Raw genomic sequence first — 115343 nt, 5'->3', positions numbered from 1 at the left:
GAGCAAATCAAAAAGGAGCTCGTCATCCTGCCAGAAGGCCACAAGCACATCGACTTTAAGTTCCCTGACCCGCCGCGCTCCGGCGACATGGTCGTGGGGCTCGAGGGCGTCTCTAAGTCCTACGGCAACAAGCACATCTACAGCGACATCGACCTCAAGCTCTACCGCGGCGAGCACGTGGCACTCGTCGGCCCCAACGGCGCCGGCAAGTCAACGCTCATGAAGATCCTCGCCGGCCTGGAGCCACCCACCACCGGCACCCGCGATCTGGGCACCAACGTGGGTGTGGCCTACTACGCCCAGCACGCACTCGAGGGCATGACCGAGTCCAACACCGTCCTGCAAGAGATCGACACCGTTACGCCCAAGTGGACTGTGCCGCAGCAGCGCAGCCTGCTGGGCGCCTTCCTGTTTAGCGACAACGATTCCATCGAGAAGCAGGTCCGCGTCCTCTCCGGCGGCGAAAAGGCGCGTCTGGCGCTCGCCAAGATGCTTGTGGCCCCCGAGGCGCTCCTGTGCCTGGACGAGCCCACCAACCACCTGGACATCGACTCGGTGGATATGCTCGAGAACGCCCTGCAAAACTTCCCCGGCACCATCGTGCTGATCAGCCACGACGAGCACCTGGTACGCGCCGTTGCCAACCGCATCATTGACATCCGCGACGGCAAGGTCACGGTCTACGACGGCGACTACGACTACTACCTCTACAAGCGCGAGGACCTCGCAGCCCGCGCCGCCGCCGAGGCGTCCACGGAGAGCGTGCCTGCCGCGGCCAAGTCCACCAAAGCCAGCGCCGGCCAGGCCGACACCCCCGCCGCCGCACCCAAGCCTGCCGAGGGCAAAAAGACCAAGGAGCAAAAGCGCGCCGAGGCCCAGGCCCGCGCCGCGCTCAACAAAAAACTCAAGGGCGTGCGTAACCAGCTCAAGAAGATCGAGACGGAGCTCGACAAAAAGCGTGCCCGCTATGACGAGCTTATGGAATTGATGGCAAGCGAAGAGCTTTATGCCGATCAGGACAAGTTCAACGCCGCGCTGGGGGAATATAACGGGCTTAAGCAAGAGCTGCCCAAGCTCGAGGACGAATGGCTGGAGCTTTCCACCCAGATCGAAGAGGAGACCGCGCGTGAACTCTCGTAAGGCCGCTGCCGTGGCGATGAGCATCATCGCCATTGCTTGTCGCATCTGCGGCATCTTTATGAGCGCGATGACCGTGCTGCTGTGCTTTAGCGGCCTCACCGCCAAGTTGCAGATCGTGGGCTTTGTCGTTGAGCTTTCGCGCGCGCTTCCGAGCGCTATCGCCGGCTACGGCGTCATCACGTCGCCTTTTGGCGGTGTGTTCCGCCTGGATTATGCTATCGTCGCTGTGATCCTGTTTGTAATTGACTACCTGCTCACGCGCGCCTCGCGCCGCGTCCGCTAGGGGAGCGTTATGTCCAGCAGCTACATCATGAACCTGCTCGCCAGTGCCGTTGCCGTCATCGTTGGCATCGTGATCCACGAGAGCGCGCACGCCGCCGCAGCCTGGGCGCTCGGCGACAAAACGGCTCGCTCGCGCGGCCGCGTCTCGCTCAACCCGCTCAACCATATCGACCCGTTTGGCACCATCATCCTGCCGCTGCTCATGCTCGCAGCCGGTGGCCCGGTGTTCGCCTTCGCCAAACCCGTACCCGTCTACCTCAACAACCTCAAGCACCCCAAGCGCGACGAGGTCCTGGTGAGCGTAGCCGGCCCCGCATCGAACATCGCACTCGCGTGTCTTGCTGCCGCCCTCATGCGCCTGACCTATGGCAACCTCTACACCAGCATATCCTTTGCCGTGGCATCGCAGATCATGAACTTCGGCGCCACGTTCATCGTGGTCAACCTGTCGCTTGCGTTCTTCAACCTCATCCCGATCCCGCCGCTCGACGGCTCGTCGATCATCGTGCCCTTCCTCAAGGGCAAGGCGCTCAACAACTACTACCATCTGCAGCAATATGCTATGCCCATCCTCATCCTGGTGCTGTACCTGCTGCCCATGTGGACCGGCATCGACGTGATCGGCCGGTATTTCGACGTTACCGTGTATCCGCTTGCTGAGCAGCTGCTCAACTTCGCAATCGCCGGCATCTAAGGTAAACTTACAGGTCGACCGTGCAAAACGGTCGCAACATGCACCCAAACCGCGCCGCGAAGGCGCCGTCAAAGGAGGTCGAAGATGTCGTATCGCGTGTCGACGCAGGTCTACAGCGGACCGTTCGACCTACTGCTGCAGCTGGTAACCCGCCAAAAAGTAGATATCGGCGCCATCTCTATCAGCGAGGTGGCCGAGCAATACCTTGCCGAGGCCGAGCGCATCGAGGCGCTAGACCTGGACGTGGCGAGCGACTTTTTGCTGGTGGCGGCAACCCTTTTGGACATCAAGGCTGCCTCTCTGGTGCCGCAGGAGGCCCCGAGCAAAGTCGATGACGACGATGACGAGTTCGACGAAGACCTCGAGGAGCTCAGCGCGCTCGACGGCGACGCCCTGCGCGAGGTCCTGATCCAGCGCCTAATTGCCTACAAGCAGTTTAAGGGCGCGGCGGCAGCCCTCGGTGCCCGCATGCAGGCCGAAAGCCGCATGCATCCGCGCGTGGCCGGCCCCGACCCCGAGTTTTTGGGCCTAATGCCCGACTATCTGGCCGGCATTACCCTGCGCGGCCTCGCCGTCATCTGCGCCGACTTGGACGGCAAGCGCCAGACCTTTCTGCTGGAGGCCGAGCACGTGGCACCCCATCGCGTGCCGCTCGACCTGACCGTGGCCTCGGTCGACCGCTTTACCACGACGCACCAAACCTGCACCTTCCGCGAGCTGTTGGACGGCGACGCCACCACCGAGCAGCTCGTCGTCACCTTCCTGGCCATGCTCGAGCTCGCCAAGCGCGGCTCGCTCACGCTGAGCCAGGACGAGATCTTTGGAACCATTCAAATCAACCGCGTCGAGGGCGCCGAGGCATACGTGCCCGGCGAGGGCCCCGAGCTCACCGAATAGGAGCGACCAACCATGTCAACCCTTTCCACGCTGGAGGCAAACAGCCTCAAAGGCGCCCTCGAGGCACTGCTGCTGGTGTCGAGCGACCCGGTGAGTGCGCCCGCGCTGGCCGGCGCACTGGATATCGCCCCCGGCGAGTGCGCGTCGCTGCTCGCCGAGCTCAAGGTTGAGTACGAGGAGGCCAACCGTGGCTTTCAGCTGCGCGAGGTCGCCGGCGGCTGGCGCCTGTTTACGCACCCCGCCTACCACGATGTGGTCGAGGCTTACGTGCTGAGCTGGGATACGCAAAAGTTGTCGCAAGCGGCGCTCGAAACCTTAGCCGTGATCGCCTACCACCAGCCTGTGACGCGCGAGGTGGTCAAGGGCATCCGCGGCGTCAACTCCGACGGCGTCATCGCGTCGCTCGTCGACAAGGGTCTGGTGCGCGAGCTCGGCCGCGACCCCCAGCGCGGTCAGGCCATCATCTACGGCACGACCAACACCTTCTTGGAAAAGTTCGGCCTGCGCTCCACCCGCGACCTGCCCGATCTGGAGCAGTTTGCCCCCGACGAGCAGTCGCGCCAGTTTATCCGCGAGCGCTTGAGCGGCCGCAGCATTCAGTCCACGCTGGAGGAGCAAGCCGAGGATCTGGATGAAGAGCGCGAACTGCTCGATACCGATGTTGAAGATGTTGAGGCAGTCGAGGAAGAGGACACCCTGATCGTCGACGAGACCTCGGAGGATTTGCATGACGAGGACTAACGAAGTAGGGGAGACGTGCACCGCAAGCGCCACGGACGCCACAACGCCCGCGGGCGACGCCCAGCACGTCTATCCGCACACCATGCGCCTGCAGCGCTTTTTGGCGCGCGCGGGCGTGGCGAGCCGCCGTGGCTCGGAGGACCTGATGACCGCCGGCCGCGTGACCGTTAACGACCAGGTCGCGACCGAACTGGGCACCAAGGTCGATGTCGACCATGATCACATTGAGGTCGACGGCATGCCCGTCAAGCTCAACCAGGGCGCCGTGTACCTGATGCTCTACAAACCGACCGGCTACCTCACCACTATGAGCGACCCGCAGGAGCGCCCTTGTGTGGCCGATCTGGTCCCCCGCGACCGCTTTCCGGGACTGTTCCCGGTGGGCCGCCTGGACCGTGACACCACGGGCCTTTTGCTCTTTACCACCGACGGCGACCTGTCACAGGACCTGCTGCACCCCAGCAAGCATGTCTATAAGACCTACCAGGCACTCGTGGACGGGCAGCTGACCGAACGCGATCTAGACCCGCTCCGCCATGGCATCGAGCTCGACGACGGCCTATGCCAGCCGGCAATCTGCCGCGTCATCACCGCACGCGAGGCCGAGGCCGTGGCGCCACAGGGCGTCAAGCCCGGCACCACCGCCGTCGAGGTCATCATCCGCGAGGGTCGCAAGAATCAGGTTAAGCGCATGCTGAGCAAGATTCACCACCCGGTAATCCGTCTGCATCGCTGCAACTTTGCCGGCCTTGAGCTCGAGGGCGTGGCCAAAGGCTCGTGGCGCGAGCTCACCGACCGCGAGGTGCAGATCCTCAAAAGCGGTGGCATCCCTCCCAAGCAGGCCAGCGCCATGCGCGGTGACAAGCCCCAGGAAACCCCCGCCAGCCGCACGCGTCATCACGGCAGCCACGGCTCCGCGCCAAAGCGCAACACCTACCGCGAGCGCTACACGGGCTAGGCAACCCGCCGCGCCCCAACGCCCGCGAACCATACCAGCACGCCAACCATCGAAAGGAAGCATTGCATGATCGTCGCCATCGACGGCCCCGCCGGTTCCGGCAAGTCCACCATCGCCAAGGAGATCGCCCGCCAGCTGGGCTTTAACAAGCTCGACACGGGCGCCATGTATCGCGCCGTCACCTTCGCCGCGCTCGACCGCGGCATCGATCTGGATAACGAGGCGGCCATCGACGCCCTCGCCGAGCAGATCGAGATCCGCTTTACCAACGGCACCGGCGAGGACACGCGCCTGACCATCGACGGCCAGGACGCTTCGGCTGCCATTCGCACCCCGCAGGTCGACGCCAACGTGTCCAAGGTCTCGGCCTACCCGGGCGTGCGCGCCGCCATGCTCATCCATCAGCGCCGTGCCGCAGAGGACCGCGATATCGTGGCCGAGGGTCGCGACATCGGAACCGTCGTGTTCCCCAACGCGCAGGTCAAGGTCTTCCTGACCGCCGACCCGCGCGAGCGCGCCCGCCGCCGCGTGCTGCAGCGTCACCAAAACGACGCCCAGCCGCTCACATCCGAGCTGCTCGAGGCCGAGGTCGACGAGACCCTCGACGCCCTTAAGCAGCGCGACAAGCTCGACAGCAGCCGCGAGGTCGCCCCGCTCGTGCCCGCCGAGGACGCCGTGCACGTCGACTCCACCGCTCACACCATCGACGAGGTCGTTCGTATCATCGAGGACCTCATCAACCAAAGGAGGTAGCTCATGCGCCTGTTTAAGCAGACGCCAGAGGACTATTACAACGCCCCCTACGCCGAGTTCCCGGCGCTCATCCGCGGCACCGTCGTCGTGGTTATGGTCATCCTTTGGGCCTTCTCCAAGCTCATGTGGCGTTGGAAGGTCGAGGATGCCGATCTGCTGTTTGAGCGCCAGGACGGCCGCGGCAGCGTGGTCATCTGCAACCACACCTCGATGGCCGAGCTCTTGGCCGTGGAGACGGCGCTGTTCTTTGGGGGGCGCCGCATTCGTCCCATCTTTAAGTCCGAGTTCGCCAAGAGCAAGATTGTGCGCTGGGCCTTTAGCCGCGTTGGCGGCATCCCCGTGGAGCGTGGTACTGCCGATATGAAGTGCCTGCGCGCCGCCCAGCATGCGCTGCAGCGCGGCGAGGACGTCCTGATCTTCCCCGAGGGCACGCGCATCCGCTCGCGCGAGATCAAACCCGAGGTCCACGGCGGTTTTGCGCTCATCGCCCAGATGGGCAAGGCGCCCGTCAACCCGCTCGCCATCTGCGGCTGGTCCGACATCACGCCCGCGGGCAAAAAGATCATGCGTCCCAAGAAGTGCTGGATCCGCGCCGGCAAGGCCGTCTCGCTTTCCGACGCACCGGCTGGGCTTAAGCGCACGGAGCGCCTGGAATGGTTTGAGTCCGAGGCCATGAGCCGCGTCTACGCCATGCGAGACGACCTGTGCGCCGAGCATCCGGGCAGGTTCTAGCCATGAGTGAAAACGTGACGAACACTGCCGCGACTGCGTCCGACCAGGACGGCGCGCCCATCATCGAGATTGCAGCCCACGCCGGCACTTGCTACGGCGTACAGCGCGCGCTCGACATGGCGCTGGCAGCCGCGCCGCAGGCAGGGGAGAGCACTCAGGTCCATACCTTGGGTCCGCTCATCCATAACCCCATCGTGGTACGCGAGCTCGCTGAGGCAGGCGTTGGCTTGGCCGAGAACCTGGACGACGCATCGTCGGGTACCGTGATCATCCGCGCCCACGGCGTGGTGCCACAGGTGATCGATACTGCCCGCAAGCGCGATCTCAACGTGGTCGACGCCACCTGCCCTTACGTCAAGAAGGTCCACGTGGCCGCCGAGCGGCTGGTGCGCGAGGGCTATCGCGTACTCGTCGTGGGTGAGCCGGGCCATCCCGAGGTCGAGGGCATTCTGGGTCACGCCGGCGATGATGCGCAGGTCGTGAGCTGTGCCGCCGACGCCAACGCCTTGTCGCTCAAGGGCAAGGTAGGCCTGGTTGTGCAGACCACCCAGACCGCGCAGAACCTCGCCGAGGTCGTGGCAGCTATCACCCCGCACGTGCAGGAGCTGCGTGTGATCAACACCATCTGCGCCGCCACGAGTGAGCGTCAACAGGCGGCAGCCACACTTGCCAACCGCTGCGACTGCATGGTCGTGGTGGGCGGCAAGAACTCGGGCAACACCCGCCGCCTGGCGCAGATTTGCGCAGACGCCTGCGAGTGCACGTATCACATCGAGGAAGCTTCCGAGCTCCAGGCCGCGTGGTTTACCGACGCTCACCACATCGGCATCACCGCCGGCGCTTCCACCCCGCAAGAACACATCGAACGCGCCGTTGCGCGCATCAAGGAGCTTTGCCGCTAATCATGGACCAGACCGTACCCGCATACGCCGCCGAGGTGGCCGATTACGGGCGCAGCCGCGACCCCGAGCCGGGTGAGGGCGCGCTCGTTAAGAACGTGCGTCCCGAGTCGCCCGCATGGGATGTGGGCATCGAGCCGGGCATGCGCGTGCTCACGGTCAATGGCGAGCAGCTCACCGACATGATTGTGTGGCTCTGGGAGGCCGACGATGATACCGTCGACCTGGAGGTTTTCGATCCGCGCGACAACACCGTCACCTCCGTCGAGCTCGACCGCTTCCCAGGAGAGGACTGGGGCCTTGAGTTCGATGGCCCTATCTTCGATGGCATGCGCACCTGTGTGAACGCCTGCGTGTTCTGCTTTATGACGATGCTCCCCAAGGGCGGCCGCTCCACGCTCTATATTCGCGATGACGACTATCGCCTAAGCTTTTTGCAGGGCAACTTTGTCACGCTCACGAACCTCACCGACGAGGACGTGCAAAACGTCATCCAACGCAACATGAGCCCCATGAACGTGTCGGTCCACGCCGTAAGCCCCGACGTCCGCCGCCGCATGATGGGCCGCAACGCCCAGCGCGGCATGGATGTGCTCGAGGCCATCATGGCCGCCGGCATAGAGATTCATGCGCAGATCGTGTTGTGCCCCGGCATGAACGACGGCGAGGAGCTGGAAAAGACCCTGCGCTTTTGCGAGGAGCACGAGCAAATCACCAGCCTGGGCATTGTGCCGCTCGGTTTTACCAAGCATCAGAACCGTTTTAGCTGGTCCTACAGCGACAAACCCGAGCTAGCGCGCGAGACCATCGCCATGATTCGACCGTTCCAGGACCGCGCCTATGAGCGCTTTGGCCGCCACACCTTCCAGATGAGCGACGAGTTCTATCTGGACGCCGGCATCGATCCTCCCGAGGCAGACTTTTACGACGGTTACCCGCAGTACTACGACGGCATTGGCATGATCCGCTCGTATCTGGACGAGACCGACGACGTGCTTGCCGCCGACGCCGAGCGTCTGGCCCGCGTCCGCGAGGCCATCGACGCCCGCAGCCAACACCTGCTGTGCCTCTCGGGCGCCAGCGCACGCGACACCGTGGCGCGCTTTGTGGAGTCGCCGTATGGTCTCGCCGGCACCGTCACAGCCATCAAGAACCGCTACTTTGGCGGCAACGTGGACGTGACCGGCCTCATCGTCGCGTGTGACATTCTGGAGCAGCTGCCCCAAGATCTGTCGGGGGTTATGCTCTTTGTGCCTAAGCTCATGTTCAACGCTGACGGCATGACGCTTGACGAGTATCATCGTGACGATTTACTCGCAAGCCTTACCAGTCGCGGCGCCGAGGTTCATGTGGTGTCGACCATGCCGCATGAGCTGCTCGATACCCTGGAGCGCATCCTTGGCATTGTGCCCGCAGACTCTAACACTTCCACTGACCCTACCCATTAAAGGAGAGCAGATGAAACCTATCGTCGCCGTCGTCGGACGCCCCAACGTGGGCAAGTCCACGCTCGTTAACCGCCTGGCCCAGACCTCGGACGCCATCGTCCACGAGTCCCGCGGCGTCACGCGCGACCGCTCGTACCACACGGCCGATTGGAACGGCCGCGAGTTCACCATCGTCGACACGGGCGGCATCGAACCGCTCAAGAGCGATGACGTGTTTGCCACGTCCATCCGCGACCAGGCGCTCGCCGCCGCCGAGGAAGCCGCCGTCATCCTGTTTGTGGTCGACGGCCGCACCGGCGTCACCGAGGAGGACGAGTCGGTCGCCCGCATGCTCAAGCGCTGCGACAAGCCGGTCTTTCTGCTGGTTAACAAGCTCGACAACCCCGATCGCGAGAACGACAGCATCTGGGAGTTCTATTCGCTCGGCATCGGTGAGCCCACGCCGCTCTCGGCTCTGCATGGCCACGGCACGGGCGACCTGCTCGACGACATCGTGGCCTTGCTCCCCGAGGAAGAGGACGAGGTCGCCGACGAGTTCCCCGATGCACTGAATGTGGCCATCATCGGCCGCCCCAACGCCGGTAAGTCGTCGCTGTTCAACCGCATCCTGGGTGCCGACCGCTCCATCGTGTCCAATATCGCCGGCACCACGCGCGACGCCATCGATACCGTCGTCGAGCGCAACGGCAAGCATTACCGCATGGTCGACACCGCGGGCATTCGCAAGAAGAGCACCGTATACGAGAACATCGAGTACTACTCCATGGTCCGCGGCCTGCGCGCCATCGATCGCGCCGACGTGGCGCTGCTTGTCGTCGACGCCTCCGTGGGCGTTACCGAGCAGGACCAGAAGGTCATGGGCTTGGCCATCGAGCGCGGCTGCGCCATCGTCGTGCTGCTCAACAAGTGGGACCTGCTCGACGACGACCGCAAGCGCGAGGCCTGCATGGAGACCGTCGACCGCCGTCTGGGCGTCATGGCTCCCTGGGCCCAGTACCTGCGCATCTCTGCTCTGACCGGCCGCAGCATCGAAAAGATCTGGGGCATGGTCGATGCCGCCGAGAAGACGCGTTCGCAAAAGATCAGCACCTCGCGCCTTAACACATTCCTCACCGACCTGCGCGAGTTTGGCCACACCGTGGTGGACGGCAAGCGCCGCCTGCGCATGCACTACGTGACCCAGACGGGCGTCAACCCGCCGACGTTCACGTTCTTCGTCAACCACAGCGACCTGGTCAACGACACCTACCAGCGCTACGTGGAAAACCGCATGCGCTCGACCTTCGATTTTGCCGGTACGCCCATTCGACTCTTCTTTAGGAAGAAGGAGCAAAAGGATGCTTAATCCGATTCTGCAGACCGCCATCTGCGCCGTGGTTTCGTTCTTTATCGGAGCGATTCCGTTTGGCCTGATCCTGGGCCGCGTGTTCAACCACACGGACATTCGCAAGGCGGGCTCCGGCAACATCGGCACCACCAACGCCCTGCGTGTAGCCGGCCCCAAGGTCGCGGCGCTCACGCTACTGCTCGACTGCCTTAAGGGCGCTATCTGCGTCCTTATCGCCCGTCCGCTCATCGCGAGCGTGGGCTATGGCTTCCCTGTGAGCATCATGGCTCCCGGTGCCGCCGGCGACTGGATGCTCGGCGTCATTTGCCTGGCTGCCGTGTGGGGACATATCTTCTCGCCCTACCTCAACTTCCACGGCGGTAAGGGTATCGCCGTGGGCCTGGGCGTAATTCTTGCCTGGTACTGGCCCATTGGCCTATCGCTGCTGGGCATGTTTATCGTGGCCGTCGCCATCACCAAGTTCGTGTCGGTGGGCTCGCTCGCCGCTGCCATCGGACTTCCCATCGCTGCCTGCGCGGTCTTTCCGTACAGCAGCCTGGGCCTCAAGTTTTGCATGGCGCTAATCGGCATCACCGTGGTGTGGGCCCATCGCGCGAACATCAAAAAGCTCATGACCGGTAAGGAGTCCAAGCTCTCGTTTACCAAGCGCGTCACCGAGCCCGACGATAAGTAGGAGAGAGTCATGAATGTTGCGCTGATTGGCTCCGGCTCCTGGGGAACCGCCGTCGCTGGCCTTGCCGCCGCGCGAGCCGAGCGCGTGATCATGTGCGCCCATAGCGAGCAGACGGCCGCCGGCATTAACGGCGAGCATCGCAACCCCCGCTATCTGGTGGACTACGTGCTGCCGGAAAACGTTGTCGCCACGACGAATCTGGCCCAGGCGCTCGACGGCGCGGAGGCCATCATCTTTGCCGTGCCTTCGACGCACCTGCGTGGCGTTTGCCACCAGGCGGCGCCGTTCATCGCGGACGAGACGCCGGTTCTGTGCCTCACCAAGGGCATCGAGCCCGAGTCCGGCCTGCTCATGAGCGAGGTCATCGCCAGCGAGATCGGCAACGAGTCGCGCGTGGCGGCGCTCTCCGGCCCCAACCATGCCGAGGAGATCTGCCGCGGCGGGCTTTCGGCCGCCGTCATCGCCAGCGAAGATCCGCAGATAGGGGAGACCTTTAAGAACCTGCTCCTATCCACGGCCTTCCGCATCTACCTGTCGCAGGACATGACGGGCGTCGAGGTCTGCGGCGCCATGAAAAACGTCATCGCCATCGTGTGCGGCATCTCTGCCGGTACCGGCGCGGGCGATAACACGCTCGCCCTCATCATGACGCGCGGTCTGGCCGAGATCAGCCGCCTGGTACACGCCCGCGGCGGTCAAGCCATGACCTGCATGGGGCTTGCCGGCATGGGTGACCTCATTGCCACCTGCACCTCCGAGCATTCGCGCAACCGCACCTTTGGCTTCGAGTTTGCCCACGGCGTGTCGCTCGACGAGTATCAGGAGCGCACGCATATGGTGGTCGAGGGTGCCGTCGCGGCCCGCAGCGTCAGCGAGCTCGCCCGTTCACTGGGCGTAGACATTCCGCTCACCTTTGCCGTGGAGCAAACGCTCTACAACGGTGTTACTTTGGATAGAGCGCTCGAAATTCTCACCGATCGCGTCCCCTCTCAAGAGTTCTACGGACTCGCCGACTAGCGCAGAAAGGCTACTACCATGGGTTCTATCAAAATCGCTCCGTCCGTCCTTTCGGCCGACATGGCCAACCTCAAGGGCGAGCTCGACAAGATCGCCGGTGCCGACTACGTGCACTTCGACGTCATGGACGGTCACTTTACCGGCAACCTGACCTTTGGCGTTGACATCCTTAGGGCCGTCAAGCGCTCCACCGATGTTCCGGTCGATGCGCACCTGATGGTGTCGAACCCCGACGAGACGGTCGATTGGTACGCCGACGCCGGTGCCGACATGATCACCGTGCACTACGAGGCTTCCACGCATCTGCACCGCACGCTCACCCATCTGCAGCAGCGCGGCGTCAAGGCCGGCGTGGTGCTCAACCCCGCCACGCCCGTCTGCGTGCTCGAAAGCATCATCGACGTTGTCGACATGGTGCTGCTCATGAGCGTGAACCCCGGCTTTGGCGGCCAGAGCTTTATCCCGGGCACCATTGCAAAGCTGCATGAGCTTACGACCATGAGTGAGCGCCACGGCGTTTCGCCCCTCATCGAGGTCGACGGCGGTATCTCTTCCAAGAACATCGCCGAGGTCGTTAAGGCTGGCGCAAATGTCCTGGTGGCCGGTTCCGCCGTATTTAAGTCCGAAGATCCCGCTGCTGAGGTTGCGCTGCTGCAGAAGCTGGGCAACGAGGCCGCACAGGAGGCATAAAACCTTATGACCGCAGGTCAAAACCGCATACCCGTGAATCTTGACTATGCCGCCTCGACGCCCATGCGCGCCGAGGCGCTCCTTGCGCAGCGCGAATATGACGACAGCGAGCTTGCCGGCGTCAACCCCAACTCGCTGCATTCGCTCGGCCGCAAGGCCGCCGCGCGCCTGGAGGTGGCACGTCGCGAGATTGCCCGTAGCTTTGGCGCGCGCGTTCGCCCGTCCGAGATCATCCTTACCAACGGCGGCACCGAGGCCAACCAGCTGGCGCTCCTCGGTCTTGCCGAGGGCGCTCGTCAGCGCGACCGCAAGCGCGGGCGCGTGATCGTATCTGCCATCGAGCACGATTCGATCCTGGACAACCTGCCGCTGCTGCGCGCTGCCGGCTTTACCGTCGACCTAGTGCAGCCCTGCCGTGCGGGCTACATCGAGCTTGCCGCGCTGAGCGACTTGCTCGGCGACGACGTCGCGCTCGTGAGTATCATGGTCGCCAACAACGAGACCGGCGTGGTGCAGCCTATCCGCGAGCTTGCCGCGGCTGCGCACACCGCAGGCGCCCTGTTCCACACCGATGCCATCCAGGGCTATCTGCATATTCCGCTCGATGCCGCCGAGCTGGGTGTCGACGCAATGTCCGTTGCCGCGCATAAGATCGGCGGCCCTGTGGCATCCGGTGCGCTCTACCTTAAGAACCGCACGCCGCTGCGCCCCCGAATCTTTGGCGGCGGACAGGAAGCCGGACGACGTGCCGGCACGCAGGACCTGCGCACGCAGCTCGCCTTTGCCGCTGCCGCCTGCACGCTGACGCCCCATGTGGCCGAGGAGCGTGAGAAGCTGCAAGCCCTTTCCGACAAGCTCTACGCCACGCTTACGGCCCATCCGCGCATTCACGCCACGATGGGCGACTATGCGCATGCCGACCGTCTGCCCGGCATGGTATCGATCTACATTGACGGCATGGACTCCGAGGAGCTCATCATCAAGCTCGACGCCGCCGGCTTTGAGGTGTCGGCAGGCTCGGCATGCTCGAGCGGCAGCATGGACCCCAGCCACGTTTTGAGCGCGATGGGCATCGGTCGCGAGCAGGCGTTGGGCGCATTGCGCATCTCCTTCGATGACCGTGTGAATCCGGGCGATCTGGACGACTTTGCCCAGGCGCTGCTGTCGATCGTGGGTGCCGCATGATCGTCGCCGAACTCGAGCGCGCACTGCTGGCACGCTATCCCAAGACGGACGCCGAAGGTTGGGATCATGTAGGCTTATCCGTCGGCGACCCCGACGACGAGATCCGCGGCGTTGCCTGCGCGCTCGACGCGACCGAGGCCAACGTGCATCGCGCTCTCGAGGCCGGCGCCAACGTGTTGCTGACGCATCATCCCATCTATATCAAGGCGCCCGAGGCCTTTTGTCCGCCTAGCGCGATGCGTCCCCAGTGCAGTGCGGCGCTCTACGAGGCTGCCCGCTGCGGGGTGAGTATCATCTCGCTCCATACCAATCTGGACCGCTCGCACGAGGCGCGCGCCTGCCTAAGTGAGCTGTTGGACGCCGCGCCCGCAAGCTCGCTGGAGCACGTGGACGACCCCGAGTCAACCGGTCTGGGCGCGTTAGCAACGCTCAACGATCCGTGCACGCTGCGCGACCTTGCCACGCGCGCCGCCACGGCGTTTGGCAGCGACCCCCGTGTGTGGGGCGATGCCGAGCACCCGTGCCGCAACCTCGCCATTTTGGGCGGCTCCTTGGGCGACTTTGGAGAGCTCGCCATTGCCGCCGGTGCGGATGTTGTCGTGACGGGCGAGGCGGGCTACCACGTGGCGCAAGACCTTGCCTTGCGCGGGCTGCCAGTGGTTTTGCTCGGCCATGACCGCTCCGAGGAGCCGTTCGTTGATATATTGATGAACTCTGCAGTTGACGCCGGGGTCGACCCCCGTCATGCGATTAAAATACTGAAACCTTGCCAATGGTGGACTGTGACAAAAGGAGAGAACTTATGAGCGCCGGCGCTACGCTACTCAAGCTGCAACAGATCGATTTGGAGCTCGCCCGCAACAAGAGCGAACTTGCCAATATGCCGGAGCTCAAGGAGCTCGCTTCCAAGCGCAAGACCTATGTAAAGCTCAAGTCCGAGATGACCAAGCTCTACGCCCAGCGCAAGGATCTGGACATTGAGCTCGACGACCTCAACACCACCGAGATCCAGACCAACAACGCCATCGAGGCCGCCAAGAAGCGCCACGTTGACGGCTCTGATTACCGCGAGGTGCAGGACCTGGAGAATGAGCTCGCCACCCTGGCCAAGCGTCTGGACAAGATCGTGCACACCCGCAAGGACGTCGTCGTCGCCCACAAGGAAGCGCTCGACCGCGAGGCTCGCGCGCAGGCCATCATCGCCAAGTTCGAGGAGGGTGTGAAGGCCGATACCAAGGCCGCCCGCGCCAAGGCCGCCGACCTCCAGGCCCAGATCGATGCCGCCACCAAGGAGCGCACCGCACTGGCCGCTACGCTTCCGACTGACGTGCTCACCGATTACGAGCGCCTGCTCAAGCAGTTCCGCGGCCTGGCAGTCGAGACCATCAAGGGTAACATCCCCACGGTCTGCCACACCGCGCTGCAGGCGTCGTCCATGAGCGACCTCAACCACGACGGTAGCGAGATCACGCACTGCCCGTACTGCCACCGCCTGCTCGTGCTCCCCAGCAAGGAAGCCTAACGATGACGGCAGCACCCAACAATTCAATGCAACTTGAGGGAAAAACGATCCTGCTGGGCATTACCGGCGGGATCGCCGCCTATAAGTCGTGCAATATCGTGCGCCTGCTGCAAAAGCGCGGCGCGCACGTCAAGGTCGTCATGAGTGAGCATGCCACCGAGTTTGTGGGCCCGCTCACCTTCCGTGCGCTCACCCACGAACCCGTTGCCGTGGGTCTGTTTGACGACCCCTCCGACCCCATCCACCACATTTCGCTGGCGCAGGAGCCCGATCTGGTGGTCATGGCGCCCGCGACGGCCAATATCATCGCCAAGATGGCAAACGGTATCGCCGACGACCTCATCTCCACCACGCTGCTTGCCACACCGCGACCCATCGTGGTCGCACCCGCCATGAACAACGGTATGTGGAAGGCGCCGGCGACGCAGGCCAATATGGCCACGCTGCGCGAGCGCGGTGTCCATGTGGTGGGGCCCGGCAGCGGCTACCTTGCCTGCGGTGACGTGGACACGGGACGCATGAGCGAGCCCGAGGACATCGTCGAGGCCGTCTGCGAGGAGCTCAACCCGGTACCTCAGGACCTTGCGGACAAGCACATCGTGATCACCGCCGGCCCCACGCACGAGCCGATCGATCCCGTACGTTTTATAGGCAACCGTTCATCGGGCAAGATGGGCATCGCCCTGGCGGGGGAGGCCGCACGCCGCGGAGCCGCCGTCACGCTCGTGCTGGGACCGACATCGATCGACGTTCCCTGCGGTGTGGAGTGCGTGCGCGTACAGACCGCCGCAGAAATGCTCCAGGCAGCGCTGAGCGCCTTCCAGACGGCCGATGCAGCCATTTGTGCCGCTGCCGTCGCCGACTACACGCCTGCGGCCCCGGCGGACCATAAACTCAAAAAGACCAACGAGCGCCTGGATCGAATCGAGCTCGTCGAGACCGTTGACATCTTGGCCGAGCTCTCACGCCAAAAGGGCGATCGCCGCGTGATCGGCTTTGCCGCCGAGACCGATAACGTCGTCGAGTACGCCGAGCGTAAATTGACCCGCAAGGGCTGCGATGCCATTATCGCCAACGATGTCTCGCGCGCCGATTCAGGCTTTGGAACCGATACCAACAAGGCCTGGATTGTGAGCACAGCGGGCACGCAAGAACTCCCCGTGCTAACAAAACCCCAGCTCGCAGATACAATTTTGGACTTGCTTCAAAATTTGTAAAAAAGTTCTTGCACAAGGACAAAGTTTCGGGTTAATATACTTCCTGTTGCGAGCGAGAGCAGAGCAACAAACAAAAGCTTCGGGACGTGGCGCAGCTTGGTAGCGCACTTGACTGGGGGTCAAGGGGTCGCTGGTTCGAATCCAGTCGTCCCGACCAGAAGTTTGCAGGTCAGGCACTAAGTGCCTGACCTTTTTTGTTAAGAATCAACAGATTAAGCAACGAAGAATCAACGACTGTTCCGCTCAATACCGTCCTCCATATGTCTGGACTCTCTACGCTTACGCTGGATAGACATCGCTAGAACGGGTATAGTATCGAAAGTTTTGTCGTTTACCAGCGGGGGAGTCCTGTGGGCATCAAGAAGAAGATCAAAAAGGAGCTTATCGGCACTTCCGATTACCCGTCGAATAAGATCTTCACGATCTCCAATTTCATTACCTTTACGCGCCTGGTCCTCACGCTCGTCTTTCTGTACCTGTTTGTGACGGACAACAACCGTGTCGTCGCCATTGTCATCTATGCTATTGCGGCCTCCACCGACTGGATGGACGGTCAGATTGCCCGCATGACCAAAACGGTCTCGTGGCTCGGCAAGGTTATGGACCCCATCTGCGACCGTGCACTGCTGTTTACCGGCGTGTTGGGCCTGGTAGTCCGCGGCGAGCTTCCCATCTGGGTCTGCGTGCTCATTATCGGCCGCGATATCTACCTGGGTATCGGCACGCTCATCGTGCGCCATTATCACCGTCGTCCCATCGATGTCGTCTTTCCCGGCAAGATTGCCACGGCGCTGCTCATGACCGGCTTCTCACTCATGCTGCTTGGGTTCCCCATCATAGACGGCTGGCATCTGCTGCCCGCCACGTTCACGGCATTCCCAGGCCTCAATGGCAGCTCGGTGCCCCTCGGCATCTTCTTTGTGTACGGCGGCGTGATCTTCTCCATGCTCACCGCTGTCATCTATTCCATTAAGGGAGGGGCGGCCATTAAACAGGCCATCGCGCATCCCGAGGACGAGGACACCGACTTTCTCAACCCCGAAATCGAAGACTGATTCATTGGGGTATGATTACGTACGGTTCATTCTTTGCGGCGTGGCCGCGTTAGATAGGGGTTGTCATGGACAACAAGGTTAACAATACGCCTCAGAACGATAAGACTGCGGACGCTACCTGCGTTTTCCGCGTTCCTTCGAGCGATGTCACCGTTCCCGACCTTATGGCCAACGTGCGCATCACCGCTCCTGTTCTGTCCATCGTCAAGGGACCGCAGACCGGAGCTGCCTTTGAGCTCGAGGACGACGTGACCACCATCGGCCGCGATCCCGCGAACGGCATCTTCCTCAACGACATGACCGTCTCGCGCAGCCACGCACGCATTATTCGTGAGGGCTTGGGCGCCCGTATTGAGGATCTGGGCTCGCTCAACGGCACCTGGGTTGACGGCGCCATCGTCAACGGTGCTCCGCTGCACGACGGCTCTTCCGTTCAGATCGGTACGTTCACGCTCATCTACCACGAGAGCACGCCGGAGCGCATCGAAACCGGTGAGTAGGTAATGGCCGAACGAAACTATCTGAGTATCGGCCAAGTCGTCAACCTTCTTCGAGGCGCATACCCCGATCTATCGAACTCAAAAATTAGATTTCTAGAAGATGAGGGGCTCATCACCCCTCATCGTACGCCTAAGGGCTATCGTCAGTACTCAAAGGAGGACGTTGACCGTCTCGAGGTCATCCTGCACTTGCAGAAGACCCGCTACATGCCGCTCAACGTCATTAAGCAGCGCTTGGAAAACGCAACGGACCTGTCCACTTTGGCTTACGAGGTGGGTCTTCTGTCCGATGTTCCGCTTAAGACGGAGCCCAAGGAGACCAAGCAAAAGCTGCATCCCATCGAGACTATTCCCGATATGCTCGGCGTCGAGATCTCGTTTATCCGCTCCCTTGCCGAGAACGATCTTATCCGCATCATCAAGAGCCCGCAGAACCGAGAGCTCGTCGATGGCCGAGATTTCCCGATTATCCGTTACTGCTCGGAGCTGTCGCGCTTCCATATTGAGCCGCGCAACCTACGACAGTACGTATCGTCGGCAAACCGCGAGTCTTCGATGTTTGAGCAGGTTCTCGTGAGTATGCTCGGCATGGATACCTCCGATGACGAGCGCGACGCCAAGCTCGAGCGCGCTTTTAAAAAGTTGCATGACCTCACCGAAGGTGTGCACACCGCGCTCCTTAAGAACCGTGTCTTTGAGTCGCTCAACGCCGTGGTCGAGGACGCTGACATCGATGCTCTCGATGAGGAGATCGCGCGTTCCGAATCCTCCAAGGCTAAAAGCGATGGGGCAAGCGTTCCCGCGGTTACCGCGCATGACGAGTCGCTTGTGCAGCCGTCCAAGGTCGTCGTCCCCTCGCATAGCTCGTCTGCTAACGCGGGTAAATAGCCGCCGTTCACCCGGCAATCCATGAAAGGTCACGCCATGTACGACTTCGAATCTCATATCGTCGATATCCCCGACTATCCCGAGCCCGGAGTCGTCTTTAAGGACATCACACCGCTCTTTGGCAATCCCGAGGCCCTGAAGGCCATGGTGGATGCCCTGGCTGAGCATTTTGCTGGCATGGGCATTACCAAGGTCGTAGGACCCGAGGCCCGCGGCTTTATGGTCGGTGTGCCCGTGGCCGTCGCCCTGGGTGCCGGCTTTGTTCCCGCACGTAAGCCGGGCAAACTGCCGCGCAAGACGGTAAGCGAGAGCTACGAGCTCGAGTATGGAACGGATTCTATCGAGATCCACGCCGATGCCATCAGCTCTAAAGATACCGTGTTGATTCTGGACGACTTGGTCGCGACGGGCGGAACCGTCGAGGCAACAGGTAAACTGGTGCGAGATATGGGCGCAAAGCTTGTGGGCTACGGTTGTATCCTTGAGCTTGCGTTTCTCAACCCGCGCAAGAAGCTCACGCCTTCTAACGAGGACGTTGAGCTCTTTAGCCTGGTAACGGTGGACTAGCCGCTACCCTTAGATACCGGAAAGGAAGCTCCATGCGCACAGCAAACACGCACAAAAACATGGCACGCTGCGCTGCTACGGCAACCCTCGCTTGTGTTTTGGGCCTGGGCCTCGTGGCTCCGGCCTATGCCGATACCGCATCCGACCTTGCCGCTGCTCGTACCAAACTCGAGCAGATTGGCACCCAAACCCAGCAAATTCATGAAGAACTCTCCGCACAGACGCAGGAGCTTGATCAGACTGCAGGCGAGATCACGCAAAAGCAGCAAGAGATTGCCGAGGGTCAGGCAAAGCTTTCGAGCTACGTTGCCGGTGAGTACAAGACTGGCGGTCTGAGTCTCCTTCAGGTTCTGACGGGCGTCGACGATCTGGGCGACATGCTCAACCGTCTGTTCTACTACGGTAAGGTTTCCGACAAGCAGGCCCAGACCATTCAGGAGGTCAAGGACCTTAAGCAGCAGCTCACCGATAAGCAGACCGAGCAGGAGAAGAACGTCGCCGCGACGCAGAAGAAGGTCGACGAGCTCAATGCCCAGCAGGCTGAGGCCCAGAGTGTCGTGAACTCCCTGGATTCACAGCTGCAGGCCGAGCTTGCTGCCGAGGCCGAGGTCAACGCCGCGCTTCAGGCTGGCATCAATGCCAGCACCGCCGAAAAGGCCACGGTGAGCAACGACACTGCCGGTACGACCGAGAACACCAACAATGGTGGCGGTACGACCAACAACGGCGGCGGCAACACGCCCGCGCCCGCGCCCGCTCCTGCCCCCACGCCGCAGCCCGTGACGCCCGCTCCGACTCCGACGCCTTCCGCACCGAGCCAGTCCGTTGACGGCGGTACCGTTGTTTCGCGCGCCTACAGCAAGCTCGGATACGCTTATTCCTGGGGCGGCATTGGACCGAACAGCTTTGACTGCTCCGGTTTTGTAAGCTATTGCCTCACGGGCCGCTATTGCCGCCTGGGCACCACCGGCACCTTCATGGGTTGGACCCGCGTGTCCGATCCGCAACCCGGCGATGTTGTGGTTAACTCCTACCATACAGGCATCTATATCGGTAATGGTCAGATGATCCATGCTTCCGACTACAAAACGGGCGTCATCATCAGCTCCGTCGCTGCTGGCATGAACAACAATTACATTTTCGTGCGCTACTAATTTATTACTGCAGCGAACGAACGTGGGCCTCGCGATCTTGAGTCACGAGGCCCATTCTTTTTTCCCTTACCGTTTGGCATATGATCAGTACGGCTATCTAGTATTCAAAACTAGATAGCCGTACTGATCAATCAAAAAGATGGCTATAATTGTTGGGGAACAATTAGAAAGGACCCTCAATGAGCTGGGCACTTATCTCCGATTCGAGCTGCAATCTTCGCGATTGGCAACCAACCGCACCTCATACCACCTTTGCATTTGCACCCCTTAAGATCCGAGTGGGGGAGCGTGAATTCGTTGACGACCTCTCGCTCGATGTTCACGAGCTCAATTGCGCCGTGCAGGCGGAGTCGAGCGCTTCTTCGAGCGCCTGTCCAAGCGTAGGGGAGTGGGCCGAACTCTTCAGACTTGCCGACAAGACGATCTGCATGCCCATCTCTGAGGGCGTCTCGGGAAGCTACAATGCTGCTGCTACGGCACGCGATATGGTACTTGCCGAGGAGCCCAACCGCCAGATTCACCTGGTCAATTCGCGGGCAGCGGGCGGCAAGATGGACCTGATCTTCTTACTGTTTGATCGATACCTTGCGTGTAACCCGGATGTTTCCTTTGAGGACGCCTGCGCTTACTTTGATAGCTTGGAGCAGAACAGCAAGATCCTCTTTAGCCTGTGTAATTACGAAAACCTTGCGAAGGCCGGACGCATTCCTAAGGCAGCCGGCGTCATTGCCAACAAGCTCAATATCCGCATTTTGGGCACGGCGAGCGAAGCGGGCAAAATTGAACTCGTTGGGCACACGCGCGGCGAAAAGAAGATGCTCACCAAGATTGTCGACACCATGGAGGCCGAGGGTTTCACGGGCGGCGAGGTCATCATCGATCACGTTGAGAACGAATCTGGAGCCCAGGCGCTTACCAGCCGCATTGTGGAGCGCTGGCCAGGCTCCAAGACTATCATCATGCCCTGTAACGGGTTAGATTCATACTATGCCGAGATGCACGGCCTCATCATCGGCTACGGCATGGACGTGGCTTCGGGCCGATAATGTCCAACTAAACAAACGCACGGGCGGGATAAGGGGCCAATGGCTCTTTATCCCGCCCGTCTTATGCCTCGATTAGCTATTAAACCCATTAAACTTAAGGTAGCTCATCAGGTACGCCTTCGATACAAAAGACGAAACCGCACTGCGTACGAGCAGCGATTCGCGCGTAACCTGGTGTGCGGTATCGGGCACGGGAGTCTGCTCGACGGAAAACGCCGCACGAATCGATGCCTCAAGTTGATCGACTACATAATCGAAAGCCGTCGGAGCGTCGTAACTCAAGCGCTGAATATTAAAGAGCGCCTGAACCGCAGCGATGGGCAGCACCTGCTTAAAGATACAAATGGCGATGAGACGCGCAATCTGCTCACGGCCATACTGCTTTTTAACCGGAGCAGGAACGAGGCCGACCTTCACGTAGTTATTGATCATCGAAGGCGTGATAACGGGCTGCTCTACGCAAATCGAAAGCGGCTCCATCCACAGCGCAACATATTCAATAACCTGATCGCGATAGAGCGTTACGTTGGGCAGCTGATCATAGCGTGGCAGGCTCAACGCGTTGAGTTTACCCACCATATCGGACTGAATAAATGCATCCGGCAGCACCGTCGGCTGAATATCCTCCGGCTTAATGCTGACCGATGTATCGGACATCGGGATAACATGTTTGACGTGGTTCATAAGAGGCCTCCGATCGTTTTCTATATTGTATTCTAGGTTATCTAGTTTTGCATACCACATAGCCGCTAAGTAAAAGTGGTTGGACAGCACGTTGAAGCACCGTCCAACCACTTTGTTTAAAGATAACAACCTTACATAAGATATATTATCGTACTTATCCACGTAGGAAAGCGTATGCGCTGGTTGCCGCTATGGCTCCGTCCGAAACGGCGGTCACAACCTGGCGTAAACGCTTGGAACGGATATCGCCGGCTGCGAATAATCCGGGCGTACGGGTGGCCATCGAATCGTCGGTAAGGATGCCGCCGTCGGGAGCCAGATCGACTAGATGCTCAACAAGCTCGGTATGAGGTTGCGTGCCGGTAAAGACAAAAATGCCAAATGAGCCAGGTTCAAAGAACTCAGTGTGCATTTCACCAGTCGCATTGTCCTTGAACGTGATTGACGTGGGCATTACTTCACCGGAAAGCTCAACAATACTAGTTTGGTACCTAACTGAAATATTGTCCTTAGCAAGCACCTTATTCACAACGCCCTCGGGTGCACGGAACTGATCGCGACGCAACACGATGGTCACGCTGCTGGCAATGTCGGACAGGAACAGCGCCTCCTCACATGCCGAATTGCCGCCTCCGATAACAAAAACCTGCTTGCCACGGAAGAACATACCGTCACACGTCGCGCAGTACGAAACGCCACGACCGCGATACGTGTCCTCGCCAACAAAACCCGCAGGACGCGGCGTGGCGCCCATGCACGCAATAACGCTCTTGGCCGCTGTATCGCCCATATCATGATGGATGGTAAATTGTGCCGCATCGGCATCGTAATCGACGCCTGTCACCATACTCCATTCAACCTGAGCCCCCAGGCCTTCAGCATGCTGTTGAAACCGCTCACCAAGTTCGGCACCGCTCAGTAGCGGAATGCCAGGATAATTCTCAATCTCGTTGGATGTGGCGATCTGTCCGCCAGACATGCCCTGCTCAAAGACGGTCGTCGTCAGGTTGGCGCGCGCTGCATAAATAGCGGCAGCATAGCCCGCGGGTCCGCCGCCGATAATCGCAACATCGATTGTCTGATCGGTAGTCATGAAGAGTCCTCTCATCGAAACGTTGTCGTTCTTTGCGCTCATACCCAAATTTACGTGAACGTGACACTCATGCACTACAATGATAAATCCGTATTACAACGTCGAAGGGGAGTTATCGATGGATCAGACGCAGACGAGCGACGACGCTCCCCTGCTCACGCACAGCACTCCCCAATCGGAGCAATCCACGCTCTTGGCTCAGCAAAAACCTCTCGTGACCATCGTGCACGCCTCGGTCGGCTCGGGCCACAAGGCCGCCGCAAATGCGATTGCGCAGGCATTCGACCTCATCCGCGGCACCAATGGCATCCCCGAAGATGTTGATATTGAAGTGCTCGATATCCTTGATTTTGGACGAATTAAATTCGACGGCAATAAGACCGCGGCTTCTTTTACGGGAGCCACGCGCCCCATTTACGACCTGACCTGGCGATATACGCTTACGGGACATCTTCTCTGGGGTGGCGGCACGGCATGGTCGCGAATTATGTTCCCCGCCTTCAATGAATATATTCGTAGCCGCAGGCCCATAGCCGTGGTCGCAACGCACATCACAGCAGCCAATGTTGCCGTGGGCGCCCGCGTTATTACGGGTATCGATTATCCGGTCATCTGCGTACCGACCGACTACGAAGTCGAGGGCTGGTGGCCCCACAAGGACACCGACCTCTTCTGTGTTGCCAACGAATTTATGGCCGAAACGCTGCGTCCACGCAAGGTGCCCGAGACAAAGATTCGCATTACCGGCATTCCTATTCGCGCCGGATTCGACACGGATTACGATCGCGAGGAAGAGCTAGCCAAGTTCAACCTCCCCATCGACAAGACCGTCGTACTGGTAATGGCCGGTGCCAGTTTGCCTCAGCCTTACGTCCGCTTTCGCGCGGCGATGGACCACACACTCCCCTTTCTGCGCAGCTTCGAAGACATGCACTTTGTCTTTTTGCCGGGCAAAGACGTGGAGTATGCCACCCGGCTGAAGACGCTCTTCGATGCCATGAAGCTCGAGAACGTCACGGTGTTGGACTATGTCGACGACATGGCGGCCCTCATGCACGGCTGCGACCTGGCAATCCTCAAATCGGGCGGACTAACGGTCACCGAGTGCCTATGCGCACATCTGCCGATGATCCTGCTGGGCAAGTCCTATGGCCAGGAAAAGGCCAACACCACTATGCTCACCGGCATGGGCGCCAGCATGCACGTCACCACGGCACGAGAGCTCATCGTGACGTTGCGCCACCTGCACGATCATCCGGAGTCGCTTAAAGCCCTACTCATCAACGGCGAAGTACTACGCCGTCCCCACGCAGCCGAAGACATCGCCGTCGCCACCATGGAGCTCGTAGGCAAACCCCAGAAAAGAAAACGCGCATTCTGCCGCTTCTACTGGGGCGGAAAACCCGCGCATATCCGCTAGCGTCTTAATGTCCGCTGCTCGGCGGGAGCCGCCCATATATCATTCCATGCTCAAACATTCTCGCTGCGCTGCGAAACTGCGCGTGGAACGATATATGGGCGGCTCCCGCCGAGCAGCTACGTTTACGTGCTAGCAGTTACACCAGGTTCCCCACCACTAGAACCTGCAAAGGCGAAACCGAAAAAAATAAATATAGTAAGCCGACGCGACAAAGGGGGCGCCCCATCGTCGCGTCGGCTTACTAGAAAAGTAAGTATTTTTCAAGTGAGTAGCCGCCCGGCCGTCTCTCACACATATCGTTCCACGCGCAGTTTCGCAGCGAGCGAAGCGAAGCGAGAATGTTTGAGCATGGAATGATATGTGTGAGAGGCGGGCGGGAGGGATACGAGCACCCCTAAGCTACGCCGCTGGAGCCGAAGCCTCCTTTGCCTCGGTCGGTTTCGTCTAGTTCTTCTGCTTCTACGAGGTTGACCGTGGGGACTTCTTGGATGACGAGCTGGGCGATGCGGTCGCCTTTGTTGATTTGGATGTTGTTCGTGGGGTCTAGGTTGATGAGGATGACTTTGAGCTCTCCTCGGTAGTGGGCGTCGATGAGGCCAGGAGTGTTGACTATGGACAGGCCTTGCTTAATGGCCAGGCCGCTGCGGGGCTGGACGAAGCCGGCGTAGCCGTCGGGCAGAGCGACAGCTAGGCCCGTGGAGACCAGGCGACGCTCAAAAGGCTTGAGGGTGCAATCCTCGTTGGCTCGGAGGTCAAGACCGGCATCCGTGGGATGGGCGTATTTGGGTAGCTCGACGGTTGGGTCGAGACGTTTAATGTTAACGGTAATGTTGGACATGAAATCACCTTAGCTTGTCGAGCTCTTGCAGAAACTCATCGACGTCTTTGAAATCGCGATAGACCGAGGCAAAGCGGATGTAGGCCACTTTATCGATCTTGGCCAACCGCTTAAGAACCATATCGCCCAGCTCATGGGACGTAACGGCCGTAAGCGTACGGGAGCGAAGCTCGACCTCAATATCGTCAATGATGTCATTGAGCTTTTTAGTGTCGATATCTCGCTTGATCGTGGCGCGCATCAAACCGACCAGCAGCTTATTGCGATCGAACCGTTGCTTGGATCCGTCTGACTTAATGACCTCGATAGGGTCTTCACAACGCTCAAATGTCGTAAAGCGATAATTGCATGAGCAGCATTCGCGACGGCGCTTGATGGTGTTATTAGATTCCTGCATGCGGGAATCAACAACGCGGGTATGTGCCTTGCCGCATTTAGGACAGCGCATGGTACCTCCTCTAAAACGATTACAAGGGTACCATGCGACGGTACTTAAATCTTAGGAACGTGCGGGAACTTTAAGATGCGCACCGGCATCGAGCGAGCCATGCTCCAGGTGATTGACGTTGCGGATCATATCAGAGGTCTCCTGCGTGGAAAGACCTTCAATCGGATGCTCCTGGGCAAGCGACCACAAGGAATCGCCAGACTGAACACGGACGGTCTCGTAGGTAACGTTGGATGCCGACTCGGCATATGCGGCGTGACGAGCGCTGAAGATCGAGGTAGCAAGTACAAAGAAAAGCGTGAGCGCAACGGCCAAGGCGACAATCGTCGAGACCTTTAGGGCAACGGGAGCCGATGTCGTGGCGACGCACTTGCTGCGGACGGGCTTGCCAGGCAGTGTTTGGAAACCAGATCGGCCGCCTTTGACAACCGTGAAAGCCGGTGCCGCAGGCGTCTCGAGCTTAAGGGCGAGGTTTCCCTGGACCATATCCGTTGCGTTCATCATGTTCTCCTCTCGCGTGTTTTGCTGAGAACAGTTTTATCAAGCCGCGCGGACAAAAATGTCTAGCGCGAGAACGAATGTTCGGTTATTATTATCTTCGAACAGTTGTTCCTGTCAAGCAATAATCGAACATTTGTTTGACATTGGCAGAGAGGATCCCCTGATGGCTCGCAAAATTACCAAGCGTCAGCAGCAGATTTACGACTTCATCAAGGAATATCAGCAGGAGAAGGGCTATCCGCCCAGTGTGCGCGAGATGGCATCGGCCGTAGGCCTCTCCTCCCCCAGCACGGTGCATGCTCATCTCTCTGCCCTGGAGGCTCGAGGACTGCTCAAGCGCGATGCCACCAAGCCTCGCGCCCTAGAGCTCTTTGATGAGGACGGATCCTCTGTCTCGATTTCCAAATCCGATGAACCCACGGCGCCCCGCGGAACGGTCTCGCTGCCGCTCGTCGGTCGCGTCGCGGCTGGGATTCCCATTCTGGCCGAACAAAATATCGAGGACACCTTTACCATCCCGACCGAAATCGCCACAGACCAGGGCTCCTTTATCCTTGAAGTGCACGGCAGCTCAATGATCAATGTCGGCATCTACAACGGTGACTACATTATCGTTCGCGAGCAAAAGAGCGCGATGAACGGCGAAATCGTCGTGGCTATGATCGATGGCTCGGCGACTGTCAAGACGTTCTACAAGGAGCAGGGGCGCGTGCGCTTGCAGCCCGAGAACGACACTATGGAGCCCATCTATGCGACGAACCCCGTTATTTTGGGTAAGGTTGTCGGATTAATGCGCCGGTTCTCGTAATGCAAAATCGCATCACCATATTTGATACCATCCGCGGGTTTACGATGCTGTCGATGGCAGGTTTTCACGCCTGCTACGATTTGGCCTACCTATATGGATGGGATATGCCATGGTTTACCGAAACGGTTTTCCAGGATATCTGGCGCGCAAGTATCAGCTGGGTATTTTTGTTTATCGCCGGTTGGATGTGCACGCTCTCGCGTAATAACGTTAAGCGCGCCCTCAAGTACGCGGCCGCAGCTTTGGTCGTATGGATTGCAACTACACTGGTATCAGTCGACGATTCGGTAAACTTTGGCATCATTTATTGCATGGCGGCGTGCACCGCGGTGGTTGCACTCACCCGTCCGTTACTTCAAAAAATACCGGTCTCGTGGGGCATCGCAGCGTGCCTTGTTCTTTTTGCCCTAACCTGGGGCATTCCAAAGGCTGTCTACCCACTCCCCTACCTGGCATGGCTTGGATTCCCGGGCCCGGATTTTGTTTCGGGAGACTACTATCCGCTCATTCCGTTTGTCTTTATGTACCTTACCGGCTTCTTTACTGCCCAGGATGCACAAGCATCAAGCCACGAAGCGCCGGCATGGGCATACGCCAATCCCATCCCGGCGCTCGCAGTCCTCGGTCGGCATGCCTTATCGTTCTACCTGCTCCATCAGCCTGTCATTCTAGGCGTACTAGAGCTCGTTTATTCCGTACGATAGCGCTCAAGACGCGGCGCGATTCGGGCCGGCATCTTTGCCACAATGCGAACGCCGTCCTCTAGATATTCCTCATGCAGAAGGGTTCCCTGCTCATGCACCAGCGTAATGAGGGCGCCCTCGCGATACGGGATATCAGCGGAGAGCAACACATCGGTGGCAGCTGCCTCACGAGCAATACGGTCGACGAGATCGTCGAGCCCCTCGCCCGTCTGGGCCGAGAACAGCACGGCCTCGGGATAGCGACGATGGAAACTCAATCGATCGACGCTATCGAGTAGGTCGATTTTATTGAACACCGTAAGCGTCAAACGCTCACCGGCACCGATCTCGTCAAGAACGCGATCGACCGCCTCAAGCTGGCGCTCGTAGTCCTCGTCAGAGGCATCCACAACTTTAAGGACCAGGTCAGCACCAAGGACCTCAGACAGCGTGGACTTAAAGGCATCAACGAGACCATGCGGTAGCTTTTGAATAAAGCCAACGGTATCGGTAATGGTCATACCACGACCACCGGGCAAGCGATACGAGCGCGTCGTCGGATCGAGCGTGGCGAACAATTTGTCCTGAGAAAGCACCGTGGACCCGGTCAGGCGATTGAGCAACGTCGACTTACCGGCATTGGTATAACCGGCTAGGGCAACGCGAAACGCCGGCGACTCGATACGACTCTTTGACTGGACATCGCGGCGCTGTTCGACCTGCTTAAGCTCACGACGAAGCGCGGCAATCTTGTTGCGAATCAAACGTCGGTCAACCTCGAGCTGGCTTTCGCCCTGGCCAAAGCGCGAGCCAATGCCACCGCGTGTCTGCTCTTTAGCAAGATGGCTCCACATACCGCGCAAGCGGGGCAACAGATACTGCAATTGGGCTAGCTGCACCTGCAGGCGGCCCTCACGGGTCTGAGCGTGCAGGCCAAAGATATCGAGAATCAACGCCGTGCGATCGATAATCTTAACCGGTTCGCCCACGGCTTTCTCAAGATACGACTGCTGCGAGGGCGTTAAATCGTCGTCGAAGATAACAACATCGGCATCCATACGATGTACGAGCCCGCAAAGCTCCTCAACCTTTCCGGAGCCGATAAACGATTTTGGATACGGCTTAACCAGACGTTGTGACAAACGCGCCACGCACTGGGCGCCAGCCGTATGGGCCAGGCGCTCAAGCTCGTCAAGCGAACGATCAAGCGGCCAGGCGTTATCGCGCCACTCAACTCCGACAAGAACGGCACGTTCGGGCTCAGGCGCCGTGGGAACGAGGGGAAATCGAGCCATTAGGCCGCCTCGATACGGTGAAGGATATCCTCAACGACCTCATCGATCGTAAACTCGTCCATGTCGAACCACACGATGCGGTCATCGCGTTTAAACCACGAAAGCTGACGCTTGGCATAGCGACGCGAACGCATCTTGATGAGTTCGCGAGCCTCATCCATGGAAATCACGCCGTCAAAGGCATCGATAATCTCTTTATAGCCAATCGCTTGCATCGAAGTCAGGGCATCTCTCAGCCCCTGGTCCATAAGACCGCGAACCTCATCAATAAGACCCTGCTCAAACATCAGATCGACGCGTAGGTTAATACGCTCGTAAAGCGCCTCGCGATTACGCATCAATCCAAACCACAGAGCGTGATAATGCTCGCGCGGAACACTAAACTGCGACTTTTGCTGCGCGTAGGACACACCGTCATCGTGCATTTCGAGCGCGCGAATCACACGACGAACATTATGGGGATGGATGACCGCAGCGGACTCGGGGTCACGCTCAGCAAGCAGCGCGTGTAGCGCTTCCTCGCCAATGCGCTCGGCAAGCTCCTGATACCCCGCGCGGCGATCGTCCTCAAGTTCGCCCGAGGGAAAATCCATCTCATCCAGGGCCGCCTTGAGATACAAGCCCGTGCCCCCGCAAAACACCGGTAGGCGGCCCTCGCCCAGCAAGCGCTCAACATGTACACGAGCGTCTGCCTGATACAACGCTGCAGAATATGCAACGCCCGGTTCAACAATATCGACCAGGCGTAGAGGCGCCGTGCATTCCTCGGGTGCCATCTTGGCAGTGCCGATATCCATGCCTCTATATATTTGCATCGCGTCACACGACAGCACTTCGGACGAAAGGCGAGACGCCAAACGATCTGCGACATCACTTTTGCCAACCGCAGTCGGACCGACAATCGCAACGGCGGAAAGACCTGCCCCGGAAGAAATCATTAGCGCGGCTCGCCCACAACGGATCCGGACAGATACCACGTCTTGGCAACGTCGACGTCAACATCGACAATCTTGCCAATCAACTGATCGATGCTGTAGCCCTCGGGAATCGGTGCATGAACAGTCTGATTCTTAGGACTCTTGCCCAGCAGCATCGCGTCATTCTTTTTGCTCGTACCCTCAATAAGCGCCGGCACAACGGTGTGGAGCTCACCCTGGTTATACTCGTGCGCTGTGGTCTCGATAACCTCCACCAGACGGTTGAAGCGCTCAAGAATCACCTCATGCGGCGTGGGATCGTCAATCTCGGCGGCCGGAGTACCGGCGCGCTTGGAGTAGATAAACGTATAGGCCTGAGCATAACGGACCGTCTCGGCAAGCGAGAACGTCTGCTCAAAGTCTTCCTCGGTCTCGCCGGGGAAGCCCACGATGATATCGGTCGAAAGCGCGATATCGGGCATGCGATTGCGGATGCGATCGACAAGCCCCAGATAATCCTCGCGCGTATAGCGACGGTTCATCTCTTTAAGGATGCGCGTCGAGCCCGACTGAACTGCCAGGTGCAGTTGCGGCATGACGGCAGGCGTCTCGGCCATAGCGTCGATGGTCTCGGGCAGCAGGTCTTTGGGGTGCGAGGAAGTAAAGAAAATACGCTCTACACCCGTATCGCCCACGGCGCGCAGCAGGTCGGCAAAGCGCGGCTTGCCAAACAGGTCGCGACCATAGGAGTTGACGTTTTGACCCAGAAGCGTAATCTCACGCACGCCCTGGCGTACTAGACCGGTCACCTCGTCGACAATCTCCTCGAAAGGGCGACTCTTTTCGCGACCGCGCACATACGGCACGATGCAATAAGTGCAGAAGTTATTACAGCCCGTCATAATGGGGACCCAGGCGTGATACTGGGTCTCACGATGCCACGGCATGCTCATAGCATCCGTGTCCTCGTGCTCGTTGGTGCGAATATGACGCTTGCCGTCCAAGAATGCCTCGGCAATGAGCTCGGCAACATGCGCGATAGAATGCGTACCAAAGATGACATTGACGTTATCGACATTCGTGAGCAGGCCCTCGCCGTCGCGCTGCGCGATGCAGCCGCCCACGGCGACCACGCGCTTGCCCGAGGGCGAAGGCGGGAGGCTCTTACAAGAGTTGCACTGACCGTACAGACGGGTGTCAGCGGCCTCTCGAACGCAGCACGTCATGAACACGACAATGTCAGCATGCTCCGGATCGAGCGCCATAAGGCAGCCATACGAGTCGAGCAGGCCACTCACGCGCTCGGAGTCGTGCTGATTCATCTGGCAGCCAAAGGTGCGGATGAAGTAGGTTTTACCGGCAAGAATATCGCGTACGGAACCCTGGTCCATGTGTATAAGTCCTAACGAGGTGGAATAGGCGGAATCAAAGAGGGCGGGCAAAGAGTAAAAACTCTATGCCACAGGCTTAACGTCGTCCATCACAACGTTATCCATAGCAGCTCGATTAATCTGATGAACGTAAATAGAAAGACGGATGGCCGTGCGCGACTCCCCGTTGATGAGGATGTCGGAGAACACCGGCGCGCAGGAAATATCAAACCCGGTCGGAATCAAAAATCCGCGTGCAATGGCCACAGCCTTAATGGCCTGGTTGACGGCGCCCGCGCCGACACACTGAATATTGACGGGAACACCATCTTTGACCATGCCGGCAATGGCGCCGGCAACGGACGCGGGCGATGATTTGCTTGATACCTTCAGGCAATCCATGAAGAAACTCCTGCGTTTAAAAGTACGTTTTAACTGCAATAACTGTATCGTACCGAACGGACTCGGTAAAGATGCTATTCCTCTTTGGCAAGATCGAACGTCACGGTAATACGATCACGCGAAACACGAATCTTGGGGTCGCCGCAAAGGTTGAGATAGTACCGCGATGCAAGATCGTTAAAGTCGCGCTCGACGGCTCGCGAGAACTGCGCCATGTCGTCCTTGGCGATACGCAGCCCGCGACGATCTTTGGCGAGATCAACCGGAGCAGACGCATGTGAGGACGAATCGCGCTCGCGTAGCAGACGTGCGGTCACACCGCGAACGGGCTTAATCTGGCCCGCCAAGATACGATGCGCCGTACGCTCGGACATCTCAAGGCCCAAACCCGAACAGATACGGATAAAGTCTTCCGCATCCGAAGCAAGACCCAGACGATCCACCACGGGAAGCTCGGCTTCGTCATCGATAAACAAAAGACGAGAAGCATCGAGACGGCTGGAGGCCTGCGCATGCAACGTCGCGGCAATCTCGGACGGAGACCCCAAATAGACATCACAGGCGCGCAGCTCCTCGAGGGCAAACTCACAGGCGGCGCGAATGATGTTGTGAGGGCCACGGGCGCAGACATAGTGACCGTCCTCATCCTTCACGGCCTGAGGCCAGCTGGACTGATCGGCGCGCTCGCCAAGGCGGTCGGTAGCGACGCTCACCTTAAAGACCGAGCCAAGGTCAACATCAGACGCGACAACGAGCGCCTCGTCGGCGTTCTGCTTAATCGAGAACAATGCCATGCCTCGACCGTGAACACCCCAACGGTCCATCTTCATGCTCTCAAGCTTGGAAGTAACGCGGGCATCGAAGATGCGCTCCTGCATATCCTGCGGCACACCCGAGCCGTTATCCAGAAAGACGAGCGTACGGACACCATCTTCCTTGGTCGTAGCGAGATAGACCTTGTCGGCGCCGGCATCACGAGCGTTGCGCAGCATTTCGATGACAATATCCTCGACATGCTGAATGTCGTGCTTTGCCTGGCGCCGTTCAGCTTCCGAAACGCGGAGGCGGACATACCCCTCGCCAAGGTTCTCCTCGACGCGAAGGTTGCCCTCCCCCGACATCGACGCGATAAATGAGATGAGCTCGTTCGCGTCGTTCATGTTATTTAGCGATATCAACAGCGCGGCTCTCGCGAATCACGACGACGCGCACCTGACCGGGATACTCCATCTCTTCCTCGATCTGATGGGCGATGTCATGAGCCAAGACCGTGGACTGAGCATCGGAAATCTTGTCCGGCTGAACCATGACGTGGACCTCGCGACCAGCCTGCATGGCATAGGTACGCTCGACGCCGTCATGGGAATTGGCGATCTCCTCGAGCTTCTCAAGACGCTTGATGTAGTTCTCGGCCGATTCGCGACGGGCACCGGGGCGAGAGGCAGAAACGGCATCGGCAGCCTGGACCAGAACATCGAGCACCGTGTTGGGGTCGACGTCGGCGTGGTGAGCCTCGATAGCGTGAACGATAACGGGCTTCTCGCCATAGCGACGGGCGAGCTCGGCGCCGATAACGGCATGCGGACCCTCAACGTCATGGTCGATAGCCTTGCCAAGGTCGTGCAGCAGGCCGGCACGCTTTGCAGTCACAACGTCCAGGCCAAGCTCGGAAGCCATCACGCCGCACAGGTCGGAAACCTCAAGGGAATGCTGGAGCACGTTCTGACCAAACGAGGTGCGGTAGCGAAGAGCACCCAGGGTCTTAACGATCTCGGGATGCAGATCGTGGATACCGGTATCGAAGGCAGCCTGTTCGCCAGCCTCGCGCACGCGCTGCTGAACCAAGTCGGCGGCCTTGTGATACATCTCCTCGATGCGGGCGGGGTGAATGCGGCCGTCAGCAATAAGGTTCTCAAGGGCGACGCGGGCGGTCTCGCGACGGACCGGATCGAAGCTCGAAAGCACGACGGTCTCAGGCGTGTCGTCGATCACAAGGTTGACGCCGGAAACCTGCTCGAAGGTGCGGATGTTGCGACCCTCGCGGCCGATGATGCGACCCTTCAGGTCGTCAGACGGAATATGCACGGAGGTAACGGTGACCTCAGCAGTGTGATCGGCGGCGCAGCGCTGAATCGCCAGGGACAAGATCTCCTGAGCGGTCTTGTGGCACTCGGCGCGAACCTGCTGCTCGGACTCACGGATGATCGTAGCGGCCTCGTGGGTAACCTCGCCACGAACCTTGTCGAGGAGTTCCTTGTGAGCATCCTCGCGGGTCAGGTCGGCGATGCGCTCGAGCTCCGAGGTCTGCTTGGCGCAAAGCTCCTCAAGCTCACGGGAGCGCTTCTCGACCTGGCCAGCCTGGCTGGACAGCTGATGTTCACGCTTGTCGAGGGCATCGTTGCGGCGATCGAGGGACTCCTCGCGCTGCATCACACGGTTCTCGAGCGTACGAATCTCGCTCTTACGCTGCTTGTCCTCGGCCTCGGCAGCCTGCTTATTCTTGATGATCTCTTCCTTTGCCTCAAGCAGAGCCTCTTTTTTGAGGGTCTCGGCCTGACGCTTTGCATCACCGATTAGGGACTCAGCCTGTGCGTGAGCCGACTGGATCTTTTCGTCGGCCTCGTGAAGACTACCCTGCTTGGCGGTGCGCATGTAGGTAATGGCGGCGATGGCACCCAAAACGATGCCAACGAGCGCTGCGATAATAGGCATGCTCACTCCTTTTTATGGATTCGTTACACAACAAAGCGAACCGTCCTTGCGAACGGCTCACGACATTTGAGTAATATGGGCGCAGCTTATGCGGGTCGGATACAGATAAACATATAAACAAACTCATCAAAGATGAGCACATATCACAAAGCAAATGACAGTGTTTATCGTACGTTGAACCGTAACAACTGTCAAATAAATGGACCCGGTACGGCGACTAAAACGCGGTGAACGGCGGGTACGCAAACCACATGTGTCTAAACTGCACATTCCTCATGTTCGGCATCGAGACGCGCCTTAACGGCATCGGCGGCGATGTGGTACGAAAAGCCCTTACCCATCAAAAACCGGACGAGCTTTTCGAATCCACGTGTCTCGGGAACACGACGCTTCGCGAGTAAAGCCGATGCGCGAGCCAAGTCGTCCTCCACGGCAAAATAATCCTCGGGATAGCCGGGGATATCATCGAGCACGACATGGCGGCGCTTGAGCTCGGTCTCAATCTTGCGCTGTCCCCAGCCACGTCGTTTGCGCCCCTCGATAAAGTACGAACAAAAGCGGTTCTCATCTAAAAAGCGAAACTCAGTGGCACGCTGGACGGCGAAATCAATTGCGGGTTGGTGAAATCCGTAACGAGCGAGCTTGTCACGGATTTCGCCCGTGGCATGGTCGCGGCGCGACAGCATCTCAGTCACCATGGTAAGCGCGCATTTACGCTCAATGAGCTGTACCGCCTCGCGAAACTCATCCCAATCGCAGGGAAGTTCGGGGCGATTTTTAAGAAACAGGCGCGCAACACGAACAGGAATCCAGATGGATCGTTCAAAACCACCCTCGAGCTCGCAGTCGATATGTGCACAAGGCTTTTTTGATGCATACCCACTCGAGAACGAGGAGGTCGCCTTCTTATCGGGGAAGACGACCGTTGCCTCGGTCACCGTATACGACATGAGGGCAACCGCTACTCGTCGTCATCGAGCATCGCGGAGCCATCGATGGCGTAAAGCTCATCGAACTCCTCAGTTTCGGGCTGATCGGTCAGCTCGACCTCGGACGGAGCATCGTCATCGAATTCAAGGCCGCAGGCGAGGCGAACCTTATGCTCGATCTCGTCAGCACAATCGGGGTGCTCGCGCAGGAAGGCCTTAGCGGCCTCGCGACCATTACCGAGCTTGTCCTCACCGTAAGCAAACCAAGAACCCATCTTTTTGCAGATACCGCACTCGACGGCCATGTCCAGAATCGAGCCCTCCTTAGAGATGCCCGTGCCGTACATGATGTCAAACTCGGCCGAGCGGAACGGAGCGGCCACCTTGTTCTTGACGACCTTGGCACGCACGCGATTGCCGATAACCTCGTCCTTGAGCTTGATGCTGTCGATGCGGCGAATATCGATGCGCACCGAAGAGAAGAACTTGAGGGCGCGGCCGCCCGTCGTAGTCTCGGGGTTGCCGAACATGACGCCGATCTTCTCGCGCAGCTGGTTAATGAAGATGCAGGTCGTTTTAGATTTGGCGAGCGAGCCTGCGAGCTTACGGAGCGCCTGGCTCATCAGACGGGCTTGAAGGCCGACCGTAGTGTCGCCGATCTCGCCCTCGATCTCGGCACGCGGAGTCAAAGCGGCGACAGAGTCGACGACAATGGCGTCGATGGCGCCAGAGCGAACGAGCATGTCGACGATCTCGAGCGCCTGCTCGCCCGTATCGGGCTGGGAAATGAGGACCTCATCGATGTCCACGCCGATACGCGCGGCATACGTGGGATCGAGCGCGTGCTCGGCATCAATAAATGCCACGACGCCGCCCATAGCCTGGGCCTCTGCCAAAATCTCGAGCGAAAGCGTTGTCTTACCGGAGGACTCGGGGCCGTAAATCTCGACGATACGTCCGCGCGGCACGCCGCCGATGCCCAGAGCGGCATCGAGGGCCAGGGCGCCCGTGGGAATGGCCTCGACCTCGAGCTCGGGACCACCGTCACCGTACCTCATGATGGAACCCTGGCCGAATTTCTTCTCGATCTCGGCCTTGGTGGTGGCGATCATCTCATCGCGCTCTTTACCCGTCGTGCGAGCATGAACGGTACGTACGGGACCTGAATTCTTGGCCATGAATAGCCCTCCTCTTAACAACCTGCATCGATAATAAACGAACGGCTGTTCGTGGTCAACCGTTCAGATAAATCATATGCAGCCGACCTTTCCAAAACCCAACCAAACGCCGACCAAAAACTGACCAAAAACTTGACCGCAGGTGAACCAAGCAAGGCATGACGAGCAAGATTACGACTACTACCTGCACAAAGATCAAATTCGCCGGAGGTCCCTATCTCCACAATTAAGGGGCCCGGAGGCCCCTTAAAACACGTCTATTCCATAGAATCGAGCACACAGACAATGCGACCCAGTGCCTCCGCGACCGCATGGGCACGAACACACGAACGATCGCCCTCATAGTGACAACGAATGGAGTCCACGACCGGCACTCCCCCATCGGCCGAGCGATACGCCCAACCAATATAAAAAGTGCCAGCCGGATCGTCTTCGGTGCCTCCACCGGGGCCGGCATAGCCCGTCGCGCTCACGGCAATATCGCTCTGATACAGCTCCAGCGAACCGGCAGCCATCTCTCGCGCCGTCTGATACGACACCGCGGTATAGTGGTCGAGCGTCTCTTGCTTAACGCCGAGCACGCGATGCTTAATCTCGTCGCAGTACGTCACCGCACCGCCGCGCAGCACCGCCGAGGCACCGGGGATATCGGCGATCGTCGAGGCGATCATGCCCGCTGTTAGAGATTCAGCCGTCGATACCGTCACACCACGAACGCTTGCACGCTCGACGATATCGGCTGCGAGCTCTTCATTGTGCGCGGCAATCTGCTCAAATGATTTCGTCATGCCCACCAGGACCTAGACCGAAAAGACGATCTTGCGGCAGTTCCAGAAGTACTGAGCGCCCGAGATAACGGTCAGGATAACGGCCACGGCGTACAGGAAGCGTGAGACGCCATAGAGACCGAGCAACAGCTCCGCAGGCCCCAACTGGAGGCCGGTCATCGCAAAGACGCACAGGTAGCCGCAGATGGAGACCATCGTGGTCGCCGTCTTGTACTTGCCGAGCTTATCGGCGGCAACGACCACACCGGCCGCACTCGCGACCATGCGCAGGGCGCTCACCAGCAGCTCGCGGAACAGGATGATGAACACCGACCACACAGTAACGGCACCAAAGTCCAAGAACAGCAGCAGGGCCGAGAACACGAGCAACTTATCGGCGATGGGATCCAGGAACTTACCGAAGTCGGTGATCTCGTTGCGCGAACGAGCCAGGTAGCCATCAACCTTGTCTGTGCACGACAGGATGACGTACAGAATAAAGGCGGCGGCGGCGAGCGGGCCGTCGAAGGTGCTCCAATCCGTACCGGCAACGCTTGTGTGAGACAGCGCCGACACGATCATGAACACCGGAATAAAGACGATACGCACGCACGTCACGATGTTGGCGGGCGTCCAGACACTCGTCAGTTCCTTATTGCTCTCGTTAGCCACGACGCTCTCCTACTCCACAACATGACCGATAAGCTCGTAGCAGAAGCTATCGGTAAACTCGACCGTCAGAATATCGCCCACAGATGCCTCGCTGGCATCCAGATGCACCGCGCCATCGGAATCGGGCGCCTGGAACCAGGCATGTCCGATGAGCTCGGCACCGTCTTCGGTCTCCTCGATACCGTCGACGATCACCTGGGCGCGCTCGCCCACGTGCGCGGCAGTCGCGGCAAAGCCGAGCGACTCGGACAGGTCCATAGCCTCCTGGGCGCGCTCGAGCTTGACCTCCTCATCGACCTGCCCCTCCATCTTGGCGGCCAGGCTGCCCTCCTCACGCGAGTAGGCAAAGACGCTCGTGTAGTCAAAGCCGACGGTGTCCATAAAGTCGATAAGATCGCGGAACTCGTCGTCGGTCTCGGTCGGGAAGCCAACCATGGCCGTGGAGCGAATCACAATACCGGGGATGCGCTCGCGCAGGTCGCGGAACAGATCCTCGAGCTCCTGGCGCGAACCGGAGCGACGCATGGCCTTAAGGATGCGCGCATCGCAGTGCTGCACGGGGATATCGATATAGGGCAGCACCTCGGGCGTATCGCGAATGGTCTCGATAAGCTCGTCAGTCATGCCCTCGGGCTGCAGGTAGAGTACGCGGACCCACACGTTATGAGGACGCACCGCCTCAGCAACGGCCTGCAACAGCTGCGCCAGATTGCGCGGCTCGCCCTCGGCGAGGTCCTCGTCGGCAAAGTCGGTACCCCAGATGCCCGTGTCCTGACCGATCAGTACGATCTCGCGCACACCACCGGCGACCAGGTCGCGAACCTCGGAGATAATGCTCTCGGCATTGCGCGAGTGATAACGACCGCGGATATACGGGATCATGCAGAAGCTACAGAAGCGGTTGCAGCCATCGGAGATCTTGACGTAGGCGACAGCGCCCTCGACGGTACGCTTGACCTGCGGAATATAGGCGGCAATCTCGCGCTCGACACCCAGCACGTCATCGATGACCGCCACGATGCCGTCTTCCTCGTCGGCCTTCACAAAGGCCGCAACTTCGGGCAGCTCGTCGGGCAGGTCGTCGCCGTAGCGTGACGGCACACAGCCGCACATGACGATCGGGCAGGAACGAACGCCGTCCTGCACCTCATTGGCAAGCTCGAGCGTGGTCTCGATGCTCTCGGACGTTGCAGAGGCAAGGAACGAGCACGTATTGACGATGGCGATATCGGCATCCTGCGGATCGAATGCCTCCTCGTAGCCCGCGGCGGTCAGCAGCGAACGCATACGGTCGGTATCGACCTCGTTCTTGGCGCACCCGAGGGTGATATAGAGTGCGGAGCCCAACGGAGTATCCATGTTGGAGAGCGGTCCTTTCGAATGAATTAGCGGTAGTTGGTGAACTGCAGCGGCTGACCGTAGTCCTGGTCGCGCAGGAACTGGATCACGGTCTGCAGCGCATCCTTGGAAGCAGAGGAAACACGCAGTTTGTCGGCCTCGATCGTCACCTTGACCTTGAGCTTCTGATCCTTAATGTCCTTATTGATCTTCTTGGCAGTCGTCTGGTCGATACCCTCGACGATGTGACCGAGCACGCGCACGGTACCGCCCGATGCAGCCTGAGGCGCATCCCAGGACACGGCCTTAAGATCGATACCGCGCTTGATGAGCTTGGAGCTCAGGACATCGACGATCTGCTTGGAGACAAAGTCGGCCGGGGCGTTGATCGTAAAGAGCTTGTCGCCCTTCGAAAGCTCGATCGTGGCGCCGGAGTCCTTCAGGTCATAGCGCTGGGAAATCTCGCGCGTGGTCTGCTGGAAGGCATTGTCGACCTCCTGCATATTGACCTCGGACACGACGTCGAAGCTGGAATCTTTAGCCATGGTTAATCCTTTCGCTTACGAGCGGCTTAGTAGCTGTCGTACGAATAGTCGTCTGAATAAGGCGTAGTCTGCCCGTCGGTGGCGGTATCGGTGCCGTCCGTGGACTGGGTATCGGTTCCATCGGTTCCGTCGGTGCCATCGGTGCCATCGGTGCCGTCGGAGCTCTCGCCGTCCTTGGAGTCGGTCGTCTCCTTCTTGGGAACGGTGATCGTCACGCGTGCCACGCCCGACGTCTTAGTGTCGTAGCGAACCTTTTCGCCGTTCTTGGTAACGGTGACATCGGAAGGCTTGGACGTGGTGATCTCGATCGAGGACTCGGGCGTGTATTCCTGCTCAAAGGGTCCGGTCGCCTGGGCGCCATAGACCGACTTGCCATCAACCTTGACCTCAATCCAAGCAGTCTTGCCCTTGGCAACGGAGATCTTGACCTTTGTGACCTCGTTCTCCTCCTTCTTGGCCGTCGTCTTGGCGGCGTCCGAATCGGTGGACTCGTCCGTCGCCTCATCGGCATCTTCATCCTCATCGACGGATTCGGTCTTCTTGGAAGACTTCTTAGTCGTTGTCTTGGTGGCAACGGGCGTCTCGGGCGTCGAATCGGGCGCCGAGGAGCCGCAGCCACGTAGGAGCACCACGATGAGCACGATCAACAGCAGCGCCACGGCACCGATGCCGGCGTAAACGATACGAGGATCGAGACCGTTGTTCTGGGGAGCACGCCCACCGCCGCGTTCACGATTTGAACCACCGCGACCAGTGCCTTGGGGCATGCGACCGCGGTTATTGTCGGAACGACCGCGATAACTACCCTGACGCTGCATATTGCGCTGACCTGAGCGGGGGGCGAGCTCGCCGCGACCCTGGTAGTTGCGCTGGCCCGAACGAAGCTCTGAGGAGCGATGGCTATAAGGTTGTGACTGGGATCGAAGGCGAGGCGTCACCTGCGTAGTATCGGCGTCTGCATAGCCGCCGCGCGGACGACCGGAAGAAACGCCACGGTACCCGCGATCGGAATAACCACCATCGCCGTAGCCGGCACGAGGGTCTCGTGCGACACCGCGGGCAGCGGGGAGTGCGCGCTCCTCAGGCGCCGGCGTGCTGCGAAAACGATCGCGCTGGGAACGAATCTCCTCGCTCGAGCCCGTCTCGGTAATATAGCCAGCCTGCTGAGGGCGCTGGCCATAACGCGTCGAACGCCCGCCCTGAACCATCAGGAAGCGGCCGTTGTCAACCGAGGAGCGCGAATTGACGTAGCCTGCGGCGTCCTGAAAACGACCACCCTGCTGCGACGTCTCGCGCTCATATGCCATCAGATCGTCAAAATAAGCGTTGACGACCTCCCGCGGATTGAGGCCCAAAAAGCGCGCATAACTCGAAATCATGCCCTGCGCATAGCCGCGCGGAGGCATCGATGCAAAATTGCCATTCTCGAAAAACTCGATGATCTGCGGCCTGATTTTGATGGTGTTGGCGACCTGCTGAATGGAAAGGCCCATTCGGCGACGCTGCTCGAGCAGCATGTCACCAAAGCGTGCAGCCATCAGAATCCTCCAAACTCACGATCTTCACGTGCCATCTCGGCGTCGACGGATTCCAGCGCGGCAAGGCCTTCTTCATCCAGCAGGACCTCGCGCGGCTTGGAACCGTCGGGCGGACCGACGACACCCTTTTCTTCCAGCATGTCCATAATACGCCCGGCGCGCGCATAGCCAACCTTCAGGCGGCGCTGCAGGCCAGATGTGGAGCCCAGCTGCGATTCCACCACAATATGAGCGGCTTCCCAAATAAGCGGATCGTCGTCCTGAGGCTCGGCAACGCCGATACGAACGATGCCGCCGCCACCTGCCATGGACATGGAGGCAGGTGCCACAGCCGACAGGATCTCCTCATGGTAGTCGGGCTCACTTTGCGACTTGACGAACTCGACAATCTCGTTGATCTCGTCATCCGAAACAAAACAGCCCTGGATACGACGGGGCTTGCCCCAGTCGACCTTTGAGAACAGCATGTCACCCAAGCCGGTGAGCTTTTCGGCACCCATCTGGTCGATGATGACGCGGGAGTCGATGCCCGTTGCGACGTTGAAGGCGATACGGTTGGTAATGTTTGCCTTGATGAGACCCGTCACCACGTTAGAGCTCGGACGCTGAGTCGCCACGATAAGGTGGATACCGGCGGCACGGCCCAGCTGGGCGATACGCACAATCGACGCCTCGACATCCTTGCCGGCAACCATCATCAGGTCTGAGAGCTCGTCGATGATGATGACCAGGTAGGGCATCTTTTGCGGCGGGTTATCGTAATGCTCAAACTCGCCGGCGGCCTGCTTTTCGTTATAGGTCGAGATCTTGCGCACGTTCAGGCGCTCGAAGACCTTCAGGCGGCGCTCCATCTCGGACACCGCCCACTGCAAGGCACTCGCGGCCTGCTTGGGCTCGGTCACTACGGGCACGTAAAGATGCGGCAGGCCGTTATAGCCTGCGAGCTCGACGCGCTTGGGATCGACCATGATCAAGCGAACGTCCTCAGGAAGGGCGCGCATGAGCAGAGTCGTGATGATGGAGTTGATCATGACCGACTTACCGGAACCCGTGGTACCGGCGATCAGCAGGTGGGGCATCTTAGCGAGGTCGGCGACGACCGGCGTGCCCTCTGCATCGCGGCCGATAGCAAGCTCGAGCGGACCGCCCTTAACATAGGGCAACACGTCGCCCAAGTTGACGTTCTGACGCTTGCGATTGGGAATCTCGATACCCACGAGCGAGGTGCCGGGAATCGGCGCAAAGATACGCACGGACTGTGCAGCAAGCGACAGTGCGATGTCGTCCTCAAGGCTCGAAATCTTGCTCACGCGCTCGCCCTCGCCGGGCTGCAGCTTAAAGGTCGTCACCGTGGGACCGGCAATCCAGCCGACGACGCGAGCGCTACGGCCAAACTCAAGCAGCGTGGACTGCAGCGACTCAGCGGTCTGTTCCAGCTCCTTGTCCGAAGACGCGGCAGAAGCGGACTGAGAGTTTGCATGCAGGATTTCGAGCGGCGGAAGCTTAAGGCCGTCCTCTTCTTCGCCCTCGTTATCCGCGGGGGCATTGTCCGCTCCCCCATCGCTCGAAGTAGACGCCTCGGCAGCGCTCACAACAGGCGCATCGGCAACCTTGGGATGCTTGAGGAAATCAGGGATTTGAGGGGCAGCCGAGACGGGATTCACGGCAAACGGCGGTTCGGACTCGTCGACCTTGTCCGGATCGTACTCCATCGAAAGCTGGCCGGTCACCTGACCGCGCTTTGCCTGACGACGCGGCAGCAAGGTGGTTTTAGCAGTCTCGAGCGGGGACTCGTCGTCCTCGACATCACCCTCGGTAAGCTCAATCTCGCTCTCGGACCAAGACGGGTCGGGCTCACTCGTATTGAGTTTGGGAACCGTCTTGCCCTTCTTGGCATGACGGCGCGGCAGCAGCGTCGTCTTAGCGCGCTCGGCCTCCACGGCATCGGACACGTCGACAAACGGATCCTCGTCGTCATCGTCATCGTCCAAAACCGGGGCCGCATCGTTGCCCATGACCGTGGTCACGGCAGCATCGGAGCCCTTTTGACGAAGAATGCTCAGGTGCGGACGGACAACGCCGGGCACCGACAGGGCTTCGTCGTCACCCCACGGACTCGCGTTGACGTCGGCACGACGGCGCTCGGCAAAATCGGCCGCACGGTCGCGGGCAGAGCGCAAAACGCCGCCCACCGAAAAGCCGATGATGACAAAGCCAACGACGGCCAGACCCAACAGGACCACCATCGCGATAGGCTTACCCAGGGCATTCTGCAGCGCGCTCGCAATAAACGCACCGATGTAGCCACCCGCGGCGGACAGGTTTTGCTGCGTAAACATAAGATCGCACGAGTCGCTCGTACCCGGCACCATCAGCGAGAGAATGGAGACGACGGCGATAAAGACCACGGCACCGCCCGCAACAGAGCGCACGTTGAGCGGCGAATCCTCGCCTAAAAAGAGAGTGGCGGCAAACAGCAAAATGACAATCGGCAGCACGTAGGCGCCCAGACCAAAGCCCAGGTGGTAGAAACCGGCAACCGCAGCCGTAACGGGTGCGGTCGCCGGCGAAATCACGGCAATGAAGGACGCAATCGCCAAAACGGCAATGACCACGCCGGCGATATCACGGTTGGCCGAAGGCTCGACCAGGGGCTCAAAATCGTCGAAGTCGGCCTCGTGGCCCTTATTGGCACGAAGATGGGAACCGGCACCCTTAGCAGATGCCGGTTGGTTGTTGGCTTTATTGCCTTTGGCGTTTTGTGCAGATCCGCGCGCCAAACTAAACCTCCATGACGACCGGGATGATCATCGGACGAGTGCGCGTACGGCTCCAGATAAAGTTAGAGAGCGAGTCGCGCACGGCCTTGCGAATGGCATCGGAACCGCTGCTCGTAAAGCTGAACTTGCCCTTCTCGATCGTCTTCATGATAGACGCCGAGGCGTCGTCGGAGAACTGATCGTCGATGGCAAAGGAGACGCCACGGCCCGAGAACTCGATGGCCTCGATCTTCTTGTGCTTGAGCGAAACGATAGCGACAGCCGTGACCATACCGTCGTTGGCAAGCTTCTGGCGATCGCGCAGAACGATAGGGTCGGTATCGCCGATTCGCAGTCCGTCAACGTAGACGACGCCGGACTCGACGGGCGTACCGCGCTTGACGATACCGCCACGCATCTCGAGCGTATCTCCGTTGTCGAGGATAAAGATATGATCATCCTTGATGCCCATCTTACGGGCAAGCTGGGCATGGGCGCGCAGATGCACGGCCTCGCCGTGGACCGGCATAAAGTACGTAGGCTTGGCCATGGCCATCAGGAGCTTGAGCTCCTCCTGGCTACCGTGACCCGAGACGTGAACGAGGGCGCGGTTCTTATCCCACACGTCGCAGCCAAGCTTGGCGAGGCTGTTGACGACCTGCTGAACGGCCTTCTCGTTACCGGGGACCGGCGTTGCCGAGAGGATGACGGTATCGCCCTCGTGGATGGAGAGCGTCTTGTGCTCGCCGTTGGCCATGCGCGAAAGGGCCGACAGGGGCTCGCCCTGCGAACCGGTGCACATGACGACGATCTTGTCGTCGGGCAGGTTATCGATATCGAAGGCATCGATGATATCGGCATCATCGATGTTGAGATAACCGAGCTCGCGCGCCACACGGGTGTTGGTGAGCATGGAACGACCGGTCACGACGACCTTGCGGCCGCACTTGCGGGCGGCGTCGCAGATCTGCTGCAGTCGATGGATGTGGCTCGAGAACGACGCGACGAACACGCGGCCCGGAGCATTCTTGATGGCATGCAGCAGATTGGGGCCAACCTCGGCCTCGGACTTGGTAAAGCCGGGGACCGTGGCGTTGGTGGAGTCGGACAGCAGCAGGTCGATGCCCTGCTTGGCAAAGCGGCTGATGGCGGCATAGTCGGGCGTGACGCCGTCGATGGGCGTCTGGTCGAGCTTAAAGTCGCCGGTGTGCATAACGGTGCCCTGGTTGGTGCGGATGAACACGCCCAAAGCGCCCGGGATGGAGTGCGTCATCGAGAAGAAGTCGAGCGAAATGCCACCCAAATTGACGTGGCTGCCGCCCTTGACCTCACGGAACTTGGGTGCGCGAATGCGGAACTCGGAGAGCTTGCCCTCGATAAAGCCGAGCGTCAGCTTGCTCGAGAAGATGGGCACCTTGTTGTTGAGATCCTGGAGCAGATACGGAAGCGAACCGGTGTGGTCCTCGTGGCCGTGAGTGACGACGATGCCGCGGAGCTTTTCCTCGTTCTCCAGAACGTAGGTGTAATCCGGGAGTACCAGATCGATACCGGGCTGCGAGTCATCGGGGAACATGAGGCCAGCGTCGACGAGCACCATGTCGTCGCCGCACTCGAAGACCGTCATGTTCTTGCCGATGCCGTCAAGGCCGCCGAGCGGGATGATCTTCAAGGGAGATGATTTTTTAGCTGCCATAGGTGAGTGTTGTTTCCTTTCTACGAAACGGGTCTGGAACAACCGACGGGGCGCTTCTGGCAAACCGACCGTCGGGAACGTACAAACATGCATCACAGAGTCGATGCAGTAACCACAGTATGATACCCATTTGCACAACAACAGACCACCCATGCATCAAAGCCCCATCTGAAGCCGTGTATCCCGCCGGGAATAGCAAAAGGGCGACCCCTGTCCGGAGTCGCCCTTGTTGAGCTGCTTATGTGTAGCTGTTACTCGGCGTCGTGGTGACGGCGGGGCTTGCGGCCTCCGTTGTCGCCAGGACGGCGCGGGCGGTCGCTGCGCTCGGAGCGCTCGCGACGCGGACGCTCACGACGCTGGAAGTGCTCGCCGTCGCCCTCGGAGGCACCCTCGGCGCGAGCCGGGGCCTCGGGCTTGTCGAGACGATCGAGCGAGATCTTGCCGCGATCGTCGACCTCGATGACGACGACCTTGACCTCGTCGCCCACGTTGAGGACGTCCTCAACCTTCTCCACGCGACCCTTGGCAACGCGGGAGATGTGCAGCAGGCCGTCCTTGCCGGGCAGCAGGTTGACGAAGGCACCGAAGGGCTGGATGGAGACCACACGACCGGTGTACTCCTCGCCCGGCTCGGGAACCTTGATGATGAGCTTGATGCGCTCGACGGCCTGATCGACAGACTCGCCGGTACCGCCGACAAAGACGGTGCCGTCCTCCTGGATGTCGACCGAAGCGCCGGTCTCGTCCTGGATGCCGCGGATGACCTTGCCGCCGGAACCGATGACGTCGCGGATCTTATCGGTCGGAACCTGGATGGAGACGATGCGCGGAGCGGTGCTGCGCGTGGTATGACGCGGCTCGGGGATCACATCGAGCATCTTCTGCAGGATGAAGGCGCGACCTTCCTTGGCCTGCTGCAGGGCGCGGGCCAGGATGTCGAAGGTGAGGCCGGTGGCCTTGTTGTCCATCTGTAGGGCGGTGATGCCCTCGGTGGTACCAGTGACCTTAAAGTCCATGTCGCCCAGGAAGTCCTCGAGACCCTGGATGTCGGACAGGACCACGGTCTTGCCCTCCTCCTGGATCAGGCCCATGGCGATACCGGAGACCGGGCGCTTAATGGGCACGCCACCGTCCATAAGGGCGAGCGTGGAGCCGCAGGTCGAAGCCATCGAAGAGGAGCCGTTGGACTCCATGACCTCGGAGACCACGCGGATGGCGTAGGGGAACTCGTTCTCGTCGGGGAGCACCGGAAGCAGAGCGCGCTCGGCCAGGTTGCCGTGACCGATCTCGCGGCGCTTGGGGCTGCCCATGCGGCCGGTCTCGCCGGTGCAGAACGGCGGGAAGTTGTAGTGGTGCATATAGCGCTTGCCCTCGGTGGGCTCGATGGTATCCAGACGCTGGCCCTCGTTGAGCATACCGAGCGACAGGACGGAGAGCACCTGGGTCTGACCACGCTGGAACAGGCCGGAGCCGTGAACGAGCGGCAGGTAGTTGTCCTTCACCATGATGGGACGGATCTCGTCGGCGGCACGGCCGTCGACGCGCTCGCCGGTCTCGACGACCATGGTGCGCATGGCCTTCTTCTCGAGCTTCTTGAGCGCCACGGGGATCTCGCGCTCCCAGGCGGCCTGCTCCTCGTCGGTGAACTCGGCGCGGATGGACTCCTTCAGAGCCTCGACCTTACCGATGCGGGAAAGCTTGTCGGCGTCGCGCAGGGCAGCGGCCATCTCGTCGTAGTGGGCGAAGATGCGCTCCTGGACCTCCTCGACGGGCTGGTCAAGCGGGTACTCCTTCTTGACGATAGCGCCGTTGACCTGCTCCCACTCGGCGACGAACTCGTCCTGAGCCTGGCAGAAGGCAGCGAGGGCCTCCTGGCCAAACTTCATAGCGGCGAGCATGTCGTCCTCGGAGATCTCCTCGGCGCCGGCCTCGACCATCGAGATGAAGTCGGCAGAGCCGCCCAGCTCCAGGTCCAGGTCGGAGTTCTCGCGCTCCTCATAAGTGGGGTTGACGATAAACTCGCCGGTCTCCACGTTGCGGCCGATGCGTACACAGGCAAGCGGACCCTCGAAGGGCACGCCGCCGAGCGTCATAGCCAAAGAGGCGCCCATGACGTTGATGACGTCGAAGGGGTTAACCTGGTCGGCGACGAGCGAGGTGGCGACGATATGCACCTCGTTGCGGAAGCCGTCCGGGAAGCTCGGGCGGATCGGGCGGTCGATCATACGAGCCGTGAGCGTGGCCTTCTCGCTGGGACGGCCCTCGCGCTTGAGGTAGCCACCCGGAATACGGCCGGCAGCGTACATCTTCTCGTTGAAGTCGACGGTCAGCGGGAAGAAGTCGTAATTCTTGCGCTCCTTGGAGACGACCACGGTGTCGAGCATCGTGGTGTCACCCTGCTTGACCAGACAAGCGCCGGTGGCCTGCTTGGCAAGCTCGCCGGACTCGAAGGTGTAGGTCTTGCCGTACAGCTCAAAGGTCTTGGATACGAGTGTCATTGTTCTCCTTCACCCCACAGGCCCCTTGCCTGCGGGCTTCTCATGTGACGCGGGCCCCCTGCCCCCGCCACGCTTCAGAGCGTGATTGTTCACGCTCTTACACAAAAAGAGCGCCCCGCTGCGCAGGACGCTCTTAGCATGTACAAATCCTTACTGGATGTTGTCGCGGATGCCCAGAGCCTTGATGAGCTCACGGTACTCGACGATGTCGTTCTTCTTGATGTAGGAGAGAAGACGACGGCGGCGGCCAACGAGCATAAGCAGGCCACGACGGGTGTGGAAGTCCTTCTGGTGGGACTTCATGTGCTCGGTCAGCTCCTTGATGCGCTCGGACAGGATGGCGACCTGAACCTTGGGGTTACCGGTGTCGACCGGGGAGTTACCGAACTGGGCGGTCAGCTCCGCCTTGCGCTCTTTGGAAACAGTCATTGTTTCACCTTTCGTTTCGCGTCGCCCGCGGGCGACTCTATTCGCCTCGGACTGGGAAGCCGCCGGTGGAGCGAGCATCCAAGGTCGAGGTACCAACAGGTCGGTATGTTACCACAAGCGGCGCGCGCCTGCGCATCATCACCGACCCAACATGAATTCCATCGCACGGAGCCGCTGATCGGTGTGCGTGGCGGCCCAAACATGCGAAAGCCCGAGCAAAAACGCAGCCGTATGCGGATCGATCCGTTCGTCCACAAGGCCATCGAACGTCATAGACATGAGGGCACGCAGCCATGCGACCTCGCCGGTCGACACCAGCTCGGCGCCCGGAACGCTCGACGCGCACGACCCGCACATGAGGCCGCCCGCCTGGGGCGAAAAATACGACAGCATAGGGTCTCCGCACAGCACGCAAGCCGAGAAATCGGGTCGGTAACCAACGTGCGACAGCAGCTTAAAGACAAAGGCCGCCACGAGCAGGTCCATATGTGCCGAGTCGAGCCCGCTGCCTACAAGTGTGAGCGCCCGCTGCGTGATGGCAAAGGTAAATGGATCCTCGGCATCCTCGAACGAGCACACACGCGCAACCTCGGCAATCGCGCTGGCGGCACAGGTCGTCTCGTAGTCAGGAGTGGCACCGAGCGGCGCCTCCATAAGCTCCGCCTGAGAAACCACGTCGAGCGACCGTCCATGCGCGAGCAGCATATCGACGGTACAGAAAAGCTCGCAGCGGGCAGCAAGACGACCGCCAGGCTTACGTGCGCCCTTAGCCACGGCACGCACCTGCCGCCCCCGTTCGTCGAGCATCGTCAAGATCAAATCGGTTTCCTTGAGCTTGGTCTTGTCGAGGACGAGCACCTTTGTGCGATATGTGCGAGAGCCTGCCATGAACGCCGAGGCTTAATCTTCGGCGTTGTAGCCAAAGCGGCGGATCTGCGCCTCGTCATCGCGCCAGCCGGCCTTGACCTTCACGTCGAGCTCCAAAAAGACCTGAGTGCCAAAGATACGCTCAAGGTCACGACGGGCATCGATGCCGATATGCTTGATCATCTCGCCACCTTTGCCGATGATGATGCCCTTCTGTCCCTCGCGCTCGACATAAATCGTGGCGTGCACGCGCAGGACCTTCTTAGTCTGTTCGAGCGCGTCACAGATGACGCCCACGGAGTGAGGGATCTCGTCGCGGGTGCGACGTAGGACCTTCTCGCGCACAAACTCGGCCACGAGGGTCTCGTCGGACGCGTCGGTACCCATGTCCTCGGGGAACCAGCGCGGGCCCTCGGGCAAAAAGTGAGCGACGGTCTCGATGAACGCATCGACGTTGAAGTTCTTGACCGACGACGTCACGATCTCGTCGTCATATTCCATGAGCTCGTGGGCTGCCTTAAGCTGCTCCATGACCTGTGCGGGGACGGCCTCATCGGCCTTGGTGAGCACCAGGACCTTCTTGGAACGGGCGTTTTTGACGCGCTCGGCAACCCAGGCGTCTCCCCTGCCGATCGGCTTGGTAGCATCGATCAGAAACGCGACGACGTCTACGTCATTGAGCTCAAACAGGGCGCTCTTATTAAGCTCGGAGCCCAGGCCGTCCTTGGGCTTGTGGATACCCGGCGTGTCAACGAAGACCAGCTGGTAACCGGGGCGGTTGACTACGGCACGCATACGGCGGCGGGTCGTCTGGGCTACCGGAGAGGTGATGGCGACCTTCTTGCCGTAACAGGCGTTGAGCAGCGTGGACTTGCCGGCGTTGGGGCGACCGACCAGGGCCACAAAACCGCTGCGGAAACCGGGTTCCACGTCGCCAAAGCCCGCGAGGCTCTCATCCTCGTCGCACAGGGCATCGAGTTCCTCGTCGCTCATATCCTCAAACGGGTCGAACTCCTCGACCTCGTCAAACGAATCGGCACCTTCAGCCTCGTCCAGGACCTCATCATCCAAAACTTCATCAGTAGGCTGCATATTGTCGGACATGGGAATCCCTTTCTAAATAAAGTCGAGCGCGTGAGCAAAGACAAGCAGGCCCACGATCGCGGCGGTAATGGAAAGAACGTATACAGAGGCAGCGGCGATATCCTTCGCGCGCTTGGCCAGCGGATGCAGCTCCTGGGTCGCCAGGTCGACAATCGCCTCCATGGCGGTATTACACAGCTCGCCGTGAATCACCAGGCCGCAGCAGATGATGACCGTAGCCCACTCGGCAATATCGAGCCCCACGATGCAGCCGGCAATGACGGTGCACACGCCCGCCACGAGCATGACCTTAATGTTGCGCTCGGTCTTGACGGCGGTGACGAAGCCCTCCATGGCATAGGAGAACGACTTTAAAAAGGACGGATGGTCCTTGTTCGATCCGGGAATCATAGAAGGCTCCTAGTCGTGGGCATGGTTGGTAATGGGGCCGACGTGGACGAGCTTGGGGTCCTCGCCGCGCTCAAGCGCCAAGTCGCGCAGGATGGCATCCTCACGTGCCTCCATGACCTCGGCCTCATCGTCCTCGATGTGGTCGTAACCCAGCAGGTGCAACATTCCGTGCACGAGCATCAGGCGGCACTCGTCGGCAGGACTATTACCAAAGCCGGGAGCCTGACGGGAAATAACCTGAGGGGCCAGGATAATATCGCCGAGCTCGAGCGTTTCATCGGCGGGAATGTCCTCGTCAAAGGCCGAGTCACATTCAAACGAGAGCACGTCGGTCGTGCGATCGATGCCACGCCATTCGTGGTTGAGCTCGTGCATCTCGTCCTCATCGACATACGAAAGGGAAATCTCGACCTCACGCTCAACGCCCTCGGCGGCAAGCACGACCTCGCAGATGTACTCTACCTCCTGGGCATCAAGCAGCGTATCGAGCTCGGCATCGTTGCTGATCAATACACTCAACGGGACTCCTTTCGATCGTGTGCGCGCTGCTCGCGCGCATCGTCGTATGCATCATAGGCCTCAACGATACGGCCCACCAGGGCATGGCGCACCACGTCGGCGCGCTCCAGGTGAGAAAACGCCACATCGTCGACGCGACCCAAAATCCTTTCGATATCGGCAAGACCGCCGCGACGACCCACCAGGTCACGCTGGCTCAGGTCGCCGGTAATCACGAACTTGGAATTAAAACCCAGGCGCGTCAGGAACATCTTCATCTGCTCGGGCGTCGTGTTTTGTGCCTCATCGAGCACCACAAAGGCATCACTCAGCGTTCGACCGCGCATGTAGGCGAGCGGGGCGATCTCGATCACGCCACGCTCCATGAGCTCATCGGTACGCTCACGATCCATCATGTCAAACAGGGCATCATAGAGCGGACGCATATACGGGTCGATCTTTTCCTCGAGGGTGCCGGGCAAAAAGCCCAAGTTCTCCCCCGCCTCGACAACCGGGCGCGTCAGGATCAGGCGGCCCACCTCATGGCGCTTGAGCGCGGCGACAGCGAGTGCCATAGCCAGATAGGTTTTACCGGTACCGGCGGGACCGAGGCCAAACGTGATGGTATGCGAGCGAATGGCATCCACATAGCGCTTTTGGCCGAGCGTCTTGGGGCGGATGACGCGACCGCGATACGCCAGCAGCACGTCATCGCGCAGCGACGAGGCATTATGCTCGCCGTCGCGCAAGACCGCCAGGCATCGCGAGACATCGTCGGCAGACAGCGTGCGCCCGGCGGCCGCCTCGCGAAAAGCATGCTCGAAAAAGCGCGCCACGAGCTCGACCTCGTCCGGATCGCCGCTCACGGCAACGCTGTCACCGCGGGCAACCACATGGGCGCGCACCAAGTTCTCGAGTGCACGAAGGGCGCCATCGCCGGCGCCCAAAACGCGCGAGGGGTCGATACCCTCGGGAACGGTAAGTCTAATCTTCGAGGCTTCCATGAACCTCCCTGCGTGCATGGACCAAGCCGGAATCATCGACTCCGATGATAGCAACATCGAGCAGGCACGGGGCTGTGAGTCCACAGGTATCATCAAGACGGGCATGATGGAACGAGCCGAGCGTCAGGTTGTCGCCATACTCGAGCACCGCACGCTCGACCGTGCCCACGCGGCGGCGGGCATCGGCGATCGCAAGCTCCTGTGCGGCGGCGCGCATGCGACGGCTGCGCTCGGCCATGACCTCAGGGGGTACCTGGTCGGGCATGTCGGCGGCGAGGGTGCCGGGGCGCTTGCTATAGCGGAACACGTGCATGCGCGAAAAGCCCACGCGACGGCACAGCGCCAGCGACTCCTCGAACTCCTCGTCCGTCTCGCCAGGGAAACCGACGATAACGTCACACGAAAGTGCAGCCTGGGGCAGGTTAGCGCGAATCATGCGCACCGTGTCCTCGAACGCCTCGGCGCTATAGGGACGGCCCATGCGATGCAGCGTCGCCGTGCAGCCAGACTGCACAGGCAGGTGCAAAAACGGCGCGATACGCTTCGGATAGCGAGCCATCACCTTGAGCAAGCGCTCGGAAATATCCATGGGCTCCACCGAGGAGATGCGCACGTGGGCGATATCGGTGCGCTCCATGATGGCCTGGAGCAGCTCATCGATCTCGACATGTTCGTCGGTCGCGCTCTTGCCGTCATAGGCACCCAGGTTCACGCCGGTCAGCACGACCTCGGGCACGCCGGCCTCCTGAGCTTCACGCACCTGTTCGAGCACGGACTCGACGGGTACGGAACGCTCGGGGCCGCGGGCCTTCCACACGATGCAATAGGTGCAGCGGTGGTTGCAGCCATCCTGGATCTTCACGCCCAGCCGCGAACGGCCGAGCGCATCGACCACGTCGCCATCGCTGCAGGCGGGCACGCTATCGGATTCGACACCCAGCACCTCGCAGACGCGCTCGGCGACGTCAATCTTGGATGGTTCGGCGATCACGCGGTCGGAGAGTTCCAGCAGCTCCTCGGGATGCAGGTTGACGACGCAGCCAGTTACGACCACGTAAGGCTCGCCCGGATAGGCCAGGGCGTGACGGACGGCCTTGCGGGTCTTGGCCTCGGCCTCCCCCGTCACGGCACAGGTATTGATAACGATCAGTTCGGCGTCCCGGGGCTCCACCATCGCAAAGCCCAGGCGCATAAGATCGGCAGTGATACGGTCAGACTCAACCCGGTTGACACGACAACCGAGGTTGACGACGGAAATATGGGGTGCGAGCACACGGGCTCCTTAATCGAGGATGTCGTCGAGGGCACTCTTGATACGGTCAGTCACCGACTTCTTACCGGATGCGACGTCATCGCCCATCTCGTCGGCAAAGGCGCGAAGCAGCACGCGCTGCTTGTTGGAGAGATTGGTGGGGACGACCACGCGCAGCTGCACGACCAGACGACCGCGCGAACCGCCGCCGCCGATTCGCGGCATGCCGTAGTTATTGACGCTCACGGTGTCACCGTACTGTGTGCCGGCGGGGACACACACCTTGACGACCTCGTCAGGCATAATGCCCTCGACCTCAATCTCGCAACCGAGCGCGGCCTGCGCAATCGAGATATCGCTCACCAGATAGAGGTCATCGCCATTACGCTTAAAACGCTCGTGGTCGGCGACACGCACGTTGACGATCAGGTCGCCCGACGGCTCGCCACGAAGGCCGGCCTCGCCAAAACCACTCACGCGCAGCTGACGACCGGTCGAAACACCAGCGGGAATATCGATGTCAATCTTTTCGTGAGAAGGCGTGCGGCCCTGGCCATCACAGGTCTCGCAGGGATGATCGATGACCGTGCCTTCGCCGTGGCAGTCGGGACAGGGCGAAGAGGACTGAACCTGGCCCAGGAAAGAACGCTGGACCGTCGTCACATAGCCTGTGCCGTGGCAGCGGCTGCACTGCTTTTCCTGTGCACCCTCGGCCTTACCGGTGCCGTTGCAATCCTCGCAGGGAGCAAGGCGATCATAGCTGATCGTCTTTTTACAACCGAGCGCCGCCTCCTCGAGCGTCACCGAAAACGAGATGGCCATGTCACGTCCGCGACGACGCTCACGACGGCTACGGGCGCCACCACCGGCGCCACCGCCAAAGAACGACGAGAACAGGTCGTCCATGCCCATGCCGCCAAAGATATCGTTGATGTCGACATAGCCAGAGCCACCGGGGCCGTCCGCGGTGCCGTAACGGTCGTAGTTAGCACGCTTCTGCTCATCGGAAAGAACGGAATAGGCCTCGTTGAGCTCTTTGAACTTGGCCTCGGCCTCGGGGTCGTCCGAAACATCCGGGTGTACCGTACGGGCTTTCTTTAGAAACGCGCGTTTAATCGTCCGCGCGTCGGCATCCTTGTCAACGCCAAGTACCTCGTAGTAATCCCTATTTTCCGACACGACCGAATCCTTCCAACTTTCATTATTGTCACAGTGCGTCCTATACCCAAGCCGGGCCGGGCGCAAACAGAGGGTTTGATGTTATTGCATTCCGTACGGCGAAAGCACGGCCCGCTGTGAGCAGCTCGCGAACCAAACCGACACGAGCGCGAACATAAAACCGTTGGCAAATCCATTGGCAAACTGCATCGCGCCGCGCTTCCACCACAGCAGACTGCGATGAAGCACGCCGTCCGACAGCACCATGAACAAGCCCATGGCAAAGGGAATGAAGCACATCATGGCAAAGGCGGAAAACACGCCCGAGATGGCTGACAGTACCAAAAACGGAGCGATGATACCCATGAGGTAGAAGCCGGTGCGAGCCTTACCCTCCAGGCGCTCGGCCTCAACGTGCGCACGACCGACCAGGTCACCCCCCGAAGCGCCGTTCGTGCCGGCGTGTCCCATGTTGGGGATGCGCACCTCGTCGCCATCATGCGTGCCGGAGGGAAACTCAATCGTCTGCTCGGAGGTCACACGGGTACGACCGCTGCCACCGCAATAGGGGCACGGATCGGCAACGACCTTGCCGGAACCGCCGCACTCGGGACAAACCGTCTGAAACGTGCCCGCACCAAACAGGAAGGACAGGTCGACATCGATATGGCCGCGACCACCGCAGCTCGGGCAGGTATGGGCATGCTCTGACGAAACGGAGCCCGATCCGCCGCAATGTCCGCAGGTGTCAAAGCGGGTGTAGCGAACGGTCTTGTGGGCACCGCTCTTGGCCTCCTTGGCGTCGAGCTTGATATCGACGACCACGTTGGCGCCACTCTCGGGGTTGTAGGCCGCCTGGCCGCGACGGGGCTGGCCCCAGGCGCCCCCAAAGGGAAAACCGCCGTCAAAGGGATTGCCGTAACCGGCGCTGCCGGCATAGCCACCGCCATAGGGCGAAGCCGTCGGTGCACCGGCAAAGGGATTGCCCGAACGCATGGCATCGTAACGCGCACGCTTCTGCTCGTCAGAGAGCACGGCGTAAGCCTCGGAAACCTCTTTAAACTTTTCCTCGGCATCCGGCTCTTTATTGACGTCCGGATGGAGCTTGCGGGCCTTTTGTTGGAAAGCCTTTTGAATATCACGCGAGGTGGCGTCCTTGGAGACGCCCAAAATCTCGTAGTAATCTTTTTCGTTCATCGTCGCCATGCGCGGCAACCTCCTGCTCACAGCAGCGTATATATTTCGGTAATTCTACCCGAGCGGCCTAGGCTAGATCCCAAAACAGCTCGAACAGCATATTTCCATCGAGCCAGCCCAAGTGGGTCGGCGCTAAACGGGCGCGGGCGCGACCTGCGATGACATCGACAGAGGAGATAGGCTCCGCATGAGTATCACCGTGCTCGGGCACCCAAGCGGCAAGCCCAAGCTCAAGAGCGCGGTCACAAACCGCTGTCAGCTCCTCAGCAGGGATGACACGAGCCGCGCGAACCAACAGATCGGACGCGACACCGCGCGTCATGCGACAAGCGAGCATCAGGTCCTCTGCTGCCGCCTCGCGATGCGTAAGGTACTCGGCCTCAAACGCCGTCGCGTCATCGTTGCGCTGGACCAGACGCACGCGATGAAAGTCACCACGGGGGGCCACGCCAGGAAACAGTCCAGCCAAGCGATCGAAATCCTCGGCATCGAGCATACCCGCGGCAGAACGACCCAAACCAAGATAGCCCCGACCGGTCCAGTAGGCGATATTATGAGCGCATTCATGCCCATCGAGCGCGTAGCTCGCCACCTCATACGGATGGTAGCCCGCCGAACTCAGCCGCTCGCGCGCAACGTCCATACATGCAGCTTGGAAATCCTCATCGGGCTCAAGCGACTCGTCACGACACGCCATGCGGTAAAGCGGCGTGCCCTCCTCGAGCGTGAGCGGATAGACCGACACATGGTGCGGGGCCGCCGCAAGCACGCCATTAAGCGTGTACTGCCAGCTCGACATAGTCTGTCCAGGAAGCCCGCACATAAGGTCGCACGACACATCGAGCCCAACATCCTTCACCGTCGCGATAGCCTCAAGCGCCCGTTCGGCATTATGAATGCGGCCAATGACAGCCAACTCGGTATTGTCGAGGGTTTGCACGCCCAGAGAGATGCGCGTGACACCCGCCTCGGCAAGCGTGGTGGCGAGCTCAGCGGTCAGCGACTCTGGATTGGCTTCGCAGGTAAACTCAACGGGCTTACACCACGCAGAGATACGCCGGGCGAGTTCTACCAGGCGCTCCCCCGCCAGCGACGGCGTGCCGCCGCCTACGTAGACAGTGCGGACCTGCCTGAGTGCCCCAGCGTTGCCAAAGACATCGAGGCGCGCGTACAACTGCTCAAAATAGGCATCGAGCGCAGCGTCCAGGTCGCACGGCGCCACGCTGCGGGAGTCAAAGTCGCAATAGCGGCATTTTTGAGCGCAAAACGGCACGTGCACATACAGCGCGGTAACGGCCACCGTTAGGCCTCCAGCGGATGAACGGGCACCGATTCGCCGGCGGCAAGGGCGGCCTCGCAGGCAACCACGTCGCGCTCGATATCATCGACCAGCGCCATAAACTCCTCGTACGTGGAACAGCGCACCACCCGACCGCGCCAGGCGGCGGCATGGGGCATACCCTTTAAGTACCAGCTTGCATACGTACGGGCGCGCGACATAAGCGGCAGAAGCTCGTGCGTCAACGTCAGATGCTCACGCAGGGCCTCCAGGCGCTCGACCGAGGAGCGAGAAGGAACCGGCGTGCCATCGAGTGCAAGGGCGCGTGCATCGCCGAACACCCAGGGATTGCCGTAGATACCGCGCGCAATAAACACCGCGCTGGCACCCGAACCGCTCAGATGCTCAGCAGCGTCCTCGGCCGAGAACACATCGCCCGAACCAATCACGGGAATCTCGACGGCTTCGGCAACCTCATCGACGACAGACCAATCGGCCTGGCCCGTATAGAGCTGCGTGGCACAACGACCGTGCACAGCAACTGCAGAGGCGCCCGCCCCTTCGAGCATCTGGGCAAACGTTGCGGCATTGCGATCCTCGGCATAAAAACCCTTGCGGATCTTCACGGTCACGGGAACATGCGCCGCACCCACCGCTGCCTCGACAATCTTCTCGGCGAGGTCGGGCGTGCGCATAAGCGCCGAGCCCTCGCCCTTGGTAACGACCTTGCGAGCCGGACAGGCCATGTTGATATCAATCAATGACAGGCGATCGCCCACGCGTTCCTCGACGGCAGCGACGGCACTCGCAAACTGATCGGGCTTGGAACCAAAGAGCTGCACGCAAATCTGCTGTTCCTCGTCGGCCGGCAGCACCAGGCGCCACGTCTTGTTGCTGGCATAGGCAAGGCCTGCAACGCTCACCATCTCGCTGTAGGCAAAGTTGGCGCCGCGGCGGCGACACATGATGCGATAGGCGGGGTCGGTTACGCCCGCCATGGGAGCCATAAGGAACGGCTGCTCGGCATAGGCGCCCAGCAGCCGCTTGCTGTATTCAGAAAGCGTCATGGACCTACTCGTCCACCTTGAGAATCGCCATAAAGGCCTCCTGCGGAACCTCGACCGAGCCGATGGCCTTCATGCGCTTCTTGCCCTCTTTCTGCTTCTCGAGCAGCTTGCGCTTACGCGAGATATCGCCGCCGTAGCACTTGGCCAGCACGTCCTTGCGGCGCGCCTTAACGGTGGAGCGGGCGATGATCTTGTTGCCAATGGCGCCCTGGATAGGAACCTCGAACAGCTGTCGCGGGATGATCTCCTTGAGCTTATCGCACAGGCCGCGGGCCAGGCCATAAGCCTTATCCTTGTGTACGATAAACGACAGCGCGTCCACCTCGTCACCCGAAAGCAGGATATCGAGCTTGACGAGCTCGGAGGGGCGATACTCGTTGAACTCGTAGTCGAGCGAGGCGTAACCCTTGGTGCGGCTCTTGAGCTGGTCGAAGAAGTCCAAGATGAGCTCGGCGAGCGGCATATCAAAGCGCATCTCGACCGATTTGCTCGTCAGGTGGATCATATCGGTCGTGACGCCACGGTGCTCGATAGCGAGCTGCATGACGGCACCCGTATACTCGGGCGGACAGATGATCTTTGCCTTGAGGTAGGGCTCTTCAATACGCTCGATGCGCGTGGCCTCGGGCAGATCCTGCGGGCTGCGGACATCGAGCATCTCGCCGTCAGTCTTGTACACGTGGTAATCGACCGAGGGGCTCGTGGCGATCAGGTCCAGATTGAACTCGCGCTCCAGGCGCTCCTTGACGACCTCCATGTGCAGCAGGCCCAGGAAGCCCACGCGGAAGCCAAAGCCCAGCGCCACCGACGTCTCAGGCTCCCACACCAACGACGGATCGTTGACATGCAGCTTATCGAGCGCGTCGCGCAGGTTCTCGTAGTCCTTGTTGTCGATGGGGAACAGGCCCGTGTAGACCATGGGCTTGGCCTCGCGGTAGCCCGGCAGCGGCTCGGGGCAGGGGTTCGAAGCCCACGTAAGGGTATCGCCCACGCGCACGGCCTCGGGGTCCTTCAGACCCGTGACCACGTAGCCGACCTCGCCGACGGTCAGAGCATCGACCGGCGTCTCGGCAGGGCGCTTAACGCCCACGCCATCGACCAGGAAGTCCCCCTTGGCCTGCATCATGCGCAGGGTATCGCCCTTTTTGATGGAACCGTCAAAGACACGCACCGTGGCGACGACGCCGCGGTACTCATCGAAGTACGAATCCAGAATTAGTGCCTTGAGAGGGGCATTTGCATCGCCCTTGGGAGGCGAGATCAAAAAGACGATGGACTCCAGCAGATCGTGAATGCCCTCGCCGGTCTTGCCCGACACGCACACGGCATCGTCGGCGGGAATGGCCAGATCGTCTTCGATCTCGGTCTTGACCTCGTCGGGGTGCGCCGAGGGAAGGTCAATCTTGTTGATGGCCGGAACAATGTCCAAGTTGGCGTTCATGGCGAGCGTCGCATTGGAAACGGTCTGCGCCTCGACGCCCTGGGTGGCATCCACGACCAGCACCGCGCCCTCGCAAGCGGCAAGCGAACGCGAGACCTCGTAGGTGAAGTCCACGTGGCCCGGCGTATCGATCAGGTTGAACTGATACGTCTCGCCGTCGTCGGCGTCATAGGACACGCGGACGGCATTGGACTTGATCGTAATGCCGCGCTCGCGCTCGATGTCCATCGTGTCAAGCAGCTGCGACTCCATGTCGCGCTCATCGACGGTATGGGTGAGCTCGAGGATGCGGTCACTGATCGTGGACTTGCCATGGTCGATATGTGCAACGATCGAGAAGTTGCGGATGTGGGAAATGTCAATTGAAGTATTCATGCGGACTATCTTACCCGAGCGGTACAAAAAATGGAGCCTGTTCCATAAAACAGGCTCCATTTATGCGCGTAATCTGTGTGGTGTGAAATTTACAACTTAGGCGTTGATGCTGTTCACGAGCTTGGCAAGACCGGACTTGCGGTTGGAAGCCTGGTTCTTGTGGATGACATGCTTAGCGGCAGCCATGTCGAGACGCTTGGTGACGGTCTTGAGGGCAGCCTGGGCCTTCTCGGCGTCGCCCTCGGCGACGGCGGACTGAACGTGCTTGGTCAGCGTCTTGAGCTCGGACTTGACAGCCTTGTTACGCATGCGAGCTGCCTCATTGGTGCGGATACGCTTCTTCTGAGACTTGATGTTTGCCACTTCTGGAGTTCCTTTCGAGTTCCTTGCAAAAAATGTATGACACCTCTGAGACACGGTGAGGTCATGCAAGCGCCTACTATAGCACGCTCCCCCTCAAAGGGATAGAACGAATTTGTCAAATAGGCAGGTATCATCACGATTTTCTCAAGATGTTCGTAATCCAGAGCAAAAGCGCGGTCTGAGAATCGGCCGAACCCTTAAGCGCGAGCTCCACATCGACGGCACCCTCGAGCGCGGCGACGAGCTCGGTCATCGAAAAACGACGTGCCCAGGTAAGGTGGTTCTTGACCTGCCAGGCCTGAAGCTTGAGCGTCGCGGCGAGCTCGCGCCCCTGCCCACGCCCATCGAGCGCCTTGGCGACGATCAGCTCACGGATGCGACCGCATAGCAGCGTGTAGGTCCACACGTAGCTCTTGGAGGGCAGAAGCTTAAAGAGCTCGAGCGAACGCCGCATATCGCGAGCCGAGACGGCATTGAGGAAGTCCCAGGGCTGAACCTCGGCCGTACGCACGATCCAACGCTCCACGTCGGCAAGCTCAATCTGGGGCGCCTCGACCATCTGGGCGAGCTTTGCCAGGTCGTTATCGAGCATGCGCGTGTTTTCGCCCGAACGCGAGACGAGCTCCTCGGCAGCAGCCGTCGAGATGGACTTACCGTGCTGCGTCGCCATCTGCTGCACGCGGCGCGGCAGTTCCCAGCGCTTGGTACCCGAGCAGTCGACGATAGCCTTCTTGTCGATCTTGGCGATTGCCTTATACAGGCGCGTATTCTTGGCAAGTGAGTCGGCGATAATGAGACAGACCGTTGTGGGGCTGGGACTTGCGAGGTACTCGACGAGCGGTTCCGAGACCGCCTTGGCAAGCTTGGAGCAGCCGTCGAGGATCACCAGGCGAAACTCGCTACCCATGGGAAAGGTATTGAGTGAGCCGATGATCGACTCGATATCGGGATCTTTCGTCATGTCGCGTTCATCGAGGTTGAACTCAACCATACCCGACTTTTCCAAGCGAGCTTTCATACGCGAGACGGCGTGGTCGCGCTTGACCCCATCGGTACCGACGATCAGATATGCCGGCAGCAGACCGGTTTCGGACATTGCGCTCCCCTCTCGCAGACCCTCGAATTCGTACCGTGCCATTTTAGCCCACGGGCAGGTCCCGCGCCAACGGCAGCATCACGGTCGCTGGCATCGCATCGCAAAGCCCTTCGCGGTCGGCAAGACGGTAATGTCGCCGTGTTCGATGGTGCATGCGAACGCACCACCCGCTTCCTTAACGGCATCGATGCAGGCATCGGATGGATGGCCGTAGCGGTTGCCCTCGCCCGCACTCGCGATAGAGAGCTCGGGCTTAAGCGTGCCCAGCAGGTCTGTGTCGACGGAAACTTTTGAGCCGTGATGCCCTAGCTTGAGCACATCGATATCACCCACCTCCTGTACAAACTCGCGCTCTTGATCGAGTTCGGCATCACCAGTGAGGAGCACGCGCAAGCTCTTGCCTTCCTGAGCATAGGAAAGCAGCAAAACAAGAGAGTCCTCATTGCCCTCGCCATCCACCGTGTCAAACGGCCACATCACACGTGTCCGAAACGCGCCGATATCGACCGTGTCTCCGCAAGCCACCTGCCGATACGTTACGCCGGGGCGATTCAGGACCTCAGCAGGCGCGCCGTCAAGCGCATCGGCCGCGACCACAATGGTTCCAACCGAAAACTGATCGAGCACATCAGGAAGGCCACCCCAATGATCCTCATCCCAATGTGTCACGAAGACGGCGTCGATATGGTGGACGTTATTGCGAACCAACGCGCTTACCACGCGCTCATCGAGACCACAGTCGACGAGCGCCACGGCGCCACCCTGACGAACCAGGATCGCATCGGCCTGCCCCACATCGAGCACCGTCACCGAAGGCGGAGCGAAGCGATCCCAGTAGATGTACGGAATCCCCACCAGGAGCGCCAAGCAGACAAGCCCGGCAGCCATAGGCCGTGCCTGCGGGCGCGGCCACCAGACTAGAAGGATCCCCAGAAAACACGGCACAAGGTAAATCCACATGCTATCGGGCGGCACGCTCACGGATGCACCCGGAACGGCGGCAAAGAGCTGCTCGAAGAACAGCGCGCAACGAGCGACAATCATGGGCACCACGAGCGCCCAAGCTTGCAACGGCGCCACGAGCGAAAAGAGAACCAGCACGATCGACACAGCAAGCAGGAGACTCACCACCGGACCGATGACCACATTCGACAGCGGAGCAATGAGTGAGAAAATACCAAAAGCAGGAATCGTAATGGGAAGTGTCGCCAGTTGCGAGCACAGCGTGACGGAAAGCATGCTGGCAAAGCCCGATGGCACACCCAACTCACTCAAAGCGTAGGTCGCATAGGGGCAAAAGCACAGAATGGCAAAGACGCTGGCACATGAAAGCTGAAAGCCCATCTCGAACAGCACCGTCGGCCGCAGTAGCACAAAGATGGACATAGTTACGAAGAGTGCCGATGCGCCATGCCGGCGACGCCCCGCACCGTTTACGACAAGCGTCGCGAAGACCATGCAGCACGCGCGCACGGCCGAGGGAGACGCACCCGTAAAGGCAGCGTAGCCCACAAGCGTTATCGCCAATATCGCCCGCTGAAGACCACGTGAACACCGAGTCTTTTGCAAGACACCCTCAATCACAAACCCCACGATGGCAAGATGGCTGCCCGAGACAGCGATGAGATGCGCGGTGCCCGTTACCGAAAACCAGTCGCCCGCCGGCTGCGCGCGCAGCTCGGCCGAACGACCGCAGACGACACCGGCTATGAGCGCACGCGCCGGGTCGGTCGCAGGCGCGATGGACGCAAGCAGCCCATTTCGCAGCCGAAGCAGCGGCCCCGGAGAGCCCTCATCGACCGACACAATCCGAACGGCTTTAACCTTGCGCACCTCGCCTCGGAGCACGCGCGAGCGCCCATACGCATCGTTCTCGAAGCGCGAAACGCGGCCGATAACGCGCACATGAGACCCGGCACCAAGCTCGCGGTCGCACGACAGACGAACCTCACCCAAGCACCTGCCGTCCACGCATGTTTCGCAGGTGTAGGAATACGTCCCATCGTTTATGGACGGATCACCCTGCACGACAAACTCGAGACTGCTTGCCGCTCGACCGTCGAGCGCCTTCGTGGCACTTAGCGCACCCACAGCCCACCACGCCGAAACAATCGAGCCCGTCAGCAAACCGATAGCTGCGGCATATAGCCAACGTTTCCACAAGACAAGTCGCTCACAAGATCGAGCCAGCACCATGCACAGCGACGCCGCAACCGAAATAACTACAAGCGGTCCGACCGCCGATGTCTGCTCCCCCAGCATCGCATCGGCGGCCACGTTGAGCACCAAGACACAGCTAACGCACAGGCCGGCACACAAGGACATCGTCCATGGCATGAGGGGCCGCGGGGGCATCACATGCTCGCGCTTGGGCGCGCTCATACGCAGATGCAATCTTTGATTTTGGCGAGATTCTTCTCACCGATCCCCGATACGCGCATCAGGTCGTCGACTGAGGCAAAAGCACCGTTCTTTGTCCGCTCATCGATAATCGACTGAGCCATAGAAGGCCCAATGCCCGAGAGCGTCTGCAGCTCCGCCGCACTTGCCGTATTGATGTTCACGAGCCCCGACGAAGACCCCGCGCCAAGGGTCGTGGCAGCACCACTTTCGGCCCCGCCGACCGCCGCGGCCGCTTGTTGCTCCCCCACCGTCGGAACATAGATCTTTTGCCCATCTGTGATCTTGGACGCACGGTTAAGCCCTGTCACATCTGCCTCGGCCGTAAGCCCTCCGGCGGCGTCGATAGCTTGGGACACCCGTGCTCCATCTTTGAGCCAATACACGCCGGGCCTCACAACGGCGCCATCCACATCGACGTACACCTCCGCAGCAGAGGAACTCTTGGCAGACGACTCATCGGCATCATCAGGAGAGGCATCCCCGGCCCCGCGCGCATCCGAGGCGCTTGCCTCATCACTATGCTCAAACGACACGCCGCTGGAGCGGCTACTAAAACTTGCCATCGCCAAGCCGCTCGCGGCGGCAATGACAACCAGAATCGCCACCACCACCGCTTTATGCCCGAGCAGCTTTCCTGCCCAGCGGTCCATACGTTTAACCCGTTCGTGTTGCTCGCGCTGCGCCATAGCAAACACCTCCCAACACCATCGTGTCAGGAAACGAACGCCGCAGCTTCCGCACGTCCACACCAGTTTTCGCGGTCAAACCAAATACCGACCAAAACCTTGCGCGAACATGTCCATTTATTCAGTCACACGTCAGCGAATGAACATCTTGGCATCATTTGCCATGATAGCAAAAGACCGACGATACAGGCGCATCGTCGGTCTATGCAGGCAATTACTCGTGATCTTGGTAAATCTCACGCGGAGCAAGCTCCGAATGTTTGCGTTTTAAGGTCTTAGAGGCCTTATACGTGTTGCTGGAGAAGTCAATGTACTCGGTCTGCTTAAGCAGGCGCTCGATCATTTCCTCGTGGTCGAACAGCTCCCAGGCCTCGTGCACGGCATCGAGTTTGGCGTGCGTCTCGGGACGACGCGGCATAAACAGCGTGCAGCAGTCGGGCGCTGCCTCAGTGGAAATATCGAACGTACCGATCTCCTGAGCGCGCGCAATGATCTCCTGCTTATCGGACCCGATGAGCGGACGGAACACGGGAATCTTCACGGCCTCGTTGACGGCCATAATGTTCTCGAGCGTCTGGGAGGCGACCTGACCGAGCGACTCGCCGGTCACGATGGCCTTGGCGCCCTCAATATGAGCAATACGCTCGGCAACCGAATACATGATGCGGCGATACATGATCACGCGCAGGTTGCTGGGGCAGGCGACGGAAATCTCACGCTGGCAATCGCCAAACGGCACAACGTACAGGCGGCCGATCTGGACACCCGGCTCAAGCGCACGGATGATGTCCTGCACCAAATACTCGCTCGTATCGGGAGTCTGCGGACGACCGGAGAAATGTACCGGCACGCACACCGCGCCGCGACGCGCGAGCATCCAGGTCGCCACCGGAGAATCGATGCCCGACGACAAAAGCGTCACGACCTTGCCGGCAGAACCCACCGGCAGACCGCCCACGCCGCGCTCGGAGCGCGCGTACACGTAAACGCTACCCTGTACCACCAGTACGTGCACCATCGCATCGGGGTCGTGCATTTGAACCTTTTTATCGGGGAAGGCCTCGCACAGCACCTCGCCCACCTGGCGATTGATATCAATCGAGGTGAGCTCATAGTCGGTATTGGAGCGCTTGGCGTGAACCTTAAACGAATCGAAGGGGCCAAACTCGCGCAGCGCCTTGACGGCGGCGGCGCAGTACTCCTGCGGGTCGCGGTTGGTGTGGTAAGCCAGGGACACACGGGCAACGCCGGGGACGGTGCGGATGACACGCGCCGCCTCGTCGGCCTGATGCTCGTTAAAGGTCACGAGGATATAACCGGAAATTCGAGACACGGCGTTCACGGAAAAGGCGGCCAAAGCCGCCTTAATGTTATCCATGAGGATATGCTCAAAATGTGCGCGGTTCTTGCCCTTCAGTCCAACCTCGTGATAGTGGACCAGGCAAACGCGAGCTGCCATTTAGGCTTCAGCAACCTTATGGCCGAGCGCCTTCTCGTAACGGGCCTCGTCGTAGGAGATATCGCCGTCGACGATCTCATCCATAGCCATCGAGATGGTATCGGCGCCGGAGAGCGCGATGGTGATGTCGTCGACATCCTGAACGGCAAGCACGCGGTTATGCTGGCCACGCAGCATGCTATTGATGTCGCAGGCACGCTTGGAGGCAAGCGAAGCGAGCAGGAAGCGGTTGTGATCGGTCTTCTCCAGAAGATCGTCAATGCAAGGCTTTACAACGGACACGGACCTCAGATCCTTTCATGCATATCGAGAACGCGAACGAGCTCGTCGGTCGCGCGGTCGAGATCGTCATTCACCACGACGTCGTCGTAGCGGTCGGCAAGGGCAAGCTCATGGGCGGCGTTTGCCATACGCAGCTCAATCGTCTCGGGCGTCTCGGTACCGCGACCGACCAGACGCTCGCGGAGTACCTCGAGCGAGGGTGGCTTGATAAAAATCAGCACGGCCTCGGGAAAACGCTCCTTAACCTGCAGGGCACCCTGAACATCAATCTCCAAGATGAGAGACGAGCCAGAGGCGAGCTTGGACTGGACCTCGCTCACCAACGTGCCGTAGCAGTTACCGTGGACCTCGGCCCACTCAACAAACTCACCGTTCGCCACGCGGCGGTCGAACTCCTCGCGCGTCAAGAAAAAGTAATTGACGCCATCGACCTCGCCTTTGCGTGGGGCTCGCGTGGTAGCCGAAACCGTCAGGCCCAGGTTAGAGCGACGCTCGCGTACACGAGTGACGAGCGTGCCCTTGCCCGCGCCTGACGGTCCAGAAATCACAAAGAGCTTTGAATCCTGAGCGCTCACTTATTTGGTCAGCTGCTCGAGGAGCTGCTCGCGCTGACGGACGCCAAGGCCCTGGACGCGACGGGTAGCGGAGATGCCGAGCTCCTCCATGATCTTGGCGGCCTTGGCCTTGCCATAACCGGGGAGAGACTCGATGAGGGTGGAAACCTTCATGCGGGAAGCAATGGGGTCATCGGAGTTGAGCACGGATTCGAGGGACTTCTCACCCTTCTTGATCTGCTCACGGAGCTCTGCGCGAGCGTGACGCGCGGCGGCAGCCTTCTCAAGAGCCTGCTTGCGCTGCTCATCGGTAAGCTGAGGGAGTGCCATTCGTACCTCCAAATAGTTGGGTTATATCTGATTCAATATTTGGCATTTTAGCACGTAAAACGTACAAAATGGCCAATCGCGGCTCCATAGGTTAGACGATACCCGCAAAAAGTGCAATATATCGCGCTAAAAGATGAGCCCCTGACCTGCGATTCCACACAAAGGATGGGAAAGTTTTCGCAGGCACAGGGGCTAATTTGTGCTAATGAGACCCAAAAGTGGTGACTTAAGGGAATCTTTTATGCGACGTTTTCGACCAGCTCGGCAACGATGGCGTCAAACGCGGCAACCGGATCATCGGCGCCGGTAATGGGGCGGCCAACCACGATATGGCTCGCGCCGCGCTCGATAGCCTGGGAAGGCGTGGCCACGCGGGACTGATCGCCCAGCGCAGCACCAACAGGACGCACGCCCGGGGTCACAATCAGCGCATCGGGGCCCAGCAGCTCACGCATGTCATGAGCCTCCATCGGCGAGCACACGATGCCGTCGATACCGTTGGCCTGGGCGAGTTTTGCCAGACGGGCGGCCTCCTCGGCAACGGGCAACTCGACGCCGATCTCGCTCAACGCATCCTGATTCATACTCGTAAGCACGGTGATGGCGACGAGCTTGGCTCGATCCTCGCGCGCCTCCTCGGCACCCTCACGGCAGGCGGCGAGCATAGCACCCGAACCCAATCCATGAACCGAAAGCAGGTCGGCACCGGCAAGCGAGGCCGAGCGAGCGGCACCGCGCACCTGATGCGGAATGTCGTGGAACTTAAGGTCGAGGAAGACCTTAAAGCCCAGGTCTTTAAAGGTCTTGACGATCTCGGGACCCTCAGCGTAATAGAGCGTCATGCCCACTTTAAGCCAAGCGGCATGGCCCGAAAGCTCATGGGCGAGCTCGAGCGCACGCTCACGGCCGCAGTCGAGGGCGACGATAACGCGGTCGCGGGCATCGGTCTCTAGCATTCGAAAGCACCTACCAGCTCGTTGATGTCCTTCACGCCCTGGGACTCGGCCCAGGCCTCGAGCTCGCGCGCGATCTTAATCGAGGCGCACGGATCGACGAAATTGGCCATACCGACCGATACGCAGGTGGCGCCGGCCAGGATAAACTCGGCCGCGTCCTCACCGGTCATGACGCCGCCGACGCCGTTGATGGGGATATCGACGGCCTGGGCAACCTCCCAGACCATACGAACGGCGATGTGGTGGCACAGCGGACCCGAAAGGCCGCCCTTAGGCTTGGCCACACGGGACTTGCGGGTATGAACGTCAATGGCCATACCCTGGATGGAGTTGATGACCGAAAGGCCATCGGCTCCCGCGGCCTCGAGGGCGCGGGCGATCTCGGCGACGTTGACCGGGGCCATCTTTACGAACAGCGGCTTGTCGGTCACCTTGCGGCAGGCGGCCATGACGCCAGAGGCGCCCTCGGGCGTGGAGCCCATGGCGGCACCGCCGGCGGCAATGTTGGGGCAGCTCACGTTGATCTCATAGCCGGCAGCCCAGGGGCACAGCTCGACATACATCTCGAGCGCACGAACAAACTCGTCCACGGAATGACCGGCGACCTGGCAGATGACCTGGCAACCGTCCTTGGAGAGCTGCTCGAGCCACGGACCGGACTCGCGGGCGAAAGCGGCCACACCGGGGTTCTGCAGGCCCACGGAATTGATCATGCCGCCGGGGATCTCGGCCATGCGGGGTGCGGGATTGCCGGGCCAGGGCTCGGCAGCGCAACCCTTGGTGGTGATGGCACCCAGCTGGGAGACATCGAAGAAGTTCTGGAACTGCCAACCGTAGCCAAAGGTACCGGCTGCGGTGTTGATGGGGTTCTGCATCTTGACGCCGCCGAAATCGACGGCCATGTTCACGGTACCCACTAGAAGACCACCACCTTGGAAGCATCGAACACGGGGCCGCACATGCAGGCGCCCTTCATACCGTCGACCGTCTCGACATTGCAGGTGTTGCAGGCACCAAAGCCGCAGCTCATCATGCGCTCGAGCGACACCTCGCAGTACGCGCCGGCCTCGGCGGCAGCGGCGGCAACCTTCTTCATCATGACGGCGGGACCACAGCTGGCGACGTAGTCGTAACCGCCCTCGCCGAGCAGCTCGGCGGCAGGATCGGTGCAGAAGCCGTGCGTGCCCAACGAGCCGTCATCGGTGCACACGTTGACCGTGGCTCCCAGCGCGCGAAACTCATCGACGCCCACGGCCTTGGAAGCGGTGCCAAAGCCCAGGCATACGTCAACGTCCACGCCCTGCTCGGCAAGCATGCCAGCCAGGCAGAGCACGGGCGGAACGCCAATGCCGCCGGCGACGAGCAGTGCTTTCCTGGTACCCTCGGGCACGAACCAGCCGCGGCCGCCAGGGCCCAGCAGGTTGGAGGTGGAGCCAGGGGCCATCTGCGACAGACGACGGGTATCATCGCCCACGACGGCGTACCACAGCTCGACGGTGCCGGCCTCGGCGTCGGCACGATAGAAGCTCAGGGGCACGCGAAGCAGCGAGGAAGCATCGCCCGGCACGGCGATATTCACGAACTGACCGGGCTTGAGCGCACTTGCAAGCTTGGGGGCCGAGATAACGACCGAGAAGATGCCGTCGGCGATCTCCTGGTTCGAGACGACCTCGAAGTCGTGCATGCGTGCAGTGGAAGGTGTGGGCATAGACGCTCCAATCCCCCATGCGGTTGCATGGTTCAGTCGAACAGAAAGCGCGGCACCGCAAGGGCGCCGCGCACAAAAGCGATAAGGCTATGCTAGCAGATGCAGCCGTCGGCAAGCGTCTGCTTACCGCCGACAAACACATCGGTGGCACGACCGGTGAGCGTGCGGCCGGCAAAACCGGAGTTCTCGGCGCGCGACTCGTAGCCGCCCTCGCCGACCGTCCAGGTGGCGGTGGGATCGAACACGGTCAGGTCGGCAACGGAGCCTGCCTTGACCTGAACCTGGTCGAGGCCCAAGATCTCACGCGGCTTGATGGCCATAAGCTCGACCATGCGTCCCATGCCCATCTTGCCGGTGTTGACAAGCTCGGTGAGCACGAGCGCCAGCGAGGTCTCGAGGCCGATCATGCCGAAGGGCGCAAGCTCGAACTCACGGGCCTTCTCCCACGGGGTGTGGGGAGCGTGGTCGGTGACGATGACGTCTACGGTGCCGTCGATGACGCCCTGACGGATAGCCTCGGCGTCTTCATCGGTACGCAGCGGCGGGTTGACCTTGAGCGAGGTGTTGTAGGTCTCGTCCAGGTCGTTCTCGGTCAGGAACATGTGGTGCGGGGTAGCCTCGCAGGTGACCTGCACGCCAGCTGCCTTACCGGCACGCACGAGCTCCAGGCCATGGGCGGTGGAGATGTGCTGGATGTGCAGCTTGGCACCGGTCAGCTTGGCGATCTCGATATCGCGGGCGATCTGCAGCTCCTCGCCCGCCGCCGGCCAGCCCTCGAGGGCCAGACGGGTAGAGACCTTGCCCTCGTTGATCTGGCCGTGACCGACCAGGTCCTCGTCCTGGCAATGGCTCATAAAGACCTTACCGAACATCTTGCCGTAGTCCATGCAACGACGGAGCATGCCTGCACCCTGCACGCCGCGGCCATCGTCGGTGAAGGCGACGGCGCCGTGGGCGACCATATCGCCCATCTCGGACATAGCCTCGCCCTTAAGACCGCGGGTCATGGCGCCAGAAGGATAGACGCGGCAGTGGCCGACCTCGGCAGCGCGGGACTTGACGAACTCAACGACGGTACCGTTATCGGTAACGGGGTCGGTGTTAGGCATGGCGCACACGCCGGTGAAGCCGCCCTTGGCAGCTGCGCGGGTGCCGCTCTCGATGTCCTCTTTGACCTCGTAGCCGGGCTCGCGCAGGTGGACGTGCATGTCAACCAGGCCAGGGACGAGGTACTTACCGGAAAGGTCGCGGACCTCGGCTCCCTCGGCGGCGAGGTTCTCGCCGACCTCGGCGATCTTGTCGCCGTCGATCAGGACGTCAACGACACCGTCAAGCTCGACGGACGGGTCGACGACGTGGGCATTCTTAAGAAGCAAGGCCATTATCGGCACCTCCAAGCAGCAGATACAGGATAGCCATACGCACGCAGATACCGGCGTAGACCTGCTCCAGGATGACGGAGCGTTGCGGGTGGTCGGCCATATAGGAGTCGAACTCGACACCGCGGTTGATGGGGCCCGGGTGGCAGATGATCGCGTCGGGCTTCATGAGCTTCTCGCGGTCCTTGGTCAGACCGAAGAGCTTGTGGTACTCGCGAATCGTGGGGAACGGGGCACCCTCGAGGCGCTCCTGCTGTACGCGCAGCATGTAGACGACGTCCAGCTCGGGCAGGACGGAATCGAGGTCGCTCGTCACGTGGTCGCAGCCCAGAACCTCGGGCGCCGGCGGCAGCAGCGTGCCGGGGGCGACGGCGTAGGTCTCGCAGCCCATGATCTTCAACGCGGGGATCAGCGAGCCGCAAACGCGGGAGTGGGCGATGTCGCCGACAACGGCGACCTTTAGACCGTGGAAGTCACCCTTGTGCTCCCAGATGGTGTACAGGTCGAGCAGAGCCTGCGTAGGGTGGTTGTGCTTACCGTCACCGGCGCAGATAACACTCGCGGGCGAATTCTGCGTGACGATGTAGGGAGCACCGGCATGCTTGTCGCGCACGACGATGCAGTCGATCTTGTAGGCGTTGAGGGTCTCGACGGTATCGACGAGGCTCTCGCCCTTGACCGTGGAGGTCGAGGAGCCACCGAAGTTGAGGCTGTCGGCGGAAAGACGCTTCTCGGCGAGCTCGAAGGAGCTGCGGGTACGCGTCGAGGGCTCGTTGAACATGTTGACGATGGTCTTGCCCTTGAGCGTGGGGACCTTCTTGATGGCACGCTCGTTGACCTCGGAGAACGCCTTGGCGGTCTCGAGGATGAGCTTGATGTCCTCTTCGGAGTACTCGGTAATGTCGATCAGATGCTTATGATTGAACGCCACGGTACTACTCACCTCCCAGCGGCGCGGAGCCCACGTGGGAACCCGGCGCGACGTCGTTGATCTCGACAGCGGTGCGGCCGTCGACTTCCTTCATATATAGGTGCACGTTCTCCTCGTGCGACGAGGGAACGTTCTTGCCGACAAAGTCCGGCGAGATAGGGAGCTCGCGGTGACCGCGGTCAACGAGAACTGCCAGCTCGATACGGTTCGGACGGCCCAGGTCCATAACGGCGTCCAGAGCGGCGCGGATGGTGCGACCCGTGTACAGGATGTCGTCCACCAGCACGACGCGCTTGCCGTCGACGCTGAAGGGAATGTTGGTAGCGTGGATCGCGGGAGCGAAATTGGTCGCATAGTCATCGCGATAGAAGCTGATGTCCAGGCTGCCGAGCGGAACGTCGACACCCTCGATCTCCTTGATCGCCTCGGCGAGCTTCTTTGCCAGAAGGTCGCCGCGCGTGACGATGCCGACCAGAGCGAGGTCTTCACAGCCCTCGTTGCGCTCGAGGATCTCGTGCGCGATGCGGGTCATCGCTCGGTTGACGGCGGTCTCGTCCATGATGACCGCCTTGGGGGAAGTCGTGCCCATCGATCTCCTTCCTCACATGTCTTGACTGCCGACACAGTCAAAAAAATAGATGCCCGACCGCTCAAAGCGGAACCAGACACCCACAGGAAGTACTGCTCATTGACAGCTATGTAATTCCATGCGGGTATCTCGTACCCCTTTAATGGTCAAGGCATAGTGTAGCCAACCTCGGGCTCAAATGCGAGCATAAATACTAGTCAATCCGTAAACGGAGCAAATCGCTCCATAAACCTATATATATTTGTGGGACGCGCTTGAAAACCTTGTTGCGAGCTGGCATAATCCCCTCTGCTGCACGCAAATCGGATCTACGTCCAGAGCCGTGGCGTGGGCACTATCGCCAAAAGAGAAATATCTCTGTGTAGATTGCGCACAGAGACATGCTTCTGTGCTATAGTTCAGGCTTGTTTGTTAACGCGACATGTTCGTTTGTCGCCCAAGGAGGGTCAGTTATGTCCAAAGTTTGCGAAGTTTGCGGTAAGCACCCCGTTGCCGGTCGCTCCATCAGCCACTCTCACCGCGTCACCAACCGTAAGTTCCGCCCTAACATCCAGCGCGTCTACGTCGTCGTCGATGGTCACCGTCGCAAGATGAACGTTTGCTCCACCTGCCTCAAGTCCGGCAAGGTTGCGCGCTCCTAAATAAGGTCTTACCAACAAGTACCTCGGACTCTCCGGGTCAAAGACCTCGCGTTCACATAGAACTTACCAAAGGCGTCCTCCATGTGGAGGGCGCCTTTTTGCACTCATTGGGGACAGACTTACATGAGTGTTTTCGAGCATAGGGGCCGCGTCACAGATGTCAAAGGGATCTAAGCCCAGCCGGTATGCCTTGTAGCTTGACCAACGATACGCCTCGAGTGAGTTGATCGCACCTTTCACCGGATTGAGAGGGATATAATCGAGCAGCTGCACCGCCTGCGTGTCCGACTCAACCGCGACCCGCGAATAGCGATTGTCAAACAGATGCCCCGTTCTCCCCGTTTTCCCATTGAAATACTCATGTGAGTCTGTCCCCAATGAGCGGGGCGATGCAGTAGGCGGATAGTTTTTAGTTAAAACGCTTCATTAGGTTGAAGCGTTTTAGTGTGCCTTTTACGGGAATCTTACCGTTCTCCGAATAAATTCTTGCTATCATGCAAGGCGTAGGGTAAATCTCCGATCGCAAGGAGACACAAATGGTGAAAAAGTCACCGGAAAACACTACTCCCGCAATTGTGGACAACGTAGAGGCGCTTGAGGCTAAGCTCGCTCAGATGCGAGAGGCCCAGGCGCTTTTTGCTACGTACACGCAGGAGCAGGTCGACAAGATCTTCTATGAGGCCGCCATGGCCGCCAACAAGGCTCGTATCCCGTTGGCGAAGATGGCCATCGAGGAGACCGGCCGCGGCGTTCTTGAGGACAAGGTCATCAAGAACCACTACGCCGCAGAGTACATCTACAACGCTTACAAGAACACCAAGACCTGTGGTGTCCTGGAGCGCGACGAGGCTTACGGCATCACCAAGATCGCCGAGCCCATCGGCATCGTGGGCGCCGTCATCCCGACGACCAACCCCACCTCCACCGCAATCTTCAAGACGCTGATCAGCCTGAAGACCCGCAACGCCATCATCATCTCCCCGCACCCGGCTGCCGCCAAGTGCACCATCGCCGCCGCCAAGCTCGTGCTTGACGCCGCCGTCAAGGCCGGCGCCCCCGAGGGCATCATCGGCTGGGTCGATGTCCCCTCCATCGAGCTGACCAACATGGTCATGCGCGACGTCGACATCATCCTCGCCACCGGTGGCCCGGGTATGGTCAAGGCCGCCTACTCCTCGGGCAAGCCCGCCCTGGGCGTTGGCGCCGGTAACACCCCGGTCGTCATCGACGACACCGCCGACGTGCTGCTCGCCGTCAACTCCATCATCCACTCCAAGACCTTCGACAACGGCATGATCTGCGCTTCCGAGCAGTCCGTGACCGTCATCGACACCATCTATGAACAGGTTAAGGCCGAGTTCCAGAAGCGCGGCTGCTACTTCGTCAAGCAGGGTGCCGAGATGGAGGCCCTGCGTGCCGCCATGTTCAAGAACGGCGCCCTCGATCACCGCATCCCCGGCATGGCTGCCGCCAAGATCGCCGAGCTCGCCGGCATCGAGGTTCCCGCCAAGACCAAGATCCTGATCGCCGAGGTCACCTCCACCGACCCCGCCAAGGAGGAGTTCTCCCACGAGAAGCTCTCCCCGGTCCTGGCCATGTACCACGCCAAGGACTTCCAGGAGGCCGTCGACAAGGCCGAGCACCTGGTGCTCGCCGGTGGCCCGGGCCACACCGCCTCTCTGTACGTGCACCCCGCCCAGGCCGAGAAGATCAGCCTGTTCGAGCACGTCATGAAGGCCTGCCGTATCGTCATCAACACCCCGTCCTCGCACGGCGGCATCGGTGACCTGTACAACTTTGGCATGAAGCCGTCTCTGACCCTGGGCTGCGGCTCCTGGGGCGGCAACTCCGTCTCCGAGAACGTTGGGGTGAAGCACTTGATCAACGTTAAGACTGTGGCCGAGCGCCGTGAGAACATGCTGTGGTTCCGCGCTCCCGAGAAGGTCTACTTCAAGAAGGGTTCCACGCCCGTCGCCCTCGACGAGCTGGGCAACGTCATGGGCAAGAAGCGCGCCTTCATCGTCACCGACCAGTTCCTCTTCAAGAATGGCAACACCCGCGCCATCGAGGCCAAGCTCGACGAGATGGGCATCGCCCACGACTGCTTCTACGACGTCGAGCCCGATCCGTCGCTGCAGTGCGCACGTCGCGGCGCCAAGCAGATGGCTCTCTTTGAGCCGGACGTCATCATCGCCGTCGGCGGTGGCTCCGCTATGGACGCCGGCAAGATCATGTGGATGATGTACGAGCACCCCGAGTGCAAGTTTGAGGACATGGCCATGGACTTCATGGACATCCGCAAGCGTATCTTCACCTTCCCCGAGATGGGCAAGAAGGCCTACTTCGTCGCCGTCCCGACCTCCTCGGGTACCGGCTCCGAGTGCACGCCGTTCGCCATCATCACCGACAAGGAGACCGGCATCAAGTGGCCGCTCGCCGACTACGCGCTGCTCCCCAACATGGCTATTGTCGACGCCGACAACTGCATGACCGCCCCGCGCGGCCTGACCGCTGCCTCCGGCATCGACGTCATGACCCACGCCATCGAGTCCTACGTCTCCATCATGGCTTCCGATTACACCAAGGGCCTCTCCGAGCGCGCTGCTAAGCTCGTCTTCGAGAACCTGCCCTCCAGCTTCACGAACGGCGCCAAGGACTCGCATGCCCGCGAGGAGATGCACAACGCCTCCTGCATGGCCGGTATGGCCTTCGCCAACGCCTTCCTGGGCCTCAACCACTCCATGGCCCACAAGCTCGGCGCCTTCCATCACCTGCCCCACGGCATCGCCAACGCCGTCATCCTGACTCGCGTCATGCGCTACAACGCCGCTGAGGCCCCCGTCAAGATGGGCACGTTCTCTCAGTATCCTTACCCCAACGCGCTGCACAACTACGCCGAGATGGCCAAGTACTGCGGCATCGAGGGCAAGGACGACAAGGAGGTCTTCGAGAACTTCATCACGAAGCTCGAGGAGCTCAAGGACTTCATCGGTGTCAAGAAGACCATCGCCGACTACGGTGTCGACGAGCAGTACTTCCTCGACACCCTCGACGAGATGACCGAGCAGGCATTCAACGACCAGTGCACCGGCGCCAACCCGCGCTACCCGCTCATGAGCGAGATCAAGGAGCTCTACCTGGACGCCTACTACGGCCGCGAGCCTCAGGATTACGCCGTCTGCTAGTTCTAGCACGGTTTTAACGGCGGGGGTGCACGGGTGTTTCACACACCCCCGCCGTCGCTTCTATCGCATCGTTGAAAGGATGCAACCATGCTGCTACCCGATTCCAAGACCGAACTCGTCCGTCGCGGCAACAAGGTCGTTTACGACCTGGGCGACAAGATCGTCAAGGTCTTTAACGAGACCAAGCCCGTCTCCGACGTGTTCAACGAGGCTTTGAATCTTGCCCGCATCAATGAGTGCGGCATCCGCAGCCCCAAGGCTCTCGAGGTTTCTCAGCTCGAGAACGCCAACGGCTGGGCGCTCGTGACCGAGAAGGTCCCGGGTACCACCCTTGCCGAGAAGATGACTGCCGAGCCCCAGCGCTTTGGTGAGTACCTCGAGATGTTCGTCGACCTCCAGATCGAGATCCACGGCTACACCTCCCCGCTGCTCAACCGTCAGCGCGACAAGTTCGCCCGCATGATCGACAGCCTCGATCAGCTCAATGCCACCACGCGCTACAACCTTCAGGAGCGTCTGGACGGCATGACCAAGGAGTTCAAGGTCTGCCACGGCGACTTCAACCCCTCCAACGTCATCGTCGGCGACGACGGCCAGCTCTATGTGTGCGACTGGGCACACGCTACTCAGGGCTCCCCTGCTGCCGACGTTGCCACCACCTATCTGCTCTTTGCCCTCAACAGCAAGGACCAGGCCGAGGCTTATCTGGAGCTCTACTGCGACCGCGCCGACATGCCCATGCAGGTCGTGCGTCAGTGGACGAGCATCGTCGCCGCTTCCGAGCTCGCTCGTAAGCGCAACGTGAACGATGAGTTCCTGAAGAACTGGATCGACGTCGTCGATTACCAGTAATATCTGAGCGATTCATTTCGCATCGGAGGCACTAAGGAAACCCCGCAGCTCGCTTGGGCTGCGGGGTTTCCTTTTACCCATCGAGCTGATTCACGCAACAAAAAGGACTGCCCCGCATCTCATCCTAAGAGAAATACGGGGCAGTCCAGCAATTACATCAAATAGCAGAAACGTCGATTAGCGACGGGCAGCCTTCACCAGCTCGGCAACCTTGGCGACGACCTCGTCGATCGCCACGTCCTCACGCTCGCCGGTAGCACGGTCCTTGAGCTCGACGGTGCCGTTCTTAAGGCCGCGCTTACCCAGAACAACCTGATACGGGAAGCCCATAAGGTCGTTGTCGGCAAACTTAAACCCGGGACGCTCGTCACGGTCGTCGACGACGACCTCGATACCCTCGGCGCACAGGCCATCAACGATCTGCTCGCAGACGGAAGCGCACTCCTCCTTCTTGGGGTCGAGCGGAATCACCGCAACCTCGTACGGGGCGACGGAGACCGGCCAGACGATGCCGTGCTCGTCGTTGTGCTGCTCCACGACGGCAGCGAGCGAGCGAGACACGCCCACGCCGTAGCAACCCATGATAAGCGGCTTCTCCTTGCCGTCCTCGTCCATAAAGGTGGCACCCATGGCCTCGGAGTACTTGGTACCCAGCTGGAAGACCTGGGAGACCTCGATGCCGCGAGCAGCAGAAAGCGGCTTGCCGCAGTGCGGGCAGGGATCGCCAGCGACGACGGTGACCAGGTCGGCCCACTCGTCGACAGTAAAGTCGCGCTCGGGGCAGGCACCGGTAAAGTGATAATCAACCTCGTTGGCACCGCAGGCCCACTGCTTAGACTCGCGCAGGCTCTCGTCGCACACCAGACGGATTCCCTCGGGCAGGTTCACCGGTCCGATAAAGCCCTTGTGCAGACCGTAGGTCTGGAGCTCCTCGTCGGTCATCATGCGATAGCCCTTGCCAAAGACATGCTCGGCCTTGCAATCGTTGAGCTCATGGTCGCCCGGGACAATGGCCACGACTGGCTTGCCCTCGGAGTCGATCAACGCCAGCGACTTGCGCGTACCGTTCTCGGGGAAGCCGAAGAACTTGGCGACGGCCTCAATGGTGCCCATGCCCGGAGTCTCAACCTTGGTGAGCGTACCGTCTCCGGGGCCCTCGGTCACAACGACCTTGGTGCTTGCAGCCTCGTCATCGGCAGCAAAGCCGCAATCGTCGCAGTAGACGAGCGAGGCCTCGCCGGCGTCGGCCAGAGCCATGTACTCGACGGAGGTGTCGCCGCCGATCTCGCCGGAGTCGGCGACAACGGGCAGAGCCTTGATGTAGCAGCGCTCGCAGATGTTGGCGTAGGCCTGCTTCATCTTGTCGTACTCCTCCTGCAGACTCTCCTGCGTGCCAGAGAAGCTGTAGGCGTCCTTCATGATGAACTCACGACCACGCATTAGGCCAAAGCGGGGACGGAACTCATCGCGGAACTTGTCCTGAATGTGGTACAGGTTGACGGGCAGCTGCTTATAGGAGCGCAGCTCGTTGCGCACCAGGGCCGTGACGGTCTCCTCATGCGTGGGGCCCAGCACAAACTCGCGACCATGACGGTCGTCAAAGCGCACGAGCTCCTTGCCATAGGCATCGATGCGGCCGGACTCACGCCACAGCTCGGCATCGACCATAATAGGCATCATGAGCTCCTGAGCGCCGGCGGCGTCCATCTCGTCGCGCACGATATTCTCGATCTTACGAATCGAGCGCCAAGCGAGCGGCAGATAGGAATACAGACCGGCGGCCTCCTTGCGGATCATACCGGCACGAAGCAGCAGACGATGGCTTGCAAGCTCGGCGTCGGCCGGATCCTCTTTGAGCGTCGGTGCATAGAGCTTAGACATATACATTGCTCGGGTCATTTATTTCTCCTCAATAAGCTTGTCGACCTCGGCCATAAGCGCGTCGACAATTTGATCCTCAGCTACTTTACCAATGATCCGGCCATGCGAAAAGAGCAGGGCCTGACCACGTCCGCAAGCAACGCCCAGGTCGGCATCAGAAGCCTCACCGGGGCCATTAACGGCACATCCCATGACGGCAATCGAAAGCGGCGCGGCATAGTTCTTAAGCCGCTCGGTTACTTCCTCAGCGATTGCGATCAGGTTAACCTGACAGCGGGCGCACGTGGGACATGAGACAATCTCGGGGCCACGGCGACGCAGGCCCAGCGACTGCAAGATTCCCCAGGCGACCGGCGGCTCCTCAACCGGATCGGCCGTGAGCGAGACGCGCATGGTGTCACCGATACCCTCAGACAGCAGGATACCAAGGCCCACGGAGCTCTTGATGGTGCCCTGTAACTTGGTACCCGCCTCGGTTACGCCCAAGTGAAGCGGAACGTGGGGAATCTCACGCGACAGGGCTCGATAGGTATCGAGCGTCGTTTGCACGCTATGGGCCTTGGCCGAAAGCACAATGTTCGTAAAGCCGCGGTCTTCAAAATGGTTGACGAAACGCTCGCTCGACATCACGAGCTTTTCGGGCTGCGTGAGGTCGTCACGCTCGGCGATATCCTGCTCAAGCGAACCGGCATTGACGCCGATACGAATCGCGCAGCCCGCGGCACCCGCAGCATCGATCACCGCGTCAACCTTGGCCCAATCGCCGATATTGCCGGGATTGATGCGCAGCTTAGCGGCACCGGCCTCAATGGCACCAATGGCGAGCTTATGGTTAAAGTGGATATCGGCAACAATCGGCACTGGAGACTCGGCACAGATGGTGCGGAAACCCTCAAGCGCGGCCTCGGTGGGCACGCTCACGCGCACGATATCGCAGCCAGCCTGCGCCAAAGCACGCACTTGCGCAAGCGTTGCCTGGGCATCAGCGGTATCGGTGCAGGTCATGGACTGGACCACCACCGGCGCGCCGCCACCGATCTGCACGCCGCCCACATGCACGGGACGCGTCAGCTCGCGAGGCAAAGGATGGGATAAAGACAATCCAACCACTCCCCTACAGAATAAATCGAAGGACGTCGGAACGAAGCATATAGACAAACAACAGCGCAAAGAGCGCGATGCCCACATAGCTCACAATCGTCTGGATCTTGAGCGGAAGCTCGCGGCCCGCAATCTTTTGAATGATCTCGATGACCAGCTTGCCGCCATCGAGTGGTGGGATGGGCAGCAGGTTCATAAAGCCAAGCGAGAACGAAATGAGGGCGGCAAACGAAAGGAACGTGGCAGGGCCGGCAGCAGCAGCCTGCGAGGACATAACGCTAATACCCACGATCGAAGAGGACTGATCGAGAATCTCCATCGTATGCTGCGGCTGGAGCAGGCGCATCACACCCTCCGCTGTCTGCACGACATAGGAGAAGGACAGACGAGCCGACGTGATGGGGTCCAAACGGACCACCTGCGTAGAGGCATACACACCGAGGCGCTCGTCCTCTTTGAGTGCAACCGTGGTCGAATGCTGCTTGCCGTCACGCTCGTACTCGATGGCGATATCGTCCTTACCGGCAGCCTTGCCAATGGCATCGTAAACGTCCATCCAGGTAGAGCACGATACTCCGTCGACCGAAAGGATCACGTCGCCGCCCTCGATTCCCGCCGCGGCGGCAATCGAGCCTTCGTCAACCTGGCCAATCACATTGGTATCCACCGGTACCGTGACACCTGCGATGGAATAGATGCTCATAAGGAGCAAAAAGCCCGTCAGGATATTGACGATAATGCCCGCAAGCAGCATAAAGGCACGCTTGACAAAGCCCTGGCCCAAATAGGTGTGCGAGCGCTCACGTGCAAGGAATTCGGCCTCGCCGCACGGCAGTTCCCATACATCGCCCTCGGCAGTCGCATGCTCTCGATCGAACTTGCGACCGTCAAAGGTGGTATATCCTGCAGCATCGCGCGGCAGGGTCTGGTACTTGGTGGGATAGTAACTGGGCGAAGGCTTTTCCCCTTCTTCATACCAGGGGGCGATGGAGCCCCAGCCCAACAGCAAAGCACAGGCCTCGAGAACATCCTCCTCGGACAGCTCGAGCTCGACAGCAAGATCGGCCACCGTCACACGGCCGTGGCGATAGATGGCCGCAAGCACGCGATCGGCACACGAGACATCGGTCGGATCCATGCCACAGATGGCAGCATAGCCACCCAGCAGCAGCGGCGTCACGCCAAACCTGGTGCCGATGCGACGCGATGTGTGGTGGATATCAAAGCGACACGGCAGGCCCAAAAAGAACTCGGTCACGCGAGCACCGCAGGCACGCGCCGCCAAAAAGTGGCCGCCCTCGTGCAAAAACACGAGGACGGAAAGCATCAGCAGGCCCCAAAAGACCGATGAGAGAACACTCAGAACAGTATCCATAAAACGAAAAAGCAATCCTTATGGGTTAAGAACGGGTTGCAGCGAGCACCTGCGCGGCCTTTTCACGCGCCCACGCATCGATGTCGCGAAGTTGTTCAAACGAATCGACCGTCTGGGCATCGTGAGCATCCATGCAGGATTCCACAATGCGATCGATATCGGTAAAGCTGCAGCCATCATGCAGGAAGGCATCGACGGCGACCTCGTTGGCGGCATTGAGCACGCACGGCATGGTGCCGCCCGTCTTGCCGGCACGTTCGGCCAGCGCAAGGCAGCGGAAGGTATCCATGTCGGCCGCGTCAAAGGTAAGCTGCCCCAACTCGCGGAAATCGATACGCGGAGCCGGCGTATCCCAACGCTCGGGATACGAGAAGGCAAACTGGATGGGAATGCGCATGTCGGAGGCACCGAGATGCGCCATCACAGAGCCGTCGGCAAACTCGACCATGGAGTGAATCTTGGACTGGCGCTGCACGACCACGTTAATGAAATCAAGATCACAGCCAAACAGATGCATGGCCTCGATACGCTCCAGACCTTTGTTCATGAGGGTGGCGGAGTCAATCGTGATCTTGGCACCCATAGCCCACGTAGGATGCGCCAGGGCATCGGCGCGCGTCACGCGATCGAGCTCGCCACGCGTGCGGCCAAAGAACGGGCCGCCCGAGCAGGTAAGCCAAATGCAGTGAGCCTCACGCGGATTCTCGCCCAGATAGCACTGGTAGATGGCAGAATGCTCGGAGTCGACCGGGATAAGCTGACCCGGCTGCGCCAACGGCATCAGCAGGTCGCCACCGACGACGAGCGACTCCTTATTGGCCAAGGCAAGACGCTTGTTCGAGGTCAGGGCAGCATGGCTCGCCTCAAGACCGGCAGCGCCCACGATGGCCACGAGCACGCAGTCGACATCATCGCGGCATGCAAGCTCGCACACGGCCTGCGCGCCGACGCCAAGCTCTGTGCCCTCGGGCAGTTCCTGCAGCACCGCGTCGGAGCCATGGGAGGCGTCAGCCACGGCAACCGCCGGAACCGAGAACTCACGGGCAGCGGCAACGAGCTCGGAGGTGCTGGAGTTAACGGACAGCGCCGTCACCTGCAGACGATCGGCATGCTGACGGCACACGTCGAGCGCCTGAGTGCCGATAGAACCTGTACAGCCCAGAATGGCAACACGAAGACGGCCGTCGGGACCGTAGGTGGTCTGATAAGCCATTACAGCACGCCTCCGATCATCAGCAGCAGCTGCGCGGTAATGCAGCCAAAGATGAGCGAGTCGCTACGGTCGAGCATGCCGCCGTGGCCCGGGATGAGATTGCCGGAATCTTTGACGCCCACACCGCGCTTGATACGTGACTCGATGAGGTCGCCGATAACGCCCAGGATGGAGACGACCACGCCGCAAAGCAGTGCATAGGGCAGGCTCAGTTTATAGAAGTGCGTTGCCCACAGGATGAGCCAGATCAAGACAGAGCCCAAAATGCCGCCGACAAAGCCTTCCCAGCTCTTTTTGGGAGAGATCTTGGGAACCATCTTATGCTTGCCGATACGGCTGCCCACGATGTAGGCAAACGAGTCGGAGACCCAAAGGGACGCACAAACGCCCACCGAAAGCAGGGCGCCGGCAAAACCGGGCACGGCATCGCGCAGTAGCACGATAGCCGACAGCATAAAGCCAGTGTAGATAGGGCCCATGAGCGTCACGGCAACGTCAGAGATGCGCGTGCGCGGAGACCAGACATACCAGATACCGACGGCAAGCATCAAAGCGAACAGCAGGGCGTTCAATAGCAGCGAATCGCCCAGTGCCGAGAGCGGAAAGAGCACGGCGGCAGCGATACCAAGGCGCTCGTTGGCAACCTTGCCGTCGAGCCTCGTCATGCGGAAGAACTCGTAGCAGCACAGACCGCTCATGACGGACACGAAGATGGCCGTGGGCACAATACCCAAAACCAGGCACAGGATAAAGACAACAGCATAGACGATACCGGCGGCGGCACGGGTGATAAAGCCCGCCAGCCACGAACCGGAGCTGCTCTTCGCCGCAGGCGCTCCCGCAGTGGCAGCCTTACGCGCGGGCGTCGCGGAAGTAGGTGCCTTGGGAGCGGATGCCTTGGGACGTTCGGACACGATTAAGCCTCCTCGGTCTTGCTCAGTCCACCAAACCTACGGTCGCGACCCTGGAAGGCCAAAATGGCGTCGACAAGGCCCCAACGATCAAAGTCGGGCCAATAGGTATCGGTGACATAGAACTCGGAATAAGCAACCTGCCACAGCAGATAGTTCGAAAGACGCAACTCACCAGAAGTGCGAATCACGAGCTCCGGATCGGGAAGACCGGCGGTGTACAAATGCGACGCCACCATATTGTCGTCAACCGTGGCGGGATCAATCTTGCCGGCAGCCGCATCGATCGCGATCTGGCGGACAGCGCGGGTGATCTCAGCACGGGCACCGTAGTTAACGGCCAGCGCCAGCGTCATACCGGTATGGTCGGCGCACTCGGCAAGGCCGCGCTCAAAGACATCGCGGGTCTTCTTGGGCAGCGCGGAAATATCGCCCAAAAAGACAACGCGAACATTCTCGCGCTTAAGCAGCGGTAGCTCATCGATAAACGTCTTGGCAAACAGGTGCATCAGAACGTTGACTTCGTGCTGCGGGCGATTCCAGTTTTCGGTCGAAAATGCATAGGCCGAAAGCACGTCGACGCCCAGGCGCACGCAGGCGGTAATGATCTCGCGCAGCGAGACGATGCCGGCCTTGTGGCCTTCGGTGCGGGCAAGACCGCGCGCCGTGGCCCAACGGCCGTTGCCGTCCATGATGCACGAGATATGGTGCGGGATGTTATTGAGGTCAAGGTCGGAAAAACCGACGCCCGCAGGGGCGTCGGCAAAGTACTCGACCAGTTTATGCTCGTCGTATTGCACCTTAGATCTCCATGACCTCGGCTTCTTTTTCCTTCAGAAGCTCCTCGACCTTGGCGACATACTCGTCGGTATGCTTCTGGACCTTGGCCTGCTCGCGACGGACATCGTCCTCGGTGAGCTCCTCGTCGCGCTCGAGCTTGTTGTTAAAATCGCGGCGGATGTTGCGGATGGAGACCTTGGCCTGCTCGGCGTACTCGCGGCACTCCTTAACGAGCTCGCGACGACGCTCCTCGGTGGGAGCCGGGAACGGCAGACGCACGACAGTACCATCGGAGTTGGGGGTAATGCCCAGGTCGGAGGCACTGATGGCCTTGACGATGGCATTGATGAGCGCCTTATCCCACGGCTCGATAAGCAGCATGTGGGCCTCGGGGGTCTTAACGGCAGCAACCTGTGTGACGGGCGTGGGAACACCGTAGTAGTCGACAGTGATGTCGGACAGGATGTTGGCGTTAGCGCGGCCAGTGCGGACCTTGGAGAAGTTATGCTTGAGGGACTCGAGTGACTTGTCCATGTGGGCGGTGATGTTCTCTGCCATGCTTAATCCTCCTGATAGACGAGCGTGCCGACGGGCTCACCCGCGAGCGCGCGCTTGACGGTGTCCTCGCCATCGATGTTGAGGACCAAAATGGGCATACGGTTGTCCTGGCAAAGAGCCGTAGCCGTGGAATCCATAACCTGCAGACCGTGAACGAGCACCTCATGATAGGTAATCTTGTCAAAGCGGACGGCGTCGGCGCACTTGACGGGATCCTTGTCGTAAATGCCATCGACCTTGGTGGCTTTAATCAGAATCTCGGCACCGATCTCACAGGCGCGAAGGGCCGCGGCGGTATCAGTCGTAAAGTACGGATTACCCGATCCGGCGGCAAAGATAACGACGTTGCCCTTGGACAGGTGGTTGATGGCGCGACGGCGAATATAGGGCTCGCAGATCTCATTCATCTGGATTGCGCTCATCACGCGGCAGGGAACATCGTTGTGCTCGAAGGCATCCTGCAGGGCAAGCGCGTTCATAACGGTAGCGAGCATGCCCATGTAATCGGCCTGGGCGCGGTCCATACCACCGGCGGCGCCTGCCATGCCGCGGAAAATGTTGCCGCCGCCGACAACGACGCCGACCTCATGACCAACGGCGAGCAGTTCCTTGACCTGCTTGGCAAGATGATCGGTAACCTTGGGGTCGATGCCGTAGTTGCCATCGCCCATCAGCGCTTCACCGGAGAGCTTCAGAAGCACGCGTTTATATCGGATGTCGGACAAAGCGATCCTCCTTTAATTAGACTCATAACATAATATCAAAGGCTTAACGGGGAGCCATGAAAAAGCAGGCTGTGAGTAAAACCCACAGCCTGCTCATTACCAGCTACAAGAGCTTATTTACTCGCCACGGACCAGACGGTCAAAGGCAACGACGGTAATGGTGTCGCCGAGCTCCTTGGAGACCTGCTCAGCGTACTTCTTGATGGTGAGGGAGCTGTCCTTGATGAACTCCTGCTCGGTGAGCACGGACTGCTTGTAGAACTTCTCCAGACGGCCAACAGCCATCTTCTCCTGGATAGCCTCGGGCTTGCCGGACTCGGCAGCCTGAGCCATGTAGATCTGCTTCTCGTGCTCGACGGTCTCGGCCGGAACCTGATCGCGGGTAGCGCAAATCGGGGCGACGGCGGCAACCTGAAGGGCAACGTCGTGAGCAAAGGTCTTGAAGGACTCAGCCTGAGCGGTCTCGGCCTTCTCGAAAGCGAACTCGACGAGAACGCCGATCTTACCACCCATGTGGATGTAAGAAGCGAGAGCGCCGTTATCGGCCTTGCGGGCGGCGAAACGGGAGATCTTCATGTTCTCGCCCATGATATGAATCATCTCGGTGAGCTCGGAGGAAACGGTCTCCTCGCCCATCGGCTTCTCGAGCAGAGCGTCGACGTCAGCAGGCTCGGTGGTAGCGACAACCTCAGCGACCTTGGAAGCAAAGCCGGTGAACTTAGCGTTGGAGCCGACGAAGTCGGTCTCACAGGAGAGCTCGAGCAGAGCGCCGGTCTTGCCGTCCTCGGAGACAAACGCGGCGACAGCGCCCTCGTTGGTCTCACGGCCAGCCTTCTTGGCAGCCTTGGCGAGGCCGTTCTTGCGCAGAACGTCGACGGCGGCGTCCATGTCGCCATCAGCCTCGACGAGAGCCTTCTTGCACTCCATCATCGGGGAGTCGGTCATCTCGCGGAGCTGCTTGACCATAGCGGCGGTAATCTGGGCCATTGTGGTTCCTTTCAAAGAAATGAAAAAGAATTAACTAAGACTGATTTACTCGGCCTTGGGCTCAGCGGCCATCTCGGCCTCGGAGACCTGCTCCTTGCCGGAGCCAGCGAGGCAGGCGTCAGCCATGAGCTCGCACATAAGGGTGACAGCGGAGATAGCGTCATCGTTGCAGGGGATGCCGTACTCGACCTCGTCGGGATCGGAGTTGGTGTCGATCAGAGCGACGACGGGGATGTTCAGGCGCTGGGCCTCCTTGATGGCGTTCTCCTCGCGCTTGGTGTCGATGACGAAGAGAGCCTGGGGCAGACCCTTCATGTCGCGGGCGCCACCGAGGTTGGTCTGGAGCTTGGTGAGCTCCTTGCCCAGAACAGCCTGCTCTTTCTTGGGCAGAACAGCCATACGGCCGTCCTCGACCATGGCCTCGAGCTCCTCCATGCGGTTGATGCGGGAGCGGATGGTGACGAAGTTGGTCAGCATGCCGCCGAGCCAACGCTGGTTGATGTAAGGCATGTTGGCGCGCTCAGCGGCGTTCTTGACGGCCTCCTGAGCCTGCTTCTTGGTGCCGACGAACAGCACGTTGCCACCCTTGGCGACGTTCTTGACGAAGGTGTAGGCCTGGTCGGCGTCGAGGATGGTCTGCTTGAGGTCGAGGATATAGATGCCGTTGCGCTCACCGAAGATGAACGGCTTCATCTTGGGGTTCCAGCGACGGGTCTGGTGACCGAAGTGGCAGCCGGCCTCGAGCAGGGTGCGGATATTAATCTTGGTAGCCATGTTAAACCTCCTGTGGTTTGCCTCCGCGCGGGGTCATCCTCCAAAACCAACCCGGACATGTGCTACCAAAGCCCGGGCACCACGGTATGAAGTAGCCGCGCGTGCGTGATAAAAACCTGTTGCCGCGAAGCAACCCGATGAATGATAGCAGGATTGCCTCTTCCTGCCAACCCGAAATCAAAACCACACACCTGAATGTGCATCGACCCACGGGGGCCGCGAAAGGCTATTCGCCACGAGGATGAGCTTGAGCAACGGCACGCTTAAGCCGATCGGGCGTAAGATGCGTATAGATTTGCGTCGTGGACAGACTCGCATGTCCCAGCAGCTCTTGAACCGAACGCAGGTCCGCGCCGCCCTCGAGCAGATCGGTCGCAAAGGTGTGGCGCATCGCATGCGGCGCGATGTCGGCCGGAATGCCGGCGAGATTCGCCAGCATATGGAACCGTCGTCTGAGCATAGCGGCACTCATGCGATTGCCACGCGCAGAAATAAACAGCGGATGCAGACCGGCTGCGGCGTCGCGATGCTTTGCATGGACGAGCAGCTCCGGTCTCCCCTGCTCGACATAGCATCGAGCCGCCTCGAGCGCCCGGCGGTACAGAGGCACGATGCGCTCCTTGCTGCCTTTGCCCCAAAGGCGAACCACGCGCTCCGACCAAGCGATGGATTCCACGTTAAGCGCAGCAAGCTCCGAGATGCGGGCACCCGAGGCATAGAGCAACTCGAGCATCGCCGCATCGCGCAGTCCCGCGGGAGTCGAGGTATCAGGCGTCTTGAGCAGCGCCTCGACCTGCTGAGTCGTAAGGACACCGGGCAGGTCGCGCGGCAGCTTGGGCGACGCGATCGCCGAGACCGCATCACCCTCGACAAACCCCTCGGCAGCCATCCATCGATAGAGCGACCGAATAGCCGACAAATGTGCCGCAAGAGTGCGAGGTGCCACCTGCTCGCGCGAAAGCTCGGCCAAATACGCGCGGACGGTACGCACGTCGGCCATACGCGCATCGACACCCGCACGCTCGCACCAGGCAGCAAAGCGCTCCAACCGCGATCCATAGGCAGTCACCGTATTGGGAGAGAGCCCCTCGACACGTGCGATGTAGGCGATAAACGAGTCGACGGTATCGTACAGGTCAAAGGCTATGACCGGTCGCCTCCAAACAAGTCGGAACGCGAGGCCAAGTAGGCATCGAGGGCCTCGAGGGCGCGATCCGCATAAGCCTGGTAACGGTCGCGCTTGCTGCGGCGCTTGCCGTCCTCGAGCGGCGGCACCAAGCCAAAGTTAACGTGCATGGGCTGATAGCCCACGGTTGCCGGATCGGTCGCATAGCCCACGAGCGCACCCAGGGCGCCCACTCGCGGTAACTCAACAGGCTCCGCCTCGATTGCCTCGGCATAGGTGTTGATTGCAGCGAGCAGACCGGTCGCCACGGCCTCCATATAGCCTTCGGTGCCGGTGATCTGACCGGCAAGACGCACGCTCGTACCGGGCACGGCAAAGGTGTCGTCAAGAACGTGCGGCGCATCGACAAAGGTATTGCGGTGCATGACGCCATAACGGAAGAACTCGGCATTTTCCAGACCGGGAACCATGTGGAAGACACGCTTCTGCTCGCCAAAAGTCAAATTCGTCTGGAAGCCCACCAGGTTATAGGCGGTCTTTTCCTTGTTCTCGGCTCGCAGCTGAATCGCCGCCCAGGGGCGACGTCCGGTACGCGGGTCGGTGAGGCCGACGGGCTTCATGGCGCCAAAGCGAATGGCATCCTTGCCGGTACGGGCGACCTCCTCGGCGGGCTGACAGGCCTGGAAGAGGTCGCCGCCCTCAAAGTCCTTGAGCACCACGCGGTCGGCGGTGGTGAGTGCCTCGATAAAGGCCTCGTACTCCTCCTTGTTGAGCGGAGCGTTGAGATAGTCACCGCTCCCCTGCTCCTCGTAGCGCGACTGCGAAAACAGCACGTCCATATCGAGCGTGGAGGCATCGACGATCGGCGCGGCGGCATCAAAAAACGCCAGGGCATCGCCGCCGACGAGCTTCATGACCTCTTCGCTCAGCGCCGGCGAGCACAAGGGCCCTGCGGCAATGACCACGTGGCCCTCGGGAATCTGCGTGACCTCGCCGTGCACGACCTCGATATTGGGCCGGGCGGCAACCTCGGCCTCGACAAGCTCGGAAAACTTAACGCGGTCGACCGCCAGGGCACCGCCAGCGGGAACGGCCGCACGATGGGCGCAATCGAGCAGTACCGAACCCATGCGCTCGAGCTCAGCCTTTAGTAGGCCAGCAGCGGAATCCGGACGGGTTGACTTAAACGAATTTGAGCAGACGAGCTCGGCCAAGTGATCGGTATGGTGGGCAGGAGAGCTCACCTGGGGGCGCATCTCGCACAGCTTTACGGCAAACCCGCGATCTGCCAGCTGGATCGCACATTCCGAACCCGCCAGACCGCCACCGATAACCGTCACCTGATCGAACTGCATCTGCAAACACCTTTCTAATTGACACGCTTTCCATTGTGACCGAAGGGCGTCTGGGCGTGAAGCGCAAACTTTGAGGGCGCATACCTTCCATCCATCATGCGCTCGATAAGACCCTCGAGCTCGAGCGAGCCCAAGAGCTTGAGCACGCCGACAGCATCAAGCGAGACGAGCGCGGCAATGTCGTCGACCTTGAGCGGCGAGGCGATAAGCGCGTGCATCACGGCCTGCTGCGCGGGGTCCAGATCGGCGATGCCAGGTGCATCGGGGCGCGAGTAACGCAGCGTGCCGTAGATGCGCGAGATAGCCATCTCGATTGATTCCTCGTCGATGATGCAGCAGGCTCCGTTAGCGATGAGATAGTTGGTCCCGCGCGACTCGGGAGAAAGGATTGAGCCCGGCACTGCAAGCAGTTCTCGTCCCAGGTCCATGGCGGCCTCAGCGGTAGAAAACGTACCCGAGGGCATGCCCGCCTCGGAAACAAAGAGTGCCTGCGACAAGGCGGCGATTACGCGATTGCGCCGCGGAAAGGCGAACTTACGCGGTCCCATACCCCACGGCGAAATCGAAACGACCGCGCCGCCCGTATCGAGCGTGCGTGCGATGAGACCGGCGCTCGAGCGCGGATAGACAACATCGGCGCCGGTCCCCAGTACCACGACGTGTTTGCCCCCGGCGTTGACCGCAGCCCAACCCGACGCCTGGTCGCAGCCGACCGCACCGCCCGAGACCACCGTCACTCCCGCCTCAACCGCCACCTTGGCCGCAAGTTCTGCCACGGCAAGACCGTACGGCGATGCCTTGCGTGCACCGATGATGGAGAGCGCGGGCGTCGAAAGCACCTCGGGGTTGCCGCGCACATAGAGCGTCTGGGGTACATCAGAAAGCTCCAATACGGTCTCGGGATACAACGCATCACCTGGATGCAGCTCGAAGGTCCCCTCGGCCATCATTGGTCCCTCCTTCCCTGATACATCGCCGCCTCGAGCACGTGATCCTGCGTCACCCGTTCGCTTTCGGCGACATCGGCGATCGTGCGTGCAATGCGTACCAGGCGTACGATGCCGCGACCCGTGAGATGCGTGCGCTTCGACAGGCCGAGCACGCATTTCTCGGCAGCCTCATCAAGACCAAAGGTCGAAACGACGCCGTCAATGGACCGCGACTCGTCTTCCTCGGCCTCGGTGTCCGCATCGTCCATACGGGATTCACGCCAGGCGCGAAAGGCGCGCCCACGCACGACGTAATCGCGCAGCTCAGCCGAAGACATACCCTCCGCGCCCTCAATGATCACCTGAGGATCGGGGCGGGTCACGTCGATCATCATGTCGATACGATCAGCCAAAGGACCGCGCAACTTGCCCCGGTAACGCTCGACCATCGCCGCCGAGCAGCGACACGGCACTTCACGATCGCCCAAAAAGCCGCAGGGGCAGGGATTGCTCGCAGCTAGCAGCTGAAAGCGCGACGGAAACGTAAAAGCCCCGTCAACGCGAACGATCCTCACGTAACCGCGCTCGATGGGCTGACGCAGCGTCTGCAGCACGCCAGTGGGAAACTCGGCGAGCTCGTCCAAAAAGAGCACGCCGCCATGAGCTAGGCTAATTTCGCCCGGATGCACCGGACGCCCGCCGCCGATGAGTCCCGCAGTCGAAATGCTGTGATGTGGGCTGCGGAAGGGACGATGCCCCGCAAGCAGGCCATCGATGCTCTCGCCCAAGACCGAATGGATGCACAGCGCCTCCTGCTGATCCTCGACGGAAAGCTCGGGCAAAATGCCCGTCATGCGCCGCGCAAGCATGGTCTTGCCCGAACCGGGCGAGCCGATCATGAGCAGACCGAGCTCGCCGGCGGCCGCAAGCGCCATGCCACGTTTGGCGACCTCCTGCCCCAGCACGTCGGCATAATCGAGCTCGGGCTCAAAGGTTGCCTCGAGCACTTCAGAATCCAGGTAATGCCGTGCGGCATCCCCCATGCCATGGGCAAGCTGAGATAGGTGGTCGATAAACCCGCAGTCAACGCCCGCAAGCGGCACATGCTGATCGGACCTACCGGCGATAAAGGAAAGCCCCATATCGCGCGCCAACAGCTGAAACGCCACCTCGCCCTTGACGGGCAACACCGTGCCGTCCAGACCAAGCTCACCTGCGATAAGGCAGCGATCGAGGTTGTCACGGGGAATCTGCCCATCGGCCGCCAGAACCGCGATGGCAATCGGCAGGTCAAAACCGCTGCCAGTTTTGCGGATATCGCCAGGTGCCAGGTTGACGGTAATGCCAGACCGAGGAATCTCGAAGCCGGCCGAGCGCATGGCGCACCGGATACGCCCGCGCGACTCCATCACCTCCATACTCGGAATGCCGAGCATCTGGATGCCCGGAACGCCACCGGCAAGCGAGACCTCGACGGTGACGGGAATTGCCTCGACGCCGCGGATGCAGGCCGCGTGTACGGCAAACGTCTCGAACGCCATCACGACACCTGCCAATCGAACGCATTGTACTGGTGCTCGATCTCGGCGACATGCCCGCCGCGGATGGTGACGCCCACGGCATCGAAGCGAATCGATCTGAGCGGATAGTGCTCCATGAAATAGCAACTTGCGATACGGCGATACCGACGCTGCTTTTGGGCGTCCACGGCCTCCTCGGGAAAGACCCGCGTGGCGCAATCCAGGGCGACACGCCTTGTCTTTACCTCGGCCATCACCACGACATCGTCGAGCTCATCGAGCAGCACCAGATCGGCTTCGCCCTCAATGCAACGATAGCCCTGCTCCAACAAGGTGTATCCACGCTCGGTAAAGTAATCGATGGTGATCAGCTCGCCCAGCATGCCGAGCTCGCGGGGACTGAGCCCCTTGATAAACTCGGGCGTAATCGCCCCGCAGTCGAGCTCGCCGTCTTCCCAGCGCTCCTTGAGTTGCTGCGTCTTGCTCTTTTTGCTTGCGGCACACATGGGGTCTCCTTTCCCGCACACTGCATTGCCCCGATGATGAGGGCACCTTTCATGCGGGTAAGTACCGGAAGCAAACCAAAAGCTGACCAAATGCCGACAAAAAACGGGCCGTACGCAACAATCACGTTGCACACGGCCCGCTACCAGCAGGTTTATAAAACGCCAGAGGTCCCTGTCTCCACAATTGGCCTAGAAAAGGCGCTCAGTCTGCAGAAAGTTTCCGCAAAAGCTCACACGATGCAGCGGACAAAGTCCATGTTTGCGAATCGCCTCGATGTGCTCGGGGCTTGCATAGCCCTTCGACTCGGCCAGATGGTACTCGGGGTACTCGGCGTCGTACTCGACCATCATCTCGTCACGCGTGACCTTGGCCATAATGGACGCCGCTGCGATGCAGGCAATTTTGGCATCGCCCTTCACCACGTCGCGCTCGTTGGGAACGGCGCCCAAGGGGTTACCGTCCATAAGCACGCAATCGGGCTCGAGCCCCGTATCGGCCACGGCGCCCGCGACGGCAGCGCGGATGGCGCGGGCCATGCCCATATCATCGATATCCGCAGGCGCGATATGGCAAAAACCAATCGCCGTCGCGACCTCGGCAATCTTCACCGAGAGCAGCTCGCGGCGCGCCGGCGTGAGCTTTTTGGAATCGTTGATGCCCCAGACGCGCGGCTCCATGGGAAGGCACACGGCGCACACCGTCAAAGGACCGGCCACCGAGCCGCGACCCACCTCGTCGACGCCCACGACCACGCCATCCCCACCGAGCTCGTGCATCAGCTCGTACATGCCGTTGACGCGCTCGCGCTCGGCAAGTTCCTTGGCATGGCGCTTAAGAGCGCGCTCGCAAGCCTTGATCACTTGCTGGCGCGGATCCTCACGATAATGCTCCACGAGGACGGGGATCTCCTCAAACGTGGCGCTCGCCAGCTCGCCGGCAACCTGCGATGCCGAAACCGAGCTCGTCATATTGGCCATATCGGGGCCTCCTTGCATGCAAATCAGATAAAAAGAAGGGCCACCCGAAGGTGACCCTTTTGTCCAAACGAGTGGACAGACGCTGCGATCTTCTTAGCGCTTCTCGGGGATGCGAGCAGCCTTGCCCACCTTGTCGCGGAGGTAGTACAGCTTGGCGCGACGGACGCGACCATGACGGACGACCTCGAGCTTGGCGATCTTGGGGCTGTGAAGCGGGAAGGTACGCTCAACACCGACACCGAAGGAAATCTTGCGGACGGTGAAGGTCTCACGGGCACCGGCGCCGGCCATGCGGATGACGTCACCCTGGAAAACCTGGATGCGCTCGCGGTCGCCTTCCTTAATGCGGTAGTGGACCTTGACGTTGTCGGCAACGCGGACCTGCGGGATGTCCTCGCGGATCTGCTGACGCTCGATTGCGCGGATGTAATCCATGTGCAATTCCTTACTCTTCTAGAGGTGCCGTACCACCTTGGCCGGCACGTAGTTGAACAAACGTATTCGAGTATACACGCCACGACCTTGGCTGCAAGAACTATTTTGCCCGTGCGCAAAAAGACAAAAACACGCACTCTTTCTGCACTTATGCGCCGTCCGCAGCATCAGTCGTCGGCGTCGTCACGGTCGTTCCCGGCGCGATATAGCCGTATTCGAGCAGCACCGAAAGCGCATGCTGCTTCCAGGTGGCAAGCTCTTCGTCATTATAGTTGTCATGGGCCCATTCGTTCATCGCGTCCTCGGCGTCTTGGGGCACCAGGTCCTGGCTGTCTGCCATCAGGTACAGGATGCCCAAGATGTCGAAGTCCTGCTTAGACATCTCTTCCTTGTTTGATGTGCTGATGAGGCCGTGATCGATGCCGTAGCGGCAGATATCGGTCAAAACGGTAACGAGGCCCGTAGGAATCGGCGAGGCATCCTTCGCGGCAGAGGGCGTGGTGTCGTCAGTCAATGCAGCGGCATCGTCGCTCGCCGGAGCAGACTCGGCCGCGTTCGCATCGGAAGCGGACTGTTCTCCCTGGGTAGGGACCGTGCCATCCGTCGTTGCCGAAGAATCCCCCGTAGAAACGGACGTAACGCTCACCGGTGTCTCGACCACGGTCGTCATCGGGTCGACCGGTGCAGGTGCGGCAATGACCTCGGCCCAATCGGAATACACGCCGTCAATAAAGGCGCGAACATGGAAGGTGCCCGGTTGCGAGATGGTCATCGTGCCGTCTGTCGCGACCGAAATGCCCTTGCTCTCGAGCTCTTGGGCCTCCCAGCTGCAGACCCTATCGACTTCCTTGCCCGTCGTGTCATAGACCGTAGCCGTCAGGCCTTCGATGCCGTTGAGATTTTCCTCGACGCCGACGACGGTCTGTGCCGAGCCCTCGAGTTTGATGCTGCCGTTAAACGGCTCGGGTGCAACGTCACTTACCTTATATTTGTAGGCCGCGGCGTCGATCTCGTCATTGGTCGAGACATGCCCGTTCACGTCCACATAGGTGTCCTCGGGGATAAAGTACTTTACGTAGGCGGTGCCGGCCTTTTTGCCCACCACGACTTGCTCGTGGGTGACAGGGTCGGTCTGGATCTCGATGACGTCGGACTTGCATTCCTTGCCCTTCTTGTCCACCACGCGCCAGTCGCCCGACGACTTCACAAAGCCGTAGTAGTCAACATCGTCCTCGTCCCTTGCGCGCACGCGATAGGAAGAGATGGGGTCTTCCTCTCCCACCGTAAGCCTTCGGGTCTTATCGGTCTGCAGCGAGACGAGAATCTTGGAGATGGGCTTAATAGGCTGCGGCGTGCCCAACTGCGTATCGACCGTCACCGACTCAAACGACAGATTGGAACCCGTAATGGACATGGGGTAGGTGGCGGCCATGTCATTGAGCACGTTGCACGTGCGCGGAGCGCCACCGTTGCGTGAAGGCACCTCGCGATCGGCCAGGACCGAATTCCAATCGATGGCGCGCACCATGTGGTTGTTGGTGCGATGTGACCAGCTCGTAACGTTTCCGGCGGTGGTATCGTAGCCGTCGTCGCCACGATGGGCGATTGAGCGCAAGAACAGGTTCTGCACGGCGTCGGTCGACTGATCGCCAAAGGTGGTGTAGAACGAGCGCTGGTCATAACCGGCGGTATGGAACTCCTGCACGGCGGCGTTGTCGTCGTAGCACTCGCCGTTCATGTTAAAGATGATCACGTCGAACGTCACGCCCACCGGCTGGTCATAGTCCTCGGACAGCGTCGTGGTAGAACTCGTCTGCTTGCTATTGACCTGCGTGTGCGCTGGGATCGTCATATTGACGGTGACCGACTGATTGTCCGTTGTGGTGATCGACTGTTCCTCGGTCTTGCTCGCCTCCCACAACTGGGACATCGTGGTTTCGGCCGAAAACGAAGTCTCGATCTCCTCGCTCGCTGTTGCGGGCACGCCCAGCGACTCCTTGAGGCTCACCGATGCGCCCCACGAGCCGCCTTTGGAATACGATGCAGATTCAGAAGTGCTCGTGCCGACTGTCTCTTCGGTACCGCGGGCGAGCGTGATGCTCTGCGAGGCGTCCTCATAGCCGACGTTAAGTGCCGAAGTAACGAGCTCCTGCTCAGTCTTAGAATCGACAAAGGAATAGCCCGGCGCGTCCTCGGGCGCACAGTTAAGCTTGTTCACGCTGTTGAGCTGCTGAACTCTAAAGTTATAGAACGCGATGCCAAAGCCATTGAAATCGTACTGATAGGTGCCGCCGAGCTTGTCGACACAAGCAATGGTGGCATAGATGACGTCCTGCTCAGTCGTGTCTTTCGACAGTCCGTCGAGCGGCACGTTTTTACGAAAATCGGAGCCCTTCAGCTTGTGACCGATACAGCCGGCGATATCGTCGGTCAAGCGCTCGTAGACCGCATTGAGGCTTTTTGCAGACGTCAGACCACTCTGCTTCGATTTGTCGGCACCATCGGAATGCTCACCGTTGCCGCCCGAAAGCGCATCATAGAGATAGATATAGTGACCCTTACCAAAGTCCTTCTCAAAGCCCTTGCCGGCGTGGTCCCAGTACAAAAAGTCCCCGGAGTCGTCGCCTCCACCATAGCCAAGGATGTTGTAGGCTAGCGATGCCCAGTTGGGCAGCACCTTTTTGACGGCGGCCGTATAGAACGAGACATTGTCGTACATCGAGGTACGGCCCTCGAGCTTGCCGTCATCGATATCTACAAACGTGCAGTCGCGATCGTTGACCGTAATGGTGAGCGGGTTGACCACGTCACCATAGAGCTCGTCACGCGAATCATCCTGAAGGGCAAAACCGGCTGTCGGCATCCCGCAAAGCGCCGTGACCGCAACGACCACCCAGCACAGGGTCATCTGTGCTCCCCGACGCGCTCGTTGCAAATACCTGGTGAGGTTTTTCATCGCAGTCCTCCCGTCAGTTGTCAATGTATTGAACCAACGTAAAACGCCGCCGCGTCCACAGGGGCGCGACGGCGCGAAGGGGGGCGTAAAAGGCGCAAATGGAACGCGACTCAGTTAAGCGGAACGCTTGGCCTCGAGCTTGGCCTGAGCGGCCGCCAGGCGCGCGAGGGGCACGCGATAGGGCGAGCAGGACACATAGTCCACGTCGGCCGCGTTAAACAGGGCCTTGATGGACTTAGGGTCGCCGCCGTGCTCACCGCACACGCCAAAGTGCATGCCGGGGTTGGTGGCACGGCCCTTCTCGACGGCCATGCGCACGAGCTCCAGCACCGCCGAGTCGATGGTCTCGAAGGGGTTATCCTTCAAGATCTTCTTGTGCATGTACAGCGGAATGAACTTGGCCTCGGCGTCGTCACGCGAGAAACCGAAAGTCGTCTGCGTAAGATCGTTGGTGCCAAAGCAGAAGAAGTCGGCGTGCTGTGCAATCTCGTCAGCGACCATGCAGGCGCGCGGCAGCTCGAGCATCGTGCCCACGGGAATGTTGAGCTCGACGCCCTCCTCGGCGGAAACCTCGGCGATCACGCGCTCGATGACCTCGCGGGTCTGGACATGCTCGGCCGTGATGGAAACGAGCGGAACCATGATCTCGGGGCGCGGGTCGACGCCTTCCTTGATAAGGCGAGCGGCAGCCGTTGCCACGGCACGGACCTGCATGAGCGGCAGGTCACCGAAGACGACTGACAGGCGCACACCGCGCAGGCCGAGCATCGGGTTGGACTCGACCATGCCGTCGATACGGCGCAGGCGGGCACGCAGGGCGGCAAGCTCTACCTCGCCGGCGCCAGCGGCCTCCTTCTTGGTGATGGCGACCTCGAGCTCGCGAGGATTATCCAGGAACTCATGAAGCGGCGGATCGAGCAGGCGAACGACCACATCGCGACCGGACATGGTCTTGAACATCGCCAAGAAGTCCTCAGTCTGAACCTTGAGCAGATCGGCCAGGGCCTGCTGCTTCACAGCCTCGTCGTCGGACAGGATGAAGCTCTGGATAATGTTCTTGCGATCGCCCAGGAACATGTGCTCGGTGCGGCACAGACCGATGGACTCGGCGCCAAACTCGAGCGCGAGCGCGGCATCCTCGGGATTGTCGGCGTTGACGCGCACGTGGTTGGCGTGACCGTCGGTCTCGTCCAGACGGATCTCGTCGGCCCAGGACAGGATGGTGTCCAGGTCGCCGGTGAGCTCAGCGGAGACCAAATCGACAGCGCCATCGACAACGATACCCTGGGTGCCGTCGATGGAGATGATGTCGCCCTCGTGCAGCACGCGATCGCTGCCCTCGATACGCACGACCTTCTCGGCGGCGTCGATATGGAAGCGTTCGACGCCGCAGACGCAGGGGGTACCCATGCCACGGGCAATAACGGCGGCGTGGCTCGTCTTGCCACCATGGCTCGTCAAGATACCCTCGGCGGCGACCATACCCTTCAGGTCATCGGGGTTGGTCTCCCAGCGGACCAGAATGACCTTATGGCCCTCGGCAGAACGCGCAACGGCGTCATCGCTCGAGAACACGACCTCGCCCACGGCGGCACCGGGACTGGCGTTAAGGCCGCATGCGAGCGCCTCGTACTTCTTGGAGGAATCGAACTGCGGGTGCAGGAGCTGGTCGAGCTGCGCGGGATCGATGCGGCTCACGGCCTCCTCACGGGTAATGAGGCCTTCCTCGACCATCTCAATAGCAATGCGCAGAGCGGCGGTTGCGGTACGCTTGCCCACGCGGGTCTGGAGCATCCAGAGCTTACCCTGCTCGATGGTGAACTCGATGTCGCACATGTCGCGGTAGTGATCCTCGAGCGTCAGGAAGACACGTTCAAGCTCCTCACCTGCGGACTCGAGGCCCGGAGTGGTCTTGAGGTCGGCGATGGGCTCGGTGTTGCGGATGCCGGCAACGACGTCCTCGCCCTGGGCGTTGACCAGAAAGTCACCGTAGAACTCCTTGGTGCCGTCGGCCGGGTTGCGCGTAAAGGCGACGCCGGTCGCCGAGGTCTCGCCCTTATTGCCAAAGGCCATAGCCTGAACGTTGACGGCGGTGCCAAGGCCATCGGAAATACCGTGCTGCTTGCGGTAGATGCAGGCGCGCTCGTTCATCCAGCTGCCAAAGACGGCCTGGATGGCAAGGCGCAGCTGGAGCTCCGGATCGTGCGGGAAGACGGGCTTGCCGTCAGCGACCTCGAGCTCGGGGTACAGAGCGGCCTCGACGTTGTCGGAGAAAATGCCCTTGAAACTCTCGACGAGCTCCTGCAGGTCCTCGGCCGAAAGCCCAGAATCGACGCGAACGCCGGCGACCAGGCGAGCCTGGGTCAGGGCATTCTCGAACAAGTCGGCATCGACACCCATGACGACGTTGGAGAACATCTGGATAAAGCGACGATAGCTATCCCAGGCAAAGCGCGGGTTTTGCGTCTGGGCGATAAGGCCCTGAACGGAATCGTCGTTGAGGCCCAGGTTGAGGACCGTGTCCATCATGCCGGGCATGGAGAACGGAGCGCCCGAGCGCACCGAGACGAGCAGCGGGTCACGAGCGTCGCCGAGCTTCTTGCCGCAACGGGCCTCGAGGTCGGCCTCGGCAGCAACGATCTCGTCGAGCGCACCCACGGGCCACACGTTGCCGGCACCGGAGTACTCAATGCAGGTCTGGCAGGTAATGGTAAAGCCACCGGGAACCGGCAGGCCGATACGACTCATCTCGGCAAGGTTAGCGCCTTTGCCGCCAAGCACGAAGTTCATGGACTTATCGCCCTCGGTGACACATGTGCCCTGGGCATCGGTTCCAAAACGGTAAACCCTCTTGCAATCGCTCACGATACTTCCCCTTCCACGCGCTCTCGCGCGCGACCGTGGTGACGAATCGACCCGCCGGATGCGGGCCGTGAGGGAACTATACGGCGGGATTTGAACGGGCTTGAGCAGAGGATACGCGGTTTGGTAAACGTGCTAAAACTAGCGGTAAACGGTAGGTAAAGGTGGTTACCTTATGAAGATACCACTACAGTGTAATTGCAGGTCAGAAGCGGTAGAAACTGCTAAAGCGCTTTAGCAAATAGCTGTAACGAAAGTCCCGAATTAGCTAATCTTGTTGAGCACGGCGGGCTCTTGCCTCTTGAATCTCCTCGAGGTGAGCGATGATCTCGGAGGCACTCTCCTCGATCGCCTTGCCGTCGGTGCGCACCACAAAGCAACCCAGACGTTTCATGAGGGCACGAGCCTCCTCGAGCTCGCCGCGCACGCTCTCGGGCTCGGCATAAGAGCCGGCGACGGCGCGGGCATAGTCGTCGCCCAGGCGGCTATCGCGAATCTCGGAAATCACATCGACGGTCGAAATCAGACCGAACAACCGCAACGGATCGACCTCGTAAATCGACTTGGGCGGCTCCATACCGTGCGCCAACGGAACGTTGGCGACCTTGTAGCCCTGATAGGCCAAATACATCGACAGCGGCGTCTTGGACGTGCGGGATACACCCAGCAGCACGATATCGGCATCCGACAGATCATCGCAGCCGCGCCCGTCATCGTGCTCAACGAAATACTCCATAGCCTCGATACGATGGAAATAGCGATCGTCGGTCTTGTGAATCACACCCGCAACGCCCTTGGGAGGCACACCGATGAGCGACGACAGCACGGCAAGCGTCGGGCCGATCAGGTCGACCGAGCGAATGTGCAGCATGCCCAAGTAGTCGAGCACGCGAGCACGAAGCGCCGGATCGACGATGGTATGGAACACGGCGATATCGCGATGGTCGGCATCGACTCGCGGGCCCACAAACGACTTGACCTGCTCCACCGAGGTCACCTTAGACAGACGTAAAACACGAAAAGCCCCTTCATCAAATTGCCCGGAGGCCGCAAGCACCACCTCACAAGCGGTATCACCGAGCGAGTCGGAGATAACGATAACGGTGGGACGAGCGGTGACCGGGCAATCCATGCGGGGCTCCTTTTGCGCTTATGCGCAGGCTAGCTTACTTTTTGCGGGCAAGCTCACCAATGTTGGCGATGCCGAAGAAAACGGCCTCGAAGCGGTTGAGCAGCTTAAGGCGATTATCGCGGAGCTGCTCGTCCTTGTCCATGACCATAACCTCGTCGAAGAAGCGGTCGATGGGCGCGCGCAGGGCGGCGAGCGCGGCAAACGCGGCAGGATAATCCTCGGCGGCGAGAGCTGCGTCGACGGCGGTCTGAGCGGCCTCGGAGGCGTCGGCAAGCGCAAGCTCGACCTCGCCCATCAGGGCGCGATCGTACTCCGCGCCCAGCTCGAGCTTGGAGATGTGCGCGGCGCGGGCATAGGCAGTAGCCAGGTTGTCGAAGGTCTCGGCGTCGTTCTTGCGGGCCTCGTCGAGGGCGGCACAGCGGGCGAAGAAGACCGACGGGGCAATGATATGCACCGCGGAAACGGCGGCAACGGTGTCGGCCGGGATCTTCTCGTCGCGGGCCATGCTCACCAGACGGCCGTGGAAGAAGTCACGAACCTGCTGGGCGACCTCGGCAGCGTCAAACTCAATGCCCTGCTCGCTATAGAGCTCGAGCGCAAAGTCGATGAGCGACGTGGGGTCGATCGGCAGACGGTCGCGCAGGATGTTGATGATGCCGATGGCGGCACGACGCAGCGCATACGGGTCGGAAGAGCCGGTCGGGGGCTCGCCGATGGCAAAGATACCGGCGATGGTATCGAGCTTGTCGGCGCAGGCCACGATGCAGCCAGCGGTGCCCTCGGGCAGCTCGTCGCCAGCAAAGCGGGGACGATAGTGATCGCGAATAGCGTGAGCGACCTCTTCGTTCTCCCCCATCGCGATGGCGTAGTAACCGCCCATCACACCCTGCTGGCTCGTGAACTCGACGACAGCGTTGGACACCAGGTCGGCCTTGCACAAGTGCGCGGCGCGGCCGGCATCGGCGGCCAAGTGGGCACCCAGGTGCGCCTCGCGGGCAATAGCGAGCGCAAGCTGCTCAATACGCTCGGACTTGGCGAGCACGCTGCCGAGCTTCTCCTGGAAGGCGACCTTGGCCAGACGCTCACGGAACTCGTCGAGGGAGATCTTCAGATCCTCCTCATAGAAGAACTTGGCGTCGTCCAAGCGGGCGCGCACAACGCGCTCGTTGCCGTCGATCACGCGCTCGGCATTCTCGGGCTTGCTGTTGGAGACAATCACGAACTCACGCGTCAGCTTGCCCTCGCCGTCATAAATCGGGAAGTAGCGCTGGTTGGTGAGCATAGACTCGCAGATGATCTCGTGCGGGACCTTGAGGAACTCCTCATCGAAGGTACCGACGAGCACCGTCGGCCACTCGCAGAGGTTGATGACCTCCTCAAAGACCTTCTTGGGCGTATCGACGTGGCAGCCGGGGCGAGCGGCCTCGACCTCGGCGATACCGGCAAGGATGGCCTCACGACGGCGCTCGGCAGAAAGCACGCCGGCGTCCTCGAGCACCTGCTCGTAAACAGCGGGGCTGGCGACCACATGGTCACCGGGACCAAGCACGCGGTGGCCGCGCGTGGTGTTGCCACTCGTCACATCGGCAAAGGACACGGGCACGACATCCCCGCCCAAAAGGCAGCAGATCCAGCGGACCGGACGCACGAACGTGGCGTGCTCGTGGCCCCAGCGCTGAGAGCGGTAGTTGGGCCACTGCAGGCCGGCGATGGTCTTCTCGCACAGGGCCGTCAGAATCGGGGTGGCCGGGGCGGAAGGAATGTTCTTCTCGGCAAATACGTACTCACGGCCGTCGGTGTCCTCGCGACGGACCAGATCCTCGGCAGCCACACCGCACTTGCGTGCGAAGCCCTGGGCGGCCTTGGTGGCGTTACCGTCGGCATCGAAGGCGATGTTGGCCGCGGGGCCGCGCTTGACCTCGTGAACCTCATCGGTCGCGGTGGCGACGTTAGCCACGAGCGCAGCCAGGCGGCGCGGGCTCGAGATCACGCGGACCTCGCCGTGGGCCAGACCTGCCTCGTCGAGACCCTTGGCGATCATGGTGCCAAGCTGCTTGACGGCATAGTTCAGCGGTGCAGAGGGCATTTCCTCCGTACCGATCTCAAACAGGAAATCCTTAGCGTCTGCCATGGCTTACGCCACCTCGCCTTCCTGATCGGCATTCTCGTTGATTCCGGCGACCTCGGCCATATAGGCCTCGCAGCACGCCTTGGCGACGGCGCGGACGCGCAGGATGTAGTTGGCGCGCTCGACTGCGGACAGCGCACCGCGGGCATCGAGCAGGTTGAAGGCATGGCTGCACTTCATGACGCAGTCATATGCCGGCAGCGGCAGCTTGCGCTCCAGGCAGGAGTGGCACTCGGCCTCGTAGTCGTCAAACTTCTGACGCATCATCTCGACGTTGGCGACCTCAAAGTTATAAGCGCTGAACTCGCGCTCGTTCTCCAGGAACACGTCGCCGTAGGTCATGGGCGTGCCGTCGGGCAGGTAGCTCCACACCAGGTCGTAGACCGAGTTGACGCCCTGGGCGTACATGGCGATGCGCTCCAGGCCATAGGTGATCTCGACAGGCACGGGGTCGACCTCGATGCCGCCCACCTGCTGGAAGTACGTAAACTGCGTGACCTCCATGCCATTGAGCCAGACCTCCCAGCCAAGGCCCCAGGCGCCGAGCGTCGGGCTCTCCCAGTCGTCCTCAACAAAGCGGACGTCATGGTCGTTGGGGTCCAGGCCAATGGCGGCCAGCGAACCCAGGTAGAGCTCCTGGGCGTTGACCGGCGAGGGCTTGATGAGCACCTGGAACTGATAGTAGTGCTGCATGCGGTTGGGGTTCTCGCCGTAGCGGCCGTCGGCGGGACGGCGGCAGGGCTGCGCATAGCAGGTGCGCCACTCGGCGGGACCGAGCGAGCGCAGCGTGGTCGCGGTATGGAAGGTACCGGCACCGACCTCGGAGTCATAGGGCTGCATAATGACGCAGCCCTGCTCGCCCCAGTACTGCTGGAGGCGCAGGATGATGTCTTGGAAGGAAAGCGATGAAGCGTTCATGCCTCTTATATCCCCTCGTCGAAACGATTACACGGTTAGGTACTGTACTATAGCGGTTTTTAATCGATAGCGCCGATACGGTTGAGCGGCCAGTAGCGCACAAGCGCCACGGCAATCAAGTCGGAGCGGTCGACCGGGCCAAAGTAGCGGGAGTCAGCAGAGTTCTCGCGGTTGTCGCCCATCACCCACACGCAGTCGTCAGGGACGGTGTAGGGATAGCTCACCTGAGCGCCGGGGGCTTGGACCGAAAGCGGCCAGCTCATGCCGGTCGTATAGTCCTCATCGAGCGCCTGGCCGTCGACGACGACCTTGCCGTCCTGCAGGTCGACCGTCTGGCCGGCCGTGGCGATGACGCGCTTTACCAGCACGTCATGCTCGGACGTGGCATCGGGGTTGTGGAACACCACGATATCGCCTTGCTTGACGGGCTGTCCGAGTTCGAGCGTCACCTTCTGCGCCAGAATCTGATCGCCGATCTCAATCGTGGACTCCATGGAGCCGGTGGGCACCACAAAGGGTTCGACCACAAACGAGCGAATCAAGAAGGTTGCGACCAGCGCGATCGCAACGATTACGATCCACTCAAAGGCGCCCCTCAGGGCAGAATGCTGCGATGGGACCATTCTCACTCCTCGCTCTGCGAATACGAAGCGTCCAGGATCTCCTGCGCGTACGCGCGCTCCTCGGGCGTAAGGCGTGCCGTCTCGATAAGATCGGGACGCCAACGACAGGTACGCTCGATGGCGTTTTTGCGACGCCAGGCATCGACCTTGGCGTGGTCGCCGCTTACGAGTACTGGAGGCACGCCCTCGCCATTAAACTCGGCGGGGCGGGTATACTGCGCGTACTCGAGCAGGCCACCGTCCTCGGCGGTCGAGAAGGACTCGTCGACATTGCTCATCTCGTCGCCCAAAGCTCCGGGAATGAGCCGTACGACGGCATCGGCCACGACCATAGCGGGCAGCTCGCCGCCCGTGAGCACGTAGTCGCCAATCGACAGACGCTCGTCGGCATACGCATAGGCACGCTCGTCGACACCCTCGTAGCGACTGCACACAAACAGCAGGCGCTCACTTTTGAGCAGGCGCTCGGCCACATGCTGCGTAAAGGGCTCGCCGCAGGGGGTGAAGAACACCACGGTGGGCTTAGGACCCTCGGAGCTGATGGCCTCGATTGCCTCGGCAATGGGCTCGACCTTCATGAGCATGCCCTGCCCGCCGCCATACGGCTCGTCATCGACGGTACGATGGCGGTCGTGCGTCCAGTCGCGCAGGTTATACGCCTTAAAATCAAAAAGGCCGGCCTTACGGGCGCGGCCCAAAATCGACGTGGACATGACGGGCTCAAACATCTCGGGAAAGACCGAAAGGGTCTCAATCAGCATGCTGTCCTCCCTACTTGTCCATATCGATCAAGCCGTCCATAACGTGGACGGAAATTGTTCCTGTGTCGGGAAGATCGAGCACAACCTGCTCGATCACGGGAATCAGCACCTCGCCGTACCGATCGCCCTCGACAACCCAAACATCGTTGGCGGGCGTCGACATGATCTCGACAATCGTGCCGAGCGACCCAAAGCGCTCGTCGACCACCTCGCGACCCATGAGGTCGGTATAGGCGGCGTCGAGCGAATCGAGCTCAAAGTCGTCACGATTGGCCAGCACATAGCATCCGGTGATGCCCTCGGCGGCCGTCAAGTCATCTATGCCCTCAAACAAGACCAGATCGCCATCGCCCGTATCGGTGACGGATACGACCGTGCAAAAACGGTCGCGCTTGAGCGCCGGCGGCGTCAAGGCGACACGCATACCCGGCTCCAATACAGAAGGAAGCCCCCGCAGCGGCTGCGCGAGGACCTCCCCCTTCCTTCCGTGCGGCTTGACCACACGGGCGATGTTTTTGTACTGGGACCTCAAGGTCCTAGCCCAGAACCTCTACCTCGACAGCAGTGTCGAGGCGAGCGGCCAGTGCACGGGCGAGCGTGCGAATGGCCTTGATGGTACGGCCACGACGGCCGATGACCTTAGCGACGTCATCCTCGGCAACCGAAACCTCAATCGTAGAGGCGTCGTCCCCATCGATGACCTCAAGGCTCACGGAATCCGGGTCGTCGACGATCTGAACAACGAGATATTCGACGAGATCGGCGATGCGATCTGAGAGCATTGCCTCACCCTCGAGCTGTGCAGCGTCAACCTCAGGCACGATTTACTCCTCGGCGCCCTCAGCGGCAGCCTTAGCGGCCTCGGCCTCTTTGGCGAGCTGCTTCTTGGACTTCTTGACGACGGTCTCGGTCTTCTCGCCCTCGTTGGCGGCCTTGACCAGAGCGGCGACGGCGTCGGTGAGCTGAGCGCCCTTGGACTGCCAGTCAGCAATCTTCTCGAGGTCGAGGTTAATGGTCTTGGGGGCGGTCATCGGATTGTAGCGGCCAACCTCCTCGATGATACGACCGTCACGCGGGGCGCGGGAATCGGCGACGACGACACGGTAGTACGGACGCTTCTTAGCGCCGTGACGAGCAAGGCGAATCTTGACTGCCAAAGGAAACTCCTCCAACCAAGCAGCTTTAGGCTGCAACTACAAACAAACAGTTGAACATAATACGCCATCGACGCGGGCAGGTGAAGTCCGTGAGACCAACTTCTTCGGTGTAGTCGAGGGCAAATCCATATCTTAGACAAGAATTCGCGATTTGCAAGCACATACACGCACCCCACATGAGCTGCGCAGTATACTCATGACATGGAAAGACGCGAACATACATACGGTTATGAGGATGCTGCGGGCGTCACGCCGCCGCCCTGGACGGGTCCGGCGGTGGGCCTGATGGACCTCGATGCATTTTTTGCGAGCGTGGAGATGCTCGATCATCCCGAATGGCGCGGAAAGCCGCTCATCGTGGGCGGAGACGCCGAGTCGCGCGGCGTCGTGTCCACGTGTTCGTACGAGGCACGTCGCTTTGGCGTGCATTCTGCCATGGCCTCGGCCGAGGCGCGGCGCCTGTGCCCGCAGGCCATTTGGACGCACGGACACTTTGATCGCTACCGTGAAGTGAGCGCGCAGGTCATGGCGATTCTCGCCGACGAGACCCCCCGCGTTGAACGCGTATCCATCGACGAGGCCTTTATCGATATCACACCGGGCCGGTTTGCGCCCGAAGATCCGCTACTGGTAGCGCGGCGCATAAGCGACCGCGTTGCGGCGCTGGGGGTGACGTGCTCCATCGGCGTTGGGTGCAACAAGACCGTGGCCAAAATAGCAAGCGAGCGTGACAAGCCGTTTGGTCTGACCATTGTGCGCCCCGGTACGGAACAGCGGTTTTTGGCCGCGCTGCCCGTGTCCGCCATGAGCGGAATCGGGCGTTCTGCCGAGGAGCGATTGCGCCGCATGCGCATCTATACACTCGGCGAGCTTTCACGCGCGCCAGAGTCCACCCTGGCTGCAATCTTTGGCGTGAATGGCGAGCGCATGCGTCAACGTGCTTTGGGGCTCGAAGTATCCGAGGTCACCAGTCTGGATGAAGAACGTGAAGTTAAATCGGTGAGCAATGAGCGCACCTTTGCGAAGGATTTGACTGAGCGTGGGGATATTGAGGCGGCGATTGCGCTGTTGGGAGAGTCAGTGGGACGCCGTCTGCGCCGTCAGGGGCTGACGGGCGGAACCGTAACGCTCAAGCTCAAATACTCTTACGGCAGCGGACGCACGGCACAGCGCCGCTTGCCCCACCCCACCGACGACGAGAATATCTTTGTGGCCGTAGCGCTCGAGCTGCTCGACAATATCTGGCAAGAAGGCATGCACGTGCGTCTGGCGGGTATCGGCATGAGCGACTTCAACCACCAAGGCGGTATCCAAACCGACCTGTTCTGCGAGATCGATGACCGCGGAGCCCAATCCAGCGACCGCCGCGACCTCTCCGTCGCCATCGACGCCGTCCGAGACAAATTCGGCGACACCGCCCTATCCTTCGGCCGCCAATCCCGCTTCTCCTCCCAATGATTTTTCTGGGACGGGGATGAAAAAATCATTCTGGCGCTATCGGTGCTTTTGATTATTTTGGGACGGGGATGAAATAATCATTTCAGGCCTCATTTCGCCCTCTGAATAATATTTGTCCCGATTCCCGTAATGCGCGAAATCTGGGCAATCGTAAAGCCTCGATGTTTCAGCATTGCTAACAGACGATTCCGTTCTTGCTTCGGCAACGTCTTGAGCTGGTAGGGCTCAAATGGAGCCAATAGAGCCTGTGCGACTTCCAAAGCATCCATATCGGAAACGTGTTTGCCTTCAGGCAAATAATACGGATTGGGCTTACCGTCTGTACTTGTAAGGTAAAACGCCTCAGAACCACCAAAAAGTTCGACAATATCACTGCAATCGCAGATTTCAGGCGTACCGAAATACTCGTGGAAGCTACTCCACCGATACATGGGTGCAGAAGATATGCCTGCCTTCGCTGGGTTGTCGTGAATGTAACGAACGCAACGGAGCAACTGCCCATCATCGGAAATAACAACACTCTTAAAGCGTTCTTGAAAAACTGGCCCACGCCTGCCTGTCTTCAAATTAAATCGCATCGCATACGCTGTATCTATGGCGTGCATCGCAGCACTCATTTGATTTTCGGGGTCATCAAATAGCAGATGCACATGATTGTCCATCAAACACCAAGCAAGCAACCGAATATGGTCGGATGTAAATCGCTGACTCATCAGATTGAGGAAATAGTAGCGGTCGTCATCGTCCTCAAAGATCAGCTGGTCAGCACAACCTTTGACCATAACATGATAATGACCGAGTTCGGATAACACACGGGCAACGCGAGTCATCGAAGCCCTCCCTTCCGAGTTTGCGATAGCTACAGCATACAAAAGAAGGGAAAAGAAAAAACCGAACCGCCCAACAAAGATGAGCGGTTCGGTGAACGGTAGGAATGATTTATTTATCCCCGTCCCAGAAAAATCATTTAGAGGAGGTTGAGGGGGAGCTGGGGGGCGTCGCCCCAGAGTTTCTCGAGACGGTAGAAGTCACGCGCCTCGGGGGTGAAGACGTGGACGACGACCGAGCCGTAGTCCATGAGCATCCAGGTCTTCTGCTCGCGGCCCTCGATGGAGAACGGGTGCTCACCGCAAGCCTCGGCGACCTTCACCTCGATCTCGTCGACGATAGAATCGACCTGACGGTTGTTGGTACCGGTGGCGAGCACAAAGTAGTCGCACACGTCGGAGAGCTCAGTCAGGTCGAGCACCTGAACGTCCTCGCCCTTCTTGTCGTAGGCAGCCTGCGCGGCGGCGCGGGCGACATCCTCGGCGGCGACACCGCTCGTGGACAGCGAGGCGGCGGTACGGTCGGACGTGGCAACGAAGCTCTTGTGCTCCACACCTTCAAGAATCTGCTCGTCGGTCATGGTCTCGTCGGCCATGGAATACCTCTTTCTAGACGCACCCGAGCTAGCGTAGCTGGGCGTAATGGTTGTAAATCGTAATAGCCGTGGGATAAAGATAGCGCCCGGACTGGATCACGTAGACCAGACCCTGCGCAAAACAGGAGAAGAACAACTCGTCAAGCGTCGACTCCCCCACCATCTTGCGCAGCGCGTGGGCATAATCACCATGGCGGTTGGGTTCGATGGCATCGGCAACAAAGACCACCATATCGAGCGGCGTCATGTCGCAGGCGCCCACGGTGTGACGGTCGACAGCCTGAAAGACCGCCGGCGACAGCTCGGGAAAAAGCTGCGGAAGCTCATAGGCGGCAACCGGGCCATGCAAAAGCGGCGTCGCGGCAGACGGAGAGCCGGCAATCTTAATGCCGTAATGCAGAGCGCGCGTGACCAGCTCGTCGTCGGAGAGCACCTTATCCCAGTCATGGATCAGGCCGGCGGCAGCGGCATTAAAGCGGTCGACACCGTATACCTCGGCTAGGTGCAGCGCGGTCTCGGCAACCCCAAGCGAATGCACGTAGCGCTTGCGCTTATCCTTCATACGCACATCGAGCAGCTCTTGAATGCGCTTGAGCAGCGCGCGCTCATCGCCCTCAAACTGATCCTCTACCGACAACGTAGACCCCCATCACTCAAAATCTTCTTGACCCAGATCGGTATACAGCCCGCGCTTGCGAATATAGCCGAGCACGGACTCGCTCGTAAGATAGCGCACGCTCATGCCACGGGCAACTCGCTTACGAATGTTGGTCGAGCTAATCGCCAGCGCCGGAATCTGGATATAGCGCACGTCAAACGGCAGGCCCGACTCTTTGATTCGCGCGCGAGCAGTATCGATATCAAAGCCCGGTCGCGTCGCCGCAATGAACGTGGCAAGCTCGGCGATTCGGTCGGCATCATGCCAGGTAACAATATCGATAATCGCGTCGGCGCCCGTAATAAAGTAGAGCTTTACCTGAGGCGGGTAAAAGTCGCGAAGGGCATGAAGCGTATCGGCCGTATAGGTCACGCCAGGACGGTCGATCTCGAAACGGCTCGCCAAAAAAGCCGGATTCGCAGCGGTGGCGAGAACCGTCATGGCATAACGGTCCTCGGCAGGCGTCACCGGTTTGTCGAGCTTAAAGGCGGGAGAGCCGGCCGGCATAAAGAGCACGGCGTCCAAGTCGAGCGACTCGCGCGCCTGCTCAGCGGTAACCAAGTGCCCGTAATGAATCGGGTCGAAGGTGCCACCCATAATGCCAAGCCGAAACTCCTGCCCATCCTTGATAGGCAGCTCAGGCAGACCAATTCCACCGCGCAGCGACATGGCTTACTCGCCCTCCGGGGTCTCAACAACGTCGACTTCGGTAGTGCCTTCGGAACCCTCGGTGACATCAGCCACGTCCGAACCCTCGGCCGCTACGTCAATAACCTCAACACCTTCGTCCTCAAGCTCCTCCTCGTACTCCGAGAAGTCCTCGGCGCCCTCAAAGTCAAAGGCGCGCTGGCAAATGCGGACCTCGTCGCCCGCACGGCAGCCGGCCTTCTCGAGCGCGTCGTCAACACCCATGCGCGCAAACTTATGCTGCAGGTAGATGACGGCTTCCTCGTTTTCCCAGTCGGTCTGGATGACCATACGCTCGATGGCGCGACCGACCACGCGGAAGGCATGGGGCTCTTCCTGAACAATACGGAACCGCTTCTCGCGCTGCAGGCGGCGGCGCTCCCACTCATCGTCGCGCAGATCGACCGGCTCATCGGAGACAGCCAACTCGGCGCGCAGCTTGGCCACCTGCTCGCCCACGGCAAGCATCAGCGTGTTGAGGCCGGCGCCCGTCACAGCAGACACGGCAAAGAACATATGTCCGTCGTTGAGCGCAGCGCGTTTGAGGTCGGCGATCTTGTCAGCCGTGCCCGGCGCATCGCACTTGTTAGCGACGACGATCTGAGGGCGCTCCGAAAGCTCGGCGCCATATTGCTCGAGCTCGCGGTTGATGATGCGATAGTCCTCGACCGGATCGCGATCCTCAAAACCGCCCGTCATATCGACGACATGCATGATGAGTGCCGTACGCTCGATGTGGCGCAGGAACTGATGGCCCAGGCCCTTGCCCTCGCTCGCACCCTCGATAAGGCCGGGGACATCGGCAACGACATAGGAGTACTCGCCGGCACGCACCATACCCAGGTTGGGCACGAGCGTGGTAAACGGATAGTCGGCGATCTTGGGTCGGGCGGCACTCATGCGCGCGATAAGCGAGGATTTGCCCACCGAGGGGAAGCCCACGAGCGCGGCATCGGCCATGAGCTTCATCTCTAGCTCGATCCAGTGCTCCTCAGCCGGCTCGCCCAACTGGGCGAACGCGGGCGCACGGCGCACCGATGTCACAAAGTGCGTATTGCCCAGACCACCGGCGCCACCAGGGGCCACGACAACGCGCTCGCCATCATGCACCAAGTCGGCAATCTCGAACATCGGGGTCTGCGTCTCGGGATCGAGCTCGCGCACCACGGTGCCCATGGGAACCTTAAGAATCAGGTCCTCGCCACTCTTGCCGTTGCGGCGGGCGCCCTGACCGTGCGTTCCGCGCTCGGCACGAAAGTGATGCTTAAAGCGGTAATCGATCAGCGAAGACAGCTGAACATCGGCCTGGATGACGACATTGCCGCCACGACCGCCGTCGCCGCCATCGGGGCCGCCCTTGGGGACAAAGGCCTCGCGCCTAAACGACATGCATCCGGCACCGCCGTCGCCGCCGCACACGTTAATGCGGCTGATATCGGTGAACTGTGACAACAGAATCGCCTCCTACAAAAAGAGGGAGACCCTTGAATCCTAAAACTCAAGTGCCTCCCACATATGTGCTCTATGAAGGGTGAATTACGCGTTCGCGAGCGGGCGTACGCTGACCCTGTGCTTGATACCCTTGTGGAACTCAACGGTACCATCGACCAGCGCGAACAGCGTGTCGTCCTTGCCACGGCCAACGTTCTCACCCGGGTGGATGTGCGTGCCGTGCTGACGGACGAGAATCGTGCCCGTGGTTACCGTCTGGCCGGCGAAGCGCTTCGTGCCAAGGCGCTGACCGCGGGAGTCACGGCCATTACGGGAGGAACCGAGTCCTTTTTTGTGTGCCATTGTGTATACCTACTCTTTCGTTACGAGTGTAATCTACTCGGCGACGGGAGCCTCGGCAACAGCCTCGGCCTCTGCCTTGACAGCCTTCTTGGCGCGGGACGTAGCCTGGACCTTCACGATCTTCAGCTTGGTGAGCTGCTGACGGTGACCCTTCAGACGACGATAGCGCTTACGCTTGTGGAACTTGAAGACCAGCTGCTTCTCGCCCTTGAACTGCTCAACGATCTGAGCGGTAACCTTGGCCTTGGCCAGCTTGTCGGGATCGGTGACGATCTTCTTACCATCGTTGAGGAAGATAACCGGCAGGGTGACCTTGTCGCCCTCATTGCCCTCGATCTTCTCGACGGTGATGACATCGTCGGTGGCGACCTTGTACTGCTTGCCGCCCGTGTTAACGATTGCGTACATGTTTACTTGCCCTTCATGCATCAGTTAGTGCAACAGCCGAATATAGTAGCAGGCGATAATACCCCCGTCAACGAGTATGTGGAGCAAATCCACAAGTTCGCACAGGTATGGGGCTGACGAGTCGGCCCTCGTCGTCCTCGCATGCTTGATTCTGACGCTCGACATCGTAGGAGCAGATGGTCACGAGGTCTTGCATACCGGTGGAAACAATAGGTGCATCGACGCCCGGGGTCAAGCCCTGCAACAAAACATCAGCAGCAGAAAGCAAAATCTCCGGACGCATGGAGCCCTCGTTGTCGGCATGGGTGTCGAGCATGAGCACCAGATGGTCCTCACGCTCCCCCGCCGCGAGCTCATAGCCAACGAGCGTATGGTCCAGATCAAGACGCTTGCTCTTTTTGCCGCGCGCATAGTCAATGCCATGACCCGCGCGCAGCGTGTCGATCGCAGCGCGCACCTCGTCGGCGCTCACGGGGGCCTCGGGGTCCAGGTGCAAGTCGATGCGGTACGACAGGCGCGTAAGTTGAGCCGTCAGCGCCGGCGTGCGCACGTCGATGTAGGCAGCCTCGATAGGCGCCAGATCGGCAGGCGATGCAGCGGCCAGGCGCTCAAAGGCCTCGTCGAGAGCGACGAACTCCGTCATAAACAGGTCATACCACTCGCAGGTCGACGACGTGCCCACGGGCAGCGCCGACGAAAAGCCCACGCGCATATGCGGCGAAAAACCCTGCGTCACGGCATAGGGCAAGCCCGCACGGCGCACGATGCGCTCAATGGTATGGATTAGTTCCAGATGGCCCAGGTACTTAAGGCGATCACGCTTGCCGTAGCGAACGCGCAGCCTAAAGAGCGTGGGATTGTCGGTCAAGCGCTCACTCATGCGCGATCACCCATCAATACGTTCTTGGCGTGGAGTGTGGGGCAGATTCCGCAGCCGGTGCACGACGTGCGGGTGCAGTCGGGGGTCGTGACGCCCTCGAGCGAACGGCGGTACTCGCGCTCGAGGAAGCCGCGCGCGCAGCCGGGGCTCACATGCTCCCAGGGCAGGCGCCAGTCCAGCTCGTAGGGCAGGTGCACCAGCTCGTTGAGGTCGATGCCGTTTTTGGCAGCGGCCTCCTTCCAGTTGTCGAGCGAGAAGTGCTCCACCCAGGCGTCGAAGCGCGAGCCCGCACGCCAGGCATCGATGATAACCGGCGTCATATCGCGACCGGCACGGGAGAGCGCAGCCTCGACAAGCGAGGTCTCGGCATCGTGG

General features: G+C 60.3%; 114 protein-coding genes and 1 tRNA gene (2 of these 115 cut by a window edge). 32 read left to right on the top strand and 83 right to left on the bottom strand.

The genetic code is table 11. The features are described from left to right. The 25 genes from AB5Z20_RS01655 to AB5Z20_RS01535 all read left to right on the top strand — a co-directional run. Nucleotides 1-1140, top strand: the 3' portion of a protein-coding gene (locus tag AB5Z20_RS01655) for an ABC-F family ATP-binding cassette domain-containing protein (RefSeq protein ID WP_368156059.1). It extends 894 nt beyond the left edge of the window; only the last 1140 of its 2034 coding nucleotides appear in the window; its start codon lies off the left edge, out of view; it ends in the stop codon at nt 1138-1140. Continuing rightward, a complete protein-coding gene (locus AB5Z20_RS01650) occupies nt 1127-1423 on the top strand; it encodes a hypothetical protein (protein WP_168170409.1) in 297 nt (98 codons plus the stop codon). The genes AB5Z20_RS01655 and AB5Z20_RS01650 overlap by 14 nt, the downstream gene beginning before the upstream one ends. A gap of 9 nt (nt 1424-1432) precedes the next feature. Beyond that, complete coding sequence (locus AB5Z20_RS01645) at nt 1433-2116, top strand: site-2 protease family protein (protein WP_368156058.1); 684 nt, start codon at nt 1433-1435, stop codon at nt 2114-2116. Nucleotides 2117-2200: 84 nt separating this feature from the next. Next, nucleotides 2201-3013 (top strand): ScpA family protein, encoded by an 813-nt coding sequence (locus AB5Z20_RS01640; protein ID WP_368156057.1) that lies wholly within the window; start codon nt 2201-2203, stop codon nt 3011-3013. A gap of 12 nt (nt 3014-3025) precedes the next feature. Beyond that, nucleotides 3026-3754 (top strand): SMC-Scp complex subunit ScpB, encoded by a 729-nt coding sequence (gene scpB, locus AB5Z20_RS01635; protein WP_368156056.1) that lies wholly within the window; start codon nt 3026-3028, stop codon nt 3752-3754. Continuing rightward, nucleotides 3741-4712 (top strand): pseudouridine synthase, encoded by a 972-nt coding sequence (locus AB5Z20_RS01630; protein ID WP_368156055.1) that lies wholly within the window; start codon nt 3741-3743, stop codon nt 4710-4712. Before scpB ends, AB5Z20_RS01630 begins: the two co-directional genes overlap by 14 nt. A 66-nt stretch (nt 4713-4778) precedes the next feature. Further along, nucleotides 4779-5465: a (d)CMP kinase gene (gene cmk, locus AB5Z20_RS01625; protein WP_368156054.1), complete on the top strand. Its 687-nt coding sequence runs from the start codon at nt 4779-4781 to the stop codon at nt 5463-5465. Between the two features lie 3 nt (nt 5466-5468). Continuing rightward, complete coding sequence (locus AB5Z20_RS01620; RefSeq protein ID WP_368156053.1) at nt 5469-6197, top strand: lysophospholipid acyltransferase family protein; 729 nt, start codon at nt 5469-5471, stop codon at nt 6195-6197. A 2-nt stretch (nt 6198-6199) separates the two neighbouring features. Then, nucleotides 6200-7099 carry a 4-hydroxy-3-methylbut-2-enyl diphosphate reductase gene (locus AB5Z20_RS01615; RefSeq protein ID WP_368156052.1) on the top strand — a complete coding sequence of 300 codons (900 nt, stop codon included), beginning with the start codon at nt 6200-6202 and terminating at the stop codon, nt 7097-7099. Nucleotides 7100-7101: 2 nt separating this feature from the next. Continuing rightward, entirely contained in the window at nt 7102-8544 is a 1443-nt protein-coding gene (locus tag AB5Z20_RS01610) for a DUF512 domain-containing protein (protein ID WP_368156051.1), read from the top strand. A 10-nt stretch (nt 8545-8554) separates the two neighbouring features. Beyond that, nucleotides 8555-9889, top strand: a complete 1335-nt coding sequence (gene der, locus AB5Z20_RS01605) for a ribosome biogenesis GTPase Der (RefSeq protein ID WP_368156050.1) — start codon at nt 8555-8557, stop codon at nt 9887-9889. Then, nucleotides 9882-10565, top strand: a complete 684-nt coding sequence (gene plsY / locus AB5Z20_RS01600; protein ID WP_368156049.1) for a glycerol-3-phosphate 1-O-acyltransferase PlsY — start codon at nt 9882-9884, stop codon at nt 10563-10565. Before der ends, plsY begins: the two co-directional genes overlap by 8 nt. Nucleotides 10566-10574: 9 nt before the next feature. After that, nucleotides 10575-11582, top strand: coding sequence for an NAD(P)H-dependent glycerol-3-phosphate dehydrogenase (locus AB5Z20_RS01595; protein WP_368156048.1), 1008 nt, complete (start codon nt 10575-10577; stop codon nt 11580-11582). An 18-nt stretch (nt 11583-11600) separates the two neighbouring features. Further along, on the top strand, nt 11601-12272 hold the full coding sequence (gene rpe, locus AB5Z20_RS01590; protein WP_368156047.1) for a ribulose-phosphate 3-epimerase: 672 nt from the start codon (nt 11601-11603) through the stop codon (nt 12270-12272). 6 nt (nt 12273-12278) lie between these two features. Next, on the top strand, nt 12279-13457 hold the full coding sequence (locus tag AB5Z20_RS01585) for a cysteine desulfurase family protein (RefSeq protein WP_368156046.1): 1179 nt from the start codon (nt 12279-12281) through the stop codon (nt 13455-13457). Beyond that, on the top strand, nt 13454-14263 hold the full coding sequence (locus AB5Z20_RS01580; protein ID WP_368156045.1) for a Nif3-like dinuclear metal center hexameric protein: 810 nt from the start codon (nt 13454-13456) through the stop codon (nt 14261-14263). Before AB5Z20_RS01585 ends, AB5Z20_RS01580 begins: the two co-directional genes overlap by 4 nt. Then, entirely contained in the window at nt 14260-14979 is a 720-nt protein-coding gene (locus tag AB5Z20_RS01575) for a zinc ribbon domain-containing protein (protein ID WP_368156044.1), read from the top strand. Before AB5Z20_RS01580 ends, AB5Z20_RS01575 begins: the two co-directional genes overlap by 4 nt. 2 nt (nt 14980-14981) lie before the next feature. Beyond that, nucleotides 14982-16196, top strand: coding sequence for a bifunctional phosphopantothenoylcysteine decarboxylase/phosphopantothenate--cysteine ligase CoaBC (coaBC, locus tag AB5Z20_RS01570; RefSeq protein ID WP_368156043.1), 1215 nt, complete (start codon nt 14982-14984; stop codon nt 16194-16196). An 80-nt stretch (nt 16197-16276) separates the two neighbouring features. Further along, nucleotides 16277-16353, top strand: a tRNA-Pro gene (locus AB5Z20_RS01565). Between the two features lie 193 nt (nt 16354-16546). Continuing rightward, complete coding sequence (locus AB5Z20_RS01560; protein WP_349090008.1) at nt 16547-17251, top strand: CDP-alcohol phosphatidyltransferase family protein; 705 nt, start codon at nt 16547-16549, stop codon at nt 17249-17251. Nucleotides 17252-17316: 65 nt separating this feature from the next. Beyond that, nucleotides 17317-17751, top strand: a complete 435-nt coding sequence (locus tag AB5Z20_RS01555) for an FHA domain-containing protein (RefSeq protein WP_368156042.1) — start codon at nt 17317-17319, stop codon at nt 17749-17751. 3 nt (nt 17752-17754) lie between these two features. Beyond that, on the top strand, nt 17755-18639 hold the full coding sequence (gene ftsR, locus AB5Z20_RS01550) for a transcriptional regulator FtsR (protein ID WP_368156041.1): 885 nt from the start codon (nt 17755-17757) through the stop codon (nt 18637-18639). 36 nt (nt 18640-18675) lie between these two features. Beyond that, nucleotides 18676-19206: an adenine phosphoribosyltransferase gene (locus AB5Z20_RS01545; protein WP_195233681.1), complete on the top strand. Its 531-nt coding sequence runs from the start codon at nt 18676-18678 to the stop codon at nt 19204-19206. Between the two features lie 32 nt (nt 19207-19238). Next, entirely contained in the window at nt 19239-20360 is a 1122-nt protein-coding gene (locus tag AB5Z20_RS01540; protein WP_368156040.1) for a C40 family peptidase, read from the top strand. A gap of 179 nt (nt 20361-20539) precedes the next feature. Next, on the top strand, nt 20540-21406 hold the full coding sequence (locus AB5Z20_RS01535) for a DegV family protein (protein ID WP_368156039.1): 867 nt from the start codon (nt 20540-20542) through the stop codon (nt 21404-21406). 72 nt (nt 21407-21478) lie between these two features. On the opposite strand, the gene AB5Z20_RS01530 is transcribed toward AB5Z20_RS01535, so the two are convergent. Continuing rightward, a complete protein-coding gene (locus AB5Z20_RS01530) occupies nt 21479-22090 on the bottom strand; it encodes a DUF1836 domain-containing protein (protein WP_199411531.1) in 612 nt (203 codons plus the stop codon). A 154-nt stretch (nt 22091-22244) separates the two neighbouring features. Further along, the gene (locus AB5Z20_RS01525; protein WP_368156038.1) at nt 22245-23183 is read right to left on the bottom strand and encodes an NAD(P)/FAD-dependent oxidoreductase; all 939 of its coding nucleotides are present in this window, start codon (nt 23181-23183) and stop codon (nt 22245-22247) included. Between the two features lie 118 nt (nt 23184-23301). Here AB5Z20_RS01525 and AB5Z20_RS01520 point away from each other — a divergent pair, with 118 nt between their 5' ends. Beyond that, nucleotides 23302-24603, top strand: a complete 1302-nt coding sequence (locus AB5Z20_RS01520) for an MGDG synthase family glycosyltransferase (protein WP_368156037.1) — start codon at nt 23302-23304, stop codon at nt 24601-24603. Between the two features lie 394 nt (nt 24604-24997). Here the strand turns inward: AB5Z20_RS01520 and dut are convergent, their stop codons facing one another. From dut to AB5Z20_RS01505, 3 genes are read right to left on the bottom strand one after another with little or no spacing between them, the layout of a single operon-like run. Beyond that, nucleotides 24998-25441: a dUTP diphosphatase gene (dut, locus tag AB5Z20_RS01515; protein ID WP_368156036.1), complete on the bottom strand. Its 444-nt coding sequence runs from the start codon at nt 25439-25441 to the stop codon at nt 24998-25000. Between the two features lie 4 nt (nt 25442-25445). Then, a complete protein-coding gene (nrdR, locus tag AB5Z20_RS01510) occupies nt 25446-25889 on the bottom strand; it encodes a transcriptional regulator NrdR (RefSeq protein ID WP_368156035.1) in 444 nt (147 codons plus the stop codon). 51 nt (nt 25890-25940) lie between these two features. After that, entirely contained in the window at nt 25941-26390 is a 450-nt protein-coding gene (locus tag AB5Z20_RS01505) for a LysM peptidoglycan-binding domain-containing protein (RefSeq protein WP_368156034.1), read from the bottom strand. A 163-nt stretch (nt 26391-26553) separates the two neighbouring features. Here AB5Z20_RS01505 and lexA point away from each other — a divergent pair, with 163 nt between their 5' ends. Together lexA and AB5Z20_RS01495 are read left to right on the top strand one after the other, a co-directional pair. Beyond that, a complete protein-coding gene (gene lexA / locus AB5Z20_RS01500; RefSeq protein ID WP_195239284.1) occupies nt 26554-27198 on the top strand; it encodes a transcriptional repressor LexA in 645 nt (214 codons plus the stop codon). Then, nucleotides 27198-27902 (top strand): heparan-alpha-glucosaminide N-acetyltransferase, encoded by a 705-nt coding sequence (locus AB5Z20_RS01495; RefSeq protein ID WP_368156033.1) that lies wholly within the window; start codon nt 27198-27200, stop codon nt 27900-27902. The genes lexA and AB5Z20_RS01495 overlap by 1 nt, the downstream gene beginning before the upstream one ends. On the opposite strand, the gene hflX is transcribed toward AB5Z20_RS01495, so the two are convergent. From hflX to pyrR, 42 genes are all read right to left on the bottom strand, one after another. Next, entirely contained in the window at nt 27887-29176 is a 1290-nt protein-coding gene (hflX, locus tag AB5Z20_RS01490; protein ID WP_368156032.1) for a GTPase HflX, read from the bottom strand. The genes AB5Z20_RS01495 and hflX overlap by 16 nt on opposite strands. Then, nucleotides 29176-30114: a tRNA (adenosine(37)-N6)-dimethylallyltransferase MiaA gene (gene miaA, locus AB5Z20_RS01485; protein ID WP_368156030.1), complete on the bottom strand. Its 939-nt coding sequence runs from the start codon at nt 30112-30114 to the stop codon at nt 29176-29178. The genes hflX and miaA overlap by 1 nt, the downstream gene beginning before the upstream one ends. Beyond that, nucleotides 30114-31484 (bottom strand): tRNA (N6-isopentenyl adenosine(37)-C2)-methylthiotransferase MiaB, encoded by a 1371-nt coding sequence (miaB, locus tag AB5Z20_RS01480; RefSeq protein WP_368156028.1) that lies wholly within the window; start codon nt 31482-31484, stop codon nt 30114-30116. Before miaB ends, miaA begins: the two co-directional genes overlap by 1 nt. Before the next feature lie 63 nt (nt 31485-31547). Beyond that, the gene (locus tag AB5Z20_RS01475; RefSeq protein ID WP_006235982.1) at nt 31548-31865 is read right to left on the bottom strand and encodes a stage V sporulation protein S; all 318 of its coding nucleotides are present in this window, start codon (nt 31863-31865) and stop codon (nt 31548-31550) included. A gap of 74 nt (nt 31866-31939) precedes the next feature. Beyond that, complete coding sequence (locus AB5Z20_RS01470) at nt 31940-33025, bottom strand: ATP-binding protein (protein ID WP_368156027.1); 1086 nt, start codon at nt 33023-33025, stop codon at nt 31940-31942. Nucleotide 33026: 1 nt separating this feature from the next. After that, entirely contained in the window at nt 33027-34577 is a 1551-nt protein-coding gene (rny, locus tag AB5Z20_RS01465) for a ribonuclease Y (RefSeq protein ID WP_368156025.1), read from the bottom strand. Between the two features lie 257 nt (nt 34578-34834). Continuing rightward, complete coding sequence (locus AB5Z20_RS01460; RefSeq protein ID WP_368156023.1) at nt 34835-35527, bottom strand: regulatory protein RecX; 693 nt, start codon at nt 35525-35527, stop codon at nt 34835-34837. Between the two features lie 11 nt (nt 35528-35538). Further along, nucleotides 35539-36684: a recombinase RecA gene (recA, locus tag AB5Z20_RS01455; RefSeq protein WP_368156021.1), complete on the bottom strand. Its 1146-nt coding sequence runs from the start codon at nt 36682-36684 to the stop codon at nt 35539-35541. Between the two features lie 257 nt (nt 36685-36941). After that, the gene (locus AB5Z20_RS01450; protein WP_368156019.1) at nt 36942-37472 is read right to left on the bottom strand and encodes a CinA family protein; all 531 of its coding nucleotides are present in this window, start codon (nt 37470-37472) and stop codon (nt 36942-36944) included. Nucleotides 37473-37484: 12 nt separating this feature from the next. Then, complete coding sequence (gene pgsA / locus AB5Z20_RS01445; RefSeq protein WP_195445508.1) at nt 37485-38123, bottom strand: CDP-diacylglycerol--glycerol-3-phosphate 3-phosphatidyltransferase; 639 nt, start codon at nt 38121-38123, stop codon at nt 37485-37487. A 9-nt stretch (nt 38124-38132) separates the two neighbouring features. Beyond that, the gene (gene rimO / locus AB5Z20_RS01440) at nt 38133-39482 is read right to left on the bottom strand and encodes a 30S ribosomal protein S12 methylthiotransferase RimO (RefSeq protein ID WP_368156017.1); all 1350 of its coding nucleotides are present in this window, start codon (nt 39480-39482) and stop codon (nt 38133-38135) included. Nucleotides 39483-39508: 26 nt separating this feature from the next. Next, nucleotides 39509-40006 (bottom strand): YajQ family cyclic di-GMP-binding protein, encoded by a 498-nt coding sequence (locus AB5Z20_RS01435; protein ID WP_195535612.1) that lies wholly within the window; start codon nt 40004-40006, stop codon nt 39509-39511. A 26-nt stretch (nt 40007-40032) separates the two neighbouring features. Then, nucleotides 40033-41544 (bottom strand): RodZ domain-containing protein, encoded by a 1512-nt coding sequence (locus AB5Z20_RS01430; RefSeq protein WP_368156015.1) that lies wholly within the window; start codon nt 41542-41544, stop codon nt 40033-40035. Beyond that, a complete protein-coding gene (locus AB5Z20_RS01425; protein ID WP_368156013.1) occupies nt 41544-44324 on the bottom strand; it encodes an FtsK/SpoIIIE family DNA translocase in 2781 nt (926 codons plus the stop codon). Before AB5Z20_RS01425 ends, AB5Z20_RS01430 begins: the two co-directional genes overlap by 1 nt. Nucleotide 44325: 1 nt before the next feature. Continuing rightward, on the bottom strand, nt 44326-45996 hold the full coding sequence (locus tag AB5Z20_RS01420) for a ribonuclease J (protein WP_368156012.1): 1671 nt from the start codon (nt 45994-45996) through the stop codon (nt 44326-44328). Nucleotides 45997-46247: 251 nt separating this feature from the next. Continuing rightward, nucleotides 46248-48494, bottom strand: a complete 2247-nt coding sequence (locus AB5Z20_RS01415) for a polyribonucleotide nucleotidyltransferase (RefSeq protein ID WP_022094703.1) — start codon at nt 48492-48494, stop codon at nt 46248-46250. A gap of 150 nt (nt 48495-48644) precedes the next feature. Further along, nucleotides 48645-48923 carry a 30S ribosomal protein S15 gene (gene rpsO, locus AB5Z20_RS01410; RefSeq protein ID WP_006235963.1) on the bottom strand — a complete coding sequence of 93 codons (279 nt, stop codon included), beginning with the start codon at nt 48921-48923 and terminating at the stop codon, nt 48645-48647. 138 nt (nt 48924-49061) lie between these two features. Beyond that, nucleotides 49062-49811 (bottom strand): DNA repair protein RecO, encoded by a 750-nt coding sequence (recO, locus tag AB5Z20_RS01405; protein WP_368156010.1) that lies wholly within the window; start codon nt 49809-49811, stop codon nt 49062-49064. Nucleotides 49812-49823: 12 nt separating this feature from the next. Further along, nucleotides 49824-50894, bottom strand: coding sequence for a GTPase Era (era, locus tag AB5Z20_RS01400; protein WP_368156008.1), 1071 nt, complete (start codon nt 50892-50894; stop codon nt 49824-49826). A gap of 12 nt (nt 50895-50906) precedes the next feature. Further along, nucleotides 50907-51284 (bottom strand): diacylglycerol kinase family protein, encoded by a 378-nt coding sequence (locus AB5Z20_RS01395; protein WP_022094706.1) that lies wholly within the window; start codon nt 51282-51284, stop codon nt 50907-50909. Between the two features lie 9 nt (nt 51285-51293). Then, entirely contained in the window at nt 51294-51803 is a 510-nt protein-coding gene (gene ybeY, locus AB5Z20_RS01390) for an rRNA maturation RNase YbeY (RefSeq protein ID WP_368156006.1), read from the bottom strand. Next, the gene (locus AB5Z20_RS01385; protein ID WP_368156004.1) at nt 51800-52786 is read right to left on the bottom strand and encodes a PhoH family protein; all 987 of its coding nucleotides are present in this window, start codon (nt 52784-52786) and stop codon (nt 51800-51802) included. The genes ybeY and AB5Z20_RS01385 overlap by 4 nt, the downstream gene beginning before the upstream one ends. Further along, nucleotides 52767-54059 (bottom strand): MiaB/RimO family radical SAM methylthiotransferase, encoded by a 1293-nt coding sequence (locus tag AB5Z20_RS01380; RefSeq protein WP_368156002.1) that lies wholly within the window; start codon nt 54057-54059, stop codon nt 52767-52769. Before AB5Z20_RS01380 ends, AB5Z20_RS01385 begins: the two co-directional genes overlap by 20 nt. Before the next feature lie 9 nt (nt 54060-54068). Then, nucleotides 54069-55217, bottom strand: a complete 1149-nt coding sequence (dnaJ, locus tag AB5Z20_RS01375) for a molecular chaperone DnaJ (protein WP_368156000.1) — start codon at nt 55215-55217, stop codon at nt 54069-54071. A gap of 81 nt (nt 55218-55298) precedes the next feature. Then, nucleotides 55299-56402: a DnaJ domain-containing protein gene (locus AB5Z20_RS01370; RefSeq protein WP_368155999.1), complete on the bottom strand. Its 1104-nt coding sequence runs from the start codon at nt 56400-56402 to the stop codon at nt 55299-55301. 58 nt (nt 56403-56460) lie between these two features. Further along, nucleotides 56461-57693 carry a radical SAM family heme chaperone HemW gene (hemW, locus tag AB5Z20_RS01365; protein WP_368155997.1) on the bottom strand — a complete coding sequence of 411 codons (1233 nt, stop codon included), beginning with the start codon at nt 57691-57693 and terminating at the stop codon, nt 56461-56463. Between the two features lie 2 nt (nt 57694-57695). After that, nucleotides 57696-58739, bottom strand: coding sequence for a tRNA dihydrouridine synthase DusB (gene dusB, locus AB5Z20_RS01360; protein ID WP_368155995.1), 1044 nt, complete (start codon nt 58737-58739; stop codon nt 57696-57698). A 4-nt stretch (nt 58740-58743) separates the two neighbouring features. Next, nucleotides 58744-60555 carry a translation elongation factor 4 gene (lepA, locus tag AB5Z20_RS01355; RefSeq protein ID WP_368155993.1) on the bottom strand — a complete coding sequence of 604 codons (1812 nt, stop codon included), beginning with the start codon at nt 60553-60555 and terminating at the stop codon, nt 58744-58746. 96 nt (nt 60556-60651) lie between these two features. After that, nucleotides 60652-60918: a 30S ribosomal protein S20 gene (rpsT, locus tag AB5Z20_RS01350; protein WP_022094714.1), complete on the bottom strand. Its 267-nt coding sequence runs from the start codon at nt 60916-60918 to the stop codon at nt 60652-60654. Between the two features lie 133 nt (nt 60919-61051). Next, on the bottom strand, nt 61052-62014 hold the full coding sequence (gene holA, locus AB5Z20_RS01345) for a DNA polymerase III subunit delta (protein WP_347492324.1): 963 nt from the start codon (nt 62012-62014) through the stop codon (nt 61052-61054). A gap of 78 nt (nt 62015-62092) precedes the next feature. Further along, nucleotides 62093-64396: a DNA internalization-related competence protein ComEC/Rec2 gene (locus AB5Z20_RS01340; protein ID WP_368155991.1), complete on the bottom strand. Its 2304-nt coding sequence runs from the start codon at nt 64394-64396 to the stop codon at nt 62093-62095. Continuing rightward, entirely contained in the window at nt 64393-65103 is a 711-nt protein-coding gene (locus AB5Z20_RS01335; RefSeq protein WP_368155989.1) for a helix-hairpin-helix domain-containing protein, read from the bottom strand. The genes AB5Z20_RS01340 and AB5Z20_RS01335 overlap by 4 nt, the downstream gene beginning before the upstream one ends. 214 nt (nt 65104-65317) lie before the next feature. Further along, nucleotides 65318-66562 carry a tRNA uracil 4-sulfurtransferase ThiI gene (thiI, locus tag AB5Z20_RS01330; protein ID WP_368155988.1) on the bottom strand — a complete coding sequence of 415 codons (1245 nt, stop codon included), beginning with the start codon at nt 66560-66562 and terminating at the stop codon, nt 65318-65320. Beyond that, nucleotides 66563-66844: a DNA-directed RNA polymerase subunit omega gene (locus AB5Z20_RS01325; RefSeq protein WP_055250050.1), complete on the bottom strand. Its 282-nt coding sequence runs from the start codon at nt 66842-66844 to the stop codon at nt 66563-66565. Nucleotides 66845-66849: 5 nt separating this feature from the next. Continuing rightward, nucleotides 66850-67419, bottom strand: coding sequence for a guanylate kinase (gene gmk, locus AB5Z20_RS01320; RefSeq protein ID WP_089573396.1), 570 nt, complete (start codon nt 67417-67419; stop codon nt 66850-66852). Continuing rightward, on the bottom strand, nt 67420-67728 hold the full coding sequence (mihF, locus tag AB5Z20_RS01315) for an integration host factor, actinobacterial type (RefSeq protein WP_006236130.1): 309 nt from the start codon (nt 67726-67728) through the stop codon (nt 67420-67422). It lies immediately after the preceding gene. Nucleotides 67729-67967: 239 nt separating this feature from the next. After that, entirely contained in the window at nt 67968-68684 is a 717-nt protein-coding gene (gene pyrF, locus AB5Z20_RS01310; protein ID WP_368155986.1) for an orotidine-5'-phosphate decarboxylase, read from the bottom strand. Continuing rightward, entirely contained in the window at nt 68678-69586 is a 909-nt protein-coding gene (locus AB5Z20_RS01305) for a dihydroorotate dehydrogenase (protein ID WP_368156063.1), read from the bottom strand. Before AB5Z20_RS01305 ends, pyrF begins: the two co-directional genes overlap by 7 nt. Nucleotides 69587-69600: 14 nt before the next feature. Then, on the bottom strand, nt 69601-70368 hold the full coding sequence (locus AB5Z20_RS01300; RefSeq protein ID WP_368156062.1) for a dihydroorotate dehydrogenase electron transfer subunit: 768 nt from the start codon (nt 70366-70368) through the stop codon (nt 69601-69603). Between the two features lie 116 nt (nt 70369-70484). Continuing rightward, complete coding sequence (locus AB5Z20_RS01295) at nt 70485-71774, bottom strand: dihydroorotase (protein WP_368155984.1); 1290 nt, start codon at nt 71772-71774, stop codon at nt 70485-70487. Beyond that, a complete protein-coding gene (locus tag AB5Z20_RS01290) occupies nt 71758-72702 on the bottom strand; it encodes an aspartate carbamoyltransferase catalytic subunit (protein ID WP_035138537.1) in 945 nt (314 codons plus the stop codon). Before AB5Z20_RS01290 ends, AB5Z20_RS01295 begins: the two co-directional genes overlap by 17 nt. Before the next feature lie 4 nt (nt 72703-72706). After that, on the bottom strand, nt 72707-73291 hold the full coding sequence (gene pyrR / locus AB5Z20_RS01285; protein WP_215694023.1) for a bifunctional pyr operon transcriptional regulator/uracil phosphoribosyltransferase PyrR: 585 nt from the start codon (nt 73289-73291) through the stop codon (nt 72707-72709). A gap of 452 nt (nt 73292-73743) precedes the next feature. On the opposite strand from pyrR, the gene rpmB reads away from it, so the two are divergent. The 3 genes from rpmB (at nt 73744) to AB5Z20_RS01270 (ending at nt 77969) form a co-directional block, all read left to right on the top strand. After that, entirely contained in the window at nt 73744-73932 is a 189-nt protein-coding gene (gene rpmB / locus AB5Z20_RS01280; RefSeq protein ID WP_022094725.1) for a 50S ribosomal protein L28, read from the top strand. A gap of 536 nt (nt 73933-74468) precedes the next feature. Further along, entirely contained in the window at nt 74469-77117 is a 2649-nt protein-coding gene (gene adhE / locus AB5Z20_RS01275; RefSeq protein WP_368155982.1) for a bifunctional acetaldehyde-CoA/alcohol dehydrogenase, read from the top strand. Nucleotides 77118-77204: 87 nt separating this feature from the next. Continuing rightward, nucleotides 77205-77969, top strand: a complete 765-nt coding sequence (locus AB5Z20_RS01270; protein WP_006236119.1) for an aminoglycoside phosphotransferase family protein — start codon at nt 77205-77207, stop codon at nt 77967-77969. Between the two features lie 177 nt (nt 77970-78146). Here the strand turns inward: AB5Z20_RS01270 and AB5Z20_RS01265 are convergent, their stop codons facing one another. From AB5Z20_RS01265 to rpsP, 27 genes are all read right to left on the bottom strand, one after another. Then, complete coding sequence (locus tag AB5Z20_RS01265) at nt 78147-79868, bottom strand: proline--tRNA ligase (protein ID WP_368155981.1); 1722 nt, start codon at nt 79866-79868, stop codon at nt 78147-78149. Next, complete coding sequence (gene ispG / locus AB5Z20_RS01260; protein ID WP_368155979.1) at nt 79869-80951, bottom strand: flavodoxin-dependent (E)-4-hydroxy-3-methylbut-2-enyl-diphosphate synthase; 1083 nt, start codon at nt 80949-80951, stop codon at nt 79869-79871. Nucleotides 80952-80964: 13 nt separating this feature from the next. After that, nucleotides 80965-82326: an RIP metalloprotease gene (locus AB5Z20_RS01255; protein ID WP_368155977.1), complete on the bottom strand. Its 1362-nt coding sequence runs from the start codon at nt 82324-82326 to the stop codon at nt 80965-80967. Nucleotides 82327-82351: 25 nt separating this feature from the next. After that, entirely contained in the window at nt 82352-83539 is a 1188-nt protein-coding gene (dxr, locus tag AB5Z20_RS01250) for a 1-deoxy-D-xylulose-5-phosphate reductoisomerase (protein WP_368155976.1), read from the bottom strand. Continuing rightward, a complete protein-coding gene (locus AB5Z20_RS01245; protein WP_343006965.1) occupies nt 83539-84453 on the bottom strand; it encodes a phosphatidate cytidylyltransferase in 915 nt (304 codons plus the stop codon). The genes dxr and AB5Z20_RS01245 overlap by 1 nt, the downstream gene beginning before the upstream one ends. Before the next feature lie 2 nt (nt 84454-84455). Beyond that, on the bottom strand, nt 84456-85250 hold the full coding sequence (locus AB5Z20_RS01240; protein ID WP_368155974.1) for an isoprenyl transferase: 795 nt from the start codon (nt 85248-85250) through the stop codon (nt 84456-84458). Nucleotide 85251: 1 nt separating this feature from the next. Next, nucleotides 85252-85788 (bottom strand): ribosome recycling factor, encoded by a 537-nt coding sequence (gene frr, locus AB5Z20_RS01235; RefSeq protein ID WP_022094734.1) that lies wholly within the window; start codon nt 85786-85788, stop codon nt 85252-85254. 2 nt (nt 85789-85790) lie between these two features. After that, entirely contained in the window at nt 85791-86513 is a 723-nt protein-coding gene (gene pyrH, locus AB5Z20_RS01230; protein ID WP_368155973.1) for a UMP kinase, read from the bottom strand. A 117-nt stretch (nt 86514-86630) separates the two neighbouring features. Further along, nucleotides 86631-87500: a translation elongation factor Ts gene (gene tsf / locus AB5Z20_RS01225; RefSeq protein WP_368155971.1), complete on the bottom strand. Its 870-nt coding sequence runs from the start codon at nt 87498-87500 to the stop codon at nt 86631-86633. Nucleotides 87501-87545: 45 nt separating this feature from the next. Next, on the bottom strand, nt 87546-88274 hold the full coding sequence (gene rpsB / locus AB5Z20_RS01220) for a 30S ribosomal protein S2 (RefSeq protein ID WP_006236109.1): 729 nt from the start codon (nt 88272-88274) through the stop codon (nt 87546-87548). 226 nt (nt 88275-88500) lie between these two features. Beyond that, nucleotides 88501-89409, bottom strand: coding sequence for a tyrosine recombinase (locus tag AB5Z20_RS01215; RefSeq protein WP_368156061.1), 909 nt, complete (start codon nt 89407-89409; stop codon nt 88501-88503). A gap of 8 nt (nt 89410-89417) precedes the next feature. Continuing rightward, entirely contained in the window at nt 89418-90755 is a 1338-nt protein-coding gene (gene trmFO / locus AB5Z20_RS01210; protein ID WP_368155969.1) for a methylenetetrahydrofolate--tRNA-(uracil(54)-C(5))-methyltransferase (FADH(2)-oxidizing) TrmFO, read from the bottom strand. Nucleotides 90756-90769: 14 nt separating this feature from the next. After that, complete coding sequence (locus AB5Z20_RS01205) at nt 90770-91702, bottom strand: DNA-processing protein DprA (protein WP_368155967.1); 933 nt, start codon at nt 91700-91702, stop codon at nt 90770-90772. Next, nucleotides 91702-93225: a YifB family Mg chelatase-like AAA ATPase gene (locus AB5Z20_RS01200; protein WP_368155965.1), complete on the bottom strand. Its 1524-nt coding sequence runs from the start codon at nt 93223-93225 to the stop codon at nt 91702-91704. The genes AB5Z20_RS01205 and AB5Z20_RS01200 overlap by 1 nt, the downstream gene beginning before the upstream one ends. Continuing rightward, the gene (locus AB5Z20_RS01195) at nt 93225-93710 is read right to left on the bottom strand and encodes a YraN family protein (RefSeq protein ID WP_368155964.1); all 486 of its coding nucleotides are present in this window, start codon (nt 93708-93710) and stop codon (nt 93225-93227) included. The genes AB5Z20_RS01200 and AB5Z20_RS01195 overlap by 1 nt, the downstream gene beginning before the upstream one ends. A gap of 189 nt (nt 93711-93899) precedes the next feature. After that, nucleotides 93900-94688, bottom strand: coding sequence for a ribonuclease HII (locus tag AB5Z20_RS01190; RefSeq protein ID WP_368155962.1), 789 nt, complete (start codon nt 94686-94688; stop codon nt 93900-93902). Between the two features lie 93 nt (nt 94689-94781). Then, nucleotides 94782-95123 carry a 50S ribosomal protein L19 gene (gene rplS, locus AB5Z20_RS01185; RefSeq protein ID WP_117583231.1) on the bottom strand — a complete coding sequence of 114 codons (342 nt, stop codon included), beginning with the start codon at nt 95121-95123 and terminating at the stop codon, nt 94782-94784. Nucleotides 95124-95271: 148 nt separating this feature from the next. Further along, a complete protein-coding gene (locus AB5Z20_RS01180; RefSeq protein ID WP_368155960.1) occupies nt 95272-98031 on the bottom strand; it encodes a hypothetical protein in 2760 nt (919 codons plus the stop codon). A gap of 162 nt (nt 98032-98193) precedes the next feature. After that, entirely contained in the window at nt 98194-100944 is a 2751-nt protein-coding gene (gene ppdK, locus AB5Z20_RS01175) for a pyruvate, phosphate dikinase (protein ID WP_368155958.1), read from the bottom strand. Between the two features lie 265 nt (nt 100945-101209). Further along, nucleotides 101210-102073, bottom strand: coding sequence for a pyruvate, water dikinase regulatory protein (locus AB5Z20_RS01170; protein WP_368155956.1), 864 nt, complete (start codon nt 102071-102073; stop codon nt 101210-101212). A 34-nt stretch (nt 102074-102107) separates the two neighbouring features. Then, nucleotides 102108-104204 (bottom strand): glycine--tRNA ligase subunit beta, encoded by a 2097-nt coding sequence (gene glyS / locus AB5Z20_RS01165; protein ID WP_368155954.1) that lies wholly within the window; start codon nt 104202-104204, stop codon nt 102108-102110. A 3-nt stretch (nt 104205-104207) separates the two neighbouring features. After that, nucleotides 104208-105119 (bottom strand): glycine--tRNA ligase subunit alpha, encoded by a 912-nt coding sequence (locus AB5Z20_RS01160; protein ID WP_117820562.1) that lies wholly within the window; start codon nt 105117-105119, stop codon nt 104208-104210. A gap of 59 nt (nt 105120-105178) precedes the next feature. Then, nucleotides 105179-105742 carry a signal peptidase I gene (lepB, locus tag AB5Z20_RS01155; protein WP_368155952.1) on the bottom strand — a complete coding sequence of 188 codons (564 nt, stop codon included), beginning with the start codon at nt 105740-105742 and terminating at the stop codon, nt 105179-105181. A 2-nt stretch (nt 105743-105744) separates the two neighbouring features. Beyond that, complete coding sequence (gene trmD, locus AB5Z20_RS01150; protein ID WP_118385180.1) at nt 105745-106503, bottom strand: tRNA (guanosine(37)-N1)-methyltransferase TrmD; 759 nt, start codon at nt 106501-106503, stop codon at nt 105745-105747. Nucleotides 106504-106513: 10 nt separating this feature from the next. After that, complete coding sequence (rimM, locus tag AB5Z20_RS01145) at nt 106514-107005, bottom strand: ribosome maturation factor RimM (RefSeq protein ID WP_349108192.1); 492 nt, start codon at nt 107003-107005, stop codon at nt 106514-106516. A gap of 34 nt (nt 107006-107039) precedes the next feature. Beyond that, nucleotides 107040-107285: a KH domain-containing protein gene (locus AB5Z20_RS01140; RefSeq protein ID WP_171021534.1), complete on the bottom strand. Its 246-nt coding sequence runs from the start codon at nt 107283-107285 to the stop codon at nt 107040-107042. Between the two features lie 42 nt (nt 107286-107327). Continuing rightward, nucleotides 107328-107660 (bottom strand): 30S ribosomal protein S16, encoded by a 333-nt coding sequence (gene rpsP / locus AB5Z20_RS01135; protein ID WP_347494825.1) that lies wholly within the window; start codon nt 107658-107660, stop codon nt 107328-107330. 201 nt (nt 107661-107861) lie between these two features. On the opposite strand from rpsP, the gene dinB reads away from it, so the two are divergent. Beyond that, entirely contained in the window at nt 107862-109118 is a 1257-nt protein-coding gene (dinB, locus tag AB5Z20_RS01130) for a DNA polymerase IV (RefSeq protein WP_368155951.1), read from the top strand. An 89-nt stretch (nt 109119-109207) separates the two neighbouring features. On the opposite strand, the gene AB5Z20_RS01125 is transcribed toward dinB, so the two are convergent. From AB5Z20_RS01125 to AB5Z20_RS01085, 9 genes are all read right to left on the bottom strand, one after another. Continuing rightward, complete coding sequence (locus tag AB5Z20_RS01125) at nt 109208-109948, bottom strand: transposase (protein WP_368155950.1); 741 nt, start codon at nt 109946-109948, stop codon at nt 109208-109210. 137 nt (nt 109949-110085) lie between these two features. Beyond that, entirely contained in the window at nt 110086-110541 is a 456-nt protein-coding gene (rsfS, locus tag AB5Z20_RS01120; protein WP_368155948.1) for a ribosome silencing factor, read from the bottom strand. 28 nt (nt 110542-110569) lie between these two features. Further along, a complete protein-coding gene (gene yqeK / locus AB5Z20_RS01115; RefSeq protein ID WP_349090464.1) occupies nt 110570-111103 on the bottom strand; it encodes a bis(5'-nucleosyl)-tetraphosphatase (symmetrical) YqeK in 534 nt (177 codons plus the stop codon). Between the two features lie 87 nt (nt 111104-111190). After that, nucleotides 111191-111868 carry a nicotinate-nucleotide adenylyltransferase gene (nadD, locus tag AB5Z20_RS01110; RefSeq protein WP_117583242.1) on the bottom strand — a complete coding sequence of 226 codons (678 nt, stop codon included), beginning with the start codon at nt 111866-111868 and terminating at the stop codon, nt 111191-111193. A gap of 3 nt (nt 111869-111871) precedes the next feature. Then, nucleotides 111872-113338, bottom strand: a complete 1467-nt coding sequence (gene obgE / locus AB5Z20_RS01105) for a GTPase ObgE (RefSeq protein ID WP_368155947.1) — start codon at nt 113336-113338, stop codon at nt 111872-111874. Between the two features lie 84 nt (nt 113339-113422). Continuing rightward, the gene (gene rpmA / locus AB5Z20_RS01100; RefSeq protein ID WP_089573443.1) at nt 113423-113680 is read right to left on the bottom strand and encodes a 50S ribosomal protein L27; all 258 of its coding nucleotides are present in this window, start codon (nt 113678-113680) and stop codon (nt 113423-113425) included. 33 nt (nt 113681-113713) lie between these two features. Beyond that, the gene (gene rplU, locus AB5Z20_RS01095) at nt 113714-114088 is read right to left on the bottom strand and encodes a 50S ribosomal protein L21 (RefSeq protein ID WP_035138585.1); all 375 of its coding nucleotides are present in this window, start codon (nt 114086-114088) and stop codon (nt 113714-113716) included. A 67-nt stretch (nt 114089-114155) separates the two neighbouring features. Continuing rightward, nucleotides 114156-114968 (bottom strand): TIGR03936 family radical SAM-associated protein, encoded by an 813-nt coding sequence (locus tag AB5Z20_RS01090; RefSeq protein ID WP_349090424.1) that lies wholly within the window; start codon nt 114966-114968, stop codon nt 114156-114158. Further along, on the bottom strand, nt 114965-115343 hold the 3' end of the coding sequence (locus AB5Z20_RS01085; protein WP_368155945.1) for a TIGR03960 family B12-binding radical SAM protein. 1499 nt of this gene lie beyond the right edge of the window; 379 of the gene's 1878 nt are visible here — the last part of the coding sequence; its start codon lies beyond the right edge, outside the window — the gene reads right to left on this strand; it ends in the stop codon at nt 114965-114967. Before AB5Z20_RS01085 ends, AB5Z20_RS01090 begins: the two co-directional genes overlap by 4 nt.

This window comes from Collinsella aerofaciens (assembly GCF_040910245.1).
Lineage (GTDB): Bacteria > Actinomycetota > Coriobacteriia > Coriobacteriales > Coriobacteriaceae > Collinsella.
This window is presented reverse-complemented; position numbering and strand designations above follow the sequence as displayed.

Coding starts and splice junctions, on each gene's coding strand:
- AB5Z20_RS01645 (WP_368156058.1), top strand. CDS start 1,433: ATGTCCAGCAGCTACATCATGAACCTGCTCGCCAGTGCCGTTGCCGTC.
- AB5Z20_RS01640 (WP_368156057.1), top strand. CDS start 2,201: ATGTCGTATCGCGTGTCGACGCAGGTCTACAGCGGACCGTTCGACCTA.
- scpB (WP_368156056.1), top strand. CDS start 3,026: ATGTCAACCCTTTCCACGCTGGAGGCAAACAGCCTCAAAGGCGCCCTC.
- AB5Z20_RS01630 (WP_368156055.1), top strand. CDS start 3,741: ATGACGAGGACTAACGAAGTAGGGGAGACGTGCACCGCAAGCGCCACG.
- cmk (WP_368156054.1), top strand. CDS start 4,779: ATGATCGTCGCCATCGACGGCCCCGCCGGTTCCGGCAAGTCCACCATC.
- AB5Z20_RS01620 (WP_368156053.1), top strand. CDS start 5,469: ATGCGCCTGTTTAAGCAGACGCCAGAGGACTATTACAACGCCCCCTAC.
- AB5Z20_RS01615 (WP_368156052.1), top strand. CDS start 6,200: ATGAGTGAAAACGTGACGAACACTGCCGCGACTGCGTCCGACCAGGAC.
- AB5Z20_RS01610 (WP_368156051.1), top strand. CDS start 7,102: ATGGACCAGACCGTACCCGCATACGCCGCCGAGGTGGCCGATTACGGG.
- der (WP_368156050.1), top strand. CDS start 8,555: ATGAAACCTATCGTCGCCGTCGTCGGACGCCCCAACGTGGGCAAGTCC.
- plsY (WP_368156049.1), top strand. CDS start 9,882: ATGCTTAATCCGATTCTGCAGACCGCCATCTGCGCCGTGGTTTCGTTC.
- AB5Z20_RS01595 (WP_368156048.1), top strand. CDS start 10,575: ATGAATGTTGCGCTGATTGGCTCCGGCTCCTGGGGAACCGCCGTCGCT.
- rpe (WP_368156047.1), top strand. CDS start 11,601: ATGGGTTCTATCAAAATCGCTCCGTCCGTCCTTTCGGCCGACATGGCC.
- AB5Z20_RS01585 (WP_368156046.1), top strand. CDS start 12,279: ATGACCGCAGGTCAAAACCGCATACCCGTGAATCTTGACTATGCCGCC.
- AB5Z20_RS01580 (WP_368156045.1), top strand. CDS start 13,454: ATGATCGTCGCCGAACTCGAGCGCGCACTGCTGGCACGCTATCCCAAG.
- AB5Z20_RS01575 (WP_368156044.1), top strand. CDS start 14,260: ATGAGCGCCGGCGCTACGCTACTCAAGCTGCAACAGATCGATTTGGAG.
- coaBC (WP_368156043.1), top strand. CDS start 14,982: ATGACGGCAGCACCCAACAATTCAATGCAACTTGAGGGAAAAACGATC.
- AB5Z20_RS01555 (WP_368156042.1), top strand. CDS start 17,317: ATGGACAACAAGGTTAACAATACGCCTCAGAACGATAAGACTGCGGAC.
- ftsR (WP_368156041.1), top strand. CDS start 17,755: ATGGCCGAACGAAACTATCTGAGTATCGGCCAAGTCGTCAACCTTCTT.
- AB5Z20_RS01545 (WP_195233681.1), top strand. CDS start 18,676: ATGTACGACTTCGAATCTCATATCGTCGATATCCCCGACTATCCCGAG.
- AB5Z20_RS01540 (WP_368156040.1), top strand. CDS start 19,239: ATGCGCACAGCAAACACGCACAAAAACATGGCACGCTGCGCTGCTACG.
- AB5Z20_RS01535 (WP_368156039.1), top strand. CDS start 20,540: ATGAGCTGGGCACTTATCTCCGATTCGAGCTGCAATCTTCGCGATTGG.
- AB5Z20_RS01530 (WP_199411531.1), bottom strand. CDS start 22,090: ATGAACCACGTCAAACATGTTATCCCGATGTCCGATACATCGGTCAGC.
- AB5Z20_RS01525 (WP_368156038.1), bottom strand. CDS start 23,183: ATGACTACCGATCAGACAATCGATGTTGCGATTATCGGCGGCGGACCC.
- AB5Z20_RS01520 (WP_368156037.1), top strand. CDS start 23,302: ATGGATCAGACGCAGACGAGCGACGACGCTCCCCTGCTCACGCACAGC.
- dut (WP_368156036.1), bottom strand. CDS start 25,441: ATGTCCAACATTACCGTTAACATTAAACGTCTCGACCCAACCGTCGAG.
- nrdR (WP_368156035.1), bottom strand. CDS start 25,889: ATGCGCTGTCCTAAATGCGGCAAGGCACATACCCGCGTTGTTGATTCC.
- AB5Z20_RS01505 (WP_368156034.1), bottom strand. CDS start 26,390: ATGAACGCAACGGATATGGTCCAGGGAAACCTCGCCCTTAAGCTCGAG.
- lexA (WP_195239284.1), top strand. CDS start 26,554: ATGGCTCGCAAAATTACCAAGCGTCAGCAGCAGATTTACGACTTCATC.
- AB5Z20_RS01495 (WP_368156033.1), top strand. CDS start 27,198: ATGCAAAATCGCATCACCATATTTGATACCATCCGCGGGTTTACGATG.
- hflX (WP_368156032.1), bottom strand. CDS start 29,176: ATGGCTCGATTTCCCCTCGTTCCCACGGCGCCTGAGCCCGAACGTGCC.
- miaA (WP_368156030.1), bottom strand. CDS start 30,114: ATGATTTCTTCCGGGGCAGGTCTTTCCGCCGTTGCGATTGTCGGTCCG.
- miaB (WP_368156028.1), bottom strand. CDS start 31,484: ATGGACCAGGGTTCCGTACGCGATATTCTTGCCGGTAAAACCTACTTC.
- AB5Z20_RS01475 (WP_006235982.1), bottom strand. CDS start 31,865: ATGGATTGCCTGAAGGTATCAAGCAAATCATCGCCCGCGTCCGTTGCC.
- AB5Z20_RS01470 (WP_368156027.1), bottom strand. CDS start 33,025: ATGAACGACGCGAACGAGCTCATCTCATTTATCGCGTCGATGTCGGGG.
- rny (WP_368156025.1), bottom strand. CDS start 34,577: ATGCCTATTATCGCAGCGCTCGTTGGCATCGTTTTGGGTGCCATCGCC.
- AB5Z20_RS01460 (WP_368156023.1), bottom strand. CDS start 35,527: ATGTCGTATACGGTGACCGAGGCAACGGTCGTCTTCCCCGATAAGAAG.
- recA (WP_368156021.1), bottom strand. CDS start 36,684: ATGGCCAAGAATTCAGGTCCCGTACGTACCGTTCATGCTCGCACGACG.
- AB5Z20_RS01450 (WP_368156019.1), bottom strand. CDS start 37,472: ATGACGAAATCATTTGAGCAGATTGCCGCGCACAATGAAGAGCTCGCA.
- rimO (WP_368156017.1), bottom strand. CDS start 39,482: ATGGATACTCCGTTGGGCTCCGCACTCTATATCACCCTCGGGTGCGCC.
- AB5Z20_RS01435 (WP_195535612.1), bottom strand. CDS start 40,006: ATGGCTAAAGATTCCAGCTTCGACGTCGTGTCCGAGGTCAATATGCAG.
- AB5Z20_RS01430 (WP_368156015.1), bottom strand. CDS start 41,544: ATGGCTGCACGCTTTGGTGACATGCTGCTCGAGCAGCGTCGCCGAATG.
- AB5Z20_RS01420 (WP_368156012.1), bottom strand. CDS start 45,996: ATGGCAGCTAAAAAATCATCTCCCTTGAAGATCATCCCGCTCGGCGGC.
- AB5Z20_RS01415 (WP_022094703.1), bottom strand. CDS start 48,494: ATGACACTCGTATCCAAGACCTTTGAGCTGTACGGCAAGACCTACACC.
- rpsO (WP_006235963.1), bottom strand. CDS start 48,923: ATGACTGTTTCCAAAGAGCGCAAGGCGGAGCTGACCGCCCAGTTCGGT.
- recO (WP_368156010.1), bottom strand. CDS start 49,811: ATGGCAGGCTCTCGCACATATCGCACAAAGGTGCTCGTCCTCGACAAG.
- era (WP_368156008.1), bottom strand. CDS start 50,894: ATGTCCGACAATATGCAGCCTACTGATGAAGTTTTGGATGATGAGGTC.
- AB5Z20_RS01395 (WP_022094706.1), bottom strand. CDS start 51,284: ATGATTCCCGGATCGAACAAGGACCATCCGTCCTTTTTAAAGTCGTTC.
- AB5Z20_RS01385 (WP_368156004.1), bottom strand. CDS start 52,786: ATGGAAGCCTCGAAGATTAGACTTACCGTTCCCGAGGGTATCGACCCC.
- AB5Z20_RS01370 (WP_368155999.1), bottom strand. CDS start 56,402: ATGGCGACGATGAACGAAAAAGATTACTACGAGATTTTGGGCGTCTCC.
- dusB (WP_368155995.1), bottom strand. CDS start 58,739: ATGACGCTTTCTGAATACAGCAAGCGGCTGCTGGGCGCCTATGCCGAG.
- lepA (WP_368155993.1), bottom strand. CDS start 60,555: ATGAATACTTCAATTGACATTTCCCACATCCGCAACTTCTCGATCGTT.
- holA (WP_347492324.1), bottom strand. CDS start 62,014: ATGTCCGAAACCGGTCTGCTGCCGGCATATCTGATCGTCGGTACCGAT.
- AB5Z20_RS01340 (WP_368155991.1), bottom strand. CDS start 64,396: ATGAGCGCGCCCAAGCGCGAGCATGTGATGCCCCCGCGGCCCCTCATG.
- AB5Z20_RS01335 (WP_368155989.1), bottom strand. CDS start 65,103: ATGGCGCAGCGCGAGCAACACGAACGGGTTAAACGTATGGACCGCTGG.
- thiI (WP_368155988.1), bottom strand. CDS start 66,562: ATGGCAGCTCGCGTTTGCCTGGTCCACTATCACGAGGTTGGACTGAAG.
- mihF (WP_006236130.1), bottom strand. CDS start 67,728: ATGGCACTCCCTCAGCTTACCGATGAGCAGCGCAAGCAGGCTCTTGAG.
- pyrF (WP_368155986.1), bottom strand. CDS start 68,684: ATGCTAGAGACCGATGCCCGCGACCGCGTTATCGTCGCCCTCGACTGC.
- AB5Z20_RS01305 (WP_368156063.1), bottom strand. CDS start 69,586: ATGGCCGTCGATTTCGGCGGCGTCAAGATGCAGAACCCCATCAACACC.
- AB5Z20_RS01300 (WP_368156062.1), bottom strand. CDS start 70,368: ATGCACGACTTCGAGGTCGTCTCGAACCAGGAGATCGCCGACGGCATC.
- AB5Z20_RS01295 (WP_368155984.1), bottom strand. CDS start 71,774: ATGGCCTTGCTTCTTAAGAATGCCCACGTCGTCGACCCGTCCGTCGAG.
- pyrR (WP_215694023.1), bottom strand. CDS start 73,291: ATGGGCACGACTTCCCCCAAGGCGGTCATCATGGACGAGACCGCCGTC.
- rpmB (WP_022094725.1), top strand. CDS start 73,744: ATGTCCAAAGTTTGCGAAGTTTGCGGTAAGCACCCCGTTGCCGGTCGC.
- adhE (WP_368155982.1), top strand. CDS start 74,469: ATGGTGAAAAAGTCACCGGAAAACACTACTCCCGCAATTGTGGACAAC.
- AB5Z20_RS01270 (WP_006236119.1), top strand. CDS start 77,205: ATGCTGCTACCCGATTCCAAGACCGAACTCGTCCGTCGCGGCAACAAG.
- AB5Z20_RS01265 (WP_368155981.1), bottom strand. CDS start 79,868: ATGACCCGAGCAATGTATATGTCTAAGCTCTATGCACCGACGCTCAAA.
- AB5Z20_RS01255 (WP_368155977.1), bottom strand. CDS start 82,326: ATGGATACTGTTCTGAGTGTTCTCTCATCGGTCTTTTGGGGCCTGCTG.
- dxr (WP_368155976.1), bottom strand. CDS start 83,539: ATGGCTTATCAGACCACCTACGGTCCCGACGGCCGTCTTCGTGTTGCC.
- frr (WP_022094734.1), bottom strand. CDS start 85,788: ATGGCAGAGAACATCACCGCCCACATGGACAAGTCACTCGAGTCCCTC.
- tsf (WP_368155971.1), bottom strand. CDS start 87,500: ATGGCCCAGATTACCGCCGCTATGGTCAAGCAGCTCCGCGAGATGACC.
- rpsB (WP_006236109.1), bottom strand. CDS start 88,274: ATGGCTACCAAGATTAATATCCGCACCCTGCTCGAGGCCGGCTGCCAC.
- trmFO (WP_368155969.1), bottom strand. CDS start 90,755: ATGCAGTTCGATCAGGTGACGGTTATCGGTGGCGGTCTGGCGGGTTCG.
- AB5Z20_RS01205 (WP_368155967.1), bottom strand. CDS start 91,702: ATGGCCGAGGGGACCTTCGAGCTGCATCCAGGTGATGCGTTGTATCCC.
- AB5Z20_RS01200 (WP_368155965.1), bottom strand. CDS start 93,225: ATGGCGTTCGAGACGTTTGCCGTACACGCGGCCTGCATCCGCGGCGTC.
- AB5Z20_RS01195 (WP_368155964.1), bottom strand. CDS start 93,710: ATGTGTGCCGCAAGCAAAAAGAGCAAGACGCAGCAACTCAAGGAGCGC.
- AB5Z20_RS01190 (WP_368155962.1), bottom strand. CDS start 94,688: ATGGCCAATATGACGAGCTCGGTTTCGGCATCGCAGGTTGCCGGCGAG.
- rplS (WP_117583231.1), bottom strand. CDS start 95,123: ATGGATTACATCCGCGCAATCGAGCGTCAGCAGATCCGCGAGGACATC.
- AB5Z20_RS01180 (WP_368155960.1), bottom strand. CDS start 98,031: ATGACCCTGTGCTGGGTGGTCGTTGCGGTCACGGCGCTTTGCGGGATG.
- AB5Z20_RS01170 (WP_368155956.1), bottom strand. CDS start 102,073: ATGGATTGCCCGGTCACCGCTCGTCCCACCGTTATCGTTATCTCCGAC.
- glyS (WP_368155954.1), bottom strand. CDS start 104,204: ATGGCAGACGCTAAGGATTTCCTGTTTGAGATCGGTACGGAGGAAATG.
- AB5Z20_RS01160 (WP_117820562.1), bottom strand. CDS start 105,119: ATGAACGCTTCATCGCTTTCCTTCCAAGACATCATCCTGCGCCTCCAG.
- lepB (WP_368155952.1), bottom strand. CDS start 105,742: ATGGTCCCATCGCAGCATTCTGCCCTGAGGGGCGCCTTTGAGTGGATC.
- trmD (WP_118385180.1), bottom strand. CDS start 106,503: ATGCTGATTGAGACCCTTTCGGTCTTTCCCGAGATGTTTGAGCCCGTC.
- AB5Z20_RS01140 (WP_171021534.1), bottom strand. CDS start 107,285: ATGCTCTCAGATCGCATCGCCGATCTCGTCGAATATCTCGTTGTTCAG.
- dinB (WP_368155951.1), top strand. CDS start 107,862: ATGGAAAGACGCGAACATACATACGGTTATGAGGATGCTGCGGGCGTC.
- AB5Z20_RS01125 (WP_368155950.1), bottom strand. CDS start 109,948: ATGACTCGCGTTGCCCGTGTGTTATCCGAACTCGGTCATTATCATGTT.
- rsfS (WP_368155948.1), bottom strand. CDS start 110,541: ATGGCCGACGAGACCATGACCGACGAGCAGATTCTTGAAGGTGTGGAG.
- yqeK (WP_349090464.1), bottom strand. CDS start 111,103: ATGAAGGATAAGCGCAAGCGCTACGTGCATTCGCTTGGGGTTGCCGAG.
- nadD (WP_117583242.1), bottom strand. CDS start 111,868: ATGTCGCTGCGCGGTGGAATTGGTCTGCCTGAGCTGCCTATCAAGGAT.
- rpmA (WP_089573443.1), bottom strand. CDS start 113,680: ATGGCACACAAAAAAGGACTCGGTTCCTCCCGTAATGGCCGTGACTCC.
- rplU (WP_035138585.1), bottom strand. CDS start 114,088: ATGTACGCAATCGTTAACACGGGCGGCAAGCAGTACAAGGTCGCCACC.
- AB5Z20_RS01090 (WP_349090424.1), bottom strand. CDS start 114,968: ATGAGTGAGCGCTTGACCGACAATCCCACGCTCTTTAGGCTGCGCGTT.